The sequence below is a fragment of the Nocardia sp. NPDC127606 genome (assembly GCF_042671725.1).
Lineage (GTDB): Bacteria > Actinomycetota > Actinomycetes > Mycobacteriales > Mycobacteriaceae > Nocardia.
Genome location: NZ_JBHXWQ010000010.1, coordinates 113950 through 223316 on the forward strand (window position 1 = coordinate 113950; position 109367 = coordinate 223316).

The 109367-nt window shown below is 67.3% G+C and carries 116 protein-coding genes, 5 tRNA genes and 1 pseudogene (2 of these 122 only partly in view); 69 read left to right on the forward strand and 53 right to left on the reverse strand.

Features of this window, described 5'->3' with window-relative positions:
• Together ACFVJ5_RS31630 and ACFVJ5_RS31635 are read left to right on the forward strand one after the other, a co-directional pair.
• Positions 1-1036 carry the 3' end of a fatty acid synthase subunit beta domain-containing protein gene (locus ACFVJ5_RS31630; RefSeq protein ID WP_379225828.1) on the forward strand. Its footprint begins 8291 nt before the window's first position, so 1036 of the gene's 9327 nt are visible here — the last part of the coding sequence; its start codon lies beyond the left edge, outside the window; the stop codon is at positions 1034-1036.
• A gap of 11 nt (positions 1037-1047) precedes the next feature.
• Positions 1048-1476, forward strand: coding sequence for a holo-ACP synthase (locus tag ACFVJ5_RS31635; RefSeq protein ID WP_378629835.1), 429 nt, complete (start codon positions 1048-1050; stop codon positions 1474-1476).
• A gap of 13 nt (positions 1477-1489) precedes the next feature.
• On the opposite strand, the gene ACFVJ5_RS31640 is transcribed toward ACFVJ5_RS31635, so the two are convergent.
• Positions 1490-2110: a TetR/AcrR family transcriptional regulator gene (locus ACFVJ5_RS31640; protein WP_082844012.1), complete on the reverse strand. Its 621-nt coding sequence runs from the start codon at positions 2108-2110 to the stop codon at positions 1490-1492.
• 319 nt (positions 2111-2429) lie between these two features.
• Between ACFVJ5_RS31640 and ACFVJ5_RS31645 the strand changes: the two genes are divergently transcribed.
• Positions 2430-3650, forward strand: a complete 1221-nt coding sequence (locus ACFVJ5_RS31645) for a hypothetical protein (protein WP_379225830.1) — start codon at positions 2430-2432, stop codon at positions 3648-3650.
• A 47-nt stretch (positions 3651-3697) separates the two neighbouring features.
• Here ACFVJ5_RS31645 and ACFVJ5_RS31650 read toward each other — a convergent pair whose 3' ends face one another.
• Together ACFVJ5_RS31650 and ACFVJ5_RS31655 are read right to left on the reverse strand one after the other, a co-directional pair.
• A complete protein-coding gene (locus ACFVJ5_RS31650; protein WP_379225832.1) occupies positions 3698-4465 on the reverse strand; it encodes an ABC transporter permease in 768 nt (255 codons plus the stop codon).
• Positions 4462-5424 carry an ATP-binding cassette domain-containing protein gene (locus ACFVJ5_RS31655; protein ID WP_379225834.1) on the reverse strand — a complete coding sequence of 321 codons (963 nt, stop codon included), beginning with the start codon at positions 5422-5424 and terminating at the stop codon, positions 4462-4464. The genes ACFVJ5_RS31650 and ACFVJ5_RS31655 overlap by 4 nt, the downstream gene beginning before the upstream one ends.
• Before the next feature lie 110 nt (positions 5425-5534).
• Here ACFVJ5_RS31655 and ACFVJ5_RS31660 point away from each other — a divergent pair, with 110 nt between their 5' ends.
• Positions 5535-6260 carry a TetR/AcrR family transcriptional regulator gene (locus tag ACFVJ5_RS31660; RefSeq protein ID WP_379225836.1) on the forward strand — a complete coding sequence of 242 codons (726 nt, stop codon included), beginning with the start codon at positions 5535-5537 and terminating at the stop codon, positions 6258-6260.
• On the opposite strand, the gene bcp is transcribed toward ACFVJ5_RS31660, so the two are convergent.
• On the reverse strand, positions 6257-6730 hold the full coding sequence (bcp, locus tag ACFVJ5_RS31665) for a thioredoxin-dependent thiol peroxidase (protein ID WP_379225838.1): 474 nt from the start codon (positions 6728-6730) through the stop codon (positions 6257-6259). The genes ACFVJ5_RS31660 and bcp overlap by 4 nt on opposite strands.
• Before the next feature lie 75 nt (positions 6731-6805).
• On the opposite strand from bcp, the gene ACFVJ5_RS31670 reads away from it, so the two are divergent.
• On the forward strand, positions 6806-7039 hold the full coding sequence (locus tag ACFVJ5_RS31670; RefSeq protein WP_378629848.1) for a DUF3618 domain-containing protein: 234 nt from the start codon (positions 6806-6808) through the stop codon (positions 7037-7039).
• A gap of 66 nt (positions 7040-7105) precedes the next feature.
• Here ACFVJ5_RS31670 and ACFVJ5_RS31675 read toward each other — a convergent pair whose 3' ends face one another.
• The gene (locus ACFVJ5_RS31675) at positions 7106-7402 is read right to left on the reverse strand and encodes an excalibur calcium-binding domain-containing protein (RefSeq protein ID WP_379225840.1); all 297 of its coding nucleotides are present in this window, start codon (positions 7400-7402) and stop codon (positions 7106-7108) included.
• 134 nt (positions 7403-7536) lie between these two features.
• Complete coding sequence (locus tag ACFVJ5_RS31680; protein ID WP_379225842.1) at positions 7537-8514, reverse strand: pirin family protein; 978 nt, start codon at positions 8512-8514, stop codon at positions 7537-7539.
• Positions 8515-8585: 71 nt separating this feature from the next.
• On the opposite strand from ACFVJ5_RS31680, the gene ACFVJ5_RS31685 reads away from it, so the two are divergent.
• From ACFVJ5_RS31685 to ACFVJ5_RS31700, 4 genes are all read left to right on the forward strand, one after another.
• Positions 8586-9050 carry a MarR family winged helix-turn-helix transcriptional regulator gene (locus ACFVJ5_RS31685; RefSeq protein ID WP_379225844.1) on the forward strand — a complete coding sequence of 155 codons (465 nt, stop codon included), beginning with the start codon at positions 8586-8588 and terminating at the stop codon, positions 9048-9050.
• A gap of 65 nt (positions 9051-9115) precedes the next feature.
• The gene (locus tag ACFVJ5_RS31690; protein ID WP_379225846.1) at positions 9116-9964 is read left to right on the forward strand and encodes a hypothetical protein; all 849 of its coding nucleotides are present in this window, start codon (positions 9116-9118) and stop codon (positions 9962-9964) included.
• Positions 9965-10023: 59 nt separating this feature from the next.
• On the forward strand, positions 10024-10830 hold the full coding sequence (locus tag ACFVJ5_RS31695) for an alpha/beta fold hydrolase (RefSeq protein WP_379225848.1): 807 nt from the start codon (positions 10024-10026) through the stop codon (positions 10828-10830).
• Between the two features lie 23 nt (positions 10831-10853).
• A complete protein-coding gene (locus ACFVJ5_RS31700; RefSeq protein WP_379225849.1) occupies positions 10854-10985 on the forward strand; it encodes a hypothetical protein in 132 nt (43 codons plus the stop codon).
• Positions 10986-10992: 7 nt separating this feature from the next.
• Here the strand turns inward: ACFVJ5_RS31700 and ACFVJ5_RS31705 are convergent, their stop codons facing one another.
• The gene (locus tag ACFVJ5_RS31705) at positions 10993-11886 is read right to left on the reverse strand and encodes a LysR family transcriptional regulator ArgP (RefSeq protein WP_379225851.1); all 894 of its coding nucleotides are present in this window, start codon (positions 11884-11886) and stop codon (positions 10993-10995) included.
• 72 nt (positions 11887-11958) lie between these two features.
• Between ACFVJ5_RS31705 and ACFVJ5_RS31710 the strand changes: the two genes are divergently transcribed.
• Positions 11959-12579: a LysE/ArgO family amino acid transporter gene (locus ACFVJ5_RS31710; protein ID WP_379225853.1), complete on the forward strand. Its 621-nt coding sequence runs from the start codon at positions 11959-11961 to the stop codon at positions 12577-12579.
• 9 nt (positions 12580-12588) lie between these two features.
• Here the strand turns inward: ACFVJ5_RS31710 and ACFVJ5_RS31715 are convergent, their stop codons facing one another.
• From ACFVJ5_RS31715 to ACFVJ5_RS31725, 3 genes are all read right to left on the reverse strand, one after another.
• Complete coding sequence (locus ACFVJ5_RS31715) at positions 12589-12927, reverse strand: hypothetical protein (protein WP_379225855.1); 339 nt, start codon at positions 12925-12927, stop codon at positions 12589-12591.
• Positions 12928-13044: 117 nt separating this feature from the next.
• Positions 13045-13671, reverse strand: a complete 627-nt coding sequence (locus ACFVJ5_RS31720; protein ID WP_379225856.1) for a transglycosylase SLT domain-containing protein — start codon at positions 13669-13671, stop codon at positions 13045-13047.
• A gap of 495 nt (positions 13672-14166) precedes the next feature.
• Positions 14167-15237, reverse strand: coding sequence for a LysR family transcriptional regulator (locus tag ACFVJ5_RS31725; RefSeq protein WP_379225858.1), 1071 nt, complete (start codon positions 15235-15237; stop codon positions 14167-14169).
• Positions 15238-15255: 18 nt separating this feature from the next.
• Here ACFVJ5_RS31725 and ACFVJ5_RS31730 point away from each other — a divergent pair, with 18 nt between their 5' ends.
• Positions 15256-16434, forward strand: coding sequence for an MFS transporter (locus tag ACFVJ5_RS31730; protein ID WP_379225860.1), 1179 nt, complete (start codon positions 15256-15258; stop codon positions 16432-16434).
• 84 nt (positions 16435-16518) lie between these two features.
• On the opposite strand, the gene ACFVJ5_RS31735 is transcribed toward ACFVJ5_RS31730, so the two are convergent.
• Positions 16519-16594: transfer RNA gene (locus tag ACFVJ5_RS31735), tRNA-Lys, on the reverse strand.
• 316 nt (positions 16595-16910) lie between these two features.
• Between ACFVJ5_RS31735 and ACFVJ5_RS31740 the strand changes: the two genes are divergently transcribed.
• The gene (locus ACFVJ5_RS31740; protein WP_378629870.1) at positions 16911-18119 is read left to right on the forward strand and encodes an Ig-like domain-containing protein; all 1209 of its coding nucleotides are present in this window, start codon (positions 16911-16913) and stop codon (positions 18117-18119) included.
• Between the two features lie 69 nt (positions 18120-18188).
• Here ACFVJ5_RS31740 and ACFVJ5_RS31745 read toward each other — a convergent pair whose 3' ends face one another.
• A complete protein-coding gene (locus tag ACFVJ5_RS31745; RefSeq protein ID WP_379225862.1) occupies positions 18189-18533 on the reverse strand; it encodes a hypothetical protein in 345 nt (114 codons plus the stop codon).
• A 109-nt stretch (positions 18534-18642) separates the two neighbouring features.
• Complete coding sequence (locus ACFVJ5_RS31750; RefSeq protein ID WP_379225864.1) at positions 18643-18813, reverse strand: hypothetical protein; 171 nt, start codon at positions 18811-18813, stop codon at positions 18643-18645.
• A 25-nt stretch (positions 18814-18838) separates the two neighbouring features.
• Between ACFVJ5_RS31750 and ACFVJ5_RS31755 the strand changes: the two genes are divergently transcribed.
• Entirely contained in the window at positions 18839-19390 is a 552-nt protein-coding gene (locus ACFVJ5_RS31755; RefSeq protein WP_379225866.1) for a CGNR zinc finger domain-containing protein, read from the forward strand.
• Positions 19391-19429: 39 nt separating this feature from the next.
• Here ACFVJ5_RS31755 and ACFVJ5_RS31760 read toward each other — a convergent pair whose 3' ends face one another.
• From ACFVJ5_RS31760 to orn, 3 genes are all read right to left on the reverse strand, one after another.
• On the reverse strand, positions 19430-20740 hold the full coding sequence (locus tag ACFVJ5_RS31760) for an FAD-binding oxidoreductase (protein ID WP_379225868.1): 1311 nt from the start codon (positions 20738-20740) through the stop codon (positions 19430-19432).
• A gap of 88 nt (positions 20741-20828) precedes the next feature.
• A tRNA-His gene (locus ACFVJ5_RS31765) sits at positions 20829-20901 on the reverse strand.
• Positions 20902-20956: 55 nt separating this feature from the next.
• Complete coding sequence (gene orn, locus ACFVJ5_RS31770; RefSeq protein ID WP_378994520.1) at positions 20957-21595, reverse strand: oligoribonuclease; 639 nt, start codon at positions 21593-21595, stop codon at positions 20957-20959.
• A gap of 197 nt (positions 21596-21792) precedes the next feature.
• On the opposite strand from orn, the gene ACFVJ5_RS31775 reads away from it, so the two are divergent.
• Complete coding sequence (locus tag ACFVJ5_RS31775) at positions 21793-23466, forward strand: helicase HerA-like domain-containing protein (RefSeq protein WP_379225870.1); 1674 nt, start codon at positions 21793-21795, stop codon at positions 23464-23466.
• A 55-nt stretch (positions 23467-23521) separates the two neighbouring features.
• Here the strand turns inward: ACFVJ5_RS31775 and ACFVJ5_RS31780 are convergent, their stop codons facing one another.
• Both ACFVJ5_RS31780 and cmrA read right to left on the reverse strand, forming a co-directional pair.
• Positions 23522-24814: a diaminopimelate decarboxylase family protein gene (locus ACFVJ5_RS31780; protein ID WP_379225872.1), complete on the reverse strand. Its 1293-nt coding sequence runs from the start codon at positions 24812-24814 to the stop codon at positions 23522-23524.
• 142 nt (positions 24815-24956) lie between these two features.
• Positions 24957-25760, reverse strand: a complete 804-nt coding sequence (gene cmrA, locus ACFVJ5_RS31785; RefSeq protein ID WP_379225874.1) for a mycolate reductase — start codon at positions 25758-25760, stop codon at positions 24957-24959.
• 110 nt (positions 25761-25870) lie between these two features.
• Between cmrA and ACFVJ5_RS31790 the strand changes: the two genes are divergently transcribed.
• The gene (locus ACFVJ5_RS31790; RefSeq protein ID WP_379225876.1) at positions 25871-26989 is read left to right on the forward strand and encodes a phosphotransferase enzyme family protein; all 1119 of its coding nucleotides are present in this window, start codon (positions 25871-25873) and stop codon (positions 26987-26989) included.
• A 141-nt stretch (positions 26990-27130) separates the two neighbouring features.
• Here ACFVJ5_RS31790 and ACFVJ5_RS31795 read toward each other — a convergent pair whose 3' ends face one another.
• Both ACFVJ5_RS31795 and ACFVJ5_RS31800 read right to left on the reverse strand, forming a co-directional pair.
• Positions 27131-29161 carry an FAD-dependent oxidoreductase gene (locus ACFVJ5_RS31795; protein ID WP_379225878.1) on the reverse strand — a complete coding sequence of 677 codons (2031 nt, stop codon included), beginning with the start codon at positions 29159-29161 and terminating at the stop codon, positions 27131-27133.
• Positions 29158-29712 (reverse strand): PadR family transcriptional regulator, encoded by a 555-nt coding sequence (locus tag ACFVJ5_RS31800; RefSeq protein WP_056821580.1) that lies wholly within the window; start codon positions 29710-29712, stop codon positions 29158-29160. The genes ACFVJ5_RS31795 and ACFVJ5_RS31800 overlap by 4 nt, the downstream gene beginning before the upstream one ends.
• Positions 29713-29821: 109 nt before the next feature.
• Here ACFVJ5_RS31800 and ACFVJ5_RS31805 point away from each other — a divergent pair, with 109 nt between their 5' ends.
• Positions 29822-31159: an MFS transporter gene (locus ACFVJ5_RS31805; protein ID WP_379225880.1), complete on the forward strand. Its 1338-nt coding sequence runs from the start codon at positions 29822-29824 to the stop codon at positions 31157-31159.
• 51 nt (positions 31160-31210) lie between these two features.
• Here ACFVJ5_RS31805 and ACFVJ5_RS31810 read toward each other — a convergent pair whose 3' ends face one another.
• On the reverse strand, positions 31211-31858 hold the full coding sequence (locus tag ACFVJ5_RS31810) for a TetR family transcriptional regulator (RefSeq protein WP_378630033.1): 648 nt from the start codon (positions 31856-31858) through the stop codon (positions 31211-31213).
• Positions 31859-32001: 143 nt separating this feature from the next.
• Between ACFVJ5_RS31810 and ACFVJ5_RS31815 the strand changes: the two genes are divergently transcribed.
• From ACFVJ5_RS31815 to ACFVJ5_RS31825, 3 genes are read left to right on the forward strand one after another with little or no spacing between them, the layout of a single operon-like run.
• Complete coding sequence (locus ACFVJ5_RS31815; RefSeq protein WP_379225882.1) at positions 32002-33093, forward strand: ferredoxin reductase; 1092 nt, start codon at positions 32002-32004, stop codon at positions 33091-33093.
• A gap of 38 nt (positions 33094-33131) precedes the next feature.
• Positions 33132-34283, forward strand: a complete 1152-nt coding sequence (locus tag ACFVJ5_RS31820; protein WP_379225884.1) for a fatty acid desaturase family protein — start codon at positions 33132-33134, stop codon at positions 34281-34283.
• Complete coding sequence (locus ACFVJ5_RS31825) at positions 34284-34670, forward strand: hypothetical protein (RefSeq protein ID WP_379225886.1); 387 nt, start codon at positions 34284-34286, stop codon at positions 34668-34670. It abuts the gene before it with no gap.
• 3 nt (positions 34671-34673) lie between these two features.
• On the opposite strand, the gene ACFVJ5_RS31830 is transcribed toward ACFVJ5_RS31825, so the two are convergent.
• Positions 34674-35204 (reverse strand): DUF4254 domain-containing protein, encoded by a 531-nt coding sequence (locus ACFVJ5_RS31830; RefSeq protein WP_379225888.1) that lies wholly within the window; start codon positions 35202-35204, stop codon positions 34674-34676.
• A 332-nt stretch (positions 35205-35536) separates the two neighbouring features.
• Here ACFVJ5_RS31830 and ACFVJ5_RS31835 point away from each other — a divergent pair, with 332 nt between their 5' ends.
• Positions 35537-35857, forward strand: coding sequence for a hypothetical protein (locus ACFVJ5_RS31835; protein ID WP_379225890.1), 321 nt, complete (start codon positions 35537-35539; stop codon positions 35855-35857).
• Positions 35858-35859: 2 nt separating this feature from the next.
• Here the strand turns inward: ACFVJ5_RS31835 and ACFVJ5_RS31840 are convergent, their stop codons facing one another.
• From ACFVJ5_RS31840 to ACFVJ5_RS31860, 5 genes are all read right to left on the reverse strand, one after another.
• Positions 35860-36852, reverse strand: coding sequence for an ATP-binding cassette domain-containing protein (locus ACFVJ5_RS31840; protein ID WP_379225891.1), 993 nt, complete (start codon positions 36850-36852; stop codon positions 35860-35862).
• Positions 36853-36854: 2 nt separating this feature from the next.
• Positions 36855-37688: an ABC transporter permease gene (locus ACFVJ5_RS31845; protein WP_379225892.1), complete on the reverse strand. Its 834-nt coding sequence runs from the start codon at positions 37686-37688 to the stop codon at positions 36855-36857.
• Positions 37681-38544, reverse strand: a complete 864-nt coding sequence (locus ACFVJ5_RS31850) for an ABC transporter permease (RefSeq protein WP_379225893.1) — start codon at positions 38542-38544, stop codon at positions 37681-37683. Before ACFVJ5_RS31850 ends, ACFVJ5_RS31845 begins: the two co-directional genes overlap by 8 nt.
• A 278-nt stretch (positions 38545-38822) precedes the next feature.
• Positions 38823-39356, reverse strand: coding sequence for an OmpA family protein (locus ACFVJ5_RS31855; protein WP_379225895.1), 534 nt, complete (start codon positions 39354-39356; stop codon positions 38823-38825).
• Between the two features lie 32 nt (positions 39357-39388).
• Positions 39389-41008 (reverse strand): MFS transporter, encoded by a 1620-nt coding sequence (locus ACFVJ5_RS31860; RefSeq protein ID WP_379225897.1) that lies wholly within the window; start codon positions 41006-41008, stop codon positions 39389-39391.
• 382 nt (positions 41009-41390) lie between these two features.
• On the opposite strand from ACFVJ5_RS31860, the gene ACFVJ5_RS31865 reads away from it, so the two are divergent.
• Both ACFVJ5_RS31865 and ACFVJ5_RS31870 read left to right on the forward strand, forming a co-directional pair.
• Positions 41391-41957, forward strand: a complete 567-nt coding sequence (locus ACFVJ5_RS31865) for a nucleoside deaminase (RefSeq protein ID WP_379225899.1) — start codon at positions 41391-41393, stop codon at positions 41955-41957.
• Position 41958: 1 nt separating this feature from the next.
• On the forward strand, positions 41959-42930 hold the full coding sequence (locus ACFVJ5_RS31870; RefSeq protein WP_379225901.1) for an antibiotic biosynthesis monooxygenase: 972 nt from the start codon (positions 41959-41961) through the stop codon (positions 42928-42930).
• Between the two features lie 458 nt (positions 42931-43388).
• On the opposite strand, the gene ACFVJ5_RS31875 is transcribed toward ACFVJ5_RS31870, so the two are convergent.
• Positions 43389-44066 (reverse strand): winged helix-turn-helix transcriptional regulator, encoded by a 678-nt coding sequence (locus tag ACFVJ5_RS31875; RefSeq protein ID WP_379225903.1) that lies wholly within the window; start codon positions 44064-44066, stop codon positions 43389-43391.
• Positions 44067-44115: 49 nt separating this feature from the next.
• Between ACFVJ5_RS31875 and ACFVJ5_RS31880 the strand changes: the two genes are divergently transcribed.
• Positions 44116-44547 carry a DUF1761 domain-containing protein gene (locus ACFVJ5_RS31880; RefSeq protein ID WP_379225905.1) on the forward strand — a complete coding sequence of 144 codons (432 nt, stop codon included), beginning with the start codon at positions 44116-44118 and terminating at the stop codon, positions 44545-44547.
• Between the two features lie 411 nt (positions 44548-44958).
• Here ACFVJ5_RS31880 and ACFVJ5_RS31885 read toward each other — a convergent pair whose 3' ends face one another.
• Positions 44959-45675: a TetR/AcrR family transcriptional regulator gene (locus ACFVJ5_RS31885; RefSeq protein ID WP_379225906.1), complete on the reverse strand. Its 717-nt coding sequence runs from the start codon at positions 45673-45675 to the stop codon at positions 44959-44961.
• A gap of 121 nt (positions 45676-45796) precedes the next feature.
• Between ACFVJ5_RS31885 and ACFVJ5_RS31890 the strand changes: the two genes are divergently transcribed.
• The gene (locus tag ACFVJ5_RS31890) at positions 45797-46972 is read left to right on the forward strand and encodes a DUF2306 domain-containing protein (protein WP_379225908.1); all 1176 of its coding nucleotides are present in this window, start codon (positions 45797-45799) and stop codon (positions 46970-46972) included.
• A gap of 116 nt (positions 46973-47088) precedes the next feature.
• Positions 47089-47391, forward strand: coding sequence for a hypothetical protein (locus tag ACFVJ5_RS31895; protein WP_379225910.1), 303 nt, complete (start codon positions 47089-47091; stop codon positions 47389-47391).
• Here ACFVJ5_RS31895 and ACFVJ5_RS31900 read toward each other — a convergent pair.
• A tRNA-Arg gene (locus tag ACFVJ5_RS31900) sits at positions 47360-47433 on the reverse strand. The two genes, ACFVJ5_RS31895 and ACFVJ5_RS31900, sit on opposite strands and share 32 nt — an antisense overlap.
• A 136-nt stretch (positions 47434-47569) precedes the next feature.
• Here ACFVJ5_RS31900 and ACFVJ5_RS31905 point away from each other — a divergent pair.
• From ACFVJ5_RS31905 to ACFVJ5_RS31935, 7 genes are all read left to right on the forward strand, one after another.
• On the forward strand, positions 47570-49618 hold the full coding sequence (locus ACFVJ5_RS31905; protein WP_379225912.1) for a cytochrome c oxidase assembly protein: 2049 nt from the start codon (positions 47570-47572) through the stop codon (positions 49616-49618).
• Positions 49615-50592, forward strand: a complete 978-nt coding sequence (locus ACFVJ5_RS31910) for a serine/threonine dehydratase (protein ID WP_379225914.1) — start codon at positions 49615-49617, stop codon at positions 50590-50592. Before ACFVJ5_RS31905 ends, ACFVJ5_RS31910 begins: the two co-directional genes overlap by 4 nt.
• Positions 50593-50735: 143 nt before the next feature.
• Complete coding sequence (locus ACFVJ5_RS31915; protein WP_379225915.1) at positions 50736-51302, forward strand: single-stranded DNA-binding protein; 567 nt, start codon at positions 50736-50738, stop codon at positions 51300-51302.
• A gap of 69 nt (positions 51303-51371) precedes the next feature.
• Positions 51372-53048 carry an energy-dependent translational throttle protein EttA gene (gene ettA / locus ACFVJ5_RS31920; RefSeq protein WP_379225916.1) on the forward strand — a complete coding sequence of 559 codons (1677 nt, stop codon included), beginning with the start codon at positions 51372-51374 and terminating at the stop codon, positions 53046-53048.
• Positions 53049-53280: 232 nt separating this feature from the next.
• A complete protein-coding gene (locus ACFVJ5_RS31925; RefSeq protein ID WP_379225918.1) occupies positions 53281-58167 on the forward strand; it encodes an NAD-glutamate dehydrogenase in 4887 nt (1628 codons plus the stop codon).
• Complete coding sequence (locus ACFVJ5_RS31930) at positions 58164-58634, forward strand: acyl-CoA thioesterase (RefSeq protein WP_379225920.1); 471 nt, start codon at positions 58164-58166, stop codon at positions 58632-58634. The genes ACFVJ5_RS31925 and ACFVJ5_RS31930 overlap by 4 nt, the downstream gene beginning before the upstream one ends.
• Before the next feature lie 4 nt (positions 58635-58638).
• Positions 58639-59313 (forward strand): hypothetical protein, encoded by a 675-nt coding sequence (locus tag ACFVJ5_RS31935; protein ID WP_379225922.1) that lies wholly within the window; start codon positions 58639-58641, stop codon positions 59311-59313.
• 57 nt (positions 59314-59370) lie between these two features.
• Here ACFVJ5_RS31935 and ACFVJ5_RS31940 read toward each other — a convergent pair whose 3' ends face one another.
• Both ACFVJ5_RS31940 and ACFVJ5_RS31945 read right to left on the reverse strand, forming a co-directional pair.
• A complete protein-coding gene (locus tag ACFVJ5_RS31940) occupies positions 59371-59691 on the reverse strand; it encodes an AzlD domain-containing protein (protein WP_379225924.1) in 321 nt (106 codons plus the stop codon).
• Positions 59688-60380: an AzlC family ABC transporter permease gene (locus ACFVJ5_RS31945; protein WP_379225926.1), complete on the reverse strand. Its 693-nt coding sequence runs from the start codon at positions 60378-60380 to the stop codon at positions 59688-59690. The genes ACFVJ5_RS31940 and ACFVJ5_RS31945 overlap by 4 nt, the downstream gene beginning before the upstream one ends.
• Positions 60381-60447: 67 nt before the next feature.
• Here ACFVJ5_RS31945 and ACFVJ5_RS31950 point away from each other — a divergent pair, with 67 nt between their 5' ends.
• A complete protein-coding gene (locus ACFVJ5_RS31950) occupies positions 60448-61017 on the forward strand; it encodes a helix-turn-helix domain-containing protein (RefSeq protein WP_101464034.1) in 570 nt (189 codons plus the stop codon).
• Between the two features lie 17 nt (positions 61018-61034).
• Here ACFVJ5_RS31950 and ACFVJ5_RS31955 read toward each other — a convergent pair whose 3' ends face one another.
• The gene (locus tag ACFVJ5_RS31955) at positions 61035-61748 is read right to left on the reverse strand and encodes an HNH endonuclease (protein ID WP_379225928.1); all 714 of its coding nucleotides are present in this window, start codon (positions 61746-61748) and stop codon (positions 61035-61037) included.
• A gap of 164 nt (positions 61749-61912) precedes the next feature.
• Here ACFVJ5_RS31955 and ACFVJ5_RS31960 point away from each other — a divergent pair, with 164 nt between their 5' ends.
• The 4 genes from ACFVJ5_RS31960 to ACFVJ5_RS31975 all read left to right on the forward strand — a co-directional run bounded on the left by ACFVJ5_RS31960 (position 61913) and on the right by ACFVJ5_RS31975 (position 64988).
• Entirely contained in the window at positions 61913-62326 is a 414-nt protein-coding gene (locus ACFVJ5_RS31960) for a globin (protein WP_379225930.1), read from the forward strand.
• Between the two features lie 256 nt (positions 62327-62582).
• Complete coding sequence (locus ACFVJ5_RS31965; protein ID WP_379225932.1) at positions 62583-64184, forward strand: alpha-amylase family glycosyl hydrolase; 1602 nt, start codon at positions 62583-62585, stop codon at positions 64182-64184.
• Positions 64185-64258: 74 nt separating this feature from the next.
• On the forward strand, positions 64259-64537 hold the full coding sequence (locus tag ACFVJ5_RS31970; RefSeq protein WP_194829561.1) for a hypothetical protein: 279 nt from the start codon (positions 64259-64261) through the stop codon (positions 64535-64537).
• Positions 64524-64988, forward strand: coding sequence for a DUF5130 domain-containing protein (locus ACFVJ5_RS31975; protein WP_378629927.1), 465 nt, complete (start codon positions 64524-64526; stop codon positions 64986-64988). Before ACFVJ5_RS31970 ends, ACFVJ5_RS31975 begins: the two co-directional genes overlap by 14 nt.
• 182 nt (positions 64989-65170) lie before the next feature.
• Here the strand turns inward: ACFVJ5_RS31975 and ACFVJ5_RS31980 are convergent, their stop codons facing one another.
• Entirely contained in the window at positions 65171-65545 is a 375-nt protein-coding gene (locus ACFVJ5_RS31980) for a hypothetical protein (RefSeq protein ID WP_379225934.1), read from the reverse strand.
• Between the two features lie 257 nt (positions 65546-65802).
• Between ACFVJ5_RS31980 and ACFVJ5_RS31985 the strand changes: the two genes are divergently transcribed.
• From ACFVJ5_RS31985 to ACFVJ5_RS32005, 5 genes are all read left to right on the forward strand, one after another.
• Positions 65803-66126 (forward strand): NADPH-dependent FMN reductase, encoded by a 324-nt coding sequence (locus ACFVJ5_RS31985; protein ID WP_379226035.1) that lies wholly within the window; start codon positions 65803-65805, stop codon positions 66124-66126.
• A gap of 123 nt (positions 66127-66249) precedes the next feature.
• On the forward strand, positions 66250-67395 hold the full coding sequence (locus ACFVJ5_RS31990; protein WP_379225936.1) for an MFS transporter: 1146 nt from the start codon (positions 66250-66252) through the stop codon (positions 67393-67395).
• Positions 67396-67468: 73 nt separating this feature from the next.
• Positions 67469-68335, forward strand: a complete 867-nt coding sequence (locus tag ACFVJ5_RS31995) for an alpha/beta fold hydrolase (protein ID WP_379225938.1) — start codon at positions 67469-67471, stop codon at positions 68333-68335.
• Between the two features lie 132 nt (positions 68336-68467).
• Positions 68468-69646: an alpha/beta hydrolase family protein gene (locus tag ACFVJ5_RS32000; RefSeq protein ID WP_379225940.1), complete on the forward strand. Its 1179-nt coding sequence runs from the start codon at positions 68468-68470 to the stop codon at positions 69644-69646.
• Positions 69647-69758: 112 nt separating this feature from the next.
• A complete protein-coding gene (locus tag ACFVJ5_RS32005; protein WP_379225941.1) occupies positions 69759-70160 on the forward strand; it encodes a helix-turn-helix domain-containing protein in 402 nt (133 codons plus the stop codon).
• Positions 70161-70184: 24 nt separating this feature from the next.
• On the opposite strand, the gene ACFVJ5_RS32010 is transcribed toward ACFVJ5_RS32005, so the two are convergent.
• Positions 70185-70799, reverse strand: coding sequence for a TetR/AcrR family transcriptional regulator (locus ACFVJ5_RS32010; protein ID WP_379225943.1), 615 nt, complete (start codon positions 70797-70799; stop codon positions 70185-70187).
• Positions 70800-70859: 60 nt separating this feature from the next.
• Between ACFVJ5_RS32010 and ACFVJ5_RS32015 the strand changes: the two genes are divergently transcribed.
• The 3 genes and pseudogenes from ACFVJ5_RS32015 to ACFVJ5_RS32025 all read left to right on the forward strand — a co-directional run bounded on the left by ACFVJ5_RS32015 (position 70860) and on the right by ACFVJ5_RS32025 (position 74284).
• Positions 70860-71849, forward strand: coding sequence for a patatin-like phospholipase family protein (locus ACFVJ5_RS32015; RefSeq protein ID WP_379225945.1), 990 nt, complete (start codon positions 70860-70862; stop codon positions 71847-71849).
• Between the two features lie 91 nt (positions 71850-71940).
• Positions 71941-72603, forward strand: a pseudogene (locus ACFVJ5_RS32020) (flavin-containing monooxygenase); the annotation flags it as partial.
• An 847-nt stretch (positions 72604-73450) separates the two neighbouring features.
• Positions 73451-74284, forward strand: a complete 834-nt coding sequence (locus tag ACFVJ5_RS32025; protein WP_379225947.1) for an SDR family oxidoreductase — start codon at positions 73451-73453, stop codon at positions 74282-74284.
• Positions 74285-74412: 128 nt separating this feature from the next.
• Here ACFVJ5_RS32025 and ACFVJ5_RS32030 read toward each other — a convergent pair whose 3' ends face one another.
• From ACFVJ5_RS32030 to pepN, 3 genes are all read right to left on the reverse strand, one after another.
• A complete protein-coding gene (locus tag ACFVJ5_RS32030; protein WP_379225949.1) occupies positions 74413-75003 on the reverse strand; it encodes a ClpP family protease in 591 nt (196 codons plus the stop codon).
• A gap of 58 nt (positions 75004-75061) precedes the next feature.
• On the reverse strand, positions 75062-75667 hold the full coding sequence (locus tag ACFVJ5_RS32035) for a ClpP family protease (protein WP_378972049.1): 606 nt from the start codon (positions 75665-75667) through the stop codon (positions 75062-75064).
• Positions 75668-76059: 392 nt separating this feature from the next.
• A complete protein-coding gene (gene pepN, locus ACFVJ5_RS32040) occupies positions 76060-78651 on the reverse strand; it encodes an aminopeptidase N (RefSeq protein ID WP_379225951.1) in 2592 nt (863 codons plus the stop codon).
• 185 nt (positions 78652-78836) lie between these two features.
• Between pepN and ACFVJ5_RS32045 the strand changes: the two genes are divergently transcribed.
• Positions 78837-79673: a phosphoribosylaminoimidazolesuccinocarboxamide synthase gene (locus ACFVJ5_RS32045; RefSeq protein ID WP_379225953.1), complete on the forward strand. Its 837-nt coding sequence runs from the start codon at positions 78837-78839 to the stop codon at positions 79671-79673.
• A gap of 80 nt (positions 79674-79753) precedes the next feature.
• On the opposite strand, the gene ACFVJ5_RS32050 is transcribed toward ACFVJ5_RS32045, so the two are convergent.
• Complete coding sequence (locus tag ACFVJ5_RS32050) at positions 79754-80110, reverse strand: winged helix-turn-helix transcriptional regulator (protein WP_379225955.1); 357 nt, start codon at positions 80108-80110, stop codon at positions 79754-79756.
• A 21-nt stretch (positions 80111-80131) separates the two neighbouring features.
• On the opposite strand from ACFVJ5_RS32050, the gene ACFVJ5_RS32055 reads away from it, so the two are divergent.
• Positions 80132-81055 (forward strand): NAD(P)-dependent oxidoreductase, encoded by a 924-nt coding sequence (locus tag ACFVJ5_RS32055; protein WP_379225957.1) that lies wholly within the window; start codon positions 80132-80134, stop codon positions 81053-81055.
• Between the two features lie 105 nt (positions 81056-81160).
• Here the strand turns inward: ACFVJ5_RS32055 and ACFVJ5_RS32060 are convergent, their stop codons facing one another.
• Positions 81161-81955, reverse strand: coding sequence for an NAD(P)H oxidoreductase (locus ACFVJ5_RS32060; protein WP_379225958.1), 795 nt, complete (start codon positions 81953-81955; stop codon positions 81161-81163).
• Positions 81956-82023: 68 nt separating this feature from the next.
• Here ACFVJ5_RS32060 and ACFVJ5_RS32065 point away from each other — a divergent pair, with 68 nt between their 5' ends.
• Complete coding sequence (locus ACFVJ5_RS32065) at positions 82024-82971, forward strand: AraC family transcriptional regulator (RefSeq protein WP_379225960.1); 948 nt, start codon at positions 82024-82026, stop codon at positions 82969-82971.
• 29 nt (positions 82972-83000) lie between these two features.
• Here ACFVJ5_RS32065 and ACFVJ5_RS32070 read toward each other — a convergent pair whose 3' ends face one another.
• From ACFVJ5_RS32070 to ACFVJ5_RS32090, 5 genes are all read right to left on the reverse strand, one after another.
• Positions 83001-83432, reverse strand: coding sequence for a nitroreductase family deazaflavin-dependent oxidoreductase (locus ACFVJ5_RS32070; protein ID WP_379225962.1), 432 nt, complete (start codon positions 83430-83432; stop codon positions 83001-83003).
• A gap of 20 nt (positions 83433-83452) precedes the next feature.
• Positions 83453-83929 (reverse strand): NUDIX domain-containing protein, encoded by a 477-nt coding sequence (locus tag ACFVJ5_RS32075; RefSeq protein WP_379225964.1) that lies wholly within the window; start codon positions 83927-83929, stop codon positions 83453-83455.
• A gap of 114 nt (positions 83930-84043) precedes the next feature.
• On the reverse strand, positions 84044-85249 hold the full coding sequence (locus ACFVJ5_RS32080) for an RNA polymerase sigma factor (protein ID WP_379226037.1): 1206 nt from the start codon (positions 85247-85249) through the stop codon (positions 84044-84046).
• A gap of 9 nt (positions 85250-85258) precedes the next feature.
• Entirely contained in the window at positions 85259-85657 is a 399-nt protein-coding gene (locus ACFVJ5_RS32085; RefSeq protein ID WP_266298409.1) for a YciI family protein, read from the reverse strand.
• Positions 85658-85751: 94 nt separating this feature from the next.
• A complete protein-coding gene (locus ACFVJ5_RS32090) occupies positions 85752-86972 on the reverse strand; it encodes an NAD(P)/FAD-dependent oxidoreductase (RefSeq protein ID WP_379225966.1) in 1221 nt (406 codons plus the stop codon).
• A 150-nt stretch (positions 86973-87122) separates the two neighbouring features.
• On the opposite strand from ACFVJ5_RS32090, the gene ACFVJ5_RS32095 reads away from it, so the two are divergent.
• Entirely contained in the window at positions 87123-87767 is a 645-nt protein-coding gene (locus ACFVJ5_RS32095) for a DsbA family protein (RefSeq protein ID WP_379225968.1), read from the forward strand.
• Positions 87768-87807: 40 nt separating this feature from the next.
• Here ACFVJ5_RS32095 and ACFVJ5_RS32100 read toward each other — a convergent pair whose 3' ends face one another.
• Positions 87808-89010 (reverse strand): M48 family metallopeptidase, encoded by a 1203-nt coding sequence (locus tag ACFVJ5_RS32100; protein ID WP_379225970.1) that lies wholly within the window; start codon positions 89008-89010, stop codon positions 87808-87810.
• Between the two features lie 36 nt (positions 89011-89046).
• Here ACFVJ5_RS32100 and ACFVJ5_RS32105 point away from each other — a divergent pair, with 36 nt between their 5' ends.
• From ACFVJ5_RS32105 to ACFVJ5_RS32115, 3 genes are all read left to right on the forward strand, one after another.
• Positions 89047-89520, forward strand: a complete 474-nt coding sequence (locus ACFVJ5_RS32105) for a ribose-5-phosphate isomerase (protein ID WP_379225972.1) — start codon at positions 89047-89049, stop codon at positions 89518-89520.
• A gap of 150 nt (positions 89521-89670) precedes the next feature.
• The gene (locus ACFVJ5_RS32110; protein ID WP_379225974.1) at positions 89671-90474 is read left to right on the forward strand and encodes an Fpg/Nei family DNA glycosylase; all 804 of its coding nucleotides are present in this window, start codon (positions 89671-89673) and stop codon (positions 90472-90474) included.
• Positions 90475-90516: 42 nt separating this feature from the next.
• Positions 90517-91023, forward strand: coding sequence for a hypothetical protein (locus ACFVJ5_RS32115; protein WP_379225976.1), 507 nt, complete (start codon positions 90517-90519; stop codon positions 91021-91023).
• Positions 91024-91154: 131 nt separating this feature from the next.
• Here ACFVJ5_RS32115 and ACFVJ5_RS32120 read toward each other — a convergent pair whose 3' ends face one another.
• Entirely contained in the window at positions 91155-92111 is a 957-nt protein-coding gene (locus ACFVJ5_RS32120; RefSeq protein ID WP_378629970.1) for a diguanylate cyclase domain-containing protein, read from the reverse strand.
• A gap of 683 nt (positions 92112-92794) precedes the next feature.
• Between ACFVJ5_RS32120 and ACFVJ5_RS32125 the strand changes: the two genes are divergently transcribed.
• From ACFVJ5_RS32125 to ACFVJ5_RS32135, 3 genes are all read left to right on the forward strand, one after another.
• Positions 92795-92865: transfer RNA gene (locus ACFVJ5_RS32125), tRNA-Gly, on the forward strand.
• Between the two features lie 42 nt (positions 92866-92907).
• Positions 92908-92984: transfer RNA gene (locus ACFVJ5_RS32130), tRNA-Pro, on the forward strand.
• 582 nt (positions 92985-93566) lie between these two features.
• Entirely contained in the window at positions 93567-93734 is a 168-nt protein-coding gene (locus ACFVJ5_RS32135; RefSeq protein ID WP_379225978.1) for a hypothetical protein, read from the forward strand.
• Between the two features lie 243 nt (positions 93735-93977).
• On the opposite strand, the gene ACFVJ5_RS32140 is transcribed toward ACFVJ5_RS32135, so the two are convergent.
• The 3 genes from ACFVJ5_RS32140 to ACFVJ5_RS32150 all read right to left on the reverse strand — a co-directional run bounded on the left by ACFVJ5_RS32140 (position 93978) and on the right by ACFVJ5_RS32150 (position 96516).
• Positions 93978-94208: a hypothetical protein gene (locus tag ACFVJ5_RS32140; RefSeq protein WP_379225980.1), complete on the reverse strand. Its 231-nt coding sequence runs from the start codon at positions 94206-94208 to the stop codon at positions 93978-93980.
• Positions 94209-94954: 746 nt separating this feature from the next.
• Positions 94955-95638 (reverse strand): HAD family hydrolase, encoded by a 684-nt coding sequence (locus ACFVJ5_RS32145; RefSeq protein WP_379225982.1) that lies wholly within the window; start codon positions 95636-95638, stop codon positions 94955-94957.
• Positions 95635-96516 carry a GntR family transcriptional regulator gene (locus ACFVJ5_RS32150; protein WP_379225984.1) on the reverse strand — a complete coding sequence of 294 codons (882 nt, stop codon included), beginning with the start codon at positions 96514-96516 and terminating at the stop codon, positions 95635-95637. Before ACFVJ5_RS32150 ends, ACFVJ5_RS32145 begins: the two co-directional genes overlap by 4 nt.
• Positions 96517-96648: 132 nt before the next feature.
• Here ACFVJ5_RS32150 and ACFVJ5_RS32155 point away from each other — a divergent pair, with 132 nt between their 5' ends.
• From ACFVJ5_RS32155 to fabG, 14 genes are all read left to right on the forward strand, one after another.
• On the forward strand, positions 96649-97089 hold the full coding sequence (locus tag ACFVJ5_RS32155; protein WP_379225986.1) for a hypothetical protein: 441 nt from the start codon (positions 96649-96651) through the stop codon (positions 97087-97089).
• A gap of 5 nt (positions 97090-97094) precedes the next feature.
• Complete coding sequence (locus ACFVJ5_RS32160; RefSeq protein ID WP_379225988.1) at positions 97095-97373, forward strand: hypothetical protein; 279 nt, start codon at positions 97095-97097, stop codon at positions 97371-97373.
• A 2-nt stretch (positions 97374-97375) separates the two neighbouring features.
• Positions 97376-97975 carry a DUF2637 domain-containing protein gene (locus tag ACFVJ5_RS32165; protein ID WP_379225990.1) on the forward strand — a complete coding sequence of 200 codons (600 nt, stop codon included), beginning with the start codon at positions 97376-97378 and terminating at the stop codon, positions 97973-97975.
• Positions 97976-97994: 19 nt separating this feature from the next.
• On the forward strand, positions 97995-98180 hold the full coding sequence (locus ACFVJ5_RS32170) for a hypothetical protein (RefSeq protein ID WP_379225992.1): 186 nt from the start codon (positions 97995-97997) through the stop codon (positions 98178-98180).
• A complete protein-coding gene (locus ACFVJ5_RS32175) occupies positions 98180-99487 on the forward strand; it encodes an FtsK/SpoIIIE domain-containing protein (RefSeq protein ID WP_379225994.1) in 1308 nt (435 codons plus the stop codon). Before ACFVJ5_RS32170 ends, ACFVJ5_RS32175 begins: the two co-directional genes overlap by 1 nt.
• Positions 99484-99804: a hypothetical protein gene (locus ACFVJ5_RS32180; RefSeq protein ID WP_379225996.1), complete on the forward strand. Its 321-nt coding sequence runs from the start codon at positions 99484-99486 to the stop codon at positions 99802-99804. The genes ACFVJ5_RS32175 and ACFVJ5_RS32180 overlap by 4 nt, the downstream gene beginning before the upstream one ends.
• A 1-nt stretch (position 99805) precedes the next feature.
• Positions 99806-100000, forward strand: a complete 195-nt coding sequence (locus ACFVJ5_RS32185) for a hypothetical protein (protein ID WP_379225998.1) — start codon at positions 99806-99808, stop codon at positions 99998-100000.
• Positions 99997-100674, forward strand: coding sequence for a DNA methylase (locus ACFVJ5_RS32190; protein ID WP_379226000.1), 678 nt, complete (start codon positions 99997-99999; stop codon positions 100672-100674). Before ACFVJ5_RS32185 ends, ACFVJ5_RS32190 begins: the two co-directional genes overlap by 4 nt.
• Positions 100671-100844, forward strand: a complete 174-nt coding sequence (locus ACFVJ5_RS32195) for a hypothetical protein (protein WP_379226002.1) — start codon at positions 100671-100673, stop codon at positions 100842-100844. Before ACFVJ5_RS32190 ends, ACFVJ5_RS32195 begins: the two co-directional genes overlap by 4 nt.
• Positions 100841-101488 carry a hypothetical protein gene (locus ACFVJ5_RS32200; protein ID WP_379226004.1) on the forward strand — a complete coding sequence of 216 codons (648 nt, stop codon included), beginning with the start codon at positions 100841-100843 and terminating at the stop codon, positions 101486-101488. Before ACFVJ5_RS32195 ends, ACFVJ5_RS32200 begins: the two co-directional genes overlap by 4 nt.
• 140 nt (positions 101489-101628) lie before the next feature.
• Positions 101629-103281 (forward strand): replication initiator, encoded by a 1653-nt coding sequence (locus ACFVJ5_RS32205; protein ID WP_379226005.1) that lies wholly within the window; start codon positions 101629-101631, stop codon positions 103279-103281.
• A 16-nt stretch (positions 103282-103297) separates the two neighbouring features.
• Positions 103298-103522 carry a helix-turn-helix domain-containing protein gene (locus ACFVJ5_RS32210; RefSeq protein ID WP_379226007.1) on the forward strand — a complete coding sequence of 75 codons (225 nt, stop codon included), beginning with the start codon at positions 103298-103300 and terminating at the stop codon, positions 103520-103522.
• Complete coding sequence (xerC, locus tag ACFVJ5_RS32215; RefSeq protein ID WP_378894871.1) at positions 103522-104640, forward strand: tyrosine recombinase XerC; 1119 nt, start codon at positions 103522-103524, stop codon at positions 104638-104640. The genes ACFVJ5_RS32210 and xerC overlap by 1 nt, the downstream gene beginning before the upstream one ends.
• Positions 104641-104794: 154 nt before the next feature.
• A complete protein-coding gene (gene fabG / locus ACFVJ5_RS32220; protein WP_379226009.1) occupies positions 104795-105553 on the forward strand; it encodes a 3-oxoacyl-ACP reductase FabG in 759 nt (252 codons plus the stop codon).
• 7 nt (positions 105554-105560) lie between these two features.
• Here the strand turns inward: fabG and ACFVJ5_RS32225 are convergent, their stop codons facing one another.
• From ACFVJ5_RS32225 to ACFVJ5_RS32235, 3 genes are all read right to left on the reverse strand, one after another.
• Positions 105561-105920 (reverse strand): hypothetical protein, encoded by a 360-nt coding sequence (locus ACFVJ5_RS32225; protein ID WP_379226011.1) that lies wholly within the window; start codon positions 105918-105920, stop codon positions 105561-105563.
• Positions 105921-106065: 145 nt separating this feature from the next.
• Complete coding sequence (locus ACFVJ5_RS32230; protein WP_379226013.1) at positions 106066-106869, reverse strand: metallophosphoesterase; 804 nt, start codon at positions 106867-106869, stop codon at positions 106066-106068.
• 44 nt (positions 106870-106913) lie between these two features.
• Positions 106914-109367, reverse strand: partial view of a phosphoketolase gene (locus ACFVJ5_RS32235; protein WP_379226015.1) — the 3' portion only. 15 nt of this gene lie beyond the right edge of the window; only the last 2454 of its 2469 coding nucleotides appear in the window; its start codon lies beyond the right edge, outside the window — the gene reads right to left on this strand; the stop codon is at positions 106914-106916.

Here is a 109367-nt window from a genome sequence, read left to right on the forward strand (position 1 = left end):
CGACGACCTGGGTATCGAAGGCATCGTCGGGTTCGGCGACATGTCGGCCACCGCCGACTCGGCGAGCATGCGCGCCAAGGGAATCAGCGACCGCTACTTCTCCCGCGCCAACGATCGTCGTCGCGGCGGGTTCGTGGAATCGCAGGGTGGCGGCACCGTGCTGCTGGCCCGCGGTGACGTGGCCGTGCAGATGGGTCTGCCGGTGCTCGGCGTCGTCGCCTTCGCCCAGTCCTTCGCCGATGGCGTGCACACCTCCATCCCGGCGCCGGGTCTCGGCGCGCTGGGTGCGGGGCGAGGCGGGCGCGAGTCGCGACTGGCGGCCGAACTGCGCAAGCTCGGCGTGACCCCCGACGACATCGCGGTGATCTCCAAGCACGACACCTCCACCGCGGCCAACGACCCCAACGAGTCGGAGCTGCACGAGCGGCTCGCGGGCGCGCTGGGTCGCACCGACGGCGCACCGCTGTTCGTGGTCTCGCAGAAGAGTCTCACCGGTCACGCCAAGGGCGGCGCGGCGGCATTCCAGCTCATCGGCCTGTGCCAGGTACTGGAAAACGGTGTGGTGCCGCCGAACCGGAGCCTGGACTGCGTCGACGAGAAGATGGCGGGCTACCCGCACCTGGTGTGGGCGCGTGAGCCGCTGCGCTTCGGCGAGAAGTTCGCGCTGAAGGCGGGTCTGGTGACCTCGCTCGGCTTCGGTCACGTGTCCGGTCTGCTCGCGGTGGTGCATCCGCAGGCGTTCCTGGCCGCGATCGAACCGGCCGCGCGGGCGGAGTACCAGGAGCGGGCGCAGACGCGTCAGCTCGCGGGCAGGCAGCGGTTCGCCGAGGCCATGTGCGGCGGCTCGGCACTGTACGAGAAGCCGGCCGATCGTCGCCTCGGCGCCGACGGCACGCCGGCCAAGCAGATCCGTCAGCTCGAGGCCGACATGCTGCTCTCGCCGCAGGCACGCCTGGACAGCGACGGCGTCTACAGCGCGAGCGGATGGGGTTGCGGCACCGGGCAAATCGCCCCGCAGCCGACCGAAGCGTCGTAGGCTGCCGCTTCGTGACGATTCTCGGTATCGGCTTGGACTTGGTGACCATCTCCGAGTTCGCCGAACAGCTGCAACGGCCCGGGTCGACCATGCTCAGGGAGACATTCACCGCTGGTGAACGTCGCTACTGCCAGAGCAAGCAAACCGACCCGGCCCGCAGCTTCGCCGCACGCTGGGCCGCGAAGGAGGCGGTGCTCAAAGCCTGGGCATCGTCTCGCTTCGCCCGCAGCCCACAGATCGGCGACAATCCGTATCCGCTCATCGAAGTCGTCAACGACGCGTGGGGCAGGCCCAGCATCAAACTCCACGGCCTCGCCGCGGAATTCCTGCCCCGCGTCCGAGTGCACCTCTCGCTGACCCACGACGGCGATACCGCCGCGGCGATGGTGGTGCTGGAAGACCCGGGCGAACTGGCCGATCTGATCGACGGCCGGGGCTAGAAATCGCGAACCGCTACTTCTCTTCGGCGGTTCGCGATTCTTTTTCCGCCACGAGGAGATACGCGACCATGAGTCGCTTGAGTTCGGCGACGGCGTCGGTATTCGACTGATCTTCCTGCACCGAGAAATTCAGCATCGAATACACGACGTGCACCAGCACTTCGGCCATCATCGTGCGCCGGGCGCGCGGCGTGCGCGGTGTCAGCGGCCGCAGCATCTGGGAGACGACGGCGGCGAATTCCTTTTCGTGCAGCGCGCCCGTCGCCCGGGTGGACGGAGTCGACTGCATCGCCAGCCACACTTCGCGCCGTGACGGGTCGGTGGTCCACAGGTTCGCCATGTGGTCGACGAACTGGTTCATGTGCCGCAACCAGTCCAGCGAGGGCACTTCACCGTGGAAGTCGGCCAGCTCACGGGAAACCGCAACCAGGTCTTGCCGATTGAGCTCGCAGACGATCACGTACTTGTTGGCGAAGAACTGGTACAGCGTGCCGATGGGCACCTCGGCGCGCTGGGCGACCTCTTCACAGGTGAACGACTCGAAACCCACCTCGACCAACAACTCGCGCGAGGACGCCAGCAGCGCGTCGAATTTGCGCTTGCTGCGCTCCTGCGTCGGCCGCTTGCGCGGCATCAACTCCTGGGGGTCGTCCTGCAATTCCAGCGCAGGGTCCGGACGGCTCTGCGGTGACCGGGCCTGCGCGTGTACTTCCACCCATCCAGGCTAGCGGTATACACAGATCCGCGACACGCCTCTACCGACAGCGTGTCAACAACTGGCCGAAATCCCGACCCATCCATGCCCTGACCGGTGACGAATCATCAGATAAGTGTGCGTCTATCTGCACGCTTATTCGCGGCTAGCCAGCTCACGCCGCACCAGACCTACCGCGAAGTGACGGACCCCGTGTGGTCCCGTCCCGCACCGTTTCGCACAGGGGAAGGCAAGACTTGTGGCAGCAGGATCTGTGGTAACCCTCGGCGTCAGCACCGAACGGGGAGCCGTGCACGCGGTGGCGTTCGCCGAATCGGGCGTCACCCTCACGGATCGGATGCTGCTGCGGCGCACCGTCCGTGCCAACGGCGACGGTAAGGCCGAAGTGGCGGCAGCGGTACACACCGCCCTCGACGCGATCGCGGCCGAGCTCGATGACGAGCACGAGATCGCCGGGGTGGCAGTGAGTTACCGCGACGCCGTCGAACGGCGCGCGATCGTGACCCGCCTCGCGGAGACGGAATGGCGCACGGCCTCGCTGGTCTCGGCGAAATCGTCGCATCTGTTCGTCGCCGGCGCGATGACCTGGCTCGACGAGTTCGACAATCTGCTCGTCTACGAGGCAGTGCCCGGCTATCAGGCGATGACACTGATCGACCAGGGCCGCCACCGCGTGCTCGCCGCCTACTCGCAGACCGGCGCGCCCACACCCGACGCATTGCGCGCCGGTGTGTCGGCGGCGTGGGATCAGTTCGAGGCGGCGTCGGTGAAGCCGGGCGCGGTGGTGCTGGTCGGTTCGTCGTCGGAGGCACCCGCGGTGCGCGACGCGGTCGCCGGGTTCGGGGTGCCGGTGCTGCCGTGCCGGTTGGCGCCGTTCGCGCCCGCCGCCGGTGCCGCGCTGGTCGCGCTCGGCGACACGGTCGTCGTGCCGATCTCGACCGGGTCGCGGTCCAAGCGTGGGACGGCGATGGTCGCCGCGGCGGCGAGTGTGCTCGCGGGCGGGCTCGTTGCGGGTGGTTCGTACGCGGTGATCAACAGCGGGCCGCCCGCGGTCGACAACACCGCCGTGTCGTCGGAGCCCGGCGTCGCGTCGGCGCCGGTCATTCCGCAAGCCCCCCAGACACACGAGGCCGCCTCGGTCGAGTCCGGGTCGAGCGGCGGTGTGGGTTCCGGTAGCGGGTTGCAGGTGAGCCCGGCGGAAGAATCGCCTACCTCGCCGTACGAAACGGTGTCGCCGAATCCGCAACTGGTGAACCCGGGCGAGTTCCCGCTCGACTACCCGACCCAGCTGTACGGGGATGCGCCACAGGAAGACCCGCTCCCGCTCGAACCCGCTGTTCCCGTGGTTCCGCAGATTCCCGCCGCCGCGCCGACCCTGCCGGGCACCGGCATTCCGCTCGGGATGCAGCCCGCGCAGGCGCCCGTGCCGGAGGGCCCGCGCACGGCGTCCGCCGACTGATCGTCTCCACCACGAAGGGGCAGCGCACGCGCTGCCCCTTCGTCGTTTCAGACGCTGGTCTGTCGACGGAACAGTGCCCCCGCCGCGATGTACCCGACGAGCCCGATCCCCGCACACCACAGCACCGCGAGTACCCAGCTGTTGCCGATCGGCGTGCCCATCAACAACCCGCGCAGCGTCTCGATCACCGGCGTCACCGGCTGATTCTCGGCGTACCAGTGCAGCCACGTCGGCATCGACGAGGTCGGCACGAACGCTGAACTCACATAGGGCAGGAACATGAACACGAAGGTGAAGCCGTTGGCCGCCTCCGGGTTCGGGGCGAGCAGGCCCAACGCGGCCGCCAACCACGACAGCGCGAACACGAACATCGCCAGCACGCCGAAGACACCCAGCCAGCGCAGTGGATCGGTGGTCGGGCGGAAACCGAGTACCACCGCCACGACGATCACGATCGCGGAGGTGATCAGATTGCGGATCACACTCTCGGCGACGTGCCCGGTGAGCACCGCCGACCGGGCGATGGCCATGGTGCGGAACCGGTCGATGATGCCCTCGGCCACGTCGGTGGACAGTGCGAGCGCCGTGGTGGATGCCCCGAAACTCGCGCACAGCAGGATGATTCCGGGTACCACGTAGTCGATGTAGGCGCCGGGGCCCACGTCCATGGCGCCACCGAAGACGAACACGAACATCAGCAGGATCATCACCGGCAGCACGACCGTCATGATCATGGTGTCGGGGCTGCGCAGGGTGTGGCGGATATTGCGGTCCAGCATCGTGGCCGAATCCTGCAGTGTGCGCGTGGCGTTCATGCCGCGACCTCCGTTCGTCCGGGCTGACCGGTCAACGCGAAGAACACGTCGTCGAGGTCGGGGGTGTGGACAGTGAGCTGCTCGATCGCGATATCGAGTTCGGCGAACCGGTCGAGTAGCCGCTTGATCTCCACGGCGCTGCCGTCCGACGGCACCTGCAGGGTCAGCTGTTCGGGATCGGGGTGGGCGCCGGACGCGGTGTCGAGGGCGTGTGTCGCGGCGGTCAGCAGTGCCCGGTCGGCGAAGCGGAACCGGATGTGCCCGCCCGGCACGAGGCGCTTGAGTTCCGCCGGGGTGCCGTCGGCGACGATCCGGCCGTGGTCGAGTACGGCGATCCGGTCGGCGAGCTGGTCGGCCTCTTCCAGGTACTGGGTGGTGAGCAGGATGGTTGTCCCCTCGGCCGCCAATTCCCTGATGGCGGACCACAGATCGCGTCGGCTCCGTGGGTCGAGGCCGGTCGTTGGCTCGTCGAGGAAGACCATGCGCGGCTCACCCATCAGGCTCATCGCGAGGTCGAGCCTGCGCCGCATGCCACCCGAGTAGGAGGCGACCGGCTTGTCGGCGGCGTCGACCAGGTCGAAGCGTTCCAGGAGTGCCTCGCCACGGCGTCGGGTCTCGTCCTTGCCGAGGTGCAGCAACCTGCCGGTGAGGCGCAGGTTCTCGGCGCCGGTGAGTACCCCGTCGACGGCGGCGTACTGACCGGTGACGCCGATCAGGCGCCGGATCGTATCGGGGGCTTGCGCCAGATCGTGTTCGAAGAGCCTGATGTCGCCGCGATCGGGCCTGCTGAGCGTGGCCAGGATGCGGACCAGTGTGGTCTTGCCCGCGCCGTTGGGTCCGAGCAGGGCGAAGACGGTGCCCGCGGTGATGTCCAGGTCGAGGTCGTCCAGGACGACGTGGGAGCCGTAGGTCTTGTGCAATCGGCGGATCGAGAGTGCGGGTGGTGGTGCGGATGTCATGAGTTCTCTCCGATCGAGAAACTGTTTATGCAATAAACATAGTTTATAGGCTAAACAGTTCTTGAGCGCAAGAGTGAGCGGGTTAGAGTCGAGGCGAGCAGAGGAGGCAGATGACGACGTCCGGCGACATGGCGCTACCGAGAGCGGTCGAGCTGATGTGGGGGCGCGAGCAACCCGGCGGCAGGGGGCCCAAACGCGGGCTCACCCTGGATCAGATCCTCGACGCCGCGACCGAAGTGGCCGATGCGGAGGGTTTCGCGGCGCTGTCGATGAATCGGGTCGCCAAGCAGCTCGGCTTCACCGCTATGTCGCTGTACCGGTACGTCGACAGCAAGAACACGCTGGTCGACCTGCTGATGGACCGCGTTGTCGGCACCCCGCCCGAGATCGCCGCGGGGACACCGTGGCGAGTGGGTCTCGAGCAGTGGGCGCTGGCCGAGTTCGAGCGCCTCAGCCGTCACCTGTGGTGGTTGGACATCCCGCTGAGTCGGCCGCCGATGGGGCCGAACAACATGGCCTGGCTCGAATCCGCGTTGCAGATACTCGCCGAGGCGGCCGTGCCGGAGCCGGTCAAGCTCCAGCTGGTGATGAATGTGTCGATGTTCGTGGTCGGCAAACGCCGGTTCCTCCGGGATCTCCAGGAGGAAGAGGGCGGCGACTTCGCCTCGGTGATGGCCAGGGTGCTCGACCCGCAGCGCTTTCCCTCGGTGTCGGCCGCCCTCTCCAACGCCGCGTTCGACGATGACGATATCGACTGGGAGAGAGCCGATTTCGAATTCGGCCTCGCCCGTTTGCTCGACGGTTACGAGGTCTTCATCGCCACCTTCGACGACTAGACCGACAGATCGCGGCGCAACTTCGCGACGTGCCCGGTGGCGCGGACGTTGTACTGGGCCACCTCGATCTTGCCCTTCTCATCGACCACGAACGTCGAGCGGATCACGCCCGTCACGGTCTTGCCGTACATCATCTTCTCGCCGAACGCGCCCCATTCTTTGAGCACCTCGCGCTCGGGGTCGGAGAGCAGCGGGAAGGTCAAGCCCTCGTTGTCGCGGAACTTGGCCAGCTTGGCGGGCTTGTCGGGCGAGATGCCGAGCACCTCGAGGCCCGCGCCGCCCAGCTCGGCCAGATTGTCGCGGAAGTCGCAGGCCTGCTTGGTGCAGCCGGGTGTGCTGGCGGCGGGGTAGAAGTAGACGATCACCTTGCGGCCGCGGTAATCCGACAGCGACACGTCCTTGCCGTCGGCGTCGGGCAGCGTGAATTCGGGGGCGGTGTCTCCGGGGGAGAGGCGATGGTTGTCGGTCACCACCGCACGGTAACCGACGGGGTCCGCGAGGCGCATGGATAGACTCGGTGACGAGCAGCAGACATATACCTGGAGGTGACGGTGGCCAAGGACGACACCGACCGGATCGAACGCGAGATCGAGATCGCGCGTACCCGGTTGGCGACCACGCTCGACGAACTGGCGGTGCGCGCGGATCCGCAACGGATCGCGGAAGACACCAAGACGATGGTGGTCGCCAAGTTGAACGAGCCGAAGGTCAAATACACGCTGATCGGAGCGGGCGCCCTCGTGGCCGGCCTGGTTCTGATCAAGATCTTCCGCCGCTGAATCAGCCGGCCGGACAACAAAAAACACCCGATGTGCCAACGAGTCACATCGGGTGTTTTTATGTCTTTACTGCGTGGGGCAGGCCAGGCCGTCGCCATCGGGATCGAGGTGCGGCGAGTAGCCCGGCTCGCCACGGAACAGTGGCGCGCGGCCCGCGGCCATCGCGTCGTCGCAGCTGCGGAACGCGCCACCGGCCGAACCGGACTGGACCAGGCTGGCCGAGCCGGTCGCTCCGAGGATGGAGTCGAAGCTGGACGAACCGGTGCCCGCCGAGCCCGATACCGGGTCGGCATGGGAGACGGGAGCGGCGATCAGGGCGAGCCCTACGGCGGCAAGGCTGACGGTGAGCCGACGAACGTTCATGAATTCCTCTATGTCTGCTGCGGTTCGGGTGTGGTCACGGCCACGAAGTGGCCGGTAGCCCCGTCCACCTTTGTGACGGGGCGACCGATTGTCAACCGCACGCGACCCGAGGATTCGCCGGGAGTCGCGGTCGGTTATTCGCCCAGTCTGCGTCCGGTCAGGTGTTCGGCCGGGATGGTGCCCATGCGGCCCGCGTTGAAATCCTCCATCGCCTCGATGATTTCCTGGCGAGTGTTCATCACGAACGGCCCGTATTGAATCACCGGTTCGCGCAACGGAGTTCCGCCGAGCAGCAGTACCTCGAGGTCGCCGGTGGTGCTGTGCTGGGTGAGGTCGGCGGCCAGGGTGATGGCGTCGCCCTTGCCGAAGACCACCAGCTGCCCGGCGCTGATCGGCCTGCGATCGACGCCGACCGTGCCGCTGCCCGACAGCACATAGGCCATCGCGGTGAAGTCCTTGGGCCACGGTGTCTCCAGTTGGGCGCCGGGGACGAGCGAGGCGTGCGCGTAGGCGATCGGGGTGTAGGTGGAACCGGGGCCGGAGAAACCGGCGAACTCACCCGCGATCACGCGCACGAGCGCGCCGCCGTCGTGCGAGCTCACCAGGGTCAGCTCGCTCGCGCGCAGATCCTGGTAGCGCGGGGTGGCGAATTTGTTCGCTCGCGGCAGGTTCACCCACAGCTGGATTCCGTGGAACGTGCCGCCGGAGATGACGAGCTTCTCCTCGGGCAGTTCGTCGTGCAGCATGCCGGAGCCCGCGGTCATCCACTGTGTGTCGCCCTCGCCGATGACACCGCCGCCACCTTGGGAATCGTGGTGGACCATGGTGCCGTCGAGCATGTAGGTGACGGTCTCGAAGCCGCGGTGCGGGTGCCACGGCGCGCCCTTGGCCGCGTACGGCTCGTAGGCGACCGGGCCCATCTGGTCGAGCAGGATGAACGGGTCGGCCGAGCGCAGGTCGACGCTGGGGAACGGTCGGGTCACCTCGAATCCGGCGCCCTCCTGCTGGCGGGCGGCGGTGACGATCTGGCGAACCGGTCGCTGGGTCTCGGTGACATCGGGGCGGGGCAGCCGGGGCAGCACCATGATGTCGTCGACGGTGATAGCTGGCATGGGGTGCCTCCTGGGAGCTTCGAAAGTCACTTGGTTTCCATGTCAACCAACTGCGGCCTAGAATCATTCCCGTGCCCAGATGGTTGTCCGAAGAAGAGCAGCAGACATGGCAGTCCTACATCCTCATGCGTCAGCGACTCGACGCCGTTCTGGCCGCGGGCCTGGGCGAACACGGACTGTCGATGGCCGACTACGAGCTGCTGGTGCCGCTGTCGGCGGCACCCGACGGATGCCTGCGGGCCAAGGACTTGGCCCGCCGGGTGTGCTGGGACAAGTCCCGGTTGTCCAAGCAGCTGGCTCGGATGGCCGCGCGCGGACTCGTCGATCGAGTGCCCGCCGAGGACGACGCGCGCGGAATCGTCGTGTCGCTGACCGAGGCCGGACGCACGGTGTTGCGCGAGGCCGCGCCCGAGCACGTCGAATTGGTGCGGGAGTTGTTCGTCGACCGGATGACCGACGCGGAGAGCACCGCGATCCGCTCGCTGGCGGGGAAGGTGATCGCGGCGAGCGAGGCCCGAAGCGATTCGGCCGGTTAACGATTCAGGCCGGCGACCCGATGCGTAGTGGACGGGGCTCGAACTTCGCACGCAGGGGTGGTGGCATGAAGGCAGCCGGATTCATCGTTTCAGTGGGCATGCTGTGTGCGGTGTCGGTCGCGGGATGCTCGACAGAAGACGGCACCGCGCAACCGGAGACGACGACTGTTCGAGGTGGCTCGTGGGGTTCGGGTGTGCCCGCCACCGAACTGCCCGGCGCGGGTGGTCCGACGACCGCGCCGGTTCAGCCGCCGGTGATCACCGTCGATCCGACGACGCCGGGCCCTCGCCCGACCGGTCAGGGCGCACCGAGCAGCGTGCCCGGCACCACCGCGCCACGGCCACCGGTCGCGACCGATGTCGTCTCGCTGGTCGCCGTCGACGCCGCGGGTCAGCCGGCCAACGGTTTCACCTCGGCCGACCCCACGCCGGTCGGCGTCCTCGACTGCTCCCACATGTCGCCGAGCCGCTCGGCCACCACCGCGGGCATCTACGAATGCGGTGCGTCCGCCGACTCGGCCAACGTGTGCTGGGCGGCTCCAGGCAGGGCCTCTCTGCTGTGTGCGAACGATCCGTGGCAGCGCGGACTGCGCCTGTATACGGTCGACCCGCCGGTCGCCGATATCGGCAGAACCGCATCGCCCGAGCCATGGGCGCTCGAACTCGCCGACGGCCGCCACTGCCGCATCCGCGTCGGCGGCGCCTGGGGCGGCCGCGCCGACGGCCTGGTCGGCGCCTACTCCTGTGACGGCGGCAACGACGTCGTCCTCCAGCCGTCCACCGCCCGCACCGCCATCGACACCTCGACCAGCACCTGGCTGGTCAAGATCGGGCCACTGGGATCCGGTGCACCCGACTTCCCCGCTCCCGCGATTGTCGCCGTTCGCACCGCCTATTTCGCCGCGGTGAGCTGAGGCGGCTGCGTGGCTGTCCTCGATGCCGAGCCGGTCCTGGCGTGGCGGTACGTTGAGATATGCCCATCGCCTCGCTCAACGGCATCCAGCTCAGCTACGACGTCACCGGTTCGGGACCGCTTGTCCTGCTCGTGATGGGTAGTGGGAGTCCTGGACGTGTCTGGCGCACCTATCAGGTGCCTGCCCTGGTCAAGGCGGGGTTCACCGTCGCCACTGTCGACAATCGGGGGATCGCGCCGTCGTCGGAGTCCGCTTCGGGGATCACCATGGCGCAGCTGGTCGGTGATACCGCCGCGCTGATCGAGCACCTCGGGGCTCCGGCGCACGTGGTCGGCACCTCGATGGGGTCGCGGATCGTCGCCGAACTCGCGCTGGCTCGGCCGGAGTTGCTGCGCCGGGCGGTGATGTTCGCCGCTACCGCGCGTCCGCATCCGGTGACGAGCACCCTCAGCAAGGGCGAGCAGGCATTGTTCGACAAGGGGATTCAGCTGCCGCCGGAGTACGCGGCCGCCGTCAAGGCGATGATCAATCTGTCGCCGCACACCCTGGCCGATCCGGCCAAGGCGCAGGAGTGGCTCGACATCTTCGAATTCACCACGGGGAAGGGAACTCCCGGTACTCGGGCGCAAGCGGGAATGGATCGGTCGCAGGACCGGCGGCAGGCCTATCGGGGGATCTCGGTGCCCAGCTTGGTGGTCGGGTTCGCCGATGATCAGATGGTGCCGCCGCGGTTCTGCCGGGAGGTCGCCGAGGCGATCCCGACGGCCACCTATACCGAGATCGAACGGTGTGGGCACTACGGATATCTGGAGCGGCCCGACGAGGTCAACCGCATCCTGATCGAATTCCTCTCCGCTGCTCGATAATTCACCACTCACAAGGATCTTCGATGACCGACTCGCCGAACTGCCCGGCCTGTGACGACCGGTTCACCTATCGGGAGATGAACGGAACGTGGGTGTGTACCAACTGCGCCAATCAGTGGGGACTGAGCCTGGTTCCGGATCTCGACGACGCCTGAGCGTCGGTCAGCTCGTCGTCAGTGCTGACGCGGCGGCCGCGGCGATCGCGGTGGCGACGGCGGCGAGGGCAGGGGAGTGTAGCTTCCACTGCTGCCAGTACAGCGGGACATCGATGTGGGAATCACCGTCGATGTTGACCAAAGTTCCTGCGGTGCGGTCTTTCTCGGTCTGCAGGTCGGGCAGCATGCCCCAGCCGAGGCCGAGCCGCACCGCATCGGCGAACGCACTCGACGACGGCACGTAATGACCCGGCGGATCGACCTGGCGGCGGGTACGTCGGCGGAGCTGGCGGAACTGGAGATCGTCTTTGCGATCGAAGTGCACGACAGGCGCGTGGGTATACGCGGCCGAGGTCGGGCCGTCGGGGAACCAGGTGCGGACGAACCGCGGTGTCGCCGTGGGGCGGTAGCGCATCGCACCCAGCGGGGTCACCGTGCAGCCCTGCACCGGTGTCGCGGTGGCGGTGATCGCGGCGGTCACCGTGCCGTCGCGCAGCAACCGGGTGGTGTGTTCCTCGTCTTCGCGGTGCAGGTCGAAGGTGATCCCGGCGGGCACGCGCGCGAGCGCGGGCATCACCCACGATTCGAGGGAGTCGGCGTTGACGGCGATCGGGATGCGGATCGGCCGGTCGGCGGGGCGGTCGGCATCGCCGAGTTCGCGCGCGGTGTCGCCCGCGAGCAACTCCACCTGCCGGGCCAGGCGCAGCACCGCGAGCCCGGATTCGGTGGGGCGCACCGGTTTCGAGCGTTGCACCAGCACGCGTCCCGCCGATTCCTCCAATGCCTTGATCCGCTGGCTGATGGCCGACGGGGTGAGGTTGAGCCGCCGCGCGGCCGCGTCGAACGTGCCCTCGGTGAGGACGGCGTTGAGGGCGCGCAACTGGTCCAGCTGGAGATCCACCTAAGTAACTCTAATGGTTGTGAAGAATCATTAGCTGGACTGAAAATTGACGGACTCTTAACGTCGAGAGCTGTGACGGCATCATCGGCGGCGTTGGCCGCCCTCTCCGGATTGGGCTTCGGGCTCTCGCTCATCGTGGCCATCGGCGCGCAGAACGCGTTCGTGCTGCGCCAGGGGGTGCGTGGACAGCACGTGTTGCCGGTGATCGCGGTGTGCGCCGTGTCCGACATCGTGTTGATCGGCGCGGGCGTGGCCGGGTTCGGGACGGTCGTCGAGTCGTTTCCGGTGGTGTTGACCGTGGCCCGGTACGCGGGGGCGGCCTTTCTGGTCGGCTACGCGCTGCTGGCGGCCCGGCGCGCGCTCGGTTCGTCGACGCTGATCGCCGAAGCGGCGGGCGCCTCGGTGGCCGTGGGCGCGTCCGTGCTCACGTGCCTGGCGCTGACCTGGCTCAATCCGCACGTGTATCTCGACACGCTGGTCCTGCTCGGCTCCTTCGCCAGCACCTACGCGACGCCCGACCGCTGGTTCCTGGCCGCGGGGGCCATGCTCGCCAGCGTCCTGTGGTTCGGCGCCCTCGGCTACGGTGCTCGCCGGCTCGGTCCGCTCTTCGCGCGCCCGAGCGCGTGGCGGGTCCTGGATTCGCTGATCGCCGTGGTCATGCTCGCGCTGGCCGTCGGGCTGCTGCTCGCCTGAGGGGCGGCGCTAGGACTCCCACGGCTTCACCGGGGGCTTGACCCACAGCAGCTTCTCGTCGGCGTGGGTGCGCACCGCGGCGGCGTGCTCGGGGTTGCGGGCCGCCCAGGCGTCCTTCTGGTCGAGGAGGTCGGCGACCACCTGCCAGGTCTCGCCGGTGCTCGGCGGGTTGGTGTCGGCGGCCCGGGCCAGCTTGCGCAGGGTGGTCGCGGGCAGGGCGAGCAGTTCGGCGCTGCGGATATCGCGTGACCAGACGTAGGCGGCCATGCGGCGGGCCTTGGCGACGCGGCTGGCGGTGGCCGCGTCGGAATGCGCGTGATCGGGTGCCTGATCGGCGCTGTCTGGCACGACGGTGATTCTACGACGAAACGCCCGCGCTCCGGTCGGCGATGACCGGGGCGCGGGCGTTCACCCGTCAGGTAGTTCAGTAGGCGCTGTCGACGTCGAGCGCCTGGTGACGGTGGATCAGTACGCGCTGTTGACGTTGTCCATCGAGCCGTAGCGGTTGGCCGCGTAGTTGCAGGCCGCGACGATGTTGGACACCGGGTTCCAGACGTCGAAGGGGGTGCCCTCGACGTGGAAGGAGGCGAAGGTGGGGTCGATCACCTGGAGCAGGCCCTTGGACGGGATGCCGTTGATCGCGTTGATGTCCCACAGGTTGATCGCCTGGGGGTTACCGGTCGACTCGCGCATGATGTTGCGGTGGATGCCCTCGTAGGTGCCGGGGATGCCCTTCGCCGCCATGATGTCGAGCGCCTCACGGATCCAGCCGTCGAGGTTGTTCTCGTAGGCGCGGGGGGCCGGTGCGGGCTCGGGCATCGGGGCCGGAGCGGCCTCGGGTACCGGTGCGGGGGCGGCTTCCGGCGCGGGCGCCGGGGCAGGGATGGCCTGGATGGCGGGTGCGGCGGCAGCGGGGATGTTCTCGGCCTGCTCGACGACCATGGCGGCACGCTCGGGAACGCTGTCGTCGGCGAACGAGACGGCGGAGGACGCGGCTACGGCGACCAGACCGACCGCGGCGACTGCCACGGTGAACGCCTCACGGCGCGAGCGACGGCCGATAACGGTGCTGAGCTTGTCTTTGTTGAGCATTGCTTTTCTGTTCCTTCATCTCTGTCTGGCGACGCAGGCCCTGGAGAGGGCGCGATGGATCGCGCAGCGCGCACGGGAGTACACGCCGGTCAGGCGATGCGTTGTTTCTGTCTGTATGGGAAGGTGCGACACTGTCGGGGGACGAACGCTCGATGGCAGTTCATCGCTGGTGCCGCACGGTGCTCCACAGCTGGCTGCGGGGAGACCACGCGCTGTTCGGTGCTATCGGAGGTTGGATACTTCCGGGCTAACCAAACCGCAGGTCCGTTTGTGACCTGATGACAGAATGGTCACGACGGGTTAACGCAAGGTGAACGAAACTTGAACGGCAAACGCTGCCGATCTTGGTTCATTGCCGGGCAGTTGCAGAATCGTTATGTATGCAGGAGGTTTGCGACCCTGATCTGCGTGGCGGCCGTCACAGAAAAAGTTTGCCCGAATGGGGTTTCGCGGGGGTTTGCGCAGCTCGAGGGAGTCCGAATCGGGGTCTGAGCGCTAGCACACCGGATTGTCCATGGTGGTCCGATAACGAGATCGTGACCGTTGCCCGGCGACTGCGGCTACCACCTCTCGCAGTCCGGCCATGCGGGGCTCGTCCGTCTCGCTCGAACGCCATACGATGCCGAAAGTGCAGTCGGCAAGTGCGTCGACCGGCACGAAGCGCAGGTCGGGGCGTGGGTACAACTGCGCGGCAGAGGCAGGGACGAAGGCGACCGCGCCGGTCAGTGCGACGGTAGCGAGCATCGACTCGAACGTCGTGCCCATGGCCGTGGCATAGCGAACAGCTCGGCCGTCGGGCCGCGGGTCGGCGGTCCAGTACGCACGTCCTTCCGGAAACGACTCGGGCACCATCGTGACGACCGCATGGTGTGCGAGATCGGCCAGGCGTAGCGACTCTCGTCGCGCCAGTGGATCCGTAGCGGCCAGGCACGCAACCCGGCGTTCGACCATGAGTGGAACGACGTGCAGATGCGACGGAACAGGCACATGGACGAACGCCGCCTGGATTTCACCGCGCTCCAGCGCGGCCAACTGCTCGGTGAACGTGTCGATCACATGCACACGAGGGCCCAGTTCCGGAAAACGCGTCGATATTCCATCAATGATCTGGCGGGTCGGGCCGAGTGCCGTAAAACTCTCACATACCCCGATCCGCAATATTCTCGCCTCTGTCGAGGCGTGATTCGCCATTTCTCTCAACTGCTCCGAGGCATCCACTATCGAACGAGCCAGCGGTAGCAATTTCAGCGCGATAGGAGTGAGTTCTACCTGTCTGCTGGTTCGATCGAAGAGCCGAACTCTCAATCGCTGCTCCAGTGCCCGGATTTGCTGGCTGAGTGCGGGCTGGGTCAGGTACACGCGGCGCGCTGCCCGGCCGAAATGCAGCTCCTCGGCGAGAACCAGCAGCAGGCGGAGTTGGTGGGGCGTGGGGTCGTCGCCCTGCAAGCTCGAGCCTGTCCCATCCATAACCCACACTCTATCGATGACGGCGAGATCCTGATAGTTACACCGTTGTGAGGCATCACCCAGGGTGGCAAGGTCTATTTCGCTGCCGCCACGGATCAACTAGCAGAAATAGGAATCATGCGACAAAGTCTTGCCGCACTCGTATTGTGCGTCTTCGGTATTGCGACCGGTGAATTCGTGATCGCGGGAATCCTTCCCGACGTCGCGGCTGAACTAGGCGTCTCTATTTCGGCGGCAGGGCTTCTGGTGACCGCCTATGCCGTCGGAATGATCTTCGGCGGACCGGTCGTCACCGCGCTCACTGCGCGCTACTCGCGTAAACCGTTGATCAGCGTGCTGCTCTTGGTCGCGGTGGCAGGCAACGTCGCCTCCGCGCTGGCGCCCTCCTATGAGTTCCTCTTCGTTGCCCGCGTTGTCACCGCGCTGGTCACCTCCACGTTCTTCGCGAACGCGATCGTCATCGCGACCTCGACCTCGCCGCCGGACAAGCAGGCGTCCACGGTCTCGAAGCTGGTCTTCGGGATGAACATCGCGATGGTGGTGGGTGTGCCGATCGGGACGCTCCTGGGCGATCGGTTCGATTGGCGTACACCGTTTTTCGCGATTGCGGTGGTTTGTGCCCTCGGCTTGGCGCTCGTTCTGCGCTCGGTTCCGGAGGTGGCGAACTCCGGCGGGTCGGCGTGGTCGGAATTGCGGGTGTTCCGCGATCGCAACGTTCTGCTGGCCATTGCCGTCACGGCGATCGGTAGCGCGGGCGTACTGATGGTGTTCGTCTATTTCGCGCCGTTGCTGACCGATATCGCGACGTTCGCCTCCAGTGCTGTGGCGGTGATGCTCCTCGTCTACGGCCTCGGCGCCACTGTCGGCAACGTCGTCGGCGGCAGACTGTCCGACCGCTCACCGAAACGTGCGCAGCTCGGTCTGCTCGCGTTGCTGGCGTGTGCGTTGCTGCTGATGTGGGCGGTGAGCGGCCAGATCGTGCTCATCGGCGTGATGGTGTTTCTGGTGGGTGCACTCGGCTTCTCGGTGATCCCGGGAATGCAGGCCCGTGTCCTGAACACCGCGAGGGAGGCCCCGACGCTCGCTATCGCGGTCAACGCCTCGGCGTACCAGCTTGCCGCGGCCTTCGCGGGCTGGTTCGGCGGGCAGGTGATCGACTCTGCCGGACTGCGCGTCGTGTACCTGGTCGCCGCGGCTGTCACGGTCCTCGGTATCGCTGTCAGTGCTGTCGCATGGCACCGTGACACTGCCGAGAGCAAGCGCGCCGCTTCAGCGGCCGAACTCTGCCCCTCGTGAGAGGGATCACTGAACGGTGACGGCCCATCTGGCGGTCAAACGAACGAAGCCCCTGACCAGTGGACCTGGTCAGGGGCTTCGTTGTGGTGCGCCATCAGGGACTTGAACCCCGAACCCGCTGATTAAGAGTCAGCTGCTCTGCCAATTGAGCTAATGGCGCATGTCTTTGTTCTTTGCCCCGTCGCCGGTGCGGAACAAACATTAGCAGGCTGTGGGGCGGAAAGTGAAATCGGGCGCTGACCAGCAACAATGCCGCACATCTGGCGTTGTTAACACCGACGGCCTCCGCGCCTATCTAACGATTGTGACTTGGTCGTGTCGCGGGGGCTTTCCCGTTGGAACCGGCCGGGCAAGCTGGCAGAATGGGCGAGACGTCGAGTTCGTAACGCCCCCCGCCTACACGGATGGCTCTAGCGATTCGGGTCGGTGGGATCTGCGGCGCACTGTAATCGCGTCGGTACGGAAACGGGGTTGACATGGGTAAGAAGCGGGGGCGACCTCGGTCGCTACGGACGATCGTTCCAGTGGTGCTGTTGGCGGTGTTCGCGCTCGGCGCGTCAGCCTGCTCGGCCGCGGAGGGCACCGGGGTGGAGGTGGCGATCGATCGCAACCCCCTCGCCGAGCTCATCAAGCCGAAGCTCGTCTCGACCATCAAGGACGGACAGGTCGGCGTCTCTCCCGGCATGCCGATGGCCTTCCAGGTCGAGGACGGCAAATTCACCGATGTCACGCTGACCAACCAGCAGGGCACTGCGGTAGCGGGTCAGCTGGCGGCGGACGGGCGCTCCTGGTCGACCGCCGAGGTGCTCGGTTACGGCAAGACCTACAAGCTCACGGCCTCGGCCATCGGGCTCGGTGGCGCGAACTCCTCCACGCTGAGCTTCACCACCAGCTCGCCGAAGAGTCAGACCAAGCCGTACCTGCTGCCCGGCGAGGGCGAAGTGGTCGGAATCGGTCAGCCGGTGGCGATCCAGTTCGACGAGAACATCCCCGATCGCCGTGCGGCGCAAGAGGCCATCAAGATCACCACCGAGCCCGCTGTCGAGGGTGCCTTCTACTGGGTGAACAATCGCGAAGTGCGGTGGCGCCCAGAGCATTACTGGACTCCGGGCACCAAGGTGACCATCGATGTGAACGTCTACGGCAAGGACCTGGGCAAGGGCCTGTACGGCCAGGACAACATCCATTCGTTCTTCACCATCGGCGACGCGGTGGTCTTCACCGCCGACGACAACACCAAGCAGGTCGTGGTGGAGAAGAACGGTCAGGTGATCATGACCATGCCCACCTCGATGGGTAAGGACAGCACGCCCACCGACAACGGCGTCTACATCGTCAGCGACCGGCACGAGAAGATCATCATGGACTCCTCGACCTACGGTGTGGCGGTGAACTCGTCCGACGGGTACCGCACGCCGGTCGACTACGCGACGCGAATCTCCTACAGCGGCATCTTCTTCCACTCGGCACCGTGGTCGGTGGGGCAGCAGGGCTACTCCAATGCCAGCCACGGCTGCCTGAACCTGAGTCCGGCGAACGCGCGCTGGGTGTACGAGAACGCCAAGCGCGGTGACATCACCGTCATCAAGAACACGGTCGGCGGCACCCTGTCCGGTGTCGACGGGCTGGGTGACTGGAACATCGCGTGGCCGGAATGGAAGGCGGGCAACGCCGACGCTCCGTAGTCGCGCGACGCACGAAAAACGAAGGGGCACCGGAAGTTTCCGGTGCCCTTCGTTGTGTCCGTGGCCGGCTCAGCGCGGCGTGGGAAGTTCGCTGCAGTCCATCATCGCCTCGCCCGCGACCGCGAGCGCGCTGCCGAAAGCGCCGCACAGAATGCGTCCGCCGAACAGCAGGCGGTCGAGGTTGGGCAGGCCGGCCGAGCCGGTACCGGAGGACCCGGTGGTTTCGACGCCGGTGGTGGAGCCGCTCTGCGCCGAACCGGACTCGGGCTGATCGCTCGGCAGGCCGAAGTCGCCGATGGGGGTCTCCGTCGTGAAGTCGGTGAGGGGCAGGCCGGGCGCGGCCGCGGCGGTCCCGGCGACGGGGCCGAGCACGGTGGCGGCCGCGAGGATGGCGACGACGGTGGAACGCTTCATCAAGGGGTCTTTCCGGTCGAGCGCTGACGCGATGGCGAGATCTGCCCCACATCTGGGCAGCGGTCCAAAGTGTAGCGGTCAAACGTGATGTTCGTCATGGTGGTGCGAGTTATCCGGCGGCGGCCAGGTCCGGTTCGTCGCGATGGATCTCGGACGCGACGCTCAGATGGTCGACGACCACCCTGCGTGCGCCGCAGGGGCAGCGTTGGTAGGCCACGACGCCCTCGCTGGTCCGGTGGCGTGACTCGATCTGCCAGGTGTGTGCGGGGTGGCTGTTCATGGTTCCAGTCTGTTGTAATGGCATTGTGCATTACAACCATTACGGGCGTGAGCCGGTGTTGCTGGGCGTCGAGCTGCTCAACGATCCGTGTGCGAGCGCCGCGGAGTTGGCGCGGCGCTGTGTGGGCGCCGGTTTGGTGCTGAGTGCGCCGGTGTCGGAGGGTGATCTCGCGGCGGTGACGGCCTTTCTGGGGCGTTGGCGCGAGGTGGTGGAGTGCGCGGACCGCGCCGAGCGAGCGGCGCTGCTCAATGTGTTGCTGGCCGAGTACGCGTCTCCGCCGCGCCTGACCGACCATGTGGGCGACGGCTGGCATCTGCACTTCCGTGACCCCGGGGTGGCGACGGATCGTCAGATCGCCGCGTTGATCACCGTCGGCACCGCACTGCACCTGACCGGGCTCGGGATGGACCGCCTCGGCGCCTGCGCGGCGGACGGGTGCTCGCGGGTGTACGCCGACACCTCGCGCAACGGCAGGCAGCGGTTCTGCAGCCCGGCCTGTGCGAACCGGTCCGCCGTCCGAAGGCACCGAGCGAGCCGAGTGGTCGCCGACGGCGGTGCCGTTGAGATCGGTCCCTAGCCGCACAACCCTGTCCGTCGCACGCCGCGGTGCGGTTCGTCAGCCCTGGACGGGGAAATTGGCGCGCAAGACGTTGCGCGGGTCGCGGGCCTGCTTGATCTCGCGCAGGCGGGTCAGGGTGGCCGTGTCGAAGGCGGCTTCAGCGGATTCGCCGGGGGCGAGGAAGGTGTACGGCTTCTTGCCGGTGATGTGGGTGCCCAGGTCGTCGACGATCGTGGTGAAGGCGGTCTTGACGTCGTCGATGAGGTGGGGAAGGCCGAGGCCGAGTAGATAGAGGGCGTAGGGCTCGGTGACGGGGCCTCGGGCGCCGTGTTCGCGGGTGGTGTCGGCGAGAGCGCCGCCGAGGCCACGGATCTGGATGTTGAGCAGGGGCGCCACCGGTGCGTCGATGAGCGTTTTGGTGACCGCGTCGCCCAGGTCGGTGAGGAGTTCGCCGCGTGACAGTGATGGGCTGGGGTCGGTGGGTTCGGCGGTGATCGTGCCGATCCGGTCGGGGGTCATGGTGGTGCGGGTGTCGGCGAGGACGCCGTCGATGGCGTCGAGGCCGCGGGTCAGGTCTCGGCCCTGTGCTTCGTCGCCGAGGTAGGCGAAGTCGATGGCGACAGTCGGTGCGGCGCCAGGGATCTGGTAGCGCTGCAACCACACCGACAGTTCCGGCGGTGCGTCGGTGGTGAGTTCGGTGAACACGTCGAACACGTCGCGGGTGCGCTCGGCCGGCCAGCTCACCCGGCCGCCGTAGAGCTGTGGCAGTTCGAACAGGTCGATCTCGAGCGCGGTGACGATCGCGAAGTCGCCACCGCCGCCGCGCAGCGCCCAGAACAGCTCGGGATCGGAGTCGGCGCTCACCCGGCCGCGTCGGCCGTCGGCGTCGACGATCTCGAAGGCGCGGACCGCCTCGGCCGCCCAACCGTGTTTACGGGCCAGCCAGCCGAAGCCGCCGCCCAGGGTGTATCCGGTGACACCGACCACGGGGTTGCTGCCTGCCAGGCCACTCAGGCCGTGCGCGGCGGCGGCGGTCTGGACGGCGCCCCACTGGGCGCCGGAGCCGATGCGGGCCACCCGCTGGGTCGGGTCGACAGCGACGGTGTCGAGGTGGCCGGTGCGCACGAGGATCGCGTCGTCGATGTCGCCGGTCGCGCCGTGGCCGGTCGGCTGGGTGACCACCGTACGGCCCGCGCGGTTCACGTAGCGCACGACGTTCGCGAGATCGTCGGCGTCGGCGACCTCGACGACGGCGGCGACGGACTGGGCGATCGCGGTGTTCCAGGGGCGGGCGGCGAGGTCGAAAGCGGTATCACCCGGCAGGAGAACGCTTCCCCGGATATCGGTACGCAGATCGTTGATGCTCATAACCAGTAGACGATGCAGGGGTGGCGAGTGTGACATGCGTCCGGATAGCAAAGAAGGCCCGGTCCTGGGGACCGGGCCTTCTCTTCGGGGTGACCGACGGGACTCGAACCCGCGACATCCAGGATCACAACCTGGTGCTCTACCAACTGAACTACGGTCACCATCACCGGTGAATCACCGGCGCCGTCGATATTAGCGTGTGTGGAGTGTCAACCCCTAATCCGCTGGTAGATGGCTCGAACCGGTGACATCCACGGCCTCGGTGGCCTCCTGGGCGGCCGCCGCGATCTCGGCGGTCGACGGCCCGGGCAGCGGCACGAAGGCGGTGCGACGGTAGTACTCGAGTTCGCGGATGGATTCCTTGATGTCGGCCAGCGCGCGGTGGGCAAGGCCCTTCTCCGGCTGCCCGAAGTAGATGCGCGGGTACCAGCGCCGGCACAGTTCCTTGATCGAGCTCACGTCGACCATTCGGTAGTGCAGGTGCGCATCCAGTTCCGGCATGTCGCGGGCGATGAAACCGCGATCGGTGCCGATGGAGTTGCCGCACAACGGCACCGTGCGCGCGGTGGGCGCGTACTCGCGGATGTAGTCGAGTACCTGCTGCTGGGCCTGCTCGAGGGTGACGGTGGAACGCCGAACCTCTTCGGTCAGACCGGATTTCGCGTGCATGGTGGCGACGACCGGTGGCATGCAGGCCAAGGCGGCGTCGTCGGCGTGGATGACGATGTCGACACCGTCACCGAGAATGTTGAGGTCGCTGTCGGTTACGAGCGCGGCGATCTCGATCAGCTTGTCGCTGTCGAGACGGAGCCCCGTCATTTCGCAATCCATCCAGACCAGGAGTTTGTCTGACACGGGAGTCACCCTAATGGTGGGCCCGGGAACCTGGTCGGCAGGTGTGTCGCGTGGGCGAGGCGGACCGGGTTTGCCGACGACATCCCCGGATGTTTGCCGACCGGGTGACGTGCCCGGATACAGTTTGCCTGGAATTGACCGCAGACGTTTCGAGCATTTCTTGCGTACGTGCCAGTGAGCAGACGGAGGACGCGCGAATGACCACCCCACAGGAGAAGGCGGCAGCGGCACGCAAGGCGGCCGAAGACGCGGCCAGGGTCGCCGCCGAGGCCATGGCGGCCGCGGAGGCCGCCGAGCGGGAAGCCGCGGCGGCGAGCGCGGAACCGGCCACGGACAGCGAGTCGAGTGCGTCGGGCGCGGCCGCGCAGATCGCCGAGGGCTACGCCTTCAGTGGACCTGCGCTGGAACTCGGCACGGTGATGGTCGACGGCGTGGCCGATCCCGGTGCGCGTGTGCGCATTCCGCTGCGGATGATGAACCGGCACGGCCTCGTCGCTGGTGCGACCGGCACCGGCAAGACCAAGACCCTGCAGGGCATCGCCGAGCATCTGTCCCGCGCGGGCGTTCCCGTGGTGATGGCCGACGTCAAGGGCGACCTGTCGGGCCTCAGCGAGCCGGGGGCAGACACCGAGAAGATCCGGGCGCGCGCGGCGGAGACCGGCGCGACCGACTGGGCGCCCGGTGCGTTCCCCACCGAGTTCGTCTCACTCGGCACCGGCGGCATCGGGGTGCCGATCCGGGCGACGATCACCTCGTTCGGCCCGATCCTGCTCAGCAAGGTGCTCGGCCTCAACGACACCCAGGAATCGACGCTCGGCCTGATCTTCCACTGGGCCGATCAGCGCGGCCTCGCCCTGCTGGACCTGAAGGACCTGCGCGCGGTGATCACCCACCTGACCAGCCCCGAAGGCAAGGAAGACCTCAAGGGCATCGGTGGGGTGTCCTCGCAGACAGCCGGGGTGATCCTGCGGTCGCTGGTGAATCTGGAAGCCGAGGGCGGCGACACGTTCTTCGGCGAACCCGAACTCGACCCGGCCGATCTGCTGCGCACCGCGGGCGGGCTCGGCGTGATCACACTGTTCGAGCTCGGGCAGCAGGCGGCTCGGCCCGCGCTGTTCTCCACGTTCTTGATGTGGGTGCTGGCCGACCTGTTCCAGACGTTGCCCGAGGTGGGAGACGTGGACAAACCGAAGCTCGTGTTCATCTTCGACGAGGCGCACCTGCTGTTCGCCGAGGCGTCCAAGGCGTTCCTGCAGCAGGTCGAGCAGACGGTGAAGCTGATCCGGTCCAAGGGCGTCGGCGTGTTCTTCTGCACCCAGTTGCCCACCGACATCCCGAACCCGGTGCTCTCCCAGCTCGGCGCCCGCGTGCAGCACGCGTTGCGCGCCTTCACCCCCGATGATCAGAAGGCGCTGTCCAAGACGGTGCGCACGTATCCGAAGTCGTCGGTGTACGACCTGGAAGAGGCGCTGACCTCGCTCGGCACCGGTGAGGCGATCGTCACTGTGCTCTCCGAGACCGGTGCGCCCACACCCGTCGCCTGGACCAAGATCGCGCCACCGCGCTCACTGATGGACACCATGGGCGACGAGGCGATCAAGGCCAAGGCGCTGTCGAGCGCGCTGCAGGGCAGATACGGGCAGAGCGTCGACCGGGAATCGGCCTACGAGATGCTGCTCGCCAGCGTGGCGGCCGCCGACCCGGTATCCGAATCCGCCCCCGCGCCAGGGCGTTCTACGGCCCAGCAGGAAGAGGATTCGGCCGCTGAACGGATCATGGCGAATCCGGCGGTGAAGAGTTTTCTTCGTTCGGCGGCGAGCGCGGCCGGGCGCGAGATCAGCCGCAGTATTTTCGGCACCCGCCGCAGGTGATCGGGTGCGGCCCGTCGATCGGCTGGCCGCACTCCACGAGTCGCGGATCAGCAGATCACTGCGCGAGCTCGCGCATCAGCAGGTCGGCGGTCGTCTCGCGGCGCAGCAGCTGCTCGGTGCGGCCGTGGGCGACCGCGACGACCGGCGGCCTGCCCGCTGTTCGATATCCGGCCGCGCACGGCTGATAGGCACCGGTGCACGGCACCGCGAGGACCTCGCCCGGCCGAAGATCGGCCGGAATCCGGACCTCGGCGGCGATGAGCTCGCCCGCGGCACCGTGTCTGCTCGCGACCGATGCGGTGAGCTGGGGTCCGGCTGGATGCCGGTTGACCACGAGCGCGCTGACATCGTCGCGCCCGGCGGTGTCCCCGTCGACGATCACGCACCTGCCACCGCCCGCGACCTCGGTGACGGCGAGCACCCGATACAGCGTGACACCCGCCCGCGCGACGATCGCGCGTCCCGGTTCCATCGCGAGAACCGGGCGCGGGAAGTGGTGGCGCGCACAGCCCGCGTCGAGCGCGTCATCGAGGATGTCGGCGAGTTCGCGAAGGTTGAGCTCGGCATCGCCGCCGCGCAGAGCCACCGCGTGTCCGCCGCCGATATCGAGATGGGTGAGCAGGGTGGCGTGTTCGGTGTGGATCCAGGCCATCTCGCCGATCATCCGGCGGATCGCCTCGCCGTACAGGTCGGGATCATGGATCTGTGCGCCGAGGTGGCAGTGCAGTCCGGTCAGGATCAGCTTCGGCTGCGCGATGATCCGGGCCACGGCCGCCGCGCAGGAATCGCTGCCGAGCGGGAACCCGAATCGCGAACTGCCCGGCACGTCGATTCCGGGCGCCACCCGCAACAGCACCTGCTGCGGGCGGGTCGCGAGCGAGGCGAGCAGGGTGATCTCGGTGAGGGAGGAGACCACGATGCGGCCGACGCCCGCGCCTACCGCGGCGCGGAGTTCGTCGAAGGGAGTCCCGTTGCCCTGCAAGATGATCCGGCGTGGGTCGATGCCCGCTGCGAGCGCCACCTCGAGCTCACCGGCCGAACCGACCTGCACGGCGAGGCCTTCCTCGGCGACCCAGCGGGCCACTGTGCGCAGCATGAGCGCGGTACCCGCGTAGACGATCTCGGTGTCGGGGAAGTGTTTGCGGTAGGCGCGGCAACGTTCCCGCACCTCGGTCTCGTCGATCACGCGCACCGGTGTTCCGTACTGGTCGGCGACATCGTGCAGGGCCACGCCGCCGAGGGTGATCCGGCCGTCGCCGTCGTAGTGGGTGTCGGCGGGCCACACCGCGGGGTCGAGCCGGGGGACCGTACTCGCACGCAGGGACGGGAAGATATCGAGCAACGTCACGGTGGTCTCCTCCAGGAGGACGCCCCCGCACTCGGACGGCGGGGCCACTTCCAGGACTACGCCGCTCGCGGGCTGCCGAACTCGGTCTTTACGGGTCCTTGACCACCCGGCGACCGTTCCTGACGACTTGCTGACGTGGGCGTCAGCCGCCCAGCTTCTTGTAGAACGCGCCCGCGATCGGTGCCGTGAACGAACGGGGACCGTAATTGCCCGCCACGCTCATGCCCTTGCTGATGAGGCCCGGGACGATGCGCATCTTGTTGCGGGCCAGCGCGTCGATGGACACCTTGGCGGTGTACTCCGACGACACCCAGAGGAAGTCGGGGACCATCTTGTCGACGATCGACTGGTCTTCGGGGGCGGGGGTTTCGGTGCGCACGGGACCGGGCGCCAGCAGGGTGACGTTCACGCCGCTGCCCTTGAGCTCGCCGCGCAGCGACTCCGAGAAGGTGTTCGCGAACGCCTTCGACGCCGCGTAGGTGGCGTTGTTCGGGATCGGCATATTGCCCGCCGCCGAACCGCTGATCAGGATCCCGCCCGCCTTGCGCTCGATCATGCCGGGCAGCACCGCCAGGGTCAGGTCGTGCACGGCGGTGGCGTTGAGCTCCATCTGCATGCGCTCGTAGGCGAAGTCGAGCTCGGCGACCGGGCCGAACGTCGCGATGCCGGCGTTGTTGCAGAGGACGGCGATGTCGCGAACCGCGAGCTCGTCGACGAGGCTGGCCCGCTGGGTGCGATCGGCCAGGTCGACCGCACGGACCTCGGCGGTGATGCCGTGGGCCAGGGTCAACCGCTGGGCCAGCTCGGCGAGGATCTCACCGCGGCGCGCGACCAGGATCAGCGAATAGCCGCGTCCGGCCAGTTCGGCGGCCAACGCGGTGCCGATGCCGGAGGACGCGCCGGTGACGACGGCACGATTGTCTGCAGTGGGGGAGGGCAAGCTCACGAGGGGAGCTTAGGGGATCGGCTACGGCGGTGCGGTGTCCGCATCGACGGGGTGGCAGAGCGCTGCGAGGGTTCGACGCCGATGTGCCCGGCGCCATCGATACTGGACCGATGGCTGACGAGCAGGTGTTCGGGATGGGCGACGACCCGCTGGCCGAGCCGACGTGGCCCGCGCTCACCGACGACGAGATCGCTCGCGCGGTCGCCGCGACCTGGGGTGGACCGGCGATCGCGGCGATCGAATGGCGTGGTGCGCGGCCGCTGTCGTCGACGGTGGGGGTGCGCCTGGACGGTGGGGAGCGGCTGGTGGTGAAGCGGATGCCGGTGCGATTACGCGATGAGGCGGCGTTGGGCGAGGAGCATCGTTTCATGGCGCATCTGCGGGATCGGGGTATTCCGGTGCCCGAAGTGCGTGCCACCGTAGGGGATCGGGCGATGACCCCGCCCGACCACGACAGTGATGGTGTGGGCGAATTCGTCTACGAGGTGCATCGCGCAGGGATGGGGGAGGACCGATATCGCGCGGACTTCTCCTGGTCGCCTTATCGCGACAGCGACGATGCGGCGCACGCCGGGGCGATGCTCGGTCGATTGCATGCGGCGGCAGCAGATTTCGACGCCCCCGCCAGACCGGCTCGGCCATTGCTGGCGAGCATGCACGGTGACGTGGTGAGCGCGTTCGAATGGCACCTCGCTCGACGGCCCTCGCTCGACCGGTTCCTGGGTGAAAGGGACTGGCGTGCTGAGGTCCCCGAGTTTCAGGTCGACTTCGCCGGCGTCGCGCCGGCGTGGACGCATGGGGATTGGCACGGAACCAACCTGCTGTGGGACGACCACGAAGTGACCTCGGTGATCGATTTCGGCCTGGCCGACCGGACTACCGCCGTCTTCGACCTGGCCACCGCCATCGAACGCACCGCCATCGACTGGGTTTCCCTGCGCGACGGCGGCCCCGCACACGTCCGCGCGGACCAGATCGCCGCGCTGATCCAGGGCTACCGATCCGAGCGAACGCTGTCGGCGGCTGAACGGAACCTGCTTCCGAGCCTGCTCCCGCTGGTTCACATCGGCTACGAACTCTCCGAGATCGACTACTTCCTGACCATCGCCGATGATCCACGCAACGCCGACATCGCTTATCACGACTGGCTGCTCGGCCACCTGTGCTGGTACGAGACAGCCGAAGGGCTCGATCTGCGCCTTCTGATCCGCGACGTATCCGCCGGCTGAGCGCACACCTGTCCCGCCGATGCGGCCGACGAGGTCGGCGCCGAATCCGCAAACGATCACCGCCCCGCGCACCGGATGCGAGTTCGGTGGGCGGGGCGGTGCGGTCATCCGTCGCGTCGGATGACCGGTCTGGGGGGAGGACTACAGGCGGGCGGCCAGGCGGGTGCCCTGGTTGATCGCGCGCTTGGCATCCAGTTCGGCGGCCAGGTCGGCGCCGCCGATGAGGTGCAGATCGACACCCGCGGCGCGTAGCGGCTCTTCGAGTTCGCGCACGGATTCCTGTCCGGCGCAGACGATCACGTTGTCGACCTCGATCACCCGCGGGTTCTCGTGCTTCTCGCCGAAGCTGATGTGCAGGCCCGCGTCGTCGATGCGGTCGTAGTTCACGCCGCCGACCTGCTCGACACCCTTGGCCTTGAGGGCCGCGCGGTGCACCCACCCGGAGGTCTTGCCGAGGTCCTTGCCGAACGGGGTCGACTTGCGCTGCAGCAGTACGACATCGCGCGCCGCGGGGGAGGGCTTGGGCTCCTTGAGCTGGCCTGGGGCCTGCTCGTTCTCGGAATCGACGCCCCACTCCTCTTTCCACTCGTCGAGCTTGAGCGTGGGATGTCCTTCGACAGTGAGGTATTCGCTCACGTCGTAGCCGATGCCGCCCGCGCCGATCACCGCGACCTTCTTGCCGACCGGCTTCTCCTCCTTCACCAGCTCGGCGTAGGAGAGCACCATCGGGTGATCGATACCGGGGATGTTGGGGATGCGCGGACGCACACCGGTCGCCAGGATCACCGAGTCGTACTTGCCCGCGATCAATTCCTCAGCGGTGACCCGCTTTTCGAGATGCAGGGTGACCCCGGTGACGTCGATCTTGCGGCGGAAGTAGCGGATCGACTCGTCGAACTCCTCCTTGCCGGGGATGCGGCGGGCGATGTCGAACTGGCCGCCGATCTTGTCGTCGGATTCGAACAGGTCGACACGGTGGCCGCGCTCGGCCAGACTCACCGCGGCCGACAGCCCGGCCGGACCCGCACCGACGACGGCGACCCGCTTGGCGCGCCGAGTCGGCAGCAAGTTCAACGTGGTCTCGCTGCCCGCGCGGGGGTTGACCAAGCACGACACCTTCTTGTTGCCGAAGGCGTGGTCGAGGCAGGCCTGGTTGCAGGCGATGCAGGTGTTGATCTCGTCGGCCCGATCCTGCTCGGCCTTGTTGGCCCATTCGGCGTCGGCCAGCAGCGGGCGGGCCATGGAGATCAGCGCCGCGTCACCGCGGGTCAGGATCTCCTCGGCGATCTCGGGCATGTTGATCCGGTTCGAGGCGCAGACCGGGATGTTCACCTTGCGTGCGATCTTCGCGGTGAATTCCACGAACGCCGCGCGCGGCACCGAGGTGACGATGGTGGGCACCCGCGCCTCGTGCCAGCCGATATCGGTGTTGAGGATGTCGACGCCGACAGCCTCCAATTCCTGTGCCAGAGCGACGATCTCGTCGAAGGTCTGCCCCTTCTCCACGAGCTCGGCCATCGACAACCGGAACACGATGATGAAATCGGGGCCCACCTCGGCGCGGATGCGACGGGCGATCTCGACGGGCAGCCGACGCCGGTTCTCCGGGGTGCCACCCCACTTGTCGGTGCGCTTGTTCACCCGCGGTGCGAGGAACTGGTTGAGGAAATAGCCCTCACCGCCCATGATCTCGCAGCCGTCGTACCCGGCGAACTTGGCCAGGCCCGCGCAGCGCACGTAATCGTCGATGGTGCTCTCGACGCCCTTCGACGACAGCGCCCGAGGCTTGAACGGGTTGATCGCGGACTTGATCGCCGACGCCGAAACGCTGGTCGGCATGTAGGAGTAGCGCCCCGCGTGCAGGATCTGGATGGCGATCTTGCCGCCCTCGGCGTGTACCGCCTTGGTGATCGTGCGATGCCGGTACGCCTCGGTCTTGTTGGTGAGCTTGCCGCCGAGCGGCAGCAGCCACCCGGTGCGGTTCGGGGCGTAGCCGCCGGTGATGATCAGGCCGACACCGCCGCGGGCACGCTCGGCGAAGTAGGCGGCCAGTTTGTTGGTGTCCCAGGCGCGGTCCTCCAGGCCGGTGTGCATGGAGCCCATGACCACGCGGTTGCGCAGCGTGGTGTGGCCGAGGTCGAGTGGCTCGAACAGATGGGGATAGGCAGTCATGGGCGGTCGTCACCTTTTCGCGGTCGCAGGGCCTGCAGTACTTCGTCGCACCATTCGAGGTAGCCGGACTCCGCGCGGATGCCCGCGCGGAGCACCAGATACTGGTGCAGAGCGGTGCCGGAGAGCTGGTCCGGCACCGGGAAGAATTTCTTTTCGCTGAGGCGGTACTCGTCGAGGCGCTGGGCGTGCTGGCCGCGATGGCGCTCCACCTCGGCGCAGATGGCATCGATGTCGCCGTACGCGGCGGCGCGGATCTTCACGCCCAGTTCGTCGCGGGCGGGGGTGGCGTCGGTGGGCTCGGCGAGCCAGCGGGCGATCTCGGCCTGACCGGCCGGAGCCACCGAATACACCTTCTTGTCGGGCTTGCCCTGCTGGTTCACCGATTCGACGGTGACCCAGCCGGAGGACTCCATCCGCTTGAGCACCCGGTAGATCTGCTGGTGGGTGGCACTCCAGAAGTAGCCGATCGACTTGTCGAATCGGCGCGCGAGCTCATACCCCGACCCGGCCCGCTCGGTGAGCGAGACCAGTAGCGCGTGCTCCAGTGCCATGGCACGAGAGTATCCGGAACGCTGGGTACTATGCAACCAGGTTCATATGAATTGACGGCGCGGATGTAATAGACGGCGTGGGTGTCGGTTCGCCGTTACTCTTCGGCGTATGACCGAGGTGAACGCGGCCGAAACCGTCGGCGAGGCGGCCGGACGCGGGCAGGTGCTGGCGTGGGGACTCTGGGACTGGGGGTCGTCGGCGTTCCAGGCGGTGACGCTGACCTTCGTCTTCTCGGTGTATCTCACCGACAAGGTGGGCGAGGATCTGCCGGGGACGACACCGGCCAGTGCGTGGCTCGGCTGGGCGCTGGCGGGGGCCGGGCTCATCGTCGCGCTGACGGCGCCGGTCTGCGGGCAGTACTTCGACGCGGTCGGCTCCCGTAAACGGGCCTTGGCGACCTTGACGGCGCTGACGGTCGGCGCGATGTCGCTGATGTTCTTCGTCCGCGACGACTACCACGATCTCTGGCTCGGCCTGGCGCTGCTCGCGTTCGCCTCGGCCACCTTCGAACTCGCCGGCGTCCCCTACAACGCGATGATGCGGCAGGTGTCGACACCGGCCACGGTGGGGCGGGTCTCCGGATTCGGCTGGGCGATGGGCTATTTCGGTGGCATCGTGCTGCTGCTGATCTGCTACGCGGGATTCCTCGCCGGGGACGGCGACACCCGCGGACTGCTCGCGATGCCCACCGATCAGGGCCTCAATGTCCGGCTCGTCATCGTGCTCGCGGCGGTGTGGTTCACGGTGTTCGCGCTGCCGGTGCTGTTCGCGGTGCCCGAGATGCCGCGCACCGGCGCCGACCCCGGCGCCGCGAAAGTCGGCTTCCTCGGTTCCTACCGGGTGCTCGTGCGTGACGTGCGGGAGTTGTGGGGTCAGGATCGGCACACGGTGTACTTCCTGCTGGCCAGCGCGGTGTTCCGGGACGGCCTGGCCGGCGTGTTCACCTTCGGCGGCGTGCTCGCGGTAACGGTGTACGGCTTCGCCGACGCCGATGTGCTGCTGTTCGGGATCGCCGCGAACGTCGTCGCGGGGGCGGCCGCGGTCGTGGCCGGGCGGTTCGACGACCGGATCGGGCCCAAGCGGGTGATCGTGGCGTCACTGGTCGGGATGCTCGGGTGCGGTCTCGCGCTGCTGATGGTGTCGGGCTCGACGATGTTCTGGATCTTCGGGCTCGCGCTCACGGTGTTCGTCGGTCCCGCGCAGGCCTCGGCCCGGTCGTTCCTGGCGCGACTCGCACCGCCGGGACGAGAGGGTCAGCTGTTCGGCCTGTACACCACGACCGGCCGGGCGGTGTCGTTCCTGGCGCCCGCCCTGTTCGGAGTTTTTGTCTCGACCTTCCACAGCGACCGCGCCGGCATCGCCGGACTTCTGGTCGTGCTGGCGGCGGGTCTGCTGGTGCTGCTCCCGGTGCGTGCGCCATCGCGCGCGGTATCCGCCGATATGTGACACCTCACCGGTGGGGCGGCGTCGAATTGTGTGTACGCCCGTACTCTGAGTTCAGTCCGCGTTTTTGGGTACCCAGCCCGCGATGCCCAACGCGATCAGACGCATCTGCATCACGGTGCGCTCCACGATCGCCGATTCCTCACGGGGGGTGGACGCGACGAACGCAGCGATACCGTCGGTCACGGTGGTGACCAGTAGATCCGCGGCGATCTCCAGCTCGGTGGTGCTCCACGAATCCAGTGCACGCAGGCGCGACAGATCGGCGACGATCTCGCGCACGATCAACTGCATCTCCATCGCGATCGCCTGACGCAACGGAGCAGGCCCGCCGTGACGCTCGCGAATGAGGAAACCGAACAGGGCGCGCTTGGCGCGAACCTGCTCGAAGACGAAGCGGACAGTATCGGCCAGATGCGCGTCCGGTTTCCGCCTGACCTCGCGCAATGCCAGCCGCAGCGCGGTGACGCCCTCGTCGACGATGGTCGCGCCGAGGTCGTCGAGCGAGGCGAAGTGGCGGTAGAAGGCGGTCGGCACGATGCCGGCCGAACGGGCGATCTCACGCAGGCTCAATGCCGCGAATCCACGCTCCGAGGCCAGGGCCAAGGTGCCGTCGAGGAGGGCTGCCCGGGTATGCGCTTTGCGCTCGTTGCGGGTTCCTGCCTGCTCAGTCACATCGGTGAGCATACATCCGTTCACCATAGCGGCCTTCGTCATGATGTTGTCCGCCTCACATTATTGCCGGTTGACAGTGGCCCGGGGTCATCGGGCACACTAGTGAGTGTACAGACGTGCACTGAAATTTGGAGCGTACGTCGAAGGACTTCTCAAAGGGGCAACGCGACATGGTGGGACTGATCGACCTGGTGCAGACGTTGACGACGCCGCACCCGCTGGACCGGTACCTGGAACTCGTCAACCCCGGGCTCACCGCCCGGGAGCTGCGCGCCGAAGTCACCCATGTCTCGCACGCGGTGCCGGGCTCGGTGACCCTCACCCTGCGCGCCTCGCGGCAGTGGCGCGGCCATGCCGCCGGTCAGTACGTGCAGATCGGCGTCTCGATCAACGGCGTTCGCCACACCCGCTGCTACTCGCCGATCGACCCCGAGAGCCGGGGCGAGCGCTACCTGCAGCTCACCGTCAAGGCGCACCCGGGCGGGCTGGTGTCGAACTACCTGCACGCCAATGCCAAGCCCGGCATGGTCGTCGACCTGGCGCCCGCCTCCGGGGTGTTCCACCTACCGCAGCAGCGGCCCGACAAGGTGCTGCTGGTCAGCGGTGGCAGCGGGATCACGCCGGTACTGTCGATGCTGCGGACCCTCGACGCCGAGGGTTACACCGGGCAGGTCACCTTCCTGCACTACGCGCGTCAGCCCGAGATGGTGCCGCATCGGGCCGAGCTGTCCTCGATCGCGCAGCGTCGCGCCAACTTCCGTATCGAGTACCGCTACCCGGTCGAGCCGGGCACGGTGATCGACGGTGAAACCTCCACCGGCAGTGGTTTCTTCGACTACGACGAGCTCGAGCGGGTCGCACCCTGGTTCGCCGACGCGCAGACCTTCGTGTGCGGGCCGCCGCCGCTGATGCGGGCGGTCAAGACGATCTTCGAAGCCGAGGGTCTCGAAGACCGGGTGCTCAGTGAGGAATTCACGCTCACCACGGTCCCGACCGATCCGTCCGAGGCCACCGGCACCGTCACCTTCTCCGGCAGCGACGTCGCCGCCGACAACACCGGAGCAACGCTGCTCGAGCAGGCCGAAGCATCCGGCCTGACCCCGGAATACGGCTGCCGCATGGGGATCTGCTTCTCCTGCACCGCGACCAAGGTCTCCGGCTGCACCCGCAACGTCCGTACCGGCGAGCTCGACGCCGACCCCGACAAGCCCATCCAGATCTGCATCAACGCCCCTGTCGGCGACGTCGACATCGCGCTCTAGACCACCGTTACCCAGAACCAACAAGGGGAGATACAGCCATGACGATCCTCACCGAAGGCAAAGACGGTCCGGTCATCCTGAGCCCGGATCAGGTCGAAGAACTCGGCGCCGCGCTCGACGCGATCCGCGCCCGCGTCGTCGACGATCTCGGCGAACGCGACCGCGACTACATCTACAACATCATCAAGACCCAGCGTGGCTTCGAGATCGCCGGCCGTGGCCTGATGTACCTGGGCTTCCTGCCGCCGTTCTGGCTGGCCGGCGTTGCCGCGCTCGGTGTGTCGAAGATCCTCGACAACATGGAGATCGGCCACAACGTCATGCACGGCCAGTACGACTGGATGCGTGAGCGCGGCATCAACTCCCGCGAATTCGACTGGGACACGGTCTGCCCGGCCGACCAGTGGAAGCACTCGCACAACTACATGCACCACACCTACACCAACATCGTCGACATGGACCGCGACATCGGTTACGGCATCCTGCGGATCGACGAGGCGCAGAAGTGGAACCCCTACTACCTGGGCAACCCGCTCTATGCCTTCCTGCTGATGACGTTCTTCGAGTGGGGCGTGATGCTGCACGACCTCGAGGCCGACAACATCATCAAGGGCAAGCGCAAGTGGTCCGACATCAAGCCGCTGCTCAAGGGTCAGGGCAAGAAGGCGGGTAAGCAGGTCCTCAAGGACTACGTGATGTTCCCGGCGCTGACCGGCCCGCTGTTCGTCTCCACCCTGGCGGGCAACGTGGCGGCCAACCTGGTGCGCAACGTGTGGACCTACTCGATCATCTTCTGCGGTCACTTCCCCTCGGGCGTTCAGACGTTCACCAAGGAGGAGACCGAGGTCGAGACCCGCGGTGAGTGGTACGTGCGTCAGATGCTCGGCTCGGCCAACATCACCGGCTCGCGGCTGTTCCACATCATGTCGGGCAACCTGTCGCACCAGATCGAGCACCACCTGTTCCCCGATATCCCGGCCAACCGGTACCCGGAGATCGCGCCCGAGGTGAAGGCGCTGGCCGAGAAGTACGGCCTGCCCTACAACACCGGTCGTTTCTCCAAGCAGATCGGTTCGGTCTGGGGCAAGATCTTCAAGCTCGCGCTGCCCGATCGTTTCACGAAGAGTGACCCCAAGCCCGGTGTTATCGTTATGCGTAATCAGCCGGAAACCTCCACTGTGAGCGGGTAAATGGTCGGGAAATTCGAAAGCAACAAGGATCTGGTCCAGGACTTGACGGCTTCCGGTGCGCAGCGGGTAGGCAAAATCGCCTCGCTGATCACCGGGACCGTCGCCGAGGTTGCTCGTGAGATCGGTGAGTTCGTCACCGATGTGATCGAGATGCGCGAAGCCGCGGCGGCCGCTCGTCGAGACGCCGAGCGGGATGCGGCTTTCGTCGAAACCGAGACCGAGTTCGTCGACCTCGACGCTCCGGTAGCGGACGACTTCGGCGCGCGGGCCTCGTCCACGGAGCCGGTTGTGGGCGACAAAGCCTTGGCTGGCGGCGACAAAGCCCCGGCTACCGGCGACAAGGCCCCGGCTACAGACAAGGCCCCGGTTACGGGCGAGCAGGCCTGATCCTCACCACACCGGCAACCGCCTGCGGTGCTCGGTGACATCGGTGATCAGATCTCGATAGCCGTCGGTCAGTTCGGCAAGACGACACCACTGCAGATGGGTGCGAGCCTCCCGCTGCCGTGGTGTCGTCTTCGTTTGCGCCGGTCCGGCCATGGCCTGCTGGGCGGCGATCCACTTCGCGGCCATCCGGTCGATCACCGCGCCGAGGGTCTCGGTGTGCAGCGAGGCGCCGACGCGGTGTTCGACATGGGTGGCGACCCACTCGTCGATGTGGGCGATCAGCGCGATGCGATCGTTGTCGATGTCGTCGACGAGGCGTCCGCACGCCGCGCCGGTGCTACTCGACGCGGCGGGGTCGCGTGCCTGCTCCAGGGCCAGGCGGCGGCGATCGTGGCAGCTCGCCAGGTCGCGGGCGGCGTCGAGAACGCGGTGTCGCGTCGGGTCGGGGTGGTCGGTTCCGAGGAAAGCCCGCAACAGTGCCGAGGGGGTCGGTAACTGCGCGGCATCCAGACGGTGGCCGTGATCGATCGGCATGGTGGCTGCCCCCTGACAACGCTGTGTACATGGATACGCCAGGGCCGAGGAGGAGGTTTTGGGGTGCGCTCCCCGGCACCGGCGTAGCCCCGCCCGGACGTCGACAAAAGTCCGCGACGCTGCGGGTGGAGAAGACGGCCCGGGGAAAATCGGGACTCTCCCAGGAAAGCGCGATCCGGCGGCGACGCGCAATAGCACGATGGACAAACCCGGCTGTCGGCAGAAATTGTTATCCACCATTACGGCTGGGTCTCCCCGTGGGTACTCCCCGATAACCCCGGGGCACATTTCCGGCAATCATTTCGGCGCCGAATGCACTAACCTCGATAATTGTGCCCGCCTACGTGTCCTCGCCTGAGCTGACCTTCGGGTTCCTGTTCGCCCTGGAGTCCCCGGAGCGCATCGCCGATGTCGTGCGCGGCCTCATGGAACGCCGTGCGGTGTCGGTGTTCCGGCTCGCGCGCCTGTCCGACGACGACGGCCCACCCGAGCGCTATGTCGTGAACTGGGCTGCCATCCCGCAGATTTCGATCACCACCGGAGCCCCCGACGACGAGGAACTGCGCGCGCAGCGGATCATGCTGGTCAACGCCTTCCTGGGGGAGGGCGGCGAGGTGAGCATGTACTCGGGAAACCCGGACGGGCCGAGCTGAATTCAGCGGGTCGACTCGTAGATCCGGCGGACCACGTCCTCGATATCGGGTTCCTCGATCGACAGATCGCGCACCTGCGCCCGGTCCGACACCGCCGCCAGTAAAGCCGCCGCGGTGGTCTTCTCGGCGTCGAAGGCCAGGCGCTGGCGCATACCGCCCGCCTCGCTGGACAGCAACTGTGCCCCGCACGGCAGATCATCGAGATCCGGTGTGGGAGCGGCCAGGTCGACCACCAGTACCCGGCGCGCGCCGACGGTGGCGCCGAGCCCGGCCAGTGAACCGTCGTACACCAGCCTGCCGTAATCGACGACGAGCACCCGATCACAGAGTCGTTCGATATCGCCCATATCGTGGGTGGTGAGCAGCAGCGTGGTGCCGCGCTCGATCCGCTCGGCGCGCAGGAACTCACGTAATCGCTGTTTGGACAGCACATCGAGGCCGATCGTCGGCTCGTCCAGAATCACCAGCTCGGGCGAATGCAACAGTGCGGCCGCAACTTCCGCGCGCATGCGCTGACCGAGCGAGAGCTGGCGGACAGGGGTGTCGAGGGTGTCGGCCATCTCCAGCTGTTCCACCAGTTCGTGGGTCCGCTTGTCGGCGATATCGGGATCGAGACGATGGATCGCGGCCAGGATCGCGAACGATTCGTGCAGCGGCAGGTCCCACCACAGCTGCGAACGCTGCCCGAACACGACGCCGATGCGCGAGGCGAGTTCCTTACGCTGACGCACCGGCTCGAGGCCGCAGGTGCGCACGGTTCCGGTGGTCGGCACCAGGATGCCGGTGAGCATCTTGATGGTCGTCGACTTGCCCGCGCCGTTGGCGCCGATGTAGCCGACCGCCGAGCCGCGTTCGATCCGGAAACTCATCCGGTCGACGGCGGTGATGGTGTCGCGATGTCGGCGCCAGCGGCTGCCGTTCTTGCGGTAGACGGTGAATTGCCGGGTGAGGTCATCGATGTCGATGATCGGATCCTGGTTCTCGTGCTCGTCCATCGTTATCCCCCTCCTCCCTGATAGTGCCTCGTGCCGATCCGCCATGCCGCCGATGCGAGCAGCCACACCCACGCCGCGGCGAGTGGCGTCAGCCACGCCGACCACGCGGGCAACAGTGGTGGCCCCGGCAACCCGAGCAGGGCGATCGTCGGCACGTACGCCGTGAACGCGACGGGAATCGCGAACCCGAACAACAGTTTCAGCGGTGTCGGGAACACCGAAGCCGGCTGCATCGCGGCGAATGAACCGCCGTAGGTGAAGCTGTTGGTGAGCTCGGCACCGTCGATCAAGAAGAACTGTAGTCCGGCCGCACACACGAAAAGGCCACAGAACAGCGCGATTCCACTGATCAGGGTGATCACGATCAAGGTAACCGGGGCGATGCCCCAGTCGATATCGTTGCGCCACAGCCCGATCCCGAGCACGATCACCGCGACCGCGGCCCGCGCGAGCCTGCGTAACGAGATGTCACTGGTCACCAGCTGCAACAGCAACGGCTGTGGGCGAAGGTGATACGCGTCGAGTGTGCCCATCCGGATCATCGACGGCAGGGAATCCAGATGCCCGACCGCGACCTGGGCCAGCGCGAACGAGGTGTTGGACAGCCCGAACAGCAGCAGCGCCGCATCCACATCGAGGCCGCCGAGGGTTTTCACATTGTGGAAGATGACCCACACCTCGGCGAACTCCACCAGCCCGATCAGGAAGGCGCTGAACACCTCGGTGGCGAACGAAAGGCGGTACACCTGCTGTGCTTTCACACGCGAACGCAATACTGCGAGATAGGGAGTGAACCAGGTCCCGGCAACAATGCGCGCGGAATCCGGTTCAGCCACCCTGTACCTCCAGCCTGCGTTGTCCCGCCCGCAGCAACACCCTGCCGAGCAGTCCGATCACCAACACCCAGAAGCCTTGTATCGCAACGATGATCAAGGCATCCGACCCGGCGGCCCGCCCAGACAGCGTATCGATCGGGGCCTGCAGGATGGAGGGAAACGGCGTAGACATGGCGACGACACGCAACCAGTCGGGGAACATGTGCACCGGGACGAAAAGCCCGGCCAGGAACGTTCCGACGATCTGATACAGCACCCGGATGCCGCGGATCTCGACCACCCAGAACCCGATCAGCGCCACCGCGAACAGACAGAGAAACGACAGGGCAACCGCGAGCAGCACACTGATCAGGCCGAGCAGATAGGCCACCGGCGTACTCGGCATCGACAAGCCGAAGGTGGCGGCGCCGATGGCGATGCTCGGCACCCCGCGCGGCAGGATCGTGCACGCGGCGCGGCCCATATCGCTGGCCAGGTAGCCGAGTTGCACGTCGATCGGACGCAGGAAATCGATCGCCACGTCACCGGTCTTGATCCGGTCGACCAGGTCGATCTGCGGTCCCATGAACTGGGTGGCGCCCAGCAACGCCTGCGACAACCACACATAGGCCCCGATGGTGCCCTCGTCGTACCCGCCGAAATCACCGGCGGCACGCACCGCCGCGACCATCACCGCCGCACGGACGAACCCGAACACACAGTTGGTGAACAGCCCGGCGAACATCGCCAGTTTGTATTGCGCCTGCCGCTTGAATCCCGCCCGCGCCAGCGTCCAATACACCCGGAAAGCCCCAGGCTTGCGACGTCGCCGCACCGCGAAGGCAAGCCCACCATCCCCCGCCACATCGCCCCGCACAATCAGTCAACTCTAGGCCGATCGCCACGAATCAGGACGGGAACGGCACGGATCGCCGACGCCCGCCGCGCACAGGGCTATCGGCACATGCTCAGTCCTTGGGGAAGCCCGTCGCGAACAAGATCGCGATGGCGACCGAGCTGACCACGGAGATGGCAAGGATGATCCACATGGGGCCAAAGATTACCCGGCCCGGGGCACCGCCCCGGCATCGCACCGCCGTGACCGGCATCAGTGCAGGTCACGGCGGTGTCTGACAGGCCGCCGGGGGCGACCCGCTATTCGTCGACCACCGTGATCGCGGCCTCGTTGGCATCGATCTCCGGGTCGGAAGGATTCGCGTCGGACTTCACCGTGATGCGCGACTTGTCGATGCCGTCGCCCTCCAGCGCGGCCGCGATGTTGTCACCGCGGGCCTCGGCCAGCGATTTGGCCGTGGCGACATTCGAATCCTGAGCGTAGGTCGTGATCTGGATCTCGGTGTCGTTGCCCTGCAACGGGACCGATACCGCTTTGAGGGTCGCGACGGCAGCCGCGCTGAGGTCGGAGCTACCCGCGTCGAAGGTGATCGGCGCGGCGGCCAAGACCGTGTTGATCGCGTCCTGCACCGCTTGCTCCGCGGTATCGCGCACCGTGCTCATCATCGAGGACGCCGTCGCGGCGACGCTGCTGCGCATGGTGTCGGCCTGGGCGGTCGAGCTGGTCGAGGTGGTTGCCGGTGCGGAGGTGTCGTCATCGGAGCCACACGCCGCGGTCATCAGTAGAACCACCGCGATCGATGCGATCCCACAGACGCTGTTTCTGAGTTTCATCGGTTCTCCTTTTGTGTGAATGCGGACAACGGTCAGTTCGCTGGATCGGGTTCGCCTTGCGGGCGCCGGGGTATCCGCCCGGTGCAGAACAGCGCCGCGATGGCGAGCAGAGCGGTGACGAAGAACGCGACTCGCAGCGCGTCCAGGCGGGCCGCCTCGTTGATGTCGAGGATCTCGGTTGCCTGCGCCTCGGGGACTGCGTTGTCGCGCAATGCCTCCCGCAGTTGGGTGTCGGACAGGAAAGGGACACCTGCGGCCAATTCGGTGGTGGCTTGTTGTTTCACCGCGGGCGACACATCGGGGTTGTCGTTGATCCCGGCGATGACCGAAGTGCTCAGCGTCGCGATGAGCACCGAGCCGACCAACGCCGTTCCCAGCGACGCACCGAGATTGGACGCGGTGTTCTGCAACCCGCCGACCTCGGCGCTCTGCGCGTCCGGCACGGCCGACACGGTGACCGCGCCGAGCTGGGACGCCAAGGCGCCCAATCCCACTCCCATCAACACCATGGGGACGGCGACCACAGCCGCGTTGACGCCCGGATCCATGCCTGCCACGAGGAAGAGGATGCCGACGATCATGGCGGCCATTCCGGCCCGGACGACGCGGCGAGGGTTGGCGCGCGGCCATATCTTCGGTATTCCGGCCGCGGACAGCAGCAACGCCACCGAAAGGGGAACCAGGCGCAGTCCGGTCTGCAAGGCGCTGAGTTCCAGGACGACGGTCAAGAACAGCGGGACGGTGAAGAACACCCCGGCTTGAACCGTGTATTGGCCGAGGAACATCGTGAGCCCGCCGGTGAGCTGCCGATTGCGGAACAGCGCCGGGTCGACCAACGGCTCGCCGCCGGTCTCGGCGAGGTGGTTCTGCCAGCGCGCGAACACGTACAGCAGCAGCATTCCGCCCAGCAACAGCCAGACGACAGGCGAGAGCCCGGCGAGGGCGGCGCCACCGGGTTTGGGCTGGACCCAACCCCACTCACTCGACCGCAGCACGCCGTAGACGAGCATGCCGAGACTGAGGACGGAGAGCACGGAACCGAGCAGGTCGATCCGGACCTTCGCCGGCGCGACGTCGCTGATCCGGCGTAGCGCCAAGAGGATGATGACGACCAGAACCGACTCGCCGGCGAACACATACCGCCACGACGCGAACGTGGTCACCGCGCCACCGATCAGCGGCCCCGCGGCGACGGCCATCGCACCGGCCGCCGCGACCAGGCCGTAGGCGGCGCTGCGGCGTTCGGGCGGAAAGTTGCCCGCGACCAGGGCGACGATCGCGGGCATGATCAGGGCGGCGCCGACACCTTCCAGCAGTGACCAGCCCAGCAGCAACACAGGCAGACTCGGTGCCAACGAGGTGGTCAGCGAACCCGCCCCGTAGATCACGAGACCGATCGCGAACGCTCGACGTCGGCCGATGATGGTGCCCACCTTGCCCCCGGTGACCATCAAGGTCGCCATGACGAGCGTGTACAACGTCATGGCCGTCTGGATGCCGGTGATGGTGGTGTCCAGGTCCTCGGCGACCTGCGCCATCGATACGTTCATCACCGAGGTGTCCAGCGTCATCAGGAACTGTCCGGAGGCCAGTACGAGCAGCACCACACTGGATCCGGCGGCCACCGCACTCGACGGGCGGCTCGAATTCATGAGCTGGGGATCTGGGGCATCGGAGCCTCGCTTCTGCGACCAGAGGCCGAAGGTGTGGACGACAGTCAGAGTTACACAGCAGCACGGGGCGCGACTCACCCGAAAAGGGTGAGTCGCCCGAGCGCGGCGCGCTCGACACGGTCGCCGACGGCCGCGCCTGCTCCAGGACACGGAGAGGTGTCCGAAACCAGGCAAATACGTCGACATTGCGCACGCTGTTCCGCAGCGGTCCGGCCGGAGGTAGATTCGATATGCGGCAGAGGCTGAATTGCGTGTGTGGTCGTCGCCGCGACGGCGTCGAACAGCTGTCAGGTGTGGCACCGGGAGAATATTCCGTGTGCCTATCAGGTACGTCCTACCGACAATTCGAGGTGCAATACCTATGACACCGGATGAACTCATGGAAGAGGCATGCAGGCTGGCAAAAGAGTCTGTCGACAACGATTGGGGTGGACCGTTCGGCGCTGTGATCGCGAAGGACGGCGTGATCGTCGCGCGCGGGCAGAATCGGGTGCTACTCACCGGTGATCCCACCCAGCATGCCGAAATAGAAACCATCCGCAAGGCGACCCAGGTACTCAACGGCGAGGCCCCGAGTATTTCCAAAGAGCACCAGAACGAGTCGACGCTCGAATTGGTCCCGCGACCCGAGGGATCTCCCGACAAGGTTCCGGAACGCGCGAAAATGTTGATGGGTATGGAGATATTCATCAGCGGCGCGCCGTGTCCCATGTGTATGAGCGCAATCTATTGGTCACGTCTCGACGCCGTGCATTTCGCGAGCGATCTGGCGGACACCAGCGAAATCGGCTTCGACGACGCGTATCAATACGAGGACTTCACCAGGCCGCTGCCCGAGCGGTCCGTGAAAATCGAACAGTTCCGCAGGGATCTGGGCGCCGAAGCGTACAAGACCTGGGCCGAAAAGGCCGACAAGCACCCGTACTGACATGACGGCCTCGAAGGCCCCGTCGCCGAGGCCCGCCGCCGCGACGGTGGTCATCACTCAACAGCCCCGAGTCGGCCGCGAGGGCGAGTTCCGGCGGTGGCAGGCGGAGGTGAACGACGCTGCGGCGGCCTTCCCCGGATTTCTCGGCGCCGACGTGACGCCACCGGGTGACGCTCAGTCCGACTGGTCGGTCGTCTATCGGTTCGACGACATCGTCAACCTCAAGCGCTGGCTCGCCAGCGATACGCGCGACGAACTTCTCGTGCGAGGAACCGAGCTCTTCGAGCGGCCGTCGACGCAGCATGTGCTGGTCGACGAGCCGGACGAAGAGGTAGCGACGGTCGTCGTCTCGCACCCCGTGGCGGCCGGACGCGAGACGGAATTCATCGCGTGGCAGGACCGGATGACCGAGGTCGAACGGACATTTCGAGGCTTTCGCGGATCCGGGCTGCACCGGCCGATTCCCGGTGTGCAGAGTGACTGGACGATCATCTATTCCTTCGCTTCGGCCGAGCATCTCGACCATTGGCTCGAATCGCCCCAGCGCAAGGCCCTGCTCGAGGAAGCGCCGGACTTCCGGGACTTCGAGGTTCACCGCATCGCCAACCCCTACGGGTCGTGGTTTCCGCCGAGCCAGACCGGCGAGGACGGCGGTCCCGCGTCGTGGAAGACGGCCCTGTCGGTCCTGGTGGGGCTGTATCCGACGGTCGTGATCCTCACCGTGATCATCGCCGAGATCTGGCCGGGCGCGCAGCTGTGGATCAGCCTGCTGGTCGGGAACATCCTGTCGGTCAGCCTGCTGACCTGGGTGGTGATGCCGGTCGTCACCCGCGCGCTGGGATTCTGGATGCGATCGAGCCCACGCCCCGACCCCCGCACCGACCTGATCGGGCTCGCCTGTTCGGTGGGTTTCCTGACGCTCGCCGCGATCTTCTTCTACTTGGTGACGCGGGTGTTCTGGACGCTCCCCTGACGTCGTCCCCACTGATGCGAGAGTTCCTGGCTGGTAGAGCGTCGCGCTCGGAACCCGTGGCGGCCCTGACCTAATGTTCGTGCAGGTCAGGGCCGCTGTGCGCCCCCGGCAGGACACACAAAACATGGGCAACCGGGAAACGCCTGGTCATCGCGGATTCCTACTCGATCTGACGCCCACGGGATGCCGATACGGTTAGGTCCCCGTTCCCACGTTGGTTGTCCCACGGCGGGGCACATCCAAGATGGGAACACGCGCGAACTGGGTATTTGCTCCCGGACAGCTAAGGATGTTGCGGGTCAGGACGTTGCGGGACGCTCGACTTGGTCGGGAGCGTGTGGCTCGGCATCGGTTGCTGGCTCGTGGTCGCGTGGTCGGCAGCGCAGCGCCGAAGGTGACCACACCAGCCGGACGCAAGCGTGCTTCCACCCGCGACAGCCTGCGCTTCTTCGTGGTCCTCAGTCGCTGTTGGTCAGCGCAGTCACGTTCGCATGAACAGGGGTGAGCGCGGTTCGGAGGACGTTCGAGTCGCCACGGAACTCGCCGGCGGCGATGGCCTGCTCGATGCTGATCGCTCCAGCGGCTAGGGCGACGACCACGTCGGGAGCGGCGGTGAACACTGAGGCCGGTTCTCGATCGGGTACGAATGCGCTTGGACCGTCTTCGTCGACCCTCAGGGCCATGAGGAAGCCGTCCGTTTCGATGCCGAGCTCGACGGGAGGAGAGGCGGTTACGCCTCGGAGGAGGGCAGGCAGCGCGAGGGTCAGCCAGCGCGGCTGGAAGGCATCGTCGCCCCGGCCGGTCGCCAGCAGCGGAGCGCCCCACCGGCCGAGCGCCTCCATCGGCTCTCGCAACCCCGCTCCCCATGACGTGAGGGCGTAGACGACGCCCGCGTCCTCGAGGCGACGCTCGACGATCCCGTTCGCCTCCATGGTCTTCAGTCGCTCGGACAGGAGGTTCGTCGCGATGCCTTTGAGTGAGGTCTTCAGCTCGGTGTAGCGCATCGGCCCCGGCAGCAACTCGCGCGCGATGAGCAGCGTCCACCGGTCGCCTACGACGTCCAGAGAGCGCGCGAGGGCGCAGAACTGCCCGTAGGAGCGCGAACCCTTGAAATTATTGTTTACTTTTTCCACCATGCTTTATTATATCAACCATACGGAGAGAGTGTCGAGCAGAGGAGATTCCGTGGAGCTGAGCATCAGCTGGCCGGCCGTCCTGTCCGCGATCGCGGTCGCGGTCGCGGTCGGAATGGCGATCGCGTGGATCTGGTACAGCGACTGGGGGCTGGTCGGCGGCGTATGGCGGAAGCTGACCGGGGTGACCAAGGAGGACTCCGAGAGAGGCGGCAAGGGTCCGTTCGTGGTCCTGGTGGCATCAATCGTCGTCACCGCGCTGACTCTCGCAGCCGCCAGCTCCGTCACTTCCGGCTTCTTCGGCATCGACTCCTTCTGGGCCGCACTGGCAGTTGCCCTCGTGGCGTGGCTCGGCTTCTCACTGTCGACCCTGGCACAGCACAACGGCTTCGAGCAGAAGCCTGGCCAGCTCACTGTGATCAACAGCGCCTACCAGCTCGTGCTGTTCCTGGGCATGGCGGTTCCGATCGGGTTGCTGCGGTAGCAGCGCACAGTCAGAGCGCAAGAACCATGGGACATCGCCATGCTCCAACCCACCCCGCATCCGACAGGCAAGCTTTGGTGCTGCTCGCGCCGCAGGCCCAGCTTTCACCGGAGGCCGTCCGTGAGTCCATCGTCGCCAACGGTGTCGGCCTGTGCAGTTCGCTCCTTCTGTCCTGGCTACCCACACCTCGGCGCTGGACGGGGGCCGGTTGCCGGGCGTGACGCGTTGCCAGGTTGCGGCGAGGTCCCACGCACCGGCTCGATCTCGGTCGGCGTCCCGCTGCCGAACACCTGGATCGACATCCGCAGCGAAAGCGGGACGACCTGTGCCCCCGGGCGCTGGGGGAGTCACCGGGGTGCGCACCCAGCCCCCGAGGTCGAAGCCGCAGTGAGGCAAGTCGATCCCGTCGTGTCACCCTGTTGACGCGACGGGATCTTCGATCGGTGCGGGGCGCGGCACATCGTGCAGAGTGACTGTGGCGTGACCGTTCGCGTCGTGCATCGCTGGTGTGGCGATCCCGTCGATGATGATGCGGCGGGCCTGAGCCAGGCATTGCTCGACCTCGTCGGTGGACATGCGGGTGGCGTCGGATTGGATTGTCAGGCTGAAGACTCCGTTCCACGCGCCGAACAGGAACCGCGCCAAGAGGCGGGCATCGAGCGGCTTGACCTGGCCGACGGTGATCGCTGCCTCGATGCGGTCGGACAGCACGGCGTACATGACTTCGATCCGTGCAGTGATCTGGCTGGTCACCGCCGGATCGGCCGTGGCGAGGTCGGTGGAGAGAAACCTGATCAGGAACGGAAAATCCGCCAGTAGGTGTAGATACGCCGCGCCGGTCGCCGCGACCTGTTCCAACGGTGAGTCGCTGACTTCGTAGGCCTGCGCGAGGTAGAGGCCGGCGCGATCGAGAATTCGTTCGGCGACGGCGACTATCAGGCCGTCTTTGTTCCCGAAATGGCCGTACACCGTGCCGACCGAGACGTCGGCGGCCTCGGCGATGGCCTCGATCCGGACCGCAGCGATCCCGTCGGCCGCGAATTTTGCCTCGGCGACATCGAGCATGGTCGTGCGGTTTCGGGCGCGGCGGCGCTGCACCCGCGGACTCGTTTCGGTCTCCGTAGCCATCATCGAAGTGTAGATGCATTCAATTATGAATCAACTTGCAAATTAGCGAGCTCGGTGCCAACCTGACTGGAGAGCACAGTCGGCTGTCGATGCTGACCCGTGCCAGCCTCAGGAGGACGACATGGCCGGTAGGAAGGCCGCAGTGGCGGCGTGGGTCGCGATCGCGGTGGTGTGCCTGGTGTATGGGCCGATGGCGATCGAGTACATGTGGCGGTTCTTCACCCCTCACGCGCCCCAACTGTGGAACACCGCGTTCGCCGGTGTGGTCGGGACACGGATGGCCGAGGGTGTGGGCTCGGTCCATCTCGAACAGCAGCGCGTTTACGCCGACAGCCGATGGCTGTTGCTGGCCCACACCATCGGTGGCGGAGTGGCGATCCTGCTCGCCATCGCGCAGTTCTCTCAGCGACTGCGTACCCGCCGTCCCGCGCTGCACCGCCACCTCGGCCGAATCCAGGTCGGCATCGTGGTGGTGTCGATGCTCACCGCGATGGGATACCTGCTGCGCACCGGCCCCCACGACACCTTCGACGGACCCGCGTTCTATGTCCAACTCTGGGCACTCGCACTCGGTACCCTGGCGTCGACGCTGCTCGCGGTCGCGGCGATCGTTCGACGACAGATCCGCATGCATCAGATGCTGATGGCGTATTCGTTCGCGCTGCTGCTGACCGCGCCCTTGCTCCGGGTCGAGTACCTGGTTCTGGGCGTTGCCTGGCCTGATCGAACCCAGCAGGTCACCAATCTCGCGGGCGCCGCGACCCTGCAGGCGCTCGCCATCGGCGGGGCCATCGTCGCCAGCCGTCGCCTCGACACCCGCCGCCCAGGTCCCGCGCACACAAAGATTGCGATTCCGATGGCCGTACCTCGCGTGATCTGGAGCGCGGGCATCGTTCTCACGATCGCCGTCGCCGTCGAATTCGACCGACTCGTTGGTGGATTCGACCGTGTCATCGCCGCGTTCCTGGTTGCAACCCTCGGCGCACTCACCGTTTTTACCGTGCTGCGCGCCCGTGCGCGGAGCGCAGGAAACGATCTCGCCGCGGCGGAATGGCAGGTTCACCAGCTCGCGATTGTCGCATCGCCATTGGCGTTCGTTCTGGTCTGGCCGCTGTACACATTGTTCTGGGACGCCGCCCAGGGTTTCTACGGCGCCCTGCTTACCGCATCGGCACTATCGATGTCCATCGGCTATCTCATCGTCACCTGGAATCGCCGCAACCACGCACCGCAGGCGCCGCCTCGCGCGTCGGCAACAACGATCGAGGCGACAACGCTCTCGCCGCTGTCGAGCTAGACCGCGGGTGGCATGGCAGTACGCGAACTCGGATCCGCCCCTGCCCTAGCCGATTCCAAACAGACACTGCTGATCTGGTCGGCAAACCCGAGGAATACGCTGACCACCTCCGCTCGGTGTACGTACGCGAAGATGCCCTGTTCGAATGCCTCGAACGGTTCTTCAACGAGAAGGTCTTCGGTCCTGACCGGACCACCTTGCTGCGCCACCAGCTCCGTGGGCAGGCATCCGGTAAGGGCAACGAAATCGCGCAGCGGATCACCGCGATCGAGAAAACCGTGGCCGAGATCACCCGACGCCGGCCCCCGCGCCGCCACCAGCGCGTGGTGGCGGCACGGTGCAACCCGGCACGACATGGGCAACCACCACAGTTGCCCATGTTCTACGCGCCCCCGGCAGGAATCGAACCTGCGACCTAGGGATTAGAAGGCCCTTGCTCTATCCAACTGAGCTACGGAGGCAGTCGCATCCACCTTGGCCGAAGTCGGCCATGCTGTCCAGCTCGAAAAGTATAGCGACCGACCGGATCGTCGAGCGCAGGCTCGGGTGAGCGCCCCATCGGGGCGTCGCCGGGCACGTCGAACTACCCTCGTTGTCATGTCGTTATCGCAGGACCCCACCGCTGGACCCGCCGTCGACGGCGGACCGCCGGCGGATTCGGGTCCGGCGGCGCCGTTCGGTGTACTCAGCGTCGTAGCCGGGTGTATCGCCGCGGTTGTCGCGGCCATGGTGGTCGGGTTGTCGGCGGCGCACGCGCTCAGTTTGCTCGGTATACCCGATCCGGGGGCGTTGACAACATATGGATTGCCCGCGTTGCGCGCGGTGGCCGATCTGGCCGCCGCGATGACCGTCGGCTCCCTGTTGTTCGCGGCGTTCCTGCTGCCCCCGCGCGACGGCGGTCTGCTCGAGGTCGGCGGTTATCGGGCGGTGCGCCGAGCCTCCGACGCCGCGCTGGTGTGGGCCGCGAGTGCGGCGCTGTTGGTGCCGTTGACGGTGTCGGATACGACCGGTCAGCCGGTGAGTGCCATCTGGCGACCCGAAGTGCTGTGGCCGGTGATCACGCAGGTCGAGGTCGCGGGCGCCTGGCGGACAACGGTGTTGTTCGCGCTGATCGTGGCGATCGGCTGCCGGTGCGCGCTGCGCTGGGGCTGGACGCCGGTGCTGCTGGCGGGCGCGTTGGTGACCATGATGCCGCTGGCACTGACCGGGCACTCGTCCTCCGGCGGCTCCCACGACGTGGCGACCAACTCCCTGATCCTGCACATGGTGTCGGCCTCGGTCTGGGTCGGCGGGCTGATCGCGGTGCTGGCGCACGCGATGCGCGGCGGCGCGAACACCGATATCGCCGCCCGCCGGTTCTCGGTGGCCGCGACCGTCTCGATCGTGGTGATCGGTCTCAGCGGCGTCGTCAATGCCTGGGTGCGGGTGCCCGTTTCGGACCTGTTCACCACCACGTACGGCAGGCTGGTGCTCGCGAAAGCGGCCGCGCTGTTGGTGCTCGGCGCCATCGGCTACCTGCAGCGACGGGCCGCACTGCCCGCGCTGGCCGCCGACTCGCGCGACCGCGGCGCGCTCATCCGTCTCGCCGGCGTGGAGATGCTGATCTTCGCGGCCACCATCGGTCTGGCAGTCGGCCTCGGCCGCACCCCGCCACCGCCACCGACCACGGTGCCGACGCCGGTCGAAGTGGAGCTGGGCTACACGCTGGCGGGCCCGCCGACCGTGAGTCGCCTGCTGTTCGACTGGCGCTTCGACCTGATCTTCGGAACCCTGGCGATCGTGCTCGCCGCGCTCTACCTGCTCGGCGTCTACCGTCTGCGCAAGCGCGGCGATGCCTGGCCGATCGGGCGAACCATTGCCTGGTGCAGTGGCTGTGTGGTGCTGTTGCTGGCCACGTCGTCGGGGGTCGGGCGCTACGCACCGGCGATGTTCAGCGTGCACATGGGCGCGCACATGGCGTTGTCGATGCTGGCGCCGATCCTGCTCGCCCTCGGCGGCGCGGTGACCCTGGCATTGCGCGCGCTCCCGCCCGCGGGTCGCGGTGGTGTGCCGGGGCCGCGCGAATGGATTCTGGCGGCCGTGCACAACCCGGTCTCGCGGTTCCTCACCCAGCCCGTGGTGGCATCGCTGATCTTCGTCGCCGGGTTCTACGCGCTGTACCTGGGCGGGATCTTCGACACCTATGTCGACTCGCACGCCGCCCACCTGATGATGAACACGCACTTTTTGCTCAGCGGCTACCTGTTCTACTGGGTGGTGATCGGCATCGATCCCAAGCCGCGCGAGGTCGCGCCCCTGACCAAGCTCGCGATGGTGTTCGGCACGCTGCCGTTCCACGCGTTCTTCGGCATCGCGCTGATGAGCATGACCACCGTGCTCGGCGACTGGTTCTATCGCACCCTCGATCTCGGCTGGAACATCGACCTGCTCGCCGACCAGCGCAACGGCGGCAGTTTCGCCTGGGCCAGCGGTGAGGTGCCGCTGGTGGTGGTGATGCTCGCCCTGCTGATCCAGTGGTCACGCAGCGACACCAAGCTGGCCAAGCGCACCGACCGGGCCGCCGATCGCGACAACGACGCCGACCTGACCGCCTACAACGCGATGTACGCCGAGCTGGCGCGGCGTGACGGCGAGGTCCGCCGGTGAGCGGATTCGGTGTGCCGTCGCGCGAATCGACCGAGCGGGCCGAACCGGAGCGGGTGCTGCGTACCGATGTGCGGGCGGCGCGGCGGCGGTTGGCCGGGCGGGTACGCAAGACGCCGGTGTTCCACACGAGTGTGGACGGGCCGAACGGGCCGGTGCCGGTGTCACTGAAAATGGAATTCCTGCAGCACGGTGGCACATTCACGGTGCGTGGCGCGCTCAACGCCCTGCTGTGCGCCGGCAGCGGCGCCGACCACGTGGTTGTCGCCTCGGCGGGCAACGCGGGCATCGCGGTCGCGCTGGCCGCGGCGCAGCTCGGCAAGGAATGCACGATCGTCGTGCCGGAATCCGCGCCGCACACCAAGGTGGCCGCGATGTGGGCGCACGGCGCCGAGGTGCTGTGGCACGGAACGACGTACGCCGAGGCGCAACGCCGGGCGCTCACCCTGGCCGCCGAGCGCGGGGCCGACCATCTGCATGCCTACGACATGCCCGCCGTGGTGGCGGGCGCCGGGGTCATCGGGCTCGAGCTGGAAGAACAGGTGCGCGGTAGGCCGCCGGTGCTGGCCGCGGTCGGTGGCGGTGGGCTGATCGCGGGGCTCGGGGCGGCGCTGGGCAAGCGCAGGGAGATCGTCGGCATCGAATCCGAGCACATACCCGTGCTCTCGGCGGCACTCGCGGCGGGCGCGCCGGTCGATATCGACGTGGCCTCGTGCGCCACCGAGCTGCTGTGCGCGACCAGGGTCGGCGATATCGCCTTCGACATCGCCCAGCGTCACCAGATGCCCGCGGTCGCGGTGGCCGACGACGCGGTGGCCGCCGCCCGCGAATATCTCTGGCGCGAGTTCCGTGTGGTGGTGGAGCTCGAAGGCGCCGCCGCGCTGGCCGCCGTGCAGAGCGGTGTGTACACCCCGGAACCCGGCGTACGGCCGATCGTGGTCCTGTGCGGAGCGAACACCGAGCTTCCCGTGCTCTGACACCGGAGTTGCTCTGACACCGGCGTTGTCCACAACCGCCCGATTCATCCACAGATTCACTCCGCGCCTCCCACACCCCTGTTCGCCAGGTCATTCTTGGGTGGTCAGAGCGATAACGGTGGATTCGAGCGGGGGCGAGCACGATGTACGAGGCACACGCGACGGTGATCGGGACCGTCATCACCCATCCGATGCGGCGCGATCTCAGCAACGGCGAGCAGATGCTGACGTTCCGGATGGCGAGCAATTCGCGGCGATTCGACGCCAAAACGGCGGAGTGGACCGACAACGGCACGTTGTATCTCACGGTCTCGTGCTGGCGCAGGCTGGTGGCGGGGGTGGATCGATCGTTGCACCGCGGCGATCCGGTGATCGCCTACGGGCAGCTCCGGTCGCACGAGTACCGCGGCAAGGACGGAACCGAGCGGCGGGATCTGGAGATGCGCGCGGTCGCGGTCGGGCCCGATCTGGCGCGATGCCACGCGAGCGTTGTTCGCCGGTCCGAGGGCCTGCGATCACTGCCGCATGCCGCGGTGCGGAATATTTCCGACGCCCGCGGCGCTGCGCTACCGAAGGCCGACGACGCTGCCACCGGGTATGCGTCGACCGAACCCGTTGCCGTAGCCTGTACGACCGTGGCGGATGCTGTCCCCGCGCGATCGCCGGACGTGGTGTCGAGCACCAACGGTGCCGAGCAGGTCGACGCATGAGGGTCGTTTCCGCGGCACTCGACCCTTCCGTCTCCCGTCCCCATTTCTCCCACCGATAGGCTTCCGCGTATGGCTGAGTTCATTTATCAGATGATCAAGGTTCGCAAAGCGCACGGCGACAAAGTCATCCTCGACGACGTGTACTTGAACTTCCTTCCCGGCGCCAAGATCGGTGTGGTGGGTCCCAACGGCGCGGGTAAATCCAGCGTGCTGAAGATCATGGCGGGACTGGACCGGCCGAACAACGGTGAGGCGTTCCTCGGCTCGGGCGCCACGGTCGGCATCCTCCAGCAGGAGCCGCCGCTCAACGAGGAGAAGACCGTCCGCGGCAACGTGGAGGAGGGCCTCGGCGAGGTCAAGGTCAAGCTGGATCGGTTCAACGAGATCGCTGAACTGATGGCCACCGACTACTCCGATGAGCTCATGGACGAAATGGGCAAGCTCCAGGAGTTCCTCGACCACGCCGACGCGTGGGATGTCGACTCCCAGCTCGAGCAGGCCATGGACGCACTGCGGTGCCCGCCGCCGGATGCGCCGGTCACCAATCTCTCCGGTGGCGAGCGCCGCCGCGTCGCGCTGTGCAAGCTGCTGCTGAGCAAGCCCGATCTGCTGCTGCTCGACGAACCGACCAACCACCTCGACGCCGAGAGTGTGCTCTGGCTCGAGAAGCACCTCGCCGATTACTCGGGCGCCGTGCTGGCGGTCACCCACGACCGGTACTTCCTCGACAATGTCGCCGAGTGGATCCTCGAGCTCGATCGTGGGCGTGCCTACCCCTACGAGGGCAACTACTCCACCTACCTGGAGAAGAAGGCGCAGCGTCTGGAGGTCCAGGGCAAGAAGGACCAGAAGCTGCAGAAGCGCCTCAAGGACGAACTGGCCTGGGTGCGGTCCGGCGCCAAGGCCCGCCAGGCCAAGAACAAGGCTCGCCTGGGTCGCTACGAGGAGATGGCGGCCGAGGCCGAGAAGCACCGCAAGTTGGACTTCGAGGAGATCCAGATCCCCGCGGGTCCTCGACTGGGCGACATCGTGGTCAACGTGTCGCACCTGGACAAGGGCTTCGGCGATCGTCAGCTCATCAAGGATCTGTCGTTCACGTTGCCGCGCAACGGTATCGTCGGCGTCATCGGACCCAACGGTGTCGGTAAGACGACGTTGTTCAAGACCATCGTCGGTCTCGAATCACCCGACAGCGGTGAGGTGAAGGTCGGCGAGACGGTCAAGCTGAGCTATGTCGACCAGAACCGCGGAGGCATCGACCCGAAGAAGAACGTCTGGCAGGTCGTCTCCGAAGGTCTGGACTTCATCCAGGTCGGCAACCAGGAGATGCCCTCGCGCGCCTACGTCAGCGCGTTCGGCTTCAAGGGGCCGGACCAGCAGAAGCCGGCGGGTGTGCTCTCCGGTGGTGAGCGCAACCGCCTGAACCTGGCGCTGACCCTCAAGGAGGGTGGCAACCTGATCCTGCTCGACGAACCGACCAACGACCTCGACGTCGAAACCCTCAGCTCGCTCGAGAACGCGCTCGATCAGTTCCCCGGCTGCGCCGTCGTGATCTCCCACGACCGGTGGTTCCTCGATCGCACCTGCACCCACATCCTGGCGTGGGAGGGTGACAACGACAATGACGCCAAGTGGTACTGGTTCGAGGGCAACTTCGAGGCGTACGAGGCGAACAAGATCGAGCGTCTCGGCGCCGAAGCCGCTCGCCCGCACCGCGTTACGCACCGCAAGCTGACGCGCGACTGATACGCGCGGCCCGCATGACGGCCCGGTGGAACGATCTGTGAACGGTCGCTCCGCCGGGCCGTCGGCGTTGTGCCGATCGGTCCCCCTGGCGTTCATCCAGCATTCCGCAAGTTACCGGCGCGGCAAGCCCGAATTCCCTCAGCGAGTTCGAGTAGCCGGAGCTAGTCTCGAAAATGCGTCACCTGCGTTGCGAAATCGAAGCGAACCACAATCCATGGGAGTGGGCTAAACGATGACGGTCTCGTCGGAAATCTCCAGCGCGGCGTGGGCCGCGGGAATGCCGCAGAGCTTGCGCGGCGATCTCGCGACTCTCGAGGAGGCGTATTTCCGACACGTCGATGCCGGTGACGTGGACTTCCCGATCCCCGGAATCACCCAGATCTTCCGGCACCACATGGAATTGGCCGCTGTGCGGATGCCGGGTAAGGCCAGCGTGCGGGTGCACCATCCCGACGACGGGACCGGGATGGGCGCCGCGGTGCAGGTCGTCACCGACGACATGCCGCTGCTGGTGGAGTCGATCACCGCGGCGCTGGGCCGGATGCAGGTGAGCGTCTCCGAGGTGATCCACCCGATCTTCGAGGTCATCCGCGACGAGGAGGGCCATCTCACCGGCGCCGCGGCGCACGAGGTGGACGGCCACGGTGCGACCGGGCTGACCGAATCGTGGATGCACCTGCAGCTGCACCCGTCGACCGGCCGGGCCCAGCTCGACCACATCGAACGCACCATGCCCGAGGTGATCGACGACGTCCGCCAGGTGATCGATGACACCGAGGCCATGGCCGCGGTGCAGAGCTCGCTCGCCGACGCGCTCGACCGGTCCGCCGCCCAGGGCTCCACGCCGTTCCCCGGCGTCGATGTGGCCGATTGTGCCCAGCTGCTGCGGTGGCTGGCCGCGGGCAACTTCACCCTGCTGGGTTATGCCCACTACCGGCGCGGCGTCGAGGACGGTCACACGGTGTCCACCGTGGTGCCCGGTGCGAGCCTGGGTGTGCTCCGCCCCGATGTCGGCACCGATTTCAAAGTGCCCATCAACGGTGAAGACCGCCCGTTGCTGCTGCTCACCCAGGGCCTGGTGCGCGCGACGGTGCACCGCTCGGTGTACCCGTACTTCGTCGGTGTCGCCGATGTCGACGAGACGGGCGCCGAGGTGGGTGTGCACCTGTTCATCGGCGTGTTCACCGTCAGCGCGGTGCACGAGAACGTGCTCGACATCCCGGTGATCAATCGCCGGGTGCGGACCGCGATCGAGGGCGCGGGTTTCGACAAGGACTCCTTCTCCGGGCAGGCGATGCTCGAGGTGATCGAGTCGTTCCCGCGCACCGAACTGTTCTCGGCCGACACCGAGACCATGCGCCGCACCGCTGTCGCGGTGCTCGGCGTCGGCCTGCGCAGGCAGGTCCGGCTCTTCCTGCGCAGCGACGGCTACGGCCGCTTCGTGGCCTGCATGGTGTATCTGCCGCGCGATCGCTACACCACCGCCGTACGCCTGGAGATGCAGGAGATCCTGGTCGCCGAACTCGGTGGCGTGGATATCGACTACTCGGCGCGGGTGAGCGAAAGTGAGCTCGCCAGTGTGTATTTCACGGTGATGATGCCCGCCGAGGCTACCGGCGAGCCAGGCCCCGACACCTCCGAGGACAACCGGCTGCGGCTGCAGGGCCTGCTCAACGCGGCCAGCCACAGCTGGGACGACCGGATCGGTGACGCGGTCGCCTCCTCCACCGTGCTCGATCCCGCTGTGGTCAAACGGTATTCGGAGGCACTGCCCGAAAGTTACAAAGAGGACTTCGCCCCCGCCCGCGCGCTGGCCGACATCGTGCGCCTCGAGCGACTCACCGAAGGTGGCATCAGGCAGCACCTCTACCGCAGGCCCGAAGCGGCGCCCGGTTCGTGGCGCTTCAGCCTCTACATCGCCGGTTCCGGTGTCTCGCTGAGCCAGGTGCTCCCGGTCTTGCAGAGCCTGGGTGTCGAGGTGGTCGACGAACGGCCCTACCAGCTCGAACACGAAGGCGGCACCGAGCGCTGGATCTACGATTTCGGCTTGCAGGCCCGCCCGGAGCTGCTGCGCAACGCACTGGGCGGCGATCTCGACGCCGCACTGCTCGAAGCCCCCGGCGATCTCGACGCCCTGCGTACCCGGTTCACCGACGCCTTCGAGGCGGTCTGGTACGACCGGGCCGAAGCCGACGGCCTCAACGAACTCGTGCTGCGTGCAGGCCTGCCGTGGCGGTCGGTCGCGATCCTGCGCGCGTACGCGAAATACCTGCAGCAGGCAGGATTCCCGTACTCCCAGGTCAATATCGCCCGGGTGCTGCTGGCCCATCCGGAGGTCGCGCGCGATTTCGTCGACCTGTTCGCCGCCCGCTTCGATCCGGCCACCGTCTCCGTCGAGGCCGCCGTCGAGCTCGAGACGCGGGTGCGGGCCGGCATCGACGAGGTGGTCAGCATGGACGCCGACCGCATCCTGCGCGCCATTCTCGGCCTGATCAAGGCCACGCTGCGAACCAACAACTATGTTCTCGACGCCGAGGGTCGCCCGCGCGAATACCTGGCACTGAAGGTCGAGCCGCGTGAGATCGCCGAATTGCCCAAGCCGCGACCGCAATTCGAGATCTTCGTGTACTCGCCGCGGGTCGAGGGCGTGCACCTGCGGTTCGGCTCGGTGGCGCGTGGCGGCCTGCGCTGGTCCGACCGGCTCGAGGACTTCCGCACCGAGATCCTCGGTCTGGTGAAGGCGCAGGCGGTGAAGAACGCGGTGATCGTGCCGGTCGGCGCCAAGGGCGGTTTCGTGGTGAAGCGTCCGCCCGCCCCGGTCGGTGACCTGGCGGTCGACCGCCAGGCGAGTATCGCCGAGGGCATCGCCTGCTACCGCACCTTCATCTCCGGGCTGCTCGACGTGACCGACAATGTCGACCTGGCCACCGGCGCGGTGCTGCCGCCCGATCGGGTGGTGCGCCGCGACAGCGACGACACCTACCTGGTGGTCGCCGCCGACAAGGGCACCGCCAGCTTCTCCGATATCGCCAACGATGTGGCCACGCGCTACGGCTTCTGGCTCGGCGACGCCTTCGCCTCCGGCGGCTCGGCGGGCTACGACCACAAGGCGATGGGTATCACCGCCAAGGGCGCGTGGGAAGCGGTCAAACGCCATTTCCGTGAGATGGACATCGACACCCAGAGCCAGGAATTCACCGTGGTCGGCGTCGGCGACATGAGCGGTGACGTGTTCGGCAACGGCATGCTGCTCTCGTCGCACATCCGGCTGGTCGCCGCGTTCGACCACCGGCACATCTTCCTCGACCCGAACCCCGACGCCGCGAGCTCCTTCGCCGAACGTGAACGGTTGTTCGCGCTGCCGCGCTCCTCGTGGGCCGACTACGACCGGAGCTTGATCAGCGAGGGCGGCGGGGTATTCGAACGGACTGTGAAGTCGGTGCCGATCTCGCCGCAGGCGCGGACGGCGCTCGGCCTGCCCGACTCGGTGCAGACGCTCTCGCCGCCGGAGCTCGTGCGCGCGATCCTGCTCGCGCCGGTGCAGTTGCTGTGGAACGGCGGCATCGGCACCTACGTGAAGGCGAGCACCGAATCCAATGCCGAGGTGGGTGACAAGTCCAACGATGCGGTGCGCGTCAACGGAAACCAATTGCGGGTCAAGGTGGTCGGCGAGGGCGGCAACCTGGGCGCCACCGCGCTCGGCCGGATCGAGTTCTGCCGTGCGGGCGGCAAGATGAACACCGACGCACTCGACAACTCCGCGGGTGTCGACTGCTCCGACCACGAGGTCAATATCAAGGTCCTGCTCGACGGCGTGGTCAGCGCGGGTGGTCTCGCGCCCGCCGACCGCAATCCGCTGCTGGCCTCGATGACCGACGAGGTCGCTCGAATGGTGTTGCAGGACAACGTCGATCAGAACACCTTGATCGGTATCGCCCGCACCGACGCGCCCCAGATGCTCAATGTGCACGGCCGCGTGATCGCCGACCTCGAACAGCGCCGCGGCCTCGACCGGGAGCTCGAAGCGCTGCCGTCGACCGCCGAGCTGGCGCGCCGTGGCGAGGAGGGCGCCGGGCTCGCCTCACCCGAACTGGCCAACCTGCTCGCGCACGTGAAGCTCGGGCTCAAGGCCGACCTGCTCGACACCGACATGCCCGACAGCGCCTATTTCGCGAGGAAGCTGCCCCTGTACTTCCCGACGCCGCTGCGGGAACAGTTCGGTGCCGCCATCAAGAAGCACCGGCTGCGCCGCGAGATCGTCACCACGATGATCGTCAACGAGGTCGTCGATTACGGCGGCATCACCTATGCCCACCGTCTCAACGAAGAGGTCGGCGCCACCACCACCGATACGGTGCGCGCGTTCGCCGCGGCCACCGAGATCTTCCAGCTCCATGACGTGTGGTCGCGCATCCGCGGCGCCGACGCCGCCGCCGGCGTGTGTGACCTGCTCGAATTGGAATCCAAGCGGACGCTGGACCGGGCATCGCGCTGGCTGCTGAGCAACCGGCCGCAGCCGATCGCGGTCGGCGCCGAGATCAACCGCTATCACCGCCGGGTGCAGGAACTGGCGCCGCAGGTGCCGGGCTGGTTGCGCGGGCACCACGTCACCTCCCTCACCCAGGGCGCCGCCGAGCTGATCGCCCGCGGCGCGCCGACCGACCTGGCCACCGAGGTGTTCGGGCTGCTCGGGCTGTTCCCGCTGCTCGACATCGTCGATATCGCCGACATCACCGATCGCGACGGCGCCGAGGTGGGCGCCCTGTACTACGCGCTCAACGATCATCTCAAGATCGACTGGCTGCTCGAGGCGGTGAGCCATCTCGAACGCGGCGATCGCTGGCACGCGCTGGCCAGGCTCGCACTGCGCGACGACATGTACGGTTCGTTGCGCTCGCTCACCCTCGATGTGCTGTCCGCAGGTGACCCGGAGGAAACTCCCGACGAGAAAATTGCATACTGGGAGTCGAAGAACCAGTCCCGGCTGGGCCGTGCGCGCGCGGCACTGTCGGAACTGTTCGAGTCCGGGACCCACGACCTCGCCACACTGTCGGTTGCCGCGCGACAGGTGCGGAGCATGGTGAGCGGGGTGGGCGCCCAATCGGAGGTACCACGGTGACGAGTTCGCCGAACGGCAACACCGCCACGCCCGCACCGGATCTGGTGTTGCCGCAGCGTTTTCACGCGAAGGTCGAGATCCGCTGGTCGGATATGGATGTGTTCCAGCACGTCAATCACGCTCGGATGGTGACCCTGCTGGAAGAGGCGCGGATTCCGTGGCTGTTCGACGACGACAAGCCGACGGCGTCGATGGGACGGCAGGGCTGTGTGCTGGTCGACCTTCATGTGAAGTACCGCGGGCAGTTGCGGCACGAGGACACCCCGCTCGACATCGCCATGTGGGTCAAGCAATTGCGCGCGGTCGATTTCACCATCGGCTACGAGGTGCGGGCCAACGGCGCGGCCCCGGATTCGCCGCCCGCCGTCATCGCGACCACCCAGCTCGCCGCGTTCGACATCGACACCCAGCGGCTGCGCAGGCTCGGCGAGTCCGAACGCGACTACCTGGCACTGTGGCGGGCCTGATTTCGTGAGCTCCTCCGAACAGCGGGTGCTCCACACGCCCGACCCGGCCGAACGCGAAAACCTGGCCACCTTCCTCAGCCGTGCCCTCCGGCTGGACCCGGCCGCTGTCGTCCGGTTGCGGCGGCGCGGGTCCAGTCTCGTATCAGCATGGGTGGCAACGAGTTTCGAGACCCTAGCGGTGCGCACGATCACCGCGGAACTCGGTGTCGACGATGTCACCGTCGGTGCGGACATGGTGCTCGCGGGTCTGAGTACCGGCCATCCGATCGACCTCGGCTACTCGATGGACTCCGCTTGGCGCGGTGCCCTTCCGCCGACCGACGGCTTCACGCACGTGGAGGACGTTCCGGCGCGCACCCTGGTGGAGCTGGCTGAACGCGGCGCGGATGTGGCGCGCGAACACGGCGGTCCCAAAGGGCCGCCCGCGTCTCTTCTCGACCAGTCGGTTCTGACGGTCACCGGACCCGGCGACGTCGAGGTTCAGGTGCCGATGCGCGTCGTCTTCGCGCTCACGGCGATGGATTTCATCCCGCATGCGGGGGAGAAGACGGAGTCGCGTCGGATTCAGCCTTCGGAGTTGGTTCGGGTTCGCGCTACTCGCACGTGGTTGCGGTTGGATGCTCGGTACGGGTCTGTCGCGCGGCGATTGGGTGGTGGGATTCCGTTGTCGCCCAGTTGAGTTGGGTGGATCGGGGTCCCGGGTGCGGTAGTCCCGGACAGCGTGGTCGCTCGGCGGTCAGTGCACGCCGATGAGACGTAGCAGTGCGGTTGTCGTGGCCGCTGCCAGCACGGTGACGAGTAGGGGAGCGCGCCGCCACGCGAGGACTCCGCCGACGCCGACGCCTGCGGGTAGGGCGATGCCGAGGTGGCCGGAGCCGGTCGGCAGGGTGGCTGTCGCTACCAGTGCCGCGAGCAGGATCAGGGCCCCGGTATCCAGGAGATGGATTGCCTTGGGGGACAGCCGCAGCCGATGGCGCATCGCGGGGCCGGTCCATCGCAGTGCGTAGGTGCCCACGGCGAGCGCCAACATGGCGGGCAGCAGATACGGCGCGTTCATGCCGCCACCGGTTCGCCGGCGGGGGTCGGTGGGCGTAGGGCGAAGACCAGTCCGCCCAGGGCGATCAGCACCGGGAGCCCGGCCGGTACGAACGGGGCGACCGATACCGCCAACCCGGCACCGACGAGTACCGGCCGCAACGTAGCCCGATCGCGCAGGGCGGGCAGGATCAGCGCCAGCAGGATCACCGGGAACACCGCGTCCAGACCGAGCGCCGAGGTGTCGGGCACGAGCGAACCCAGCGCCGCGCCGAGGGTGGCGCCCAGCGGCCAGCACAGTGCGACGCCGATCCCGCAGGCCCAGTACGCGGCGCGTTTGCGGTCCTGATCGCCGGGGGCCGTGGCGAAGGCGACCGACTCGTCGTTGAGAACGTGGATGCCGAGCACCCGCTTCCAGCCGCGCCCGAACACCTCGGGCGCCGACAATCCGTACGGCAGGTGGCGCGCGTTGAGCAGCAGTCCGGCCACCACCGCCGCCAGCGGGCTACCGCCGGCCGCGACGATCCCGAAGAACAGCAATTCCGAGCCGCCTGCCAGCACCGTTACCGCCATCACGATCGGCATCCACATCGGGAATCCGGCCGCGATGGTCGACGCGCCGTAGGACACACCGAACAGGCCGACGGCAAAGCACGCCGCGGCTACGGCAGCCACGGTTCTCCGGTCGAGTGTTCGCCAAATCGAACGCATGTTGTTTATATTGAACGCACGGGCTGGGTAAAGTCAACGCGGTATCGCCAGCCCTCAGGAGGCGTAGATGGACCGGCAGGACCCCGTCGTCGGACCGCCCCAGGCGGTGATCGCCGCGGCGCTGCGTCGTGAGCGCGCCCGCGCCGGTCTCTCGCTCACCGAGGTCGCCCATCGGGCGGGCGTCGCGAAATCCACACTGTCGCAACTGGAATCGGGCACCGGCAATCCCAGCCTGGAAACCCTGTGGGCGCTGTGCGTCGCCCTCGAAATGCCGTTCTCCCGGCTGCTGGACCCGCCGCGGGCCAACGTTCAGGTGATCCGCGCCGACGAGGGCGCGCCGGTCCCCTCGGCCGATGCCGACTACCGGGTGACATTGCTCGCAGCGGGCCAGTCACACACTCGCTGTGATGTGTATCGCATCGCGGCCGAACCGGGCCACACCCGTCGCTCGGATCCGCACAGCCCGGGCGTCGTCGAGCATGTCGTGCTGGCGGCGGGCCGTGCCATGGCGGGGCCCGCCGACGAGCCCGTGGAGATGCGCCCCGGCGACTACATCCGCTACCTGGGCGATCTCCCGCACATCTTCGAAGCTCTCGAGCCGGGAACGTGGGCGACGATGGTCATCGAGAGCGCCTGAGTCGATCGAGCGCGGTGTCAGGCAGCTCCTTCGCCGAGGTACTGCAACCAGATCGGATCCAGATCGGCGGTGGTGGACAGCAGCCGCCAATGCGGGCCCTTGGGCGAGACCAGCGGGTGGCGCAGGTGCCAGCCCAGGTCGGCCAGCATCTTGTCGGCCTTGCGGTGATTGCAGGGGGCGCAGCTGGCGACGCAGTTCTCCCACGAGTGCTCGCCGCCGCGACTGCGGGGGATCACGTGGTCGATGGTCTCGGCCTTGCCGCCGCAGTACCCGCATCGGTAGTGGTCGCGATGCATGAGCGCGGCGCGGGTCATCGGCACGCGGGCGCGGTAGGGCACCCGCACATAGGTGCGCAGGCGGATGACAGACGGAATCGCTACTTCGGAGCCCGCGGAATGCAGGACCGGTCCTTCGGGATCGTCGTGGACGGCGTCTGCTTTGGCGCAGATCAGCAACACGACGGCGCGACGCGCGGACAGCGCGGTGAGCGGCTCGTAGGTGGCGTTGAGGAGGAGGACCCGGCGTTTGCGCCATGCGGCGGCGTCGTGGTCTCCGGCGAGATGCAGAGGCGCGGGGATATGCGGCAGGTCGTGAAGACCGTGTGCGCCCGGATGGTGATCGGACAGGATATGCAGCGGAACAGCCCCCGAGCCACGGTTGTGGACGTCGGCGGGCTGGAGTTGTCGGTGCGTGCGCGCCTCGTGTGAACGGGCGCTCGGTCGCTGCTTCATCCTCTTGACCTCAATTTCATGATTGGCAGGATCATGTGGTATCTGGGGCCGATACTGACCCCAGTTGACCATGGTTCCGGCGGTATTGCACGGCTATTTTTCAAACTTCCGGATGAACTGTGGTTGAAGGGCAGCGCGTTCGTGACCGTGGTGATCGGGGCACAATGGAGCTCGTGACTTCCGGTGAGCAGACAACGACCTCCTTCTACGAAGCCGTGGGCGGCGCGGAGACGTTTCGCCGACTGGTGTCGGTGTTCTATCGCGAGGTCGCGGCCGACGAGATCCTGCGCCCGCTGTACCCGGAGGAGGACCTCGGCCCGGCCGAGCGCCGGTTCCGGATGTTCCTCGAACAGTACTGGGGCGGGCCGCGTACCTACTCCGACGAGCGCGGGCACCCGCGCCTGCGTATGCGCCACAATCCGTTCGTCGTCGGGCCGCTCGAGCGCGACGCCTGGATGCGATGCATGCGGATCGCGGTCGGTGAGATCGAACCGTCGATCCTGGACGACGAACATCGCAAGGCCCTGCTGGACTACTTCCAAATGGCCGCGGCCTCCCTACAGAATTCGCCGACCTGACCCACGCGTACACCGCATTCCAGCGGCCTCCCTGCAAAACGCTCCGTAGCGGTACGAGAGCCCTGATAGGGCTCACTCGAGCCTACGGGTGCCCGCTGTTCGCTGATGACCAGCAGATAGCCGCCCGGTTTCGCATCGATGCCGCCCTTTACCACGATGTTTCGCCGTGGCGTGGCGAACGCTGGTGATTTGCCGGATTCGCAGAAAGTCTCGCCCCGCAGGAATATTGCGGGCGATCTTTGGCAATATTGCGGGTGTGACACAGACACCTGCCTCGCCGGTGCCGGGGGAAGCAAGCACCGCTCCGTGGTGGAAAACCGCCGTGTTCTATCAGGTCTATCCGCGTTCGTTCGCCGACTCCGATGGTGACGGTGTCGGCGACCTGGGCGGGGTCCGCGAGAAGATGGGGTACCTGGAGCTATTGGGCGTCGACGCGCTGTGGATCTGTCCGGTGATGCGGTCGCCGCAGGCCGACGGTGGCTACGACGTGTCCGATCCGCGCGATATCGACCCGCTCTTCGGCGGACTGGCGGCGCTGGACGAGTTGATCGCCGAGGCGCACGACCGCGAGATCAAGGTGACGATGGATCTGGTGCCCAACCACACCAGCATCGAACACGCGTGGTTCGCCGAGGCGCTGGAGGCTGCTCCGGGCAGCCCGGCCCGCGCTCGCTACATCTTCCGCGACGGTCGCGGCAAGGACGGGGACGAGCCGCCCAACAACTGGCCGAGCATTTTCGGCGGCCCCGCCTGGACCAGGATCACCGAGCCGGACGGCACACCAGGGCAGTGGTATCTGCACATCTTCGCGCCCGAACAACCCGACCTGAACTGGGACAACCCTGAGGTCGCCGACGATTTCGAGAAGACCCTGCGCTTCTGGCTCGACCGTGGCGTCGACGGTTTCCGCCTCGATGTCGCCCACGGGATGGCCAAGCCCGAGGGCCTGCCCGACATGGACCGGGTCGAGACCAAGATGCTCGTCCACGACGACGACGATCCCCGCTTCAACAACCCGGGCGTGCACGCCATCCATCGCCGCATCCGCACGGTGCTCGACGACTACCCGCACGCGGTGTCGATCGGGGAGGTGTGGGTCGACGACAACGTCCGCTTCGGCGAATACGTCCGCCCCGACGAGCTGCACCTGGCGTTCAACTTCCGCCTCGCCGAGACTCCCTTCACCGCGCAGGGCGTCCATGACGCGATCACGCACTCCCTCGACGCGGTCGCCGACGCGGGCGCCCCGCCCACCTGGACGCTGTCCAACCACGACATCGAACGGGAGGTGACCCGTTACGGCGGCGGCAAGACCGGCGTCGCGCGGGCACGGGCGATGCTGATGGTCGAACTCGCCCTGCCCGGTGCGGTGTTCATCTACAACGGCGCCGAACTGGCCCTGCCCAACGTCGACGACCTGCCCGACGATGTCCTGCAGGATCCCGTGTGGGAGCGCACGGGCCACCAGGAACGTGGCCGGGACGGCTGCCGGGTTCCGATGCCGTGGGAGGGCCCGACCACGCCGTTCGGGTTCACCGTGGGCAAGCCGTGGTTGCCGATTCCCGCCGACTGGGCCGACCGCACCGTCGAGGCGCAACTGGAAACCCTGCACTCGACGCTGTCGCTGTACCGCCTGGCGATCGACCTGCGCGCCACCCGGCCGGAGTTCGCGGGCCAGCGGATCGAGTGGTACGGCAGTCCCGACGGCTGTCTCGCGTTCCGTCGTCCGGGCGGGCTGATCTGCGTGCTCAACGCCTCCGAGGGCCCGATCCAGCTGCCGCCGGGGGAGGTGCTGTTGTCGAGCGCGCCGGTCGCCGACGACCGGTTGCCACCGAACGCGGCGGCCTGGTTGGTGTAGCCGCGCCGGACACGCGGTGCGGGAACTGCCAGCCGGAGGATGAACTACTACACAGCATCGTCTACCGTTGGTGCGTGAGCATTCTCGAGACAGTGCTGATCTTCGTCGGCATCCCGGCCGCGATCTACTTCGCGATCGCGGGTTTGTCCTATCTCGGTAAGCCATTCCCCGGTGAGAAGCCGGCCCACTTCGCACTCGGGCAGAAGTGGACCCACCGGCCGGTGCTGTGGAGTGCTACCGATGAGGTGACCGCCGCGGCGGGGCACCACACCGCCGAGCCGCATGGCAGTCATGCGGCTCTCGAAACCGCGCATGCGGAGCTGATCGGAGGCCGGGCAAGTGGCAAGTTCTAATTGGCCCGCGGTGGTCGAGGCCGACCTGCCGCACGGGTTCGCCCTCACCAGCAGCGGCCGCGTGTCCGGTGTGCACGAGCCCGGCACCGTGTTCGACGAGGTGCCGTTCACCGATCATGAGCGCATCTCCCTCGACAACGCGCTTACCGAGGCGACCCGCGCCACCAAGGTCCGTTTCAACATCTACCTCGGCGACCTCGGCTCCGATCCGGCGGCCGGTGCCGACGCGATCCTGCCGAACACCCCGGAGTCGGCCGATTCGGTGCTCATCGCCGTGTCCCCGAACCAGGGCGCGATCGAGGTCCGTTCCGGTGCGAACGTGGCCGAACGCGCCAACGACCGCATCTGCCAGCTCGGCGTCACCGCCGCGCTCGCCTCGTTCCGTCAGGGCAACCTGATCGACGGCCTGATCTCGGCCACCCGCGTGATGGCCGCCGCGATCGGCCGCTAATTCGTTCTCGTCCGAACGGCGCGTTCACCGCATGGTGAACGCGCCGTTCGTGTGTCACGCGCCGGACGCGCGGCGAAAGATTTCGGGGGACTGGCCGTTCCAGCGGCGAAAGGCGCGGCGCCGCAGCAGGACGCCCAGGTGGGGGTCGGTGCTGGTGGGCAGCGCCGCGATGTCGAGAAAGGTCAGTTGGGCGTGGGGAGCGCCGGACGGCCGTCCTGGTGCACTGTCCAGTCGACCTCGGGATCGGTGACCAGCGCGCGTAGATCGAACGCTGCGCGGACACTCTCGGCCAGGGTGGGCGCGCTGGTGAACAGGTAGTCCCATTCGAGCAGGGCGCCGTGGTCGGCGGCGGTGCCCGCGCGCAGACCGGCGTCGGCCGCATCGACGAGTTCCCAGATGCGCCACGTCGATTCGGTGACGATGCGGGCCAGACCGTCGGCGATCCCCGCCGGATCCGGGCCCGGCAGATGGCGCAGCTCGGCCTCGGTGACGCCGGCACCCAGTGCGGTCGCCCGGATCAGCCGGGCGGTGCGTACCGGAATCGTGCCGTCGATCATCAGCGGATGCTAGCCGACGGAAGTCCCGCTGCCCCAGGCGAATTTCGAACATTTCCGACCGGACGGTCCGGCGCGGAAAGTCCGCTGTGTGGCGTCGGCGGTCCGCCGTGGACGACCTACTCGCGCCATAGGTTTCAGACCATGACCACCACACCGTTCTCGCACTGTCGGGCAGCCTGCGCGCCGACTCGCACAACACCGCCCCGCTACGCGCCGCCCAAAAGTTCGGCGCGGGCCTCGACATCGAGATCTACTCGATTCCCGGTGTGCTCGAGAATGCCATCGACTGGGTGAGCACCGACTGGACCGAGGCCGAAGGGCTGCCGTTACAGCGCAAGCCGGTCGCGATCATGGGCGCCGCGCCGACCCGATTCGGTTCGGTCCGAGCGCAACTCGCACTGCGGCAGGTATTCGTCTGGACCGAGAGCGATGTGGTGGTGAAGCCGGAGGTGATCGCTTTCCGGTCGCACGAGCGCTTCGATGACGTGGGCAACCTGGTCGACGAGACCACCATCGACCTGCTGCGGGGTCTGCTCGCGGCGTTGACCGTGAAGATCGACCGGGCGAAGGGCCGGTCGTGACCGGGTGAGATCACCCGGCGGCGAATCGATTCCCGACGACTGATCTTCCGAGAAGGGAATGGGGCCGGGCATCTTCCTGTTATAACCATTCAAATCAAGATAGACAGTTAGGAATTGAGGGGCATGCGACGCGAGCATCTTGCCTGGGCGGGGCTGACGGCGATGACCGTCTCGTTCGGGCTCAACTTCACGATGGGTGTGTTCTTCGCGCCGACGGCCGCGTCGTACGGGGTGTCGGCGACGGCGCTGGCCGTGGCCGCCGCGCTGGGCACCACGGTCACCGGTCTGGCGCAGCAGGGCATCGGCAGGCTGCTCGATCTCCTCGGGCCCAAGCTCGTGCTGACCGGCGGGCTCACGCTGATCTCGAGCAGCTATCTGGTACTGGCCACGGTGACCGAGACCTGGCAGTTCGTCGCGGCCTACATGGTGCTCGGCGGACTGGGGTTCGCGTCGTCGTCGACCCTCACCGTGACCACCCTGCTCGGGCGGGCACACGGTCCGCAGGTGGGCCCGGCCATGGCACGGGCAGCGATCGGCATCAATCTCGGCCAGCTGATCACGCCGTGGGCGGCGACCGCGCTGTTCGACCCGATCGGTGTGCGCGGCACGTTCGCGCTGCTCGGCGCGATCGGTCTGGGTGTCACCGCGGTGCTGTGGGTGCTGCTGCCCGCCGATCAGCGGGCGACGACCAGTGCGGGCGCCGGTGAATCGCTGGCCGACCGATGGAAAGTGCTGGTGTCCTTCGGTTTCCACGCCGCGACCCTGTACGTGGTCGTCTTGATGCTGCCGAAACACGCGGTGGAGCAGGGCTGGTCGGTGGCCGGTGCGGGCAGGCTCGTGGCGCTGGCCGCGCTGGCGGCCGGGGTGACCTCGGCGGCGATGGTGCGGCTGCTGTGGCACCACCCACCGGAATCAATACTGCGGGTGCTGTATTCGGTGCGCCTCGCCGCGCTGCTGCCCGCGGTGCTCGTGCCGGGGCCCGAGGTGCTGGTCGTGGTCGCGGTGCTGTTCGGTATCGCCTCGTTCCCCGTCATTCCGCTGACCATGGCCATCCTGTCGCGTGGTCTCGACCCCGCGCGGATGGGTCGCACGCTGGCGCCCGCGTGGGTGATCCACCAGCTCGCCGCCGCCACCGGGCTCGGCGTGGCCACCGTCGTGCACGCCCTCACCGACAGCTATCGCGGCTATTTCGCCCTCGGCCTGGTATTCACCGCCGTCGCCGTCGGCCTGATCACCCCGGTTCGCCGTCGCGCACCGGTCACCGTCTGAATCCCGCCCCGGCCGAGCTTTCCGGAGATCCCGGGCTCGGCGTGAGTATCACCCACGCAGAAAGAGATCCACGATGAACCAGGTAAGCCACCGCACCGTCGACATCCAGGGCCGGTCGGTCTTCTACCGCGAAGCCGGCGACTCCGACAAGCCGACTCTGCTTCTGCTGCACGGCTTCCCGTCCAGCTCGGCCATGTTTCGCAACCTGATCCCCGCACTGGCCGACGACTACCACGTGATCGCGCCCGATCACCTCGGCTTCGGCCAGTCGGCGATGCCGCCGGTCGACGAATTCGACTACAGCTTCGACACACTCACCGCGATCACCCTGGAACTGCTCGACACCCTCGGCATCGATCGATTCGCGCTCTACATCCAGGACTACGGCGCCCCCATCGGTCTGCGCATCGCCTCGCGCGATCCCGAGCGGGTCACCGCGATCATCACCCAGAGCGGCAACGCCTACCTCGAAGGCTTCACTCCGTTCTGGGAGGCGCTGTTCGCACACGCGAACGATCGCGTGACCCACGAGCCCGAAGTGCGCGAGCTGCTCGAGCTCGACGCGACGAAATGGCAGTACACGCACGGTGTTCCGGCCGACCGGCTCGCACTCGTCAGTCCGGACACGTGGACCCTCGATCAGGCCTACCTCGACCGCCCCGGCAACAAGGAGATCCAGCTGCAACTGTTCTTCGACTACAAGAACAACCTCGACGGTTACCCGGCCTTCCAGAAGTATTTCGCCGAGCACCGGCCGCCGACGCTCATCGCGTGGGGTGCCCACGACGAGATCTTCGGCGCCGACGGTGCCCGCGCGTATCTGCGTGACCTGCCCGACGCCGAACTGCACCTGCTCGACGCAGGCCATTTCGCGCTGGAGACGCACGGGCCCGAGATCGCCGCGCTGATCCGTGACTTCCTCGGCCGGGTGCTTGGCTGAGTCCGGTGGACGGCTGGGCGTCGTGGGGCGCCCAGCCGTCCGGGCGGCATCGAGTAACCTGGTCGGCGGTTTATCGGCCACGTCATGGGCCGTCGGCGTATCGGGGGAAACTTGCACGCACGTATTGCTCGGGTGATCGCAGCGGGTTGCCTGGCGCTGTCCGCGCCGGCCTGCGCCCAGGACAGCAGGCCCGCCGAATTCGCCGCGGCCGCACCGCTTTCCGCGTTCTACAACCCCAGTGCGGAATCGATTCCGGGACAGCGTGGTTCGGTGATCCGCGCGCAGCCGCTCACCGGCGCGCAGGCGGTGCCGGGTGCCCGCAACTACCTGACGCTGTACCGGTCGCTGGACGCGCAGGAGAAGCCCGTCGCGGTATCGGGGACGCTCGCGGTGCCCGAAGGCGTCGCGCCAGCGGGTGGTTGGCCGCTCATCTCCTGGGGGCCGGGCAGCACGGGGGTCGCCGATGTCTGCGCGGCCTCGCGCTCCGAAGGCTCCTCCCCGAGCAGAGACGAACAGGCTCGCTGGGTGGCCAAGGGGTACGCGGTCGCCAGGACCGACTACCAGGGCTTGGGGACACCGGGCGGCCACGGGTACATGATCGGCGAGACCGAACAACGCGCGATGGCCGATATCGCCACGGCGGCAAGGGAAATCGACAAGACGGTCGGCGCGCGCTGGGTGGCGATGGGGCATTCACAAGGCGGCCACGCGGCCCTGTTCGCCGCCGTCGACGCCGCGGGGTGGGCGCCGAATACGCCCCTGCTCGGCGCCATTGCGCTGGCGCCCGCCTCGCACCTGGGCGAACAGGTGCGGATGGCGAAGTGGGCGGCGTCGAATCCGCTGGGCAAGCTCGGCACGGGCGACGTGTCGGTGTACCTGCCGCTGTTGGTCCGCGGCGCCCAGACGGTGACCGATGTGGACCCCGCCCGATTCCTCACCGGCCGGGCGCAGTCGCTGCTGCCGGTCGCCGACTCCGAATGCACCGGCGGGCTGCGCGACAAGAACAAGTGGGGCGGCCTGTCGGCGAAGGACGTGTTCACCGCTGACGGCGACGTCTCCGGGCTGCTGCGAGTGCTCGACGACAACGACCCGAGCGGCCTGCGATTCACCGTCCCGGTCCTCGTACTGCAAGGCCGATCCGACCTCACCGTCCCGCTGCAGGCGACCGATGCGATGGTCGCCGAACAGCAAGGGCGGGGCGAGTCGGTCGACTACCGCAAATACGACGACGTCGACCACAGCGAGATCGTCTCCGCGTCCTTCGCCGACGCGCTCGGCTGGGCAGACACCCGCTTCGGCATCACCCGCTGAGTTTCTGGAGCGCTGGCGCGCTCGAGCGGGGGCCTTCGGGCCCCTTGGTCGTTGGTTACGCCCAGAGCAGAAGAGCCGGGTGTTTCGGGCGCGGGATCCCTACGCTCGGAGTATGGGCGAGCACAGCGGGTTGCGGGTGATTCCAGGCGGACGCGGCGAACAGCAGTCGCGGCCGGAACCACTCTGGCGTGAGGCGCTGGGTGAACGGCTGCGCGCGCTGCGCCTGGAACAGCGCTCCACCCTCGTCGACACCGCGGGCCGGGCGGGCATCTCGCCGCAGTACCTCTCCGAGGTCGAGCGCGGGCGCAAGGAGCCGTCGAGCGAGATGATCGCCGCCCTGGCCGGCGCCCTCGGTACTTCGCTGGGGGATCTCGTCGCGCAGGTAGCCGACTCCATGCGCAGGCACGCCCTCGTTCCGACGCGCGCGGTCGTGCTGGGCGGGCAACGCCAGATCGCCCCTTCGAGCTCCGCTCCTATCGCGCTGGCCCCGAACGCGGTCCTGCTCGCCGCCTGATCGGCTCTCACCGGGCCGTGGCGATCAGCCGTCCACTGCCGCGCTCGTGCGGCTGGCGGCGATCTGGCTGCGGAGTAGGTCGACGATCGCGCTGACGGGGAGTTCGGGGTCGATCGCGCGCTGCACGCCGAGGCCGATACCGAGCGAGAGTAGTTGCAGCGCGGCGTCTTCCGCGGGAAGTGGGAGTTCGAGGCCGAGTTGATCGGCCTGCGTCTGGATCACTGAGGCGAGCATCGCCGTCAGGGTGCGTCGGCGCTCGGCGAGTTCGGTGCGGATCTCGGGCATGTGCCGGGTGCTCGTCGCGAACTCGACTTCCAGTGCGGTCCAGCCGACATCACCGATGTTCTCGTCGGCCCATCGCGCGAATCCTTCGATCCGCTCCGCCATGGCGTCGTGCGTCAGCATCGCGTCCACGAGCGACTGGGCGCGCTCCACGTGGACGACGTCGAGCACGGCCAGGCCCAATTCGTGCTTGGTCGCGAAGTTGGAGTACACCGCGCCCTTGGAGAACCCGGCCTCGGTGGCCACCTTCTCCAGCGGGGTCACGTTGTAGCCGTCGGCCATGAACAGCCGTTTGGCTGTTTCGACCAGTCGTTCACGCGTGAGGGCGTGCGACTCCTTGCGCGTCATCCTGGCCATGTGCAGGAGTTTAGCAAAATGGGCTACCGCTGGAATTCAAATACCGTTAGTATTCGAAATATGACTACACGACGTGGCGTAGCGATCGGCTGTGGTGGCCTGCTCGGCTTCGCCTGGACCGCCGTAGCCCTCGACGCTGTCGAACGCGCGCTGAACTGGGACATTCGCACCGCCGATGTCCTGATCGGCACCTCCGCGGGCGCGGAACTGGTAGCGGCCCTCGGCTCCGGGCGCACCCCCGCCGACCTGCTCGCCGCCCTCGACGCGTCCCCGGATGCCGACCCGATCCTGGCCGCGCACGTCGCCGTCGATCCGGGCAAGGTTCCCCCGCTCCCGGGGCTCGGATTCCCCGGCTTCGGCCTGGTCGGCGCCGGCCTGCGCGCTCGCTCGCCGTACACCGCGCTGGCCGGACTCCTGCCGCGCGGCGGCGGTGACGCCGACTGGTTGCGTTCCTTCGGTCATGCGCTGGCCGGCCCGAGCGGCTGGGTGCGCCACTCCGCGACCTGGATCGTCGGCGCCGACGCGGCAACGGGTGCGCGAGTTGCCTTCGGCGCGGGTGACACTCCCATCGCGACGGCCGGAAGGTCGGTCGCCGCCGGTGCGCAGGCGGTCGATCTGGGTGATGCGATCGCCGCGTCCTGGGCCATTCCCGGCTGGTTCCCGCCCGTGCGGATCGGCGGCAAGAACTACGTCGACGGCGGTTCGGTGTCGTCGGTGTCGGCCGATCTGCTGGTGCCGCTGGACCTCGACGAGGTGGTGGTCATCGCCCCGATGACGTCCGAGGGCGGCGCACCGGCCACCGGCCTGAACCGGGTCGAGCGCCTGCTCCGCTCGCAGATGACCCGCGGTCTGGATCGCGAAGTCGCTCTGCTGCGCGCCGCGGGCACCCGCGTGATCCGCGTCGAACCGGGCCCCGAGGAACTGGCCGCGATGGGCCCGAACTTCATGGATTCGGCCCGCCGACCGGCCACCATCGCCGCTGCCCGCCGCAGCGTCGCGGCCCGGGTCGCCGAGGCGCTGCGCGTCTCCGCCGCGGGCCGACCCGCATGATCCGCCCGACGCGCAAGCGCCGCGTCCCGGATCCTGTCAGCTCTCGCGTCGAGGTCGGCGCACCACTCGTTTCGTTCGAAGGAGAAGTTGTATGAGCCGCCATCACGAGGTTGTTGTGATCGGAGCGGGAGTTTCCGGGATCTGTGCGGCGATCAAGTTGATCGAGGCCGGGGTCGAGGACGTGGTGATCGTCGAGAAGGCCGAAACCTTCGGCGGCACGTGGCGGGCCAACACCTATCCCGGCTGTGCCTGTGATGTGCCGTCCGGCCTGTACTCGTTCTCCTTCGCGCCGAACAGCGAGTGGTCGCGGCTGTTCGCGCCCCAGCCCGAGATCCTCGACTATGTCGACCGGGTGGCGCGCGAGCACGGGCTGGCCGAACACACCCGTTTCGGGGTGGAAGTGGTCGGTTCGCGGTTCGACGAGTCGGCGCAACTGTGGCGGCTGGAGACCAGCGAGGGCCCGCTGAGTGCCCGCTTCGTCGTGTCGGCCGCGGGTCCGTGGAACGAACCGCGCCTGCCCGAGATTCCGGGTCTGGCCGAATTCCCCGGCGAGGTCTTCCATTCCGCGCGCTGGAACCACGATTACGACCTGCGTGGCAAGCGGGTCGCGGTGGTCGGGTCCGGTGCGTCCGCGGTGCAGTTCGTGCCCGCGATCCAGCCCGAGGTCGCCGAACTGCACCTGTTCCAGCGCACCGCGCAGTGGGTGCTGCCGAAACTCGATCACCGCGTGCCCGCCTTCGAGAAGAAGGTGATGCGCCGATTCCCGTTCGCGCACAAGGCCTTGCGCTCCACCGAGTACGCGCTGATGGAAGGTCTCGGGGTGGCGTTCCGGCATCCGCGGCCGCTGATGCAGACCGTGCAGGCCGTGGGCTCGGCGTATCTGCGTGCCGTGGTGCGTGATCCGGCACTGCGGGCCAAGCTGCGGCCGGACTACCTGCTCGGCTGCAAGCGAATCCTGTTCTCCAACAGCTATCTCCAGTCGCTGACCAAGGGCAACGTCGACGTGCACGCCACCGGGGTCGCCGAATTCCGCGGCAACACCGTGGTCGGCGTCGACGGCACCACCGCCGAGGTCGACGCCGTCATCCTCGGCACCGGCTTCCACATCCTCGACACCCCGCTGGCCGACATCGTGCGCGGCGCCGACGGCCGCACTTTGGCCGAGCACTGGAAGGGCTCGCCCGAGGCCTACCTCGGCACCGTCACCACCGGTTTCCCCAACTCGTTCACCGTGCTCGGCCCCAGCCTCGGCACCGGCCACTCGTCGGCGTTCGCCATTCTCGAAGCCCAGGTCGCCTTCCTCGTCTCGGCCATCGAGCGGGCCCGCCGCGAAGGCTGGGCGGGGCTGGACGTGCGTCCCGAGGTGCAGGCGCGCTACGTCGACCAGGTGCAAACCGCGCTGGCGAGCACCGTCTACAACGCGGGTGGTTGCCACAGCTACTACATGGATGCCAACGGCCGCAACAGTTTCAGCTGGCCCTGGTCCACCGGCGAGCTCACCACCCGGGTCAGTGCGTTCGACCCCGCCGACTTCACCATCACCCACGACGCGACGGTGCCCGCATGAGCGCCCGCACGAACAACCGACGAGAGGCCACGACATGAGCTACCCACGAATCGACCTCGACGGCGCCACCATCGCGATCACCGGCGCCGCGCGCGGCATCGGACTCGCCACGGCCAAGGCGTTCGTCGAGCAAGGCGCGTTCGTCGCGCTCGGTGACCTCGACGAAGCGCTGGCTGTGCAGGCCGCCGCCGAGATCGGCGACCACGCGATCGGCCACGCGCTCGACGTCACCGACAAGGCCTCCTACACGGCGTTTCTCGATGCGACTGCCCAGTGGCGCGGCCCGCTGGACGTGCTGGTGAACAATGCCGGCGTGATGCCGAACGGTGCGTTCCTCGAACAGTCCGACCGCATCGACCAGCTCACGATGGACGTCAACGTCTACGGCGTCATCCACGGCATGCGGCTGGCCCTGCCCGGCATGGTCGCGCGGGGCTACGGCCACGTTGTGAACGTGGCCTCGCTGGCGGGTAAGTTCCCGATCAAGGGGCTGGCCGTGTACAACGCCAGCAAGTACGCGGTGGTCGGCCTGACCGCTGCCACCAGGCTGGAGATGGACGCCACCGGAGTCAGTGTGAGCGCGGTCCTCCCGTCCGCGGTGCGCACCGAACTCAGCTCCGGTATCGACTACGGCATCCTGCCCGCCGTCGACCCCGAAGACATCGCCGCCGCCGTGGTCCGCACGGTCAGGACCCGCGCGGCCGAGACCGCGGTGCCCGGGTATGTCGGCGTGCTGGCCAACGCGTCCGGTCTCGTGCCGGAGCCGGTGATGCGGGCTTTGCGCAAGGTGGCCAACGACGACGCCGCGATCACCCGCGTCGACGACAACGCTCGTCGCGTGTACCTGGACCGCATCGAAAAGCAGTGAGGTAACCACCACTCGGGTGTCCGGCGGGCGAACCGCAACTGCCACGCTGGACCGTCACTCGCCGGGATTCGGATCGGATCCGGTCGACAGTGACTGTCCAGCGTGGTCGGCGAAGCGGGAGCGGGCGATCACTCGCGCTCGTGCAGGACCTGGTCGACCAGACCGTATTCGAGCGCGGTCTCGGCGGTGAAGACCCGGTCCCGGTCGGTATCACGGCGCAGGGTTTCCGGAGTCTGGCCGGTGTGCCTGGACAGGATCGCCTCGATCGCCGCGCGCATCCGGACGATCTCGTCGGCCTGCAGGATCAGGTCGGGAATGGTGCCCTGGCCGCGAGTCGCCGGTTGGTGCAACACGATTCGAGTGTGCGGGAGCATCGCGCGGTGGCCGGGCGCGCCGCCGGCGAGCAGGACGGCACCGACGGCGATCGCCTGGCCGACACAGGTGGTGTGCACCGGCGCCTTGATGAATCGCATGGTGTCGTACACGGCGAGCATGGCGGACAGGTCGCCGCCCTCGCAGTTGATGTAGAGGCTGATCGCCTGGCCGGGGCTGTCGGATTCCAGGTGCAGCAGCTGGGCGATGAGCGCGTTGGCGACGCCGGAGTCGATGGGGGTGCCCAGGTAGACGATGCGTTCGCTGAGCAGGTGCGAGTAGATGTCGGTGATCCGCTCACCGCCGCCGCGATGCTGCGACACGACATTGGGAATCGTATAGGTCATGAGAGCGCCTTCCGGACGGTGCGGAACGAGGTGGAGTGAGGCTGCGCGGCAACAACTCTCATGCGGTGATGCCGATGCGGTGGCGGTTCGGGACGACCTGATCGAAGGATTCGACGATGTGGTCGATGAACCCGTATTCGAGTGCCTGGGGTGCGGTGAACCAGCGGTCGTGCAGGGAGTCCTCGTACACGCGGTCGAAAGGCTGGCCGGTGTCGTCGGCGATGAGGCCCAGCACCGTGTCGACGGTGTAGCGCAGGTCGTCGGCCTGCACCTCCACCTCCACCGCGCTACCGCCGATGCCCGCCGATCCCTGGTGCATGAGGACTCGGGCGTGCGGCAGGGCGTAGCGCTTACCCGGCGTGCCGGACGACAGCAGGAATTGTCCTGCGCTGCACGCTAATCCGAGGGCGAGTGTCGAGACCTCGCACGGCACCAGCCGCATCACGTCGCGGATCGCCAGCATCGACGGCACCGAGCCGCCCGGGGAGTGGATCCACAGCGAGATCCCGGCCTCGGGGCTCTGAGCGCCGAGGGTGAGTAGTTGGGTGATGAGCAGGGTGCCGTTGTCGTCGTCGAGGGGGCCGTCGAGAACGAGGATCCGGCGGCCGAACAGTTGTTCGCGGGCTCGCCAGCTGAACATCGGGGTCTTGTCGTCGTGTGCCATGGGTCCACGGTGCCTCGCGGACAGGTGATTCGCTGCCGATGCTGCTGTGGGCGGATCTGCTCTCAGCAGCGTGGATTCCGCGGTAGGGCTGCGGATTCGGGGTTCGGTAGTCCCAGGCAGGTTTGGGGCTGTGTTTGTTGGCGCGCTGGCGCGCGCGTGTCCGCGGCCCTGAGGGGCCGCCGGTCAGGCACCGGGGCTTGCTCCTTCGTCGCGTACGCAACGGCGCCTGACCGGCGGCCCGGCCGCGGACCGGCCACTTCGTGGCCGTCCCTCCCTAGGGGTCGGGAGTGCGGTGGGTGGGTTGGATGGGTGGGGTGTTGAAGAGGGGGACAGGCTGGGGGAGGCACGGGGAAGGCGGCGGGATTGTCCGGCCGCCTTCCACCGGTGTGTTCTTACTTCGCGTCGAATTCCCTTGCGCGCAGGGAGCGTTCGATGCCTGCGCGGCCCTCGGAGACGAGGCGGTACAGGGCGGGCGGGTGGTCGCCTGCGAGGAACTCGTCGGCCTTGGTGACCGCTTCCTCGGTGATCGCCCAGTGGGGGTACAGGCCGATCACGACGGTCTGGGCGACCTCGCTCGAGCGGCGGTCCCAGACCGCGGGGATCTCGGCGAAGTACTTGTCCACGTACGGTGCGAGTACCGCACCCTGACCGGCCGGTGCGAACCCGCCGACGATGGCGCGGGCGGTGATGTTGGGCACCGAGTCGTCGCCCATCACCGTGTCCCACGCCTGTGCCTTGACCTCGGGGATCGGGCGTGCGGTGGCCGCGGTGGCCGCCTGGCGCTTGCCCGCCGCGGTCGGGTCGCCTTGCAGTTCGGCGTCGATGGTCGGGGAGGCCAGACCGTCGGCGTCGATCTGGCCCGCGGCGGCCAGCGCGGTGATGACGCGCCAGCGCAGGTCGGTGTCGACCGTGAGACCGGGCAGCCCGGCTGCGGCCGGGTCGGCATCGAGGAGCTGCGCCAGCACCTCGATGTGGCGCGATGCCAGCTTCGCCCCGGTCAACGCGTTGACGAAGGCGAGCTGATGGTCCGAACCCGCCTCGGCGGCGCGGGCCAGCTCGAGCAGCCGGTCGGCGTATGCCGCCCAGCCTTCCTGGTCGGCCCACGCCGGGTCGGCGTAGCTCGAAATGGCGGTGTTGGCCTGCATGAGCAGCCGCTGCACCACCCCGATCTCGGATTCGGAGCCGATTCCGCGCTGCACGAGCGCCACGAAATCGCGGGCCTTCATCTCGGCCTGACGGGTCATCTCCCAGGCTGCCGACCAGGCCAGCGTGCGCGGCAGCGAGTCGGCGATGTCACCGACGCGCTGCACGACCACGTCGAGCGAATCGGGGTCGAGGCGCAGCGAGCAGTAGGTGAGGTCGTCGTCGTTGACCAGTACCAGCGCACCGCGCGGCACGCCGACGAGCTCGGGCACCTCGGTGCGCGCGGCGGCGTCGAGGTCGAGTTCGACTCGCTTGGTACGCACCAGCTTGCCGTCGACATCGTCGTAGACACCGATGGCGATCCGGTGCACGCGGTACTCGCCCGCGCCGGGCGCGGCGCCTTCCTGCTCGACCGCGAAGCTCGAGAACGTGCCGTCGGAGGCGACGGCGAAATCGGGGCGAAGGATGTTGAGGCCGGTGGTCTTGAGCCATTGCGCGCCCCAGTCCGACAGGTCACGCCCCGACGCCTTCTCCAGCGCCGCGAGCAGATCGTCGAAAGTGGCGTTGCCGTAGGCATGTTCGGCGAAGTAGTCGCGCAGGCCCGCCAGGAACGGCTGCAGCCCGACATAGGCGACGAGCTGCTTGAGCACCGAAGCGCCCTTGGCATAGGTGATTCCGTCGAAGTTGACCTCCACCGCGTGCAGGTCGGGGATGTCGGCGGCGATCGGGTGGGTCGAGGGCAGCTGGTCCTGGCGGTAGGCCCAGGACTTCTCCACGTTCGCGAAAGTGGTCCAGGCGCTGGTGTATTCGGTGGCCTCGGCCTGGCACAGCACCGAGGCGAAGGTCGCGAACGACTCGTTCAGCCACAGGTCGTCCCACCACTTCATGGTGACCAGATCGCCGAACCACATGTGCGCCATCTCGTGCAGCACGGTCTCGGCGCGACGCTCGTAGGACGCCCGGGTCACCTTGGACCGGAACACGTAGTCCTCGAGGAAGGTGACAGCGCCGGCGTTCTCCATCGCGCCCGCGTTGAACTCCGGCACGAACAGCTGGTCGTACTTGCCGAAGGCGTACGGCACGCCGAAGTTGTTGTGGTAGAACTCGAAACCCTGCTTGGTCTCGGTGAACAGGCGCTCGGCGTCCATGTGGTCGGCCAGCGACGCACGGCAGTACAGACCCAGCGGGATCTCGCCGCTCGCGTCGGTGAAGGTGTCGGACCACTTCGCGTACGGGCCCGCGATCATGGCGACCAGGTAGGTGCTCATCCGCGGGGTGGTGGCGAAGGTGTGGCGCACGACCGCGCCGACCTTGTGCTGTTCGATATCGGCGCCGTTGGAGATCACCACCCAGTCCTCGGGCGCGGTGGCGACGATGTCGAAGGTGGCCTTGAGATCGGGCTGATCGAAGCAGGCGAACATCCGCTTGGCGTCAGCGGTCTCGAACTGCGAGTACAGGTACACGTTGTCGTCGGTCGGGTCGACGAACCGGTGCAGACCCTCGCCGGTATGCGAGTACTCGCAGTCGGCCTCGACCACCAGCTCGTTGTTCTCGGCCAGACCCGGCAACGCGATCCCGGTCGACTCGTCATAGGCACTCACATCGAGCGCGACTCCGTTGAGCACGGCCGACCGCACGCGCGGCGCGACCAGATCGATGTAGGTGCTCGCACCGGGGGTGGCGGTGAAGCTGACAGTGGTCGTCGACCCGAAGGTGTCCGACACCTCGGACCCCGCTCCGCGCGGCTGATCGGTGAGGTCGAGTTCGATCCGGTAGTTCTGCACGGCCACCACGGCCGCGCGTTCGACCGCCTGGTCGCGGGTGAGATTCGGGGCGGACATTGATCTCCTTCGTCGTCGACGAACACGGCACGGTAGTTCGGCGTCCACAATGCCACTTGCCGTCGGCGCCCGCTCACGAGTTTCCGGCGACGGGTGGGCCGGGTAGGCCTGATACCGGCTCCGGGCGGGCCGGTAGAGTTCGGGGAAACCCGCAGGTACCGCACCGGAGATTCGGAGGCTCGACGTTGAAGCATGTGCACGCCGGGAAAGTTCGTGACCTCTACGAGGACGGCGACACCCTGCTGCTCGTCGCGTCGGACCGGGTGTCGGTCTACGACGTGGTGCTGCCGACGTCGATTCCGGACAAGGGCGCGCTGCTGACGCAGCTGTCGAACTGGTGGTTCGAGTACTTCACCGGAATCCCGAACCACGTGGTCTCGGCGACCGACGTGCCCGCGGAGTTCGCCGGGCGCGGGATCCGGGTGAAGCCGTTGAAGATGCTGGCTGTCGAGTGCATCGCGCGGGGGTATCTGACCGGGTCGGGCCTCAAGGAATACCAGCGGTCGGGGACCGTGTCGGGGATCGCGCTGCCCGCGGGGTTGCGTGATGGCGACAAGCTGCCCGAGCCGATCTTCACGCCGTCGACGAAGGCGTCCGAGGGACACGACGAGGCGATCAGTTTCGCCGATGTGGTGAACCAGGAGGGCCGTGAGGTCGCCGAGAAGCTGCGCGATCTGACCCTCGAGATCTACTCGCGCGGGGCCGAGCACGCGGCGAAGGCCGGCGTGATCGTGGCCGATACGAAGGTCGAATTCGGGTGGGACGGTGATGTTCTCACCCTCGGTGACGAGGTGCTGACCTCGGACTCCTCGCGTTTCTGGCCCGCCGACGAGTGGGAGCCGGGCCGCGCCCAGAGCTCCTTCGACAAGCAGTTCGTGCGCGACTGGTCGACCTCCACCGGTTGGAACAAGGAATACCCCGGCCCGGAGATCCCCGCCGATGTCGTCGAAGGTACTCGCCGTAAGTACGAAGAGGCCTACGAGCGCATCACCGGTCAGAAGTGGGCGGGAATCCAGCCGTGAGCTGAGGCGGTGCCGGTCGATGCATCGGCGCCACCGTACTCGGCCCGTGAGGCGCGGCGCCCGCTCGGCGTGGTCCTGTGTCAGTGCACGGGTGCGTCGACGCCTTTGACCGCGCAGATGTGGTCCATGTTCTCCCTGCCCCACGCGCCGAGTGTGGCAAGGGCCGCGTTGAGTGACACTCCGCGGTCGGTGAGTGAGTACTCCACCTTCGGGGGAACCTGCGCGTAGACCTCGCGATGGATGATCCCGTCGTGTTCGAGCTCGCGCAGTTGCTGGATCAGCATTTTCTCGGTCACGCCGGGAATGAGGCGTTTCAGATCGCCGAAGCGCTGGGTACCGGTGGACAGGGCCCACAGGATCAGCGCTTTCCACTTACCGCCGACGACGTCCAGGGCGGCGTCGAGTTCGCAGGAATACGGACGCACTCGCTGCGGCATGATGTCCTTACTTACCTTTTAGTGGGTATTGCACTTCATAGTCGGTACTTGTCGATTGTAGCGCAGCGGGCGAATCTGGAAGTGCGTTGCCGAACCGGCAGCAAGAACTTCGACGCGAAGGCAGTCATGACGAATTCCAAGTCGGCACAGCATGTTTCGTTGATCGGTCTCGGGGCGATGGGCACCGCGCTGGCGAAGGCGCTGTTGGCGGGCGGTCACCAGGTGGTGGTGTGGAACCGCACCGCGTCGCGGGCCGACGCGCTGGTGGCGCAGGGTGCGCGGGTGGCCGCGACCGCGGCCGAGGCGATGGCGGCGGCCGATCTGGTCATCCTGTGTGTCCTCGACGATGCTGCCGTGCGCGAGCACATCGAGCCCGCCGCGGCGCTGCTGCGGGGCCGAACGGTAGTCAACCTGACCACGACGACTCCTGAGCAGGCGCGCTCGCTGGGCAGGTGGGCCGCGGCCAACGAGGTCGAGCTGATCGACGGCGGCATCATGGCATCGCCCGAGATGATCGGCGGCCCGGCTTCGCTCGTGATCTACAGCGGGGCGACCGCGGCATTCGATCGTCACCGGTCGGTGCTGGAACTGTTCGGCAGGGCCGAATTCGTCGGCGCGGATCTCGGTGCCGCTGCGATGTACGACCTGTCGATCCTCGGCGGGATGTATGCCATGTTCGCCGCGTTCCGCCAGGGCGGCACGATGGTTCGCACCACCGGCGGTACCGCGGCGCATCTGGCCGCGCTGATGGTCCCGTTCCTGCAGGCGATATCGACCTCGCTGACCGCGCAGGCCGTCGGCATCGACGCCCCCGCCGACTACGTGCAGATCCAGAGCGACGAATTCACCGCCGCCGCCATCGATCTGATCGACAAGGCGGCGGTCGAATCAGGCACGTCCACCGACCTTTACGGTGTGCTGCGCCGTACGCTCACCGGGCTCTGAGCCGATTCGCGCCGCCACCGAGAGCCTGCGGTGGGCGGCGGGATCAGCACCCGAGGTTGGTGTTCGGCCGACCGGAGCGGTTGCCCGGTCGGCCGAACGGTCGCTTCAGGCGGCGACGCGACTCGCGGCGAGCAAGGCGTCGACGAAGCCCTCGGCTTTCGCGTCGAAGGCGGCGTAGTGGGTGGTCCGCGCGTCCCCGCTGATCGCCTCGCCGATCACGAGATTGCCTTTGTCGTCGAGACTTTGGGGCTGCTCCTCGGCATCGGGGAGCAGGCCGACCCGCGAGTCCGCGAAACCGCTGTAGTAGGCCAAGCCCTCGTTGAGCTGGGCTTCCAGCAGTTGCTGCATGCCGGGGATGATCGCGTCATCGGCGGTCGCCCCGGCCAATCCGAGCCACAGGATGCGCTTGCCTGCCAGGCGCGGCTTGCTGCGGCCGTAGGCGAAGCCGTAGTTCCATACGGCATCGATCCAGCCTTTGAGCAGGGCGGGCACACTCTGCCAGTAGACCGGGAACACCACGACCACGACGTCGGCGGCCAGCATGCGCCGCATGTGCGCCTCGGCGGTGGGGGAGTAGACCTTGTCGCGATTGCCCCACTCGGGCTGGTCGGCGACAGTCATCCGCGGGTCGAAGTTCTCGGCCCGCAGATCGAGGAAATCGACCGTGTACCCGGCGGCGGTGAGGCGGCCGGCGGCGCGGTCGGCGACATGGGCGGACAGCGAGTCGGAGCGATGGTGGCCGAGGACCACGAGCGCGGTGGGGCCCGGTGCCGAGGTATCGGTGGTACTCGATCCGGTGGTGGTCAGTTCGGCGGTGGCAGTCGTGGTGGCGGCGGACTGGGTCACGGTGAGCTCCTGTTCGATCGGGTGCGGGCTGGTCGGCCCGGTCGCTTCAGTCAACCGCGGATCGTGTGGACGATCTATGGGTGATCATCTCCGGTCGATAGGAATTCGTCTACGCTGGTGGGGTGGACCCGTTGAGTTCGTTGCTGAGCGGCATTCGTGCCGAAGGATCGGTCGTGGCCCATGCCGTGCTGCGCCCACCGTGGACGATTCGCTTCGCCGACCGTGCGCCCCTGATCATGGTGACGGTGCTGCGTGGCGGCGGCACGCTGGTGCTCGCCGATGGATCACGCACGAGTCTGATCGCCGGTGACACCGCGCTCGTGCAGGCGGGTGAACCCTTCCACCTGGCGGACACGCCTGCCGCGCTCGACCGTCCGCACGAGCGCTACGAGCTGTCCTGTTTCGTGCCGGACGGCTTCGGTCCCACCGACATCAGTTGCGCGACATCGGAATTGATCGTCACGCCATCGACAACCGGTGCGCCGGGCGAGACTTCGCTGCTCGTCGGCGCCTACCGGGCATCGGGGCGACGCCACGAACGGCTGTTGCGAGCGCTACCGCAGGTGATGGTGGTCCACGAAGACCCTGAAATGTGCTTGTGGCTCGAACAATCCGCGGCCGACGCGGTCCGGTTCAGCGCGGGCTCGCAGGCACTGATGGATCGGCTGCTGGACTGGGCGCTGGTCTGCACGCTGCGCTCCTGGCTCGCCGAACAGCAGCACTGCGCGCCGGCGTGGTACCGGGGGATGGCCGACCCGATCGTCGGCCCGGCACTCACCGCCATCCACGACCGGCCGTTCCACCGCTGGACCGTGGCGAGCCTGGCCACCGAGGCGGCGGTCTCGCGCGCCCTGTTCGCTCGGCGCTTCACCGAAGTGATGGGCGAACCGCCACTGGCCTACCTCACCGAATGGCGCATGGCCGAAGCCGAAGAACTGCTCGCCGACCCCGCGCGCAGCGTCGCCCAGGTAGCGACCACCGTCGGCTATTCCGATGCGTTCGGCTTCAGCGCGGCCTTCAAACGACTCCGCGGGACGAGCCCCACCGAGTTCCGGGCCGCGCTGGTGTAGGGCGGGCTGTGTGCCCGTCGGCAGGTGGGTCAGTTCCTCGGTGCGAGCAGGACCAAGGGGATCTCGCGCGTGGTTTTCGTCTGATAGTCGGCGTAGCCCTTGTAGGCCGCGGTGACCCGAGGCCACAGTGTCGCGCGTTCGTCGGGGGTGGCGACGTGGGCTGTCATCGGGCGTACGGGGCCGTTGCGCAGTGACACCTCGACGTTCGGGTTGTCGCGCAGGTTCACGAACCAGGCGGGATGGGTGGGGTCGCCGCCGCGGGAGGCGACGATGACGATCGTGTCGCCGTCGATGATCGGCGCGGTCAGCATGACCTTGCGCGGCTCGCCGGATTTGCGGCCGATCGTGGTGAGTTGCAGGGACGGCATCCCGAAGAACGAGTTGCCGATACGGCCGCCGGTCACCGTGAGCAGTGTGCGGTGGACTCTGTTCATGATCTTCAGCTGCAGGTCGCTGGGCATAGCTGAAATCTACTCCGATCTCAGTGCAGCTGATCGGTGAGGCGGGTGAGGAAGGGGCGCTGGCCTTTGCCGAGCTTTTCCTGCGCCGTGGCGGGGTCGAACCAGTCCGCCCGGTCGATCTCGGGGAATTCCGCGACCTTGCCCGACCGTGGCGGCCACTCCATCTCGAATGTGCCCGGCACGACGTCGGCCGGGTCGAGGTCACCCTCGACCGCCCACACGGTGAGGTACTTGCGCTTGGTCCCGCTGCGATAACTCACCTCACCGAGGTCGATCCACTCGCCCTCGGGCACCGGCAGCCCGAGTTCCTCGGTGAACTCCCGCCGGGCGGCGTCGCGCGCGGACTCTTCCTCGGACAGGTACTCGCCCTTGGGAATCGACCACGCCGACGCGTCCTTCTTCGCCCACAGCGGCCCACCCATATGCCCGAGCAGCACCTCGATCCCGGCCTCGACACGGCGATACACCAGCACGCCCGCACTGAAAACGTCCGTCATCGGAGCGAGTCTGCCAGGCGCCGGCTCGCGCGACGCCGCCAGCCTGGGCGACGGCGAAAGCAGGCTGTACACCGGCGAATTCGGGCCGCCGACGACGGACGACAGCTCCTGATGTCACGCGTCGCCCGCTCGCAGACGTGCGGCGCGCAGCAACAGGTAGTCGCGTTCCGGCACGCTGGCGGTCTGTCTGGCCGCCCGCTGGTATTCGCGCACGGCCACGGCCTGCTCGCCCGCCATTTCGTGAAGATGCCCGCGCACGGCGGCGAGGCGGTGCGAACGCGACAGCGGTTCGGCGACGCTGTCGGCTACCGCCAGTCCCGCCGCCGGACCGTGCACCATCGCGGTGGCGACCGCACGGTTGAGGGTGATCATCGGGTTGGGGGCCAGACGTTCGATCATGGTGTAGAGCTGCAGGATTCGCGTCCAGTCGGTGTCCTCGGGGCGTCGGGCCTGCGCATGCAGGGCCGCGATCGCGGCCTGCATCTGGTAGAGGCCCGTCAGCCCGGCAGGCATGGTCGCGGTGAGCAGGCGAAGGCCCTCGGTGAGCTGGGGGCGGTCCCAGCGGGAGCGGTCCTGCTCGGTGAGCGGGATCAGCTCGCCGTGGGGTCCGCAGCGGGCGGCGCGGCGGGCGTCGGTGAGCAGCATCAGCGCGAGAAGCCCGGTGACCTCGGTGTTCTCCGGGAGCAGCGTGCGCAGAGCGCGCGTGAGCCGAATCGCTTCCGCCGACAGGTCCCCGCGACGCAACCCCGTTCCGGCGGTACTGGTGTGCCCCTCCGTGAAGATCACGTACAGCACCTGCAGCACCGCGCTCACCCGTGTGCTGTCGTGCGCGCCGTCGGCGAACGGCCGGTCCGATTCGGCCAGACGCTTCTTCGCCCGCGAGATACGTTGGCCCATAGTCGATTCCGGGACGAGGAAGGCCGCGGCGATCTCCGCGGTACTCAGGCCGCCGACCGCTCGCAGCGTCAGGGCCACGGCTCCGGCGGGCGGCAAGTCGGGATGGCAGCACAGGAAGTACATGTCGAGGGTGTCATCGCTCCCGGCCGCCTCGACGGGCACATCCCGCACGAAAACCGTTGTCTCCCTGCGTCGCCGCGCCACCTCGGCCCGCACCGCGTCGGCCATCCGCCGCTGCGCGACCTGGATCAGCCAGCCACGCGGATTGTCCGGAAGTCCGTCGCGATCCCACTGGGTCGCCGCTGCGAGCAGCGCGTCCTGCACCGAATCCTCGGCCAGGTCGAAATCGCCGAAGCGGCGGACCAATACGCCGAGGACCTGCGGCGAAAGTTCACGCAGCAGGTCCTCGATGCGCGGAGTCAGCGTGTCGCCTCAGGCCACGTCGGGCGCGCTCATGATCTGGCGCACCTCGATGTATTCCCCGATCGGCTTGCCGCCGGGGCCCGGCGCCGCGGAGGCCTGCGCGGCGATCTCGACCGCGCGCTCGACAGAATCGACATCGACCACCCAGAAACCGGCCAGGAACTCCTTGGTCTCCGGGAAAGGCCCGTCCGTCACGACCGGCGCCGAGCGACCGTCGGAGCACACGATCATCGCCTGATCGGGTGCGGCCAGGCCCTGCGCGTCGACGAGTTCGCCCGCGGCGGCGAGTTGTTCGCCCAATGCCCGCTGGAAGTCGATATGGGCGGCGATGTCCTCGGGTGCCCACTCCGGCAGCGGGATATCGCAGTAGGCGGTCTCGGAATAGGTCTTGACCAGCATGAATTTCATGGTTCGGCTCCTGCTCGTTGCGCCCAGGCGGCGCGTTCGAGGGTTGGTCGGAGCCGAGGAACGGACTTCGACACCGCCATCGATGTGAAGTGGATCACAGGGGTGTGCTCGTGTCCGCCAGCCGGTCGGGGTCGACGGGTTCCGCCGATCCGATCAGCTGCTTGATCCGGTCGGTCACATCCCACACATTGACATTCATTCCCGCGCGCACCCTGTTCTGCGTGTCGAGCCAGAACGCGACGAACTCGCGCTCGTCGAGATCGCCACGCACCACCACCCGCACATCGTCGCCGCGTCCGACGTAGCCGGAGTACTCCATCCCGACGTCGTACTGATCGCTGAAGAAATACGGAAGCCGGTCGTAGACAGCGGTTTTGCCCAGCATCGTCTTCGCGGCGACGGCGGGCTGATTCAGCGCGGTCGCCCAGTGCTCGATGCGGATCGGCCGGTGCAGCAGCGGATGGTCCTGCTCGGCGATATCGCCCACCGCGACCACATCGGGGTTGCTGGTGCGCAGGGCCGCGTCCACCAGCACGCCGCCGTCGACCGCCAACCCGGCCGCTGTCGCCGCCTCGATATTGGGCTGCGCGCCCACCGCGACCAGCACCGCCTGCGCGGGCACCACGGTGCCGTCGCCGAGCCGCACGCCGGTGGCCTCGCCGTCGTCGGTGAGGATCGCGTCGACGGAGGTGTTCGTGCGCAGGTCGACGCCGTGCGCGCGATGCAGATCGGCGTAGAACGCGCCCATCTCGGGGCCGAGCACGGTGACCAGCGGCAGGTCGGCCGTCTCGATCACCGTCACGTCGATACCCTTGGCGCGGGCCTGCGCGGCGACCTCGAGACCGATCCACCCGGCCCCGATGATCACCAGGCGGCGATCCGTGCGCAGTATCTCGAGCAGCGCGTTCGAATCACCGATGGTGCGCAACGTGTAGACATTCGGGGCCTCGGCGCCGGGAATGTCGAGCGTGCGGGCTCGCGAACCGGTGGCGAGGGCCAGTTTGTCGTAGTCGAGCGTGGAACCGTCGGGCAGTGTCACCGTCTTGGCGATCGGATCGAACGCGGTGGCGGTGGTGCCCAGCCGCAGGTCGATGTGGTGATCGCGGTACCAAGCGGCCGGATCGACGGTGAAATCGGGCAGTTGCTGGGTGCCCGCCAGGTGCTGTTTCGACAGTGGCGGACGCTCGTACGGCAGCTCCTCTTCGGCGGCCAGCAGCGTGACGCGGCCGTCGAAATCGTTGGCGCGCAGGGCTTCGGCGATTTTCGCTCCGCCCAGACCTCCACCGATGACGACGAAATGCTGATTCGAGCTCATGAACGGACCCCTTCTCGCGGACGACCCGGACCCCTCGCAACCCGAGCTTAGTGCGCGTTTTCACCCACGGGAACGATTCCGGCGGCGATGCGGTTGCACCAATCGGTGGGGCGACCCGACCCGCCACAGCTGACCCGAGAGGAACCCATCGTGAGCGAGCAGGCCACCAAGGATGTCGCCGATTTCTGGTTCGACCCGCTGTGCCCGTGGTGCTGGATCACCTCGCGGTGGATCCTGGAGGTCGAGAAGGTGCGCGATATCGAAGCGCGCTTCCACGTGATGAGCCTGGCGGTGCTCAACGAAGGCAAAGACGACCTGCCGCAGCGCTATGTCGACATGATGGCCGCCGCGTGGGGCCCGGTTCGGGTCGTCACCGCCGCTGGTCAGAAGTACGGCGACGAGATCCTGTCGCCGCTCTACACCGCGCTGGGCACCCGGATCCACGACCGCAAGGCCGAGTACCAGCGCGAGACGCTGCAGGAGACCTTCGACGCGGTCGTCGCCGACGCGCTCGCCGAACTGAACCTGCCCGCCGAACTCGCCGAGGCCGCGAACAGCACCGACTACGACGAGGCGTTGCGGGCCAGTCATCACGCGGGCATGGACAAGGTCGGCCCCGATGTCGGCACGCCGACCATCCACATCAACGGGACCGCCTTCTTCGGGCCGGTGCTCTCGCGCATCCCGCGCGGCGAGGACGCGGGCAAGGTGTGGGACGGCGTGGTCGCGCTGGCCTCGTACCCGCACTTCTTCGAGCTCAAGCGCACGCGCACCGAGGACCCGGTCTTCGACTGATCAGGCAATCGGGGGTGCCCGCACCGGCACCCCCGACCGATCAGACCGGCTTCGGCGGCAGCGCGGGTGGCGTCGAATTCAGCGGATACCCGCCCTGTGGCGGAATCATGCCGGGATGCCGCGCGCTCGGACGCCAGAACATCGGGCCCGGCTTGCTGCGATCGCGCAGCGCCCACATCCGCCAGGTGAGCACCGGGTGGCTGGCCATCGCGTTGACCAGCCAGATGAAACCACCCCGGTCGAGCGCGGCGCGGTCGGCCATCTCGTCGACACCGACATCGGTATTGAGGTACTTGCCCGCGGCGAGCGTCGCCATCGCGGTGGACGCGCCGTGCGGCCGGAAGCAGAAGCCGTGATTGTCGGCGGTGTACTCCTGGGCGCGGATCAGCGACGACCCCAACACGGGTAGCCACGGCGCGACGAACATGCCCAGCTGGCGCCAATACGAGACGTGACCAGCGGCGATATGCCCGACTTCATGCCCGATGATGAAGGCCAGTCCGTCGGGTTCGCGCGCGGCGCCGCCGATTTCGAACAGGTCGCTGTAGACCACGACGAACCGGCGGAACCCGTGCCCGGCGGCGAACGCGTTGATCTGGCCGTTGCCCAGGATGACGTAGGCGTCCGGCGCCTTGTGCATCCCGAATCGCGCCGCCGCCTCCTGCACCATCCGGTAGCCCTCGGGGAACTGGGTGGGCGACATCTTCACCCCGTTCACGCGCTGGGTCGCGAGATTCAGACCGCGACCGGCCCACAGCAGCACCGGCGCGAACAACAACAGCAGCACATACGGACTGGTGACGATCGAACTGGTTTGTTCCACGCCTTTCTCGTCGACGATGGGATCGGCGAACAGCTCGACCGTCATGAGCAGGAGCGCGAGCAGGTACGCGACCGCGGTGATCATGATGACGACGATCAGCAGCGGGATCTCCCACGGATGCCGGGCGGGGCGATCCCACGGCATCAGTCCGCGCGGTCGGTGCTGCGGCGGTGCGGGCGGACCGCTCGGCGGGTAGTAGCCGGGGGCGTACTGGCCGGGCGCGACCGGCGGATACGGACCAGCCTGCGGCTGCGGTGGGCTGTCCTGCGCGGGGAAACCGCCCGTCCGTGGATCGGGCTGGGCCCAAGGAGAGAGCGGCGCAGTGTCCTTGTCCAGTGACGGTGTTCGGTCGGGCTGCTGGCCGGTGTGCTCCGGCGGGGAACCTGCTGAATGCGGGAAATGCGGTTCGTGCGGGTGCATGAAACGACTCTAAGCGGGCCTGCGACAATCGCAGCCATGCGCGTTTACCTGGGTGCCGACCATGCCGGTTTCGAACTGAAGAATCACGTCAAGGCTCATCTGCAGGAGGCCGGAGTGGAGGTCGTCGACTGCGGCGCCCTCGAATACGACGCTCTCGACGACTACCCCGCCTTCTGCATCGAGGCGGCCCGCCGCACCGTCGCCGACCCGGGCTCGCTCGGTCTGGTCTTCGGTGGCAGCGGCAACGGCGAGCAGATCGCCGCCAACAAGGTCGCGGGCGCCCGCTGCGCCCTGGCCTGGAGCGTCGAAACCGCCGTGCTGGCCCGCGAACACAACAATGCCAACCTGATCGGCATCGGCGGCCGCATGCACTCCACCGCCGATGCGCTCGCCATCGTCGACGCGTTCCTCGCGGCCGTTTGGTCGGACGAGGCGCGCCACCAGCGTCGCATCGACATCCTCGCCGACTTCGAGAAGACCGGTATCGCGCCAGAGGTCCCCGCATACTGACCCGCCTCCCCGAGTATTTTGGCCAGACCCGTGTGCGGGCCGCGTCGGAGACGCGGCCGGTGGTGAGGTGGGTGTCGGGTCAGCCCGTGCCCGGTGAGTTATCGATGTGCTTGCGAGATCAGTTGGTGAGTTCGAGAAGGGTGTGCTCTTTTGCCTGAGGGGCACACTCTTCATCGGATAGCGCAGCTCCATCACCGACGGTTTTCCGGTGGGGTGGTGCGGGTTTCGAGTCCGCAGGGACGGTTCGCCGAAGGGGCTGCGCTGGTGGACGGGCAGGTGCTGGAGCGGGCCGAGGCCTACGGCAAGCATCTGCTGCACCACTACGCGTCCGGGCTGACGGTGCATGTGCATCTCGGGCTGTACGGCACCTTCAGCGAGGTCGAGTTGCCGATGGTGGCGCCGGTCGGGCAGGTGCGTATGCGAATGGTCGGTGCCGCGACGGACTTCGGCACCGATCTGCGCGGGCCGACGGCGTGTGAAGTGCTGCTGCCGCCCGAGGTGGACGCGCTCACCGCACGCCTCGGCGCCGACCCGTTGCGTGCCGACGCCGATCACGAACGAGCGGGCGCGCGAATCCGCCGCTCCCGCAGGGCGATCGGCGCACTGCTGATGGACCAGGCCCTGATCGCCGGCGTGGGCAACGTCTACCGCGCGGAAGTCCTGTTCCGCCACGGCATCTCACCCTTCCGCCCCGGCACCTCGATCACCCCCGCCGAATGGGACGCGCTCTGGGCCGACCTGGTCGACCTCATGCCGATCGGCGTCACCACCGGTCGCATGCACGTGGTCCGCCCCGAACACGACACCGGCGCACCGTCTTACACCAAAGACCGCCCCCGCACCTACGTCTACCGCCGCCAAGGCGAACCCTGCCGAGTCTGCGCGACCCCCATCGCGCACCAGGTCATGGAAGCCCGAAACCTCTTCTGGTGCCCCACCTGCCAGCCCCGCTGACAGCCGCCGGAGTGATCCTCGCCGGTGTGCGAGCATGGTCGGATGACGCAACTCGGGTCGGAATACCATGGCGCCGAAGGTGATCCGCGCTATCCGTCACCGCGCAAGTTACGCAACGTGGCGGCCAACGTCGCCGACATCGTGCTTCCCTACGGCGTGCTCGTCGTCGCGTTCGTCGCTGTTGTGCTTCTCATCGGTCACGAGGGGATCCTCGACATGGATGATCAGGCCCCGGTGATGTTCGGGTCCATGATCGTCCTGGTGGGCCTGCTGGTGACCAACGCCACGGTGCTGCCGAGTGTCTTCGGCGCGACCGTCGGTCAACTCCTGATGGGCCTGGTGTGGATCCGCGGCACGGATGGCCTCAGTCCGAGCGCACGTGACATGTGGCGAGCATTCTGGCAGCACCGCACCATTTTTCGGCTCGGTGGCGTCGCTCAGTGTGCGCCACTGATCGTCGTGGTGCGCCGATGCGACACCACCGAGGATCGGTCTACGGTAGTGGCCGACGCCCCCGGCCACGCTGCGGTCGACTATCTCGAACACTGAGCGCACGGCCACGGTGGGCCATCAACGCGGTCGTAGTCAGTCGGGGCCGCGTACGGACTCCATCGATGCACGAGTCGACCCGGTCGAAGTCGGCTGAGCCGGACCGCGAAGTGCAGGCTTCGCGATCCGACTCAGCCGGCGACCGCCGTTCCCAGTTCGGGGTCGCCCGATTCAGCGAGCGCGAAACGCCGCCCGCCCGCCGATTTCGCCGAGTACATCGCGCGGTCGGCGCGACGCAACAGGTCGGTGAAATCGCACGTCTTTCCCGGTGGGCAGAACGCGGTGCCCACGCTGGCCGAAACCGGCACCGGGCCCGCGCTCGACCACACCGGATCACGCAGTGCGGCGACCACGCGGTGTGCCAACTCGCCGAGGGTGTCGCGGCGCGGGTTGGCCGCCACGACGAACTCGTCGCCGCCGTATCGGCAGATCACCGTGTCGGGCGGGCACACCTCACGCAAGCGGTTGGCCAGTTCGACCAGTACCTCGTCGCCGATCGCGTGTCCGTAGCCGTCGTTGATCTGTTTGAAGCGGTCCAGGTCCACCACCAGCACACCGACACCGCGGCTCGGGTCGGCGGCGAACGCGCGCACCCGTTCTTGCAGCAGCGTGCGGTTCGCGAGATCGGTGAGGGCGTCGTGGGTCGCCTCGTGGCGCAAGCGGTGCTGCAGCGCGGCGATCTCCTGTACGCGCAGTGACACTTTCGCCGAGATGTTCTGTTCCTGTTGCGCCAGAGCGCGTTCCTGCAGAGCCTGTGCGTAGCTGTCGATGGCCTGGCTGGCCACCAGCGGCCAGCGGGTCGCCACCAGCGAACCCGGAACCCCCGAGGGGAAGCCGAGCAGCCAGCGACTGGCATGGGCCAGCATCCTGGTGCGTTCGAACGGCGCCTCGGCCAACCGCGCGCCGAGCTTGCGCGCCTGTGGAACCGGGAACGGTTCGGTCCGAGCCAGGTGCAGCAGCCGCTCGACGATGTCGACGAGCACCGGCTCCAACTGGTGCGGCGCCGTGGAAGAGCCCGGTTCGGCGCAGACCGCGCGGGCCCAGGCGCGGGCCATCGCGGCGACCGGTGGCTCGATGTGGACAGTCATCGACATCACCGGCAATTGGTGGCGACGAACTTGCCACCTCGATCATTCGCACTGCTACGCGGTTGGGTCCACCGAGTTCGGCACACGCTCACCGCCCCCTTTCCAGATACCCCCGTCCGGCAAAAAGGATCCTAGCAAGCCACCCGAGACCGAAAAGTCACGTTCTGGAACGTGTTCTCTGATCTCTCGCGAATGGCGATCGGCTATGACATCGCTACAGCGTCTCCGGCGTTACACATTTCCCGAAAAGAATTTCGGGAGCCGAAAACGTGCAGCGTGATGCCCTCCGCTGGGCGGTGGACGTTGCGTCGCCATGGGTCCCTCCTGGCACGGGGTGCGAGTCGTGACGATGTGGCAGTAGTCGTCACGCGCACTCTCATGGTGGCCTACTCGCCGCCCACGTGCCGGGTTTTTAAGGAAAATTCTCCTATTTAATCCCCCGGTGGAGCAGGCGCCGGTCCCCATGGGCGCATCAACCATCGTCGCCGGGAGGGGGTTTCGGGGATAGGGTCATTAGGCCCTAATCGGGCACGGCGAGGGTTGGTCGCGTGGGGAGTGGGGTACACCGGCGGCCGACACGCGTCAATCGGGCAGGCAGGGGCCGGATTGGCATTTTTCGCGCGGGGTTCGGTACAGTCGTGGCGCACACGACATCGTGGCGATCCCATCGATGTCGTATGCCTGCGGGTGTAGTTCAATGGTAGAACCTCAGCCTTCCAAGCTGATGGTGCGGGTTCGATTCCCGTCACCCGCTCAAACATGTATTGCCTCCACGGTGCTCTCGCCGGTGAGGTATCGGGGTGTAGCGCAGCTTGGTAGCGCATCCGCTTTGGGAGCGGAGGGTCGCAGGTTCAAATCCTGTCACCCCGACCATCAACACGATTCGTTCGCCCAGTTCAGGGCTTGATCGGTCTCCCGGCGCCACCGGGGTGATGTGCTGTTGATCACTCCGATTGACCGGGATTGACCGCCAGTAGTTGCACGTACATCGCACGCGGATGGCTCACGCCACCTGCGGCTTTCGTGTATCCGGACCACGGTTGGCCCTGTTCTGGGTTGGGGTGCACACCTCGGGGCTGGCTCACCTGCCTGCCCGATACGGCCTGCCGTTCACGCGCAGAGGCTCGCAGGTCAAGGGTTGCAAAGCAATCAGCGAAGCTGACGCCATCGGCGCCCTTGAGGTGTGAGGGGCGCGGGATCACAATGCAGGCCAACCCAGAACAGGGCCACGCGGCCACCGGTCGCGATACCACCGACCTCATGGCCGATTCTGTTCAGCAATCCAGCCCGGATCCTGGATTCCTGATCGGTCAGTGGCGACACCGTGACAACTCAGAGGGTCGACAGGCCGGTCAGTCTCGGTGATCTTGACCCGCTCTGCGGCCCGTCGATAGCCTCGTGAGTGATGTGCCTCACGCAACATGTGCACCACTACTAGTGGCAGGAGCTGCTGACATGTCGAGTGCCAACGAGTGGGACCCGAAGAACGGAAAGTTCCCCTTCATGCCGAGTGACGACCTCAACGACGAGATCGACTACGAAGTCGAGGACACCGACACCGACATCGATACCGAGCTGGCCGCCAGACTCGAGGAGGAGGAGTTGAAGCGCAGGCAGTCTTGACCAGGTAGTGGCGTATCGCGCATCCCTGGTCCACGGGTGGGCCCCGGTCGCGATACCGCCGACCTCCCCGCGGATTCGTTCAGCAACTCGCCTGGGGGTGGTGCCCTGCCGTCCCGCGTGGGGAAGGCGTCGCCACGCGGGCGGCAGGGGGTCCGGGCTGGGATCGACGTCGTTGGCGATCCGCTGCCGACGTCGTTGTCGGTGCCCGGAAGGGTGGGAAGGGGCCGAAGCCCCTCGGGCGGGTTAGGTGCCGTCGACGCCGCAGCCCAGGCAGATCAGGACGGAGCCGTCGAGGTACCAGGCGGTGGGCATGTCCCAGGGGCACTTGCGGGGTTCGTAGGGCCATTCGTGGTCGGGGAACATCGCGCGACCGACCTGGACGGGGTGACCCCAGGCGCAGTCTGCGACGGTGACGGTGGCCCATTCGCCGCCGAGGCTGGAGAGGTCGGGGAGTTCGTGCAGTGGGTAGCTCATGATCGGGTGCCTTCCTACTGGGGTGGTCTGATTGAGGGCGTCTCGAGCACGGCTGTGGTGGGTGTCAAGGGTTGCGATAGCAATCACGTAGTGACGCCGTAGGCGCCCTTGATGCCCGCCGCAGTCGTGCTAGCCCTGGATCGATCAGACCGCCCCAGTAGGAAGGTTCCTGGTCGACCACTGCACGAACTCCCCGGCCGGTGGCGGTGGATGGGCCACGCCAACGCAACCGGCTCGGGTCGTCCTGTGTCGGAACGTGCGGTGTTCCCCGACCACGAATGGCCCTACGAGCCGCCATCTGCTGGGACGTGCCCAGTGCCTGGTACCTCGATGGGTACGGACCAACAGCTGAAGCAGGCCGTGGCACCTAACCCGCCCGAGGGGGCTTCGGTCCACCGCTCAACGCACCGATTCGTCGTCAGCTCGTCCATCCGGGCCGGGACCACAGCCGGTCGACCGGGCAGAGTGCCGGCGGATTCGTCGTCGATTGCGGGAGGTCAGTCGGGGACGGCCGGTGTCGTGCCCAGCTCTGCTCGGTTGATCGAAGAAGCGAGCCAGAGGGGAATGGTCGCCTTCGGTATGCGCGTGCTCGTCGCCGACGTGCCGACGCGCCGGGCGGTGAGGTACGAGCAAGCCCGCTGCGCGTCGTAGCGCGGCGGCGGCGCGCACGCGCCGCCGCAGGCGCCTTGACTCTATATAGCGAAATTCAGCAACCACTCCGTCAAAGTGACGGGCGCTGCGTTGGCCTATTGCGAGATGGATTCGCCGCGAACGGCATCCAGAAGCGCCGACATGCTGGTGATCGTCACGGCAGGGGCGAAGGGAGCGAACCGCTCAACCTTGCCGGGCTTGTTCGCGTACGCGACGGCAGGGAGTGTCGCGGAATCGGCCGCGAGTAGGTCGGTGACCGAGTCGCCTGTGAAGCTTGCCGTCCTGGCATCGGTTCGCAGACCGGCTAGCGCGGCTTCTAGTAGATACGGGCTCGGTTTGAGAGGGGTAGCCGCCGACGTTCTCGCGTAGATGCCGGAGACGTGGGTCTGTAGTCCGTGGGTGCGGAGATACGCGTCGATGGCCGTGAGGGAGTTGTTGCTGACGATTGCGACTGATCCGCCGTCCCTCCCCGCGGCTTCGCGGATGACGTCGTGAGCGTAGGGGGTTGGCGTGGCTACGGCGACGGCTTCGACCTCGAGGCGGGTGAGCTCGCGTTCGGTTGTCACGGCGACCCCCTCAGATATCCGGGCGGCGTACTGAAGTAGCTCGAAGGGGTCGGAGGTGGCACCAAGGTGATCGGGGAGAGTGACCCCCATTGCGGCCCCGAGCTGTTCCGCGACGTGTCGGCTGGAGATGCCAGAAAACACAGCGCACACCGGGCCATCGAAGTCGAGCAGGAGGCACGGCCGGTCGGCAATCAAACGGAGAAGGTCGCTCACAGGTGGTAGTCCTGCGCGACCGAGTTCCAAATGCTGTCGAACCACATCAGCGACTGGGCCACGAACTGGCTGCCTGTGGAGTCAGGGTCGACATCGCGGGTGTGGTGGAACAGGGTCGCGTCCTTACCCATGAGATCCCACATTGCGACGTTCTCGCCTTCGAGCGGCACCGTGTGCTCAACGACCGGGTAGTAGCCGGAGAACGACTGCTCGCCGTTGAGTACGTAGAGCTTGAACAGAGGCACGGCTGGATAGGTCCTGATCTGCGCCGATGCGTTGGTGACCAAACCCAGCCGCCCGAGTTCCTCGACTGACTCCACGATCGCGCTGCCGTGACGTTCCATGATCTTGGTTGCGCGCTTCCGGAATGCGGGGCTGTCGGAGAGATCATCGACTCGGGCAGGGAGCGTCCACGGTTGGGACGGGTCGGGGAGTAGGAGTCTGACGGTGAGGCTCTCAGGTCGTAGCCGACCCTCGCGGATTCGATCGAGTGGTTCGGCGATAGCGCCGTGGAGAGTTTCACCTGAGAAGCCAGCGAAATCGACTGTGACAGTTGCTGATTCGAATGCCCGCTCGATGTGGGGACGAAGGCCGACGGGTCGTTCGGTCCGCTCACGAACGTAGGTGCCGCTGCCTGGCCTGCTGACGACTAGGCCCTCCTCGCGCAAGGTGCGGATTGCTGCCTCGGCGGTGGCTTTCGCGACACCGAAGCGTTCTACCAACTGCGGGCCGGACGGGATCCGCTCACCCGGCGCGAACTTCCTGGTGAGGATCGAAGCGCGCAGGATGTTCGCGATCTGTTGGGAAACCGGGCGGGGGTCGTCGGGGTCGATTGTCTCCATTTGCCCAGCATAAGGGCTATTCCCTAGGGAATCCATGTAGGTCTTGACCTCCCTAGGGAGGTAGGCTAGCCTTGAAGCTACCTAGGGAACCTAGGGGGAAAGCAAGGGCAATCTTTGCCGCAACTGACGTTCTGTCAATCCCGCTGACACACACAGGAGTTGATTCCAATGGCACTCAAGGACATGTGGATTCCGACCGATTTCCGTTCCGTCTTCCCGAAGGGCGTGCTGCTGCTCGGCAACATCGAGGCCCAGACCGAGTTCAGCGAGGACCGCAACGCGCCGAAGCGTCAGGCCCTGGACTTCGACCGCGAGGGCAACGGCTCGGGTAAGCGGCTGTGGAAGGCCACGATCATGGACCGGGCGGGCGGCAAGGCGAACCAGGCCGGTTTCGATATCACCTTCGTCGCTGACGTGATGCCGACGCCTTCGGTGGAAGAGGTCATGGAGGGCCTGACGCCGATCGAGCTGGAAGGGCTGCTGCTCAAGCCCCGCGTGGTCGGTAACGGCCAGTTCAAGTCGATCGGCTTCCTGATCCGGGCGACCGGGATCAAGGGCGACAATTCCGGTGCCAGGGTCAACACCCTCGCTGCGGACAAGGCCGCGTGATCGTCATGACCTATTTCAGCGCGGACGCCGGGCTGTCCCTCAGCGCCACAGCGATCTACTCCGAAGCTCGGCCGGAGTCCGGTGACGACGCGGGTAGTCGCGCCTACATTCGGATCAACTGCGTCATGGAACACGGCTGGCTGAGCGTGATGGTTTCGGTCGACGACGCGCGGGTGCTGGCCGAGCAGCTGCCCGGACTGGTGATGGCCCACGATGCCGCCGAGCATCAGAAGGCTCTGGTCAAGGCTGCTGCTGAGATCGACTCCGCACGACTGGCGGCGTAGCGATGGACACGGCGAATCAGCAGTCCTCGGGAATGCGGTGGGCTCGCTGGTCCGCCGTCCTCATCGTCCTGGCCATCGGAGGGGCCGCGTTCGTTCTGTCGTTCGCGGCCCTACGTGACCTCGCGGTCATGGCCCACACCCCAACCCGTCTCGCGTGGCTGTTCCCGGTGATCGTGGACGGCACCATCATTCAAGCCACCATCGCCGTTCTGGCCCTGGCCGACAGCGACGAACGAACCTTCTTCACCCGCGTCTTGGTCGCCGGGGCAACAGTCTCCATCGGCGGCAACATCGCTCACGCGCTGGTCTCCGGTCACGGCGTCCTCGCTGCCATCTTGGCAGTGATCGCCCCGGCCGCTCTGCTGGTCGACACTCACGGCCTGGCCGTGCTGCTACGCACCCGCAACACCGCCGCGCCCACACCAACTTCCATCGCCGCTGCTGTGGAACCCGACTCCGCCGACGATCCCGCGCCCGATGTGGCGCCCGTGGTGTCGGCTCCCGCTCCGGCCCTGGCGCCGATGCACACCTTCCACACTCCTCCACGCACGGTGGCTCCGTTGCTGCCGGTCGCGGTCCCGATCCCTACAGGGGGCAACTGACATGTCTCACAACTCGTTCATGACCATCACGGCCTCGACCTACGACCACACCCTCGAAGTGGCCTACCAGGAGTCCATCGGCCTCGTCACCGTGGATATCGGTCGGGCCGAGCTGTATCTGACCCCGGCCGATGCCGCTGTCGTGGCGGAGAAGCTGCTGGCCGCGCTCGATGTCTACGCCGCGACGTTGCGGGTGGTGGCGTGATGATCACGACCATTGTCGCGCTCTCCACGGTCCTCGCCGCCGGTGTGCTGCTGTGGTGGCGTCACCTCGACGGCGTCATCTACCCCGGCCAGCAGGTCGACCCCCTCGACGGAGTGCCGGCCGAATTGCGCACCGCCGCGCTGATCCTCACCGATGCCCGCCACCTGTCGCTGATGTGGCCGGTGCTGGGCCTCGGGTCCGAGGGGAACTGGCCCAACGTGTTGTCGGCAGAGCTGATCGAGTCCGGCGCCGCGATCGACGTCCAGATGATCGGCGGGCAGAAGCTCACCGATTGGACCAACGACGAGACCACCGATGCGCTGGCTCAGTACCTCGGTGTCCCGAAAGTCCTTGTCTCCCAGACCTCGCCGGGCTTCCTGCGGGTCGAACTGCGGACCTTCGACACCCTCGCTGCCTCGGTCACCGCGCCGGGTGTGGCCTCGACCGGGGTTGATCTGGAAGCCGTCGAAACCGGTATCCGCGAAGACGGTCGGCTGTGGCTGCTGCGCGTGCTCTACGCCCACATCCTGCTCGCCGGTGCGACCGGTTCGGGTAAAGGCTCGGTGCTGTGGTCGATCATCCGCGGCCTCGGCCCCGCGATCAAAGCCGGATTCGTGGACATCTGGATGGCAGACCCCAAGGGCGGCATGGAATTCGGGCGCGGCGAAAAGCTGTGGGTCCGGTTCCAGTGGACCGCTGACGGCATCCTGGCCATGCTCACCGAAGCCGTCCAGGTGATGGAAAACCGGGCCTCGGCCTTGCGCTCAGCCGGTGTCCGCAAGCACGTGCCGACCACTGATGCTCCGCTGATCCTGATCATCATCGATGAGGCAGCGGCCTTGTCGGCGTACGCCAATCGTGAGCAGCGCACCGAGTTCGAACGGCTCCTCGGCCTGCTGCTCTCGCAGGGTCGCGCGGTCGGTGTCTCGGTCATCGCGGCGTTGCAGGACCCGTCCAAGGAGACGATGCCGTTCCGGCAACTGTTCCCGGTCCGGATCGGTCTGCGCCTGGACGAACCGACACAGACCTCCATGGTCCACGGGCAGGGTTCCAAGGATCGCGGTGCGTTGTGCCACGAGATCCCCGACACCACACCCGGTGTCGGCTACGTCGGCGAAGACGGCACCACCGAGTTCGTTCGGGTCCGCGCGTACTGGATCGATGACGACCAGGCCGACGCGATCGTGGACGCCTACGCCCCGACACCCGCGGTCACCTCGGCCGGTGCTGAGGACGATTTCGACCCGGCCACCTTCGACCCGGACCACATCCCCGGCGACGACGACGGGCAGGGGTGGGCGGCATGAAACGCGGCCTGATCACCGAATCCCATGTCGTCATCTACTGCGATACCTGCGGCGATGTCCTCACCGACGCCGATGGGGAATCGATCTGCTTCGACTCCACCAACCAAGCCGTCTCGTTCCTCGGCGTGAAGCTCGGCGGCTGGGACTACGACGGCGACCGGATCACCTGCGACGCCTGCGCCGCGACCGCCGAGTGCGAAGCCAATGGGCATCGCTGGCCGCCGACCTGGCAACAGGCGATCTGGCCCGCCTCCACCGCCGAAGCCCCGTGCAACACCTGCGGCATCACCAAATCCGAACTCACCCAGGAGAACTGACATGGCACGCAAGAACACCACCCGCACTGACAACGGTCTCGCCGACGTCATCGACTTCGCCGCCCGGAGCCGGTGCCGCTCGGAAGCTCGCGGCCTGGACCCTCTCGCCGTCGCGGTGACGATGCTCGCCGAGACCGGGACCGCGCCAGCATGGAACGACTACGACGATTACGCCGGTTGGGACGACGCGGCATGACCAGCCCATCTCGTCCCCGCCTGCTCGACCTGTACTGCAAGGCCGGTGGCGCGTCCATGGGCTACCACCGTGCAGGGTTCGACGTGACCGGCGTGGATGTCGAGCCGCAACCGCGGTACCCGTTCACCTTCGTTCAGGGCGACGCGCTCGAGTTCCTCACCGCTCATGGCCACGAGTTCGACGCCATCGCCGCCTCTCCTCCCTGCCACGACCACACCCCACTGTCCTCGCGTGCCGGGGTCAACGGTTCAGGCTGGTTGCTCGGCGCGACCCTCGACCAGCTCGCCGCGCAGCCGGTGCCGTGGGTGGTCGAGAACGTGATGGGTGCCGATATGCGCGCTGACGCGGTGCTGTGTGGGTCGATGTTCGGGCTACGGACCTACCGGCACCGCAAATTCGCCATCGACACCCGGATCCCGTGGTTGCCCGCGGTGCCCTGGCATCCGGCCCATACCGCCCGTACCTCGACCAAGAAACGGCGCCGCGACTTCGACGCCGGCATGAATATCTCGATCACCGGCGATGTCGGGTCTTGGCTCGGTCCGGCGTGCATGGGCATCGACTGGATGACCGGTCCCGAACTGGCCCAAGCCATCCCACCCGCCTACACCCACCATCTCGGCCTGCATCTGCTCGACCACCTCGACACCACGACCGGTCTGGAGGCGGCATGAACACCGACGACACACCCAAAACTGTTCGCAGACAACCGAACCCGATAGTGCAAGCCGCGGCCGCCAAAACCCGCAAACGTCGCAAGGTCATCACCTTGCCGACCGATCCCACGCCGGGGCAACTGCCGCTGTTCCCCGTATCCGACCTCGATCCGGAGGCCCACCGATGACCACAACAACCACCACCACGACCACGCATGACCCGGCGGGCGAACTCCTCGACGCCGTCCTCACCGGCGCCGGTCGTCTGCTGCTGTCGGTATTCACGCTGGCGTGGTGGGCAATCCTGTTCCCGATGATCTCGGTGCCCGCCGGCATCGCTGTTGCCGTTGGATGGTTCTACGGCTGGCCGTTCGGGATCGGGGTGGCTGGTGGGGCAGTCGCGGGGATGGTGCTGTGGCGAGTATCGAGCCCACAGACCTTCGAGCGCTGGTTCACCGGCCGTGTCCGGTCCCGATTCCTGACCTGGTTCCGCTACCGGCGTCGCTGGACCACCATGACCACCGCCTGTGGACTGTCCACCCGTGACGGTGACCGGACGTTGATCCCGCGACTGGTGTCCGTCGAGATCGGTGAATCCCTCGACACGGTCCGTGCCCGGATGTTGCCCGGCCACTGCCCCGACACCTGGATCCATCGTGCCGACCACTTCGCTCACGGTTTCGGTGCCCAGAAGGCCAAAGTCAGCCTTGTCGGACCGGGCCTGGTCGAGATCGCTTTCCGCCGCTCCGATTCCCTGGCTGCGCCTGTCCTGGTGCCCTACGAGTCGATGGCGGGATTCAAGACGGTCACCGACATCCGCAAAGCCGCATGACAACACCCACCACGATCGAGGGAGGCCGCACCATGTCTGAACACGCCACCGGAACGGCCTCTCTCGGCCATCCACATCGCTCCACAGCCCCCGCCGCAGCAGTGAAGCCGAACCGCGAAACCGCTGCCGACCGACGCGCAATGCCCGACGTCACCGACATCGCCGAAGCCGCCGCCGAGAAAGAAGGCGTGTGCGCTCGCGTTGTCCCGATGCGCGCTTTCGATCCGATCTCGGCTCGCACCACCTACGTCGGTGCCCCGTGCAAGTCCACAGTCGCTTCGACCTGCCCGGCCTGTGCCAAGGCGAACAAGTACCTGCGACAGACCCAGCTCCGCGAAGGCTGGTGCGCTGAACACGAACCCGTGCACGCCGAACCGGTAGTCACCGAAGCGCAGACACAGGTGTTGGGCGCTCGCGCTGAACAGTTTGCCGCCTACCACGAAGCCCGCCGCACTGGTGAACACGAACTCGCCGAGTCGATTCGGGCTCTGGTGGCCGACCTCGACACCGAACTCCGCGACCTCGGCGTGCGTGGCCGCCTCCCGGCACTCGATGAAAAGCCGCGCCGCAAAGCCAAGTCCACCCGCCGACGTGACGACCTGCCGGACCTTCCGCGCAAGAAGGTCGCCAAGGTCACCGTGGGTACCGCCTACGCCAACGGCAAATACCGGCCCTCGACGTTCTTCACGCTCACGCTCGGGTCGTATGGGCGTATCAACCAGGTCCGAGACCCCGAGACCGGGAAAATGGTTTCGGAGGGCTCCCCGGTCGATCCGGACAGCTACGACTACGCCCGCGCTGCTCGCGACATCATGCACACCAAGGCGCTGTTCGACCGGTGGATGCAGAACCTTCGGCGCGCGGTCGGCTGGAACGTGCAGTACTTCGGGAGCGTGGAAGCCCAGAAGCGGGCAACCCCGCACCTGCACTTGGCCATTCGTGGCTCGATCCCGACCAAGCTGCTCTACCAGGTCACCGCGGCCACCTTCCGCAACATCTGGTGGCCGCACTTCGACCGCGAGGTCTACACCGGCGACAACATGCCCGTCTGGGACCATTCCGCCGGCACTTTCGTCGACCCGAAAACTCGTCGCCCGCTGATCTCCTGGGATGACGCGCTCGCGGTCATGGACACCGTCGACGAACTCGATCCGGCGCACACTCTCAAGTTCGGTGGGCAGTCCAAGGCGGTGCAGATCCTCGCGGGCACACCGGAGATGGACCGCAAGGTCGGCTACATCACCAAGTACCTGACCAAATCGATCAGCGAAACCCTCGAAACCGACAGCGCCCGCACCGAACGCCACTACGACCGCCTGCACGCCGAGTTGCAGAAGACTCCGTGCTCGAAGACGTGCGCGGTGTGGTTGCGCTACGGCATCGTCCCCAAGGGCGGCGGCAACGAGAAGATGCAGCCGGGCCGCTGCCGGGGCAAGAACCACCGCCGTGACCTGCTCGCCGTCCCTGGGCGTCGCTGCGTCACTTCCAACGACTGGACCGGCAAAACCCTGCCTGACCACAAGGCCGAACGGCTCGACTTCGTCCGGGAAGAACTCGCCGCGATCGGGATCATTCCGCCGGATACCTCGCACCTGCGGATCACCCCGGTCGGCCCTGGCGACAAGGACGCGCCTCCGCGGTCGCATCTGATCATGGCGCTGGTCGCTACTCGGATCAATCAACGTGCGCAGTACACCATGGCCCGCCTCGCCAGAGACGAAGGACCACCAGGCGTTCCAAGTGAAACCGTTGTGCCGCAGGGCATTTCATTCGTTCAGCAAACAGCAGCGTAGGGGAGAGGTGTAGGTGATGAACGCCGATGTGAATACCGAGTACCTGACGGTCGAACAGGCCGCCGAGTACCTCGGAACGGGCGTCCGGTTCATTCGGCGCATCGTGGCCGAACGGCGGGTGGTGTTCTACAAGGTCGGCAGCTACGTGCGGTTCAAGCGGTCGGATCTCGAAGCCTTCGCGCAAGCCGGCCGTGTCGAGCCGATCGAGGTTCGTTGGTTCGGCGGCAAGGCGGTGGCGTGATGGCTCGCCGGCGGTTCGGCAACGTTCGCAAGTTGCCATCCGGGAAGTTCCAAGCGTCGTTCATCGCCCCGAACGGTCGGCGCCAGAACGCGCCCAACACGTTCCGTACCAAGACGGACGCGGACCGGTGGTTGGTCAAGATCGAAACCGACATCAGCCGGGGGACGTGGCTGGATGACGGTGCCGGTCGGCAACGCTTCGAGGACTACGCGAAGGCATACCTGCACGACAATCCGGAAGTGGGTTTGCGGTGGGAAGAGACCTGCCTGCGGAACCTGCGTTTGCACATGGTTGACCTGCTGGACGTGCCGCTGGTCGCGATGACGCCGATGGTGGTTCGGGCCTGGCACAAGAAGGTGACGGCGGGCAAGGGTGGCCGCACCTCGATCGCGCAGTCGTATCGCTTCCTGAGCACCGTCATGAACTGTGCTGTGCGCGAACGGGCTGTCGCCTCCAACCCTTGCCAGATTCGGGGCGCTGGCGCGGACAGGGCGAAGGAACGGCCGATCGCCACTCCTGCGGTGATTGAACAGCTGGTGGAGGCGATCCCTCCGCGATACCGCGCGGCTGTGCTGATGGCGGCCTGGTGTGAAATCCGCCGCGGTGAGCTGTGCGCTCTGCAAACGGCCTTCGTCGACATTGATTCAGCAACTGCGTGGGTGATCCGCAACCGGGTCGAGATGCTCGAATCCGATCTCGCGTTCGACAAGGACCCGAAGACCGACGCCGGCGGTCGACCGATCGCCATACCGCCGCACATCATTCCGTGGGTACGCAAGCACGCCGAAGAATTCGCCGGGCCTGAACGGTTCTTCGTCGGCCGGGACGGCGCACCGATGCGGGGCAACGCGATCTCGCAGGCGTTCAACCGCGCCAAGAAGAAGGTCGGTTTCACCGGGACGTTCCACGACCTTCGCCACACCGGGCAATCGCTCGCGGCGGCATCGGGGGCCACCCTGGCCGACCTCAAGAAGCGCGCCGGGCATTCCTCGGATCAGGCGGCATCGCGGTACATGCACATGGTCGCCGGGCGTGACCGCGAGATCGCTATCCGGCTCAGTGAGATCGCACGAAGCGGGGATGCGGCCAAGCTGCCGCCCGGAATCGTCATGCACTGACCACGCCGAGATGTTGCACGTAGGACGCACATGACCACCTGCTGTACCCTCTGACCTCGGGGCGATTCCCCCGCTTTGGGAGCGGAGGGTCGCAGGTTCAAATCCTGTCACCCCGACCATCACCATTCGCCCAGCTCAGGCTTGTAGGAGACGGATGCCCACGCAACGCAAGGTCGCGATCGTCACCGGAGCCGCCCGTGGCATCGGCGCCGCGGTAGCCGCGAAGCTCGCCACCGACGGATACGCCGTCGCTGTCCTCGATCTCGACGAAGCCGCCTGCGCGGGCACCGTCGCTGCCATCGAGGCCGCCGGGGGCGCGGCGCTCGCGGTCGGCGCCGATGTGGCCGACGAAGCGGCCGTCGCCGCCGCGGTGGAGCGGATCGCCGCCGAGCTCGGCGCGCCGACTGTGCTGGTCAACAACGCGGGCGTGCTGCGCGACAACCTGCTGTTCAAGATGTCGGTCGACGACTGGGACACCGTCATGAACGTGCACCTGCGTGGTGCCTTCCTGATGACCCGCGCGGTGCAGAAGTACATGGTCGAGGCGAAGTTCGGTCGCATCGTCAATCTGTCGAGCACCTCGGCGCTGGGCAATCGCGGCCAGGCCAACTACTCCGCGGCCAAGGCGGGCATGCAGGGGTTCACCAAGACCCTCGCCTTCGAACTCGGCAAATTCGGCGTCACCGCCAACGCGATCGCGCCGGGCTTCATCGAAACCGAGATGACCGCGGCCACCGCCGCCCGGGTCGGCGCCGACTTCGAGGCCTTCAAGGCCGCCGCGGCCGCGCAGATCCCGGTGAACCGGGTCGGCACGCCCGAAGACATCGCCAACACCGCCGCGTTCTTCGTGAGCGAGGGTGCCGGCTTCGTCTCGGGCCAGGTCATCTACGTGGCCGGTGGCCCGAAGGACTGAATGTCCTTCAGGCGCAGCCGAACCGGAAGTCCGCCCGCGCCTCGGAACCCGCGGCCACGGTGACCCGAACCGGCTCGGTGACAGCCAACCCGCAACCGCCGGGCACCGTCACCACCTTCGCCTCGTAACACCCCGCGGGCAGCGCCACCGTGGCACGCCCGTCGGCCCCGCTGACCAGCGTCGCGACCACCTGCTTCGCATCGCACGGCGTCACCTCGATATCGGCTCGATTCACCGGAACCGGCTCCCGTCCGGTGAACGTCCACGCCGTCAGCGTCCCTGTGCCCTGCGGTGCTGGATCGGCGCTCGCGACACCGCTGACCATGAGCGGAGCGAGTACGGACAGAGCGAGAAATGTACGGCGCATGAACCTCTCCTCGTCGATGAGTCGGGTCGTCCGCTGCTGATGGTAGGCCTACCCGGGTGGAAATCCGCACGTCACACCCAGGTTCGACGTTGACGATTCGGCGACGAACCCCCACGCCCGGCGTTGCGGTGGCCAGTCGAGCGGCTCAGTCGGGCACCGGTGTGATGCCCGCGCGTTCGCTCCAGACCTGCTCGGCGGGGACGGAGATCGTGCTCATCTCGGGGTAGCGCAGGGCGGAGAGGGTGCCGCCGAAGACGGCGCCGGTGTCGAGGCAGAGGGTGTTGTTGACCCAGTTCAAGGCGTGCACGGGGGTATGGCCGTAGAGGACGGTGGCGGTGCCCCGGTAGTCCTGGGCCCAGTCGTAGCGGATGGGGTAGCCGTGTTCGTCGAGCTCGCCGGTGGGGGAGCCGTAGAGGGCGAAGGAGCGGGCCCGGCCGGATGTGCTGCCGTGCAGGCTTTCGGGCAGCCCCGCGTGGGCGACGACCAGCTTGCCGCCGTCGAGGAGATAGTGGCTCGGCAGGGTGCCGAGGAAAGCGTGTGCGGCCGTGCGGAATTCGAGGTCTTCGTCGGCCAGTTGGGACAGCGACTGTTCGAGGCCGTGCGCGATGCGGACGTTGCGGCCGTCGAGGGCGCGCATCAGCTTGTGATCGTGGTTGCCGGTGACGCACAGGGCGGTTTTCGCCGCCACCATTCCCATCACCAGGCGCAGCACGCCGGGGGTATCGGGGCCCCGGTCGACGAGGTCGCCGACGAAGACCACGGTGCGATCGTCGGGGTGAGTGGCACCGACCGGACGGCCGCGCTCGTCGCGGGTGAGGGTGTAGCCGAGTTCGCCGAGCAGGGTCTCCAATTCGGAGCGGCAGCCGTGGACGTCGCCGATCACGTCGAACGGTCCGGTCAGATCGCGGCGATCGCGGGGGAGGAGGTCGGTGCGGCGGGATTCGGTCATATCTCTTCCATCGTCGTGCAGCGCGGGCCCGCGCCGCAACCGCGTTACCGCGCGGTGGGGATCGCCGAGTCGGGCCAGACCCAATCGGCCACGACCGGGATGTCGGCGCCCTGCTCGCGGGTCCAGCGGCGCGCGATCAACCGGGCGTCGACGATCTCCTGGCGCAGACCCGCCGCCCGCTCGCGCAGTCCGGGTACCCGGTCGATCACATCGAGCACCAGATGGAAGCGGTCCAGATCGTTGAGCATCACCATGTCGAAGGGCGTGGTGGTGGTGCCCTTCTCCTTGTAACCGCGCACGTGCAGGTTGGCGTGGTTGGTGCGGCTGTAGGTGAGCCGGTGCACCAGCCACGGGTAGCCGTGGAAGGCGAAGATCACCGGGCGGTCGGTGGTGAACAGGGCGTCGAACTCGGCGTCGGGCAGGCCGTGCGGGTGCTCGCCGGCGGGCAGCATGCGCATCAGGTCGACGACATTGACGAACCGGATCCGCAAGTCCGGCAGCCGGTCTCGCAGGATCGCCACCGCGGCCAGAGTTTCCAGGGTCGGCACATCGCCCGCGCACCCGAGTACGACATCGGGCGTGGTGCCGGGATCGTCGTTGTGACACGCCCACTCCCAGATCCCGAGGCCGCGAGTGCAGTGCAGCCCCGCCTCCTCGGCCGAAAGCCAGTCGGGCCCCGGCTGTTTGCCTGCCACGACCACGTTCGCGTAGTGCAGCGACCGCAGGCAGTGGTCGTAGGTCGACAGCAGGGTATTGGCATCCGGTGGCAGATACACGCGCACGATATCGGGGCTCTTGTTCGCCACCACGTCGAGGAAACCGGGATCCTGATGGGTGAACCCGTTGTGGTCCTGGCGCCACACGTGCGAGGTGAGCAGGTAGTTCAGGCTGGGGATCTTGCGCCGCCACGACACCGCCGAGCTGGCATCGAGCCACTTGGCGTGCTGATTGAACATAGCGTCGACGATGTGGATGAATGCCTCGTAGCAGGTGAAGACGCCGTGGCGGCCGGTCAGCAGATATCCCTCCAGCAGGCCCTCGCACATGTGCTCCGACAGCACTTCCACCGCGCGACCGACCGTTGACAGATCCACATCCCAGCGCCCGACCTCTTCCTGCCAGTCGCGCCCGGTCACCTCGAGAATGTCCTGCAACCGATTGCTGACCAGCTCGTCGGGGGCGAAGGTGAGGAAGTTGTGCGGATTGCGGGCGGTGACATCGCGCAGCCAGCTGCCGAGGACCCTGGTGGCCTCGTGCTGACCCGCACCGGGCGACCCGACGTCCACGCAGTAGTCGCGCCAGTCGGGGAGGTCGAGGTCACGAATCAGCAAGCCGCCGTTGGCAACCGGGTTCAGGCTCATCGGATTCCGCGGCACCTGCTCGAGCAGGGCCGGCACCGGCGACCCGTCCCGGTCGAACAACTCCTCCGGCCGATACGACCGCAACCACAGCTCCAGCACCCGCCGGTGCTCGGAGTCGGTGCGCGCGTTGGGCAGCGGCACCTGATGGGCGCGGAACGTGCCCTCGACCCGTTTGCCGTCGACCACCGGGGGGCAGGTCCAGCCCTTCGGCGTGTGCATCACGATCATCGGCCAGCGCGGACGTTTCGTGTCCCCGGCATCGCGGGCCGCCCGCTGGAACTGCGCGATCCGGTCCATGCAGGTGTTCATCGCGGTGGCCATCGCCTGGTGGACCGGTGCGGGGTCGTTGCCGGAGACGATCAGCGGTTCGTAGCCGTAGCCGCGCAGCAGCTCGATCAGTTCTGCCTCGGGAATGCGGGCGAGGATCGTCGGATTGGCGATCTTGTACTCGTTGAGCGCGAGGATCGGCACCACCGCGCCGTCGCGTCCCGCGTTGAGGAACTTGTTCGCGTGCCAGCTGCCCGCCAGCGGGCCGGTCTCGGCTTCGCCGTCACCGACCACGCAGAACACGACGAGATCGGGGTTGTCCAAGGCGGCGCCGAAGGCGTGCAGCAGGCTGTAGCCGAGCTCGCCGCCCTCGTGGAACGACCCCGGCGTCTCCGGCGCGCAGTGGCTCGGCACGCCGCCGGGGAAGGAGAACCGGTGGAAGAATCTGCGCATGCCGTCGGCGTCGCGCGGGATGTCCGGTTCGAGTTCGGTGTAGGCGTCTTCGAGCCACGCGCAGGCGTTGGGACCGGGCCCGCCGTGCCCGGGGCCTGCGACGTATACCGCGTTCAGGCCGCGATCCCGGATCACCCGGTTGGCGTGAGCCCACACCAGATTCAGGCCGGGCACGGTGCCGAAGTGGCCGAGCAGGCGCGGCTTGATGTCCTCGGCGACGAGCGGGGTGCGCAGCAGCGGATTGCTCATCAGATAGATCTGGCCGACCGCGAGATAATTCGACGCCCGCCACCACGCGTCGACCGCGACGAGCTCCTCGCGCGAGAGCGGACCGGGTGCGTCGGTGAGGACGTAGGGCGTGGGAGCGATGGTCTCGCCCCGGCCGTCTCCCACGTTGTCGGCGGCGGTGTCGCCCAT

Bases quoted from the DNA above. Each gene is read 5' to 3' on its own strand.
- ACFVJ5_RS31695 (WP_379225848.1), top strand. From the start codon at position 10,024: ATGCCCATCGCCTCGCTCAACGGCATCCAGCTCAGCTACGACGTCACC.
- ACFVJ5_RS31955 (WP_379225928.1), bottom strand. From the start codon at position 61,748: ATGAAGCAGCGACCGAGCGCCCGTTCACACGAGGCGCGCACGCACCGA.
- ACFVJ5_RS32015 (WP_379225945.1), top strand. From the start codon at position 70,860: ATGACTACACGACGTGGCGTAGCGATCGGCTGTGGTGGCCTGCTCGGC.
- ACFVJ5_RS31855 (WP_379225895.1), bottom strand. From the start codon at position 39,356: ATGAAACTCAGAAACAGCGTCTGTGGGATCGCATCGATCGCGGTGGTT.
- ACFVJ5_RS31640 (WP_082844012.1), bottom strand. From the start codon at position 2,110: ATGCCGCGCAAGCGGCCGACGCAGGAGCGCAGCAAGCGCAAATTCGAC.
- ACFVJ5_RS31960 (WP_379225930.1), top strand. From the start codon at position 61,913: ATGGAGCTCGTGACTTCCGGTGAGCAGACAACGACCTCCTTCTACGAA.
- ACFVJ5_RS32070 (WP_379225962.1), bottom strand. From the start codon at position 83,432: ATGCCCAGCGACCTGCAGCTGAAGATCATGAACAGAGTCCACCGCACA.
- ACFVJ5_RS31885 (WP_379225906.1), bottom strand. From the start codon at position 45,675: ATGGCTACGGAGACCGAAACGAGTCCGCGGGTGCAGCGCCGCCGCGCC.
- ACFVJ5_RS32165 (WP_379225990.1), top strand. From the start codon at position 97,376: ATGGACACGGCGAATCAGCAGTCCTCGGGAATGCGGTGGGCTCGCTGG.
- ACFVJ5_RS31865 (WP_379225899.1), top strand. From the start codon at position 41,391: ATGACACCGGATGAACTCATGGAAGAGGCATGCAGGCTGGCAAAAGAG.
- ACFVJ5_RS32210 (WP_379226007.1), top strand. From the start codon at position 103,298: ATGAACGCCGATGTGAATACCGAGTACCTGACGGTCGAACAGGCCGCC.
- pepN (WP_379225951.1), bottom strand. From the start codon at position 78,651: ATGTCCGCCCCGAATCTCACCCGCGACCAGGCGGTCGAACGCGCGGCC.
- ACFVJ5_RS31775 (WP_379225870.1), top strand. From the start codon at position 21,793: ATGACCACCCCACAGGAGAAGGCGGCAGCGGCACGCAAGGCGGCCGAA.
- ACFVJ5_RS31860 (WP_379225897.1), bottom strand. From the start codon at position 41,008: ATGAATTCGAGCCGCCCGTCGAGTGCGGTGGCCGCCGGATCCAGTGTG.
- ACFVJ5_RS31805 (WP_379225880.1), top strand. From the start codon at position 29,822: ATGACCGAGGTGAACGCGGCCGAAACCGTCGGCGAGGCGGCCGGACGC.
- ACFVJ5_RS32180 (WP_379225996.1), top strand. From the start codon at position 99,484: ATGAAACGCGGCCTGATCACCGAATCCCATGTCGTCATCTACTGCGAT.
- ACFVJ5_RS32025 (WP_379225947.1), top strand. From the start codon at position 73,451: ATGAGCTACCCACGAATCGACCTCGACGGCGCCACCATCGCGATCACC.
- ACFVJ5_RS31890 (WP_379225908.1), top strand. From the start codon at position 45,797: ATGGCCGGTAGGAAGGCCGCAGTGGCGGCGTGGGTCGCGATCGCGGTG.
- ACFVJ5_RS32230 (WP_379226013.1), bottom strand. From the start codon at position 106,869: ATGACCGAATCCCGCCGCACCGACCTCCTCCCCCGCGATCGCCGCGAT.
- ACFVJ5_RS32175 (WP_379225994.1), top strand. From the start codon at position 98,180: ATGATCACGACCATTGTCGCGCTCTCCACGGTCCTCGCCGCCGGTGTG.
- ACFVJ5_RS32050 (WP_379225955.1), bottom strand. From the start codon at position 80,110: ATGCCGCAGCGAGTGCGTCCGTATTCCTGCGAACTCGACGCCGCCCTG.
- ACFVJ5_RS31980 (WP_379225934.1), bottom strand. From the start codon at position 65,545: ATGATCGACGGCACGATTCCGGTACGCACCGCCCGGCTGATCCGGGCG.
- ACFVJ5_RS32075 (WP_379225964.1), bottom strand. From the start codon at position 83,929: ATGACGGACGTTTTCAGTGCGGGCGTGCTGGTGTATCGCCGTGTCGAG.
- ACFVJ5_RS31840 (WP_379225891.1), bottom strand. From the start codon at position 36,852: ATGGACGAGCACGAGAACCAGGATCCGATCATCGACATCGATGACCTC.
- ACFVJ5_RS31760 (WP_379225868.1), bottom strand. From the start codon at position 20,740: ATGAGCATCAACGATCTGCGTACCGATATCCGGGGAAGCGTTCTCCTG.
- ACFVJ5_RS31990 (WP_379225936.1), top strand. From the start codon at position 66,250: ATGCGACGCGAGCATCTTGCCTGGGCGGGGCTGACGGCGATGACCGTC.
- ACFVJ5_RS31945 (WP_379225926.1), bottom strand. From the start codon at position 60,380: ATGCGTTCGATTTGGCGAACACTCGACCGGAGAACCGTGGCTGCCGTA.
- ACFVJ5_RS32185 (WP_379225998.1), top strand. From the start codon at position 99,806: ATGGCACGCAAGAACACCACCCGCACTGACAACGGTCTCGCCGACGTC.
- ettA (WP_379225916.1), top strand. From the start codon at position 51,372: ATGGCTGAGTTCATTTATCAGATGATCAAGGTTCGCAAAGCGCACGGC.
- ACFVJ5_RS31690 (WP_379225846.1), top strand. From the start codon at position 9,116: ATGAAGGCAGCCGGATTCATCGTTTCAGTGGGCATGCTGTGTGCGGTG.
- ACFVJ5_RS32170 (WP_379225992.1), top strand. From the start codon at position 97,995: ATGACCATCACGGCCTCGACCTACGACCACACCCTCGAAGTGGCCTAC.
- ACFVJ5_RS32155 (WP_379225986.1), top strand. From the start codon at position 96,649: ATGGCACTCAAGGACATGTGGATTCCGACCGATTTCCGTTCCGTCTTC.
- fabG (WP_379226009.1), top strand. From the start codon at position 104,795: ATGCCCACGCAACGCAAGGTCGCGATCGTCACCGGAGCCGCCCGTGGC.
- ACFVJ5_RS32135 (WP_379225978.1), top strand. From the start codon at position 93,567: ATGTCGAGTGCCAACGAGTGGGACCCGAAGAACGGAAAGTTCCCCTTC.
- ACFVJ5_RS32115 (WP_379225976.1), top strand. From the start codon at position 90,517: ATGACGCAACTCGGGTCGGAATACCATGGCGCCGAAGGTGATCCGCGC.
- ACFVJ5_RS31790 (WP_379225876.1), top strand. From the start codon at position 25,871: ATGGCTGACGAGCAGGTGTTCGGGATGGGCGACGACCCGCTGGCCGAG.
- ACFVJ5_RS31810 (WP_378630033.1), bottom strand. From the start codon at position 31,858: ATGGTGAACGGATGTATGCTCACCGATGTGACTGAGCAGGCAGGAACC.
- ACFVJ5_RS31650 (WP_379225832.1), bottom strand. From the start codon at position 4,465: ATGAACGCCACGCGCACACTGCAGGATTCGGCCACGATGCTGGACCGC.
- ACFVJ5_RS32190 (WP_379226000.1), top strand. From the start codon at position 99,997: ATGACCAGCCCATCTCGTCCCCGCCTGCTCGACCTGTACTGCAAGGCC.
- ACFVJ5_RS31660 (WP_379225836.1), top strand. From the start codon at position 5,535: ATGACGACGTCCGGCGACATGGCGCTACCGAGAGCGGTCGAGCTGATG.
- ACFVJ5_RS32160 (WP_379225988.1), top strand. From the start codon at position 97,095: ATGACCTATTTCAGCGCGGACGCCGGGCTGTCCCTCAGCGCCACAGCG.
- ACFVJ5_RS31925 (WP_379225918.1), top strand. From the start codon at position 53,281: ATGACGGTCTCGTCGGAAATCTCCAGCGCGGCGTGGGCCGCGGGAATG.
- ACFVJ5_RS31655 (WP_379225834.1), bottom strand. From the start codon at position 5,424: ATGACATCCGCACCACCACCCGCACTCTCGATCCGCCGATTGCACAAG.
- ACFVJ5_RS31875 (WP_379225903.1), bottom strand. From the start codon at position 44,066: ATGGTGGAAAAAGTAAACAATAATTTCAAGGGTTCGCGCTCCTACGGG.
- ACFVJ5_RS32105 (WP_379225972.1), top strand. From the start codon at position 89,047: ATGCGCGTTTACCTGGGTGCCGACCATGCCGGTTTCGAACTGAAGAAT.
- ACFVJ5_RS32120 (WP_378629970.1), bottom strand. From the start codon at position 92,111: ATGACTGTCCACATCGAGCCACCGGTCGCCGCGATGGCCCGCGCCTGG.
- ACFVJ5_RS32140 (WP_379225980.1), bottom strand. From the start codon at position 94,208: ATGAGCTACCCACTGCACGAACTCCCCGACCTCTCCAGCCTCGGCGGC.
- ACFVJ5_RS31950 (WP_101464034.1), top strand. From the start codon at position 60,448: ATGGACCGGCAGGACCCCGTCGTCGGACCGCCCCAGGCGGTGATCGCC.
- xerC (WP_378894871.1), top strand. From the start codon at position 103,522: ATGGCTCGCCGGCGGTTCGGCAACGTTCGCAAGTTGCCATCCGGGAAG.
- ACFVJ5_RS31820 (WP_379225884.1), top strand. From the start codon at position 33,132: ATGACGATCCTCACCGAAGGCAAAGACGGTCCGGTCATCCTGAGCCCG.
- ACFVJ5_RS32100 (WP_379225970.1), bottom strand. From the start codon at position 89,010: ATGCACCCGCACGAACCGCATTTCCCGCATTCAGCAGGTTCCCCGCCG.
- ACFVJ5_RS31700 (WP_379225849.1), top strand. From the start codon at position 10,854: ATGACCGACTCGCCGAACTGCCCGGCCTGTGACGACCGGTTCACCTAT.
- ACFVJ5_RS32195 (WP_379226002.1), top strand. From the start codon at position 100,671: ATGAACACCGACGACACACCCAAAACTGTTCGCAGACAACCGAACCCG.
- ACFVJ5_RS32150 (WP_379225984.1), bottom strand. From the start codon at position 96,516: ATGGATTCCCTAGGGAATAGCCCTTATGCTGGGCAAATGGAGACAATC.
- ACFVJ5_RS32205 (WP_379226005.1), top strand. From the start codon at position 101,629: ATGCCCGACGTCACCGACATCGCCGAAGCCGCCGCCGAGAAAGAAGGC.
- ACFVJ5_RS31825 (WP_379225886.1), top strand. From the start codon at position 34,284: ATGGTCGGGAAATTCGAAAGCAACAAGGATCTGGTCCAGGACTTGACG.
- ACFVJ5_RS31750 (WP_379225864.1), bottom strand. From the start codon at position 18,813: ATGAACAGCCACCCCGCACACACCTGGCAGATCGAGTCACGCCACCGG.
- ACFVJ5_RS31915 (WP_379225915.1), top strand. From the start codon at position 50,736: ATGTACGAGGCACACGCGACGGTGATCGGGACCGTCATCACCCATCCG.
- ACFVJ5_RS31815 (WP_379225882.1), top strand. From the start codon at position 32,002: ATGGTGGGACTGATCGACCTGGTGCAGACGTTGACGACGCCGCACCCG.
- ACFVJ5_RS31940 (WP_379225924.1), bottom strand. From the start codon at position 59,691: ATGAACGCGCCGTATCTGCTGCCCGCCATGTTGGCGCTCGCCGTGGGC.
- ACFVJ5_RS32085 (WP_266298409.1), bottom strand. From the start codon at position 85,657: ATGAAATTCATGCTGGTCAAGACCTATTCCGAGACCGCCTACTGCGAT.
- ACFVJ5_RS31740 (WP_378629870.1), top strand. From the start codon at position 16,911: ATGGGTAAGAAGCGGGGGCGACCTCGGTCGCTACGGACGATCGTTCCA.
- ACFVJ5_RS31905 (WP_379225912.1), top strand. From the start codon at position 47,570: ATGTCGTTATCGCAGGACCCCACCGCTGGACCCGCCGTCGACGGCGGA.
- ACFVJ5_RS31675 (WP_379225840.1), bottom strand. From the start codon at position 7,402: ATGAACGTTCGTCGGCTCACCGTCAGCCTTGCCGCCGTAGGGCTCGCC.
- ACFVJ5_RS32090 (WP_379225966.1), bottom strand. From the start codon at position 86,972: ATGAGCTCGAATCAGCATTTCGTCGTCATCGGTGGAGGTCTGGGCGGA.
- ACFVJ5_RS32200 (WP_379226004.1), top strand. From the start codon at position 100,841: ATGACCACAACAACCACCACCACGACCACGCATGACCCGGCGGGCGAA.
- ACFVJ5_RS31745 (WP_379225862.1), bottom strand. From the start codon at position 18,533: ATGAAGCGTTCCACCGTCGTCGCCATCCTCGCGGCCGCCACCGTGCTC.
- ACFVJ5_RS31800 (WP_056821580.1), bottom strand. From the start codon at position 29,712: ATGGCACTGGAGCACGCGCTACTGGTCTCGCTCACCGAGCGGGCCGGG.
- ACFVJ5_RS31995 (WP_379225938.1), top strand. From the start codon at position 67,469: ATGAACCAGGTAAGCCACCGCACCGTCGACATCCAGGGCCGGTCGGTC.
- ACFVJ5_RS31870 (WP_379225901.1), top strand. From the start codon at position 41,959: ATGACGGCCTCGAAGGCCCCGTCGCCGAGGCCCGCCGCCGCGACGGTG.
- ACFVJ5_RS32005 (WP_379225941.1), top strand. From the start codon at position 69,759: ATGGGCGAGCACAGCGGGTTGCGGGTGATTCCAGGCGGACGCGGCGAA.
- ACFVJ5_RS32225 (WP_379226011.1), bottom strand. From the start codon at position 105,920: ATGCGCCGTACATTTCTCGCTCTGTCCGTACTCGCTCCGCTCATGGTC.
- ACFVJ5_RS32030 (WP_379225949.1), bottom strand. From the start codon at position 75,003: ATGACCTATACGATTCCCAATGTCGTGTCGCAGCATCGCGGCGGCGGT.
- ACFVJ5_RS31720 (WP_379225856.1), bottom strand. From the start codon at position 13,671: ATGCTCAACAAAGACAAGCTCAGCACCGTTATCGGCCGTCGCTCGCGC.
- ACFVJ5_RS31795 (WP_379225878.1), bottom strand. From the start codon at position 29,161: ATGACTGCCTATCCCCATCTGTTCGAGCCACTCGACCTCGGCCACACC.
- ACFVJ5_RS31730 (WP_379225860.1), top strand. From the start codon at position 15,256: ATGCGACAAAGTCTTGCCGCACTCGTATTGTGCGTCTTCGGTATTGCG.
- ACFVJ5_RS31830 (WP_379225888.1), bottom strand. From the start codon at position 35,204: ATGCCGATCGATCACGGCCACCGTCTGGATGCCGCGCAGTTACCGACC.
- ACFVJ5_RS32010 (WP_379225943.1), bottom strand. From the start codon at position 70,799: ATGGCCAGGATGACGCGCAAGGAGTCGCACGCCCTCACGCGTGAACGA.
- ACFVJ5_RS32035 (WP_378972049.1), bottom strand. From the start codon at position 75,667: ATGGCACACGACGACAAGACCCCGATGTTCAGCTGGCGAGCCCGCGAA.
- ACFVJ5_RS31680 (WP_379225842.1), bottom strand. From the start codon at position 8,514: ATGCCAGCTATCACCGTCGACGACATCATGGTGCTGCCCCGGCTGCCC.